At 63.4% G+C, this 113,209-nt stretch carries 104 protein-coding genes and 1 tRNA gene (2 of these 105 running past the window's edge); 46 read left to right on the top strand and 59 right to left on the bottom strand.

Features of this window, described 5'->3' with window-relative positions:
- From ACP2YP_RS05840 to ACP2YP_RS05825, 4 genes are all read right to left on the bottom strand, one after another.
- Window positions 1-1,534 carry the 5' portion of a thiamine pyrophosphate-binding protein gene (locus ACP2YP_RS05840; RefSeq protein WP_426422911.1) on the bottom strand. It extends 128 nt beyond the left edge of the window, so only the first 1,534 of its 1,662 coding nucleotides appear in the window; its start codon is at window positions 1,532-1,534; the stop codon falls past the left edge of the window.
- A gap of 260 nt (window positions 1,535-1,794) precedes the next feature.
- The gene (locus ACP2YP_RS05835) at window positions 1,795-2,298 is read right to left on the bottom strand and encodes a GFA family protein (RefSeq protein ID WP_426422909.1); all 504 of its coding nucleotides are present in this window, start codon (window positions 2,296-2,298) and stop codon (window positions 1,795-1,797) included.
- A gap of 129 nt (window positions 2,299-2,427) precedes the next feature.
- A complete protein-coding gene (locus ACP2YP_RS05830; RefSeq protein WP_426422907.1) occupies window positions 2,428-3,555 on the bottom strand; it encodes an alkene reductase in 1,128 nt (375 codons plus the stop codon).
- Window positions 3,556-3,674: 119 nt separating this feature from the next.
- Complete coding sequence (locus tag ACP2YP_RS05825; RefSeq protein ID WP_426422905.1) at window positions 3,675-5,171, bottom strand: aldehyde dehydrogenase family protein; 1,497 nt, start codon at window positions 5,169-5,171, stop codon at window positions 3,675-3,677.
- 186 nt (window positions 5,172-5,357) lie between these two features.
- Here ACP2YP_RS05825 and ACP2YP_RS05820 point away from each other — a divergent pair, with 186 nt between their 5' ends.
- Complete coding sequence (locus ACP2YP_RS05820) at window positions 5,358-6,203, top strand: SDR family NAD(P)-dependent oxidoreductase (protein WP_426422904.1); 846 nt, start codon at window positions 5,358-5,360, stop codon at window positions 6,201-6,203.
- Window positions 6,204-6,322: 119 nt separating this feature from the next.
- Here ACP2YP_RS05820 and ACP2YP_RS05815 read toward each other — a convergent pair whose 3' ends face one another.
- Window positions 6,323-6,529 carry a hypothetical protein gene (locus ACP2YP_RS05815; protein WP_426422902.1) on the bottom strand — a complete coding sequence of 69 codons (207 nt, stop codon included), beginning with the start codon at window positions 6,527-6,529 and terminating at the stop codon, window positions 6,323-6,325.
- A gap of 72 nt (window positions 6,530-6,601) precedes the next feature.
- Complete coding sequence (locus ACP2YP_RS05810; RefSeq protein WP_426422901.1) at window positions 6,602-6,880, bottom strand: Rieske (2Fe-2S) protein; 279 nt, start codon at window positions 6,878-6,880, stop codon at window positions 6,602-6,604.
- Window positions 6,881-6,993: 113 nt separating this feature from the next.
- Between ACP2YP_RS05810 and hydA the strand changes: the two genes are divergently transcribed.
- Complete coding sequence (hydA, locus tag ACP2YP_RS05805) at window positions 6,994-8,448, top strand: dihydropyrimidinase (RefSeq protein ID WP_426422899.1); 1,455 nt, start codon at window positions 6,994-6,996, stop codon at window positions 8,446-8,448.
- An 11-nt stretch (window positions 8,449-8,459) separates the two neighbouring features.
- On the opposite strand, the gene ACP2YP_RS05800 is transcribed toward hydA, so the two are convergent.
- Entirely contained in the window at window positions 8,460-8,600 is a 141-nt protein-coding gene (locus ACP2YP_RS05800) for a hypothetical protein (protein WP_007597071.1), read from the bottom strand.
- A 589-nt stretch (window positions 8,601-9,189) separates the two neighbouring features.
- Here ACP2YP_RS05800 and ACP2YP_RS05795 point away from each other — a divergent pair.
- The 6 genes from ACP2YP_RS05795 to ACP2YP_RS05770 all read left to right on the top strand — a co-directional run bounded on the left by ACP2YP_RS05795 (window position 9,190) and on the right by ACP2YP_RS05770 (window position 17,592).
- Window positions 9,190-10,764 (top strand): S53 family peptidase, encoded by a 1,575-nt coding sequence (locus tag ACP2YP_RS05795; protein WP_426422897.1) that lies wholly within the window; start codon window positions 9,190-9,192, stop codon window positions 10,762-10,764.
- A gap of 1,076 nt (window positions 10,765-11,840) precedes the next feature.
- Window positions 11,841-12,917: a hypothetical protein gene (locus ACP2YP_RS05790; protein ID WP_426422895.1), complete on the top strand. Its 1,077-nt coding sequence runs from the start codon at window positions 11,841-11,843 to the stop codon at window positions 12,915-12,917.
- Between the two features lie 286 nt (window positions 12,918-13,203).
- Window positions 13,204-13,701 carry a hypothetical protein gene (locus ACP2YP_RS05785; protein WP_426422893.1) on the top strand — a complete coding sequence of 166 codons (498 nt, stop codon included), beginning with the start codon at window positions 13,204-13,206 and terminating at the stop codon, window positions 13,699-13,701.
- 135 nt (window positions 13,702-13,836) lie between these two features.
- Window positions 13,837-14,769: an alpha/beta hydrolase gene (locus ACP2YP_RS05780; RefSeq protein WP_426426055.1), complete on the top strand. Its 933-nt coding sequence runs from the start codon at window positions 13,837-13,839 to the stop codon at window positions 14,767-14,769.
- A gap of 348 nt (window positions 14,770-15,117) precedes the next feature.
- Window positions 15,118-16,341, top strand: a complete 1,224-nt coding sequence (locus ACP2YP_RS05775) for an ABC transporter substrate-binding protein (RefSeq protein WP_426426054.1) — start codon at window positions 15,118-15,120, stop codon at window positions 16,339-16,341.
- A gap of 474 nt (window positions 16,342-16,815) precedes the next feature.
- A complete protein-coding gene (locus ACP2YP_RS05770; protein WP_426426053.1) occupies window positions 16,816-17,592 on the top strand; it encodes a Crp/Fnr family transcriptional regulator in 777 nt (258 codons plus the stop codon).
- 88 nt (window positions 17,593-17,680) lie between these two features.
- Here the strand turns inward: ACP2YP_RS05770 and ACP2YP_RS05765 are convergent, their stop codons facing one another.
- The 3 genes from ACP2YP_RS05765 to ACP2YP_RS05755 all read right to left on the bottom strand — a co-directional run bounded on the left by ACP2YP_RS05765 (window position 17,681) and on the right by ACP2YP_RS05755 (window position 18,790).
- Window positions 17,681-17,878 (bottom strand): hypothetical protein, encoded by a 198-nt coding sequence (locus ACP2YP_RS05765; protein ID WP_426422892.1) that lies wholly within the window; start codon window positions 17,876-17,878, stop codon window positions 17,681-17,683.
- Window positions 17,879-17,918: 40 nt separating this feature from the next.
- Entirely contained in the window at window positions 17,919-18,131 is a 213-nt protein-coding gene (locus ACP2YP_RS05760; protein WP_426422890.1) for a hypothetical protein, read from the bottom strand.
- Between the two features lie 191 nt (window positions 18,132-18,322).
- Complete coding sequence (locus tag ACP2YP_RS05755) at window positions 18,323-18,790, bottom strand: phasin family protein (protein WP_426422888.1); 468 nt, start codon at window positions 18,788-18,790, stop codon at window positions 18,323-18,325.
- Window positions 18,791-19,197: 407 nt separating this feature from the next.
- Here ACP2YP_RS05755 and ACP2YP_RS05750 point away from each other — a divergent pair, with 407 nt between their 5' ends.
- The 3 genes from ACP2YP_RS05750 to ACP2YP_RS05740 all read left to right on the top strand — a co-directional run bounded on the left by ACP2YP_RS05750 (window position 19,198) and on the right by ACP2YP_RS05740 (window position 22,157).
- A complete protein-coding gene (locus tag ACP2YP_RS05750; RefSeq protein WP_426422887.1) occupies window positions 19,198-20,289 on the top strand; it encodes an enolase C-terminal domain-like protein in 1,092 nt (363 codons plus the stop codon).
- 52 nt (window positions 20,290-20,341) lie between these two features.
- Window positions 20,342-20,572 carry a hypothetical protein gene (locus ACP2YP_RS05745; protein WP_426422885.1) on the top strand — a complete coding sequence of 77 codons (231 nt, stop codon included), beginning with the start codon at window positions 20,342-20,344 and terminating at the stop codon, window positions 20,570-20,572.
- Window positions 20,573-20,870: 298 nt separating this feature from the next.
- Complete coding sequence (locus ACP2YP_RS05740) at window positions 20,871-22,157, top strand: heme-binding protein (RefSeq protein ID WP_426422883.1); 1,287 nt, start codon at window positions 20,871-20,873, stop codon at window positions 22,155-22,157.
- A gap of 135 nt (window positions 22,158-22,292) precedes the next feature.
- Here ACP2YP_RS05740 and ACP2YP_RS05735 read toward each other — a convergent pair whose 3' ends face one another.
- Window positions 22,293-22,844, bottom strand: a complete 552-nt coding sequence (locus ACP2YP_RS05735; protein ID WP_426422882.1) for a TetR/AcrR family transcriptional regulator — start codon at window positions 22,842-22,844, stop codon at window positions 22,293-22,295.
- A 92-nt stretch (window positions 22,845-22,936) separates the two neighbouring features.
- Between ACP2YP_RS05735 and ACP2YP_RS05730 the strand changes: the two genes are divergently transcribed.
- Window positions 22,937-23,581 (top strand): DUF4440 domain-containing protein, encoded by a 645-nt coding sequence (locus ACP2YP_RS05730; protein WP_426422881.1) that lies wholly within the window; start codon window positions 22,937-22,939, stop codon window positions 23,579-23,581.
- 196 nt (window positions 23,582-23,777) lie between these two features.
- Here ACP2YP_RS05730 and ACP2YP_RS05725 read toward each other — a convergent pair.
- Window positions 23,778-23,852, bottom strand: a tRNA-Val gene (locus tag ACP2YP_RS05725).
- Between the two features lie 75 nt (window positions 23,853-23,927).
- Complete coding sequence (gene cpdR / locus ACP2YP_RS05720) at window positions 23,928-24,287, bottom strand: cell cycle two-component system response regulator CpdR (protein ID WP_007597092.1); 360 nt, start codon at window positions 24,285-24,287, stop codon at window positions 23,928-23,930.
- 328 nt (window positions 24,288-24,615) lie between these two features.
- Here cpdR and ACP2YP_RS05715 point away from each other — a divergent pair, with 328 nt between their 5' ends.
- The 3 genes from ACP2YP_RS05715 to ACP2YP_RS05705 all read left to right on the top strand — a co-directional run bounded on the left by ACP2YP_RS05715 (window position 24,616) and on the right by ACP2YP_RS05705 (window position 27,815).
- The gene (locus ACP2YP_RS05715) at window positions 24,616-25,506 is read left to right on the top strand and encodes an N-formylglutamate amidohydrolase (protein WP_426422879.1); all 891 of its coding nucleotides are present in this window, start codon (window positions 24,616-24,618) and stop codon (window positions 25,504-25,506) included.
- Window positions 25,507-26,032: 526 nt separating this feature from the next.
- On the top strand, window positions 26,033-26,815 hold the full coding sequence (hisN, locus tag ACP2YP_RS05710; protein ID WP_212297229.1) for a histidinol-phosphatase: 783 nt from the start codon (window positions 26,033-26,035) through the stop codon (window positions 26,813-26,815).
- Between the two features lie 22 nt (window positions 26,816-26,837).
- The gene (locus ACP2YP_RS05705; protein ID WP_426422878.1) at window positions 26,838-27,815 is read left to right on the top strand and encodes a Bug family tripartite tricarboxylate transporter substrate binding protein; all 978 of its coding nucleotides are present in this window, start codon (window positions 26,838-26,840) and stop codon (window positions 27,813-27,815) included.
- Between the two features lie 35 nt (window positions 27,816-27,850).
- Here ACP2YP_RS05705 and ACP2YP_RS05700 read toward each other — a convergent pair whose 3' ends face one another.
- A complete protein-coding gene (locus tag ACP2YP_RS05700; protein WP_426422877.1) occupies window positions 27,851-28,741 on the bottom strand; it encodes a LysR substrate-binding domain-containing protein in 891 nt (296 codons plus the stop codon).
- 94 nt (window positions 28,742-28,835) lie between these two features.
- On the opposite strand from ACP2YP_RS05700, the gene ACP2YP_RS05695 reads away from it, so the two are divergent.
- Window positions 28,836-29,588 carry a sulfite exporter TauE/SafE family protein gene (locus ACP2YP_RS05695; protein ID WP_426422876.1) on the top strand — a complete coding sequence of 251 codons (753 nt, stop codon included), beginning with the start codon at window positions 28,836-28,838 and terminating at the stop codon, window positions 29,586-29,588.
- 29 nt (window positions 29,589-29,617) lie between these two features.
- Here ACP2YP_RS05695 and ACP2YP_RS05690 read toward each other — a convergent pair whose 3' ends face one another.
- Window positions 29,618-30,250, bottom strand: a complete 633-nt coding sequence (locus tag ACP2YP_RS05690) for a LysE family translocator (protein ID WP_426422874.1) — start codon at window positions 30,248-30,250, stop codon at window positions 29,618-29,620.
- Between the two features lie 227 nt (window positions 30,251-30,477).
- Between ACP2YP_RS05690 and ACP2YP_RS05685 the strand changes: the two genes are divergently transcribed.
- On the top strand, window positions 30,478-32,268 hold the full coding sequence (locus tag ACP2YP_RS05685) for an adenylate/guanylate cyclase domain-containing protein (protein WP_426422872.1): 1,791 nt from the start codon (window positions 30,478-30,480) through the stop codon (window positions 32,266-32,268).
- A gap of 165 nt (window positions 32,269-32,433) precedes the next feature.
- A complete protein-coding gene (locus tag ACP2YP_RS05680; protein WP_426422871.1) occupies window positions 32,434-35,241 on the top strand; it encodes a di-heme-cytochrome C peroxidase in 2,808 nt (935 codons plus the stop codon).
- Between the two features lie 192 nt (window positions 35,242-35,433).
- Here ACP2YP_RS05680 and ACP2YP_RS05675 read toward each other — a convergent pair whose 3' ends face one another.
- A complete protein-coding gene (locus ACP2YP_RS05675) occupies window positions 35,434-36,381 on the bottom strand; it encodes an alpha/beta fold hydrolase (protein ID WP_426422870.1) in 948 nt (315 codons plus the stop codon).
- 235 nt (window positions 36,382-36,616) lie between these two features.
- Between ACP2YP_RS05675 and ACP2YP_RS05670 the strand changes: the two genes are divergently transcribed.
- Both ACP2YP_RS05670 and ACP2YP_RS05665 read left to right on the top strand, forming a co-directional pair.
- Window positions 36,617-37,078, top strand: coding sequence for an Hsp20 family protein (locus ACP2YP_RS05670; RefSeq protein WP_426422868.1), 462 nt, complete (start codon window positions 36,617-36,619; stop codon window positions 37,076-37,078).
- Between the two features lie 154 nt (window positions 37,079-37,232).
- Entirely contained in the window at window positions 37,233-38,003 is a 771-nt protein-coding gene (locus tag ACP2YP_RS05665; protein WP_426422867.1) for an alpha/beta fold hydrolase, read from the top strand.
- 62 nt (window positions 38,004-38,065) lie between these two features.
- Here ACP2YP_RS05665 and ACP2YP_RS05660 read toward each other — a convergent pair whose 3' ends face one another.
- Window positions 38,066-38,842: a hypothetical protein gene (locus ACP2YP_RS05660; RefSeq protein ID WP_426422866.1), complete on the bottom strand. Its 777-nt coding sequence runs from the start codon at window positions 38,840-38,842 to the stop codon at window positions 38,066-38,068.
- Between ACP2YP_RS05660 and ACP2YP_RS05655 the strand changes: the two genes are divergently transcribed.
- The 3 genes from ACP2YP_RS05655 to ACP2YP_RS05645 all read left to right on the top strand — a co-directional run bounded on the left by ACP2YP_RS05655 (window position 38,841) and on the right by ACP2YP_RS05645 (window position 45,674).
- Window positions 38,841-39,020 carry a hypothetical protein gene (locus ACP2YP_RS05655; protein WP_426422865.1) on the top strand — a complete coding sequence of 60 codons (180 nt, stop codon included), beginning with the start codon at window positions 38,841-38,843 and terminating at the stop codon, window positions 39,018-39,020. The two genes, ACP2YP_RS05660 and ACP2YP_RS05655, sit on opposite strands and share 2 nt — an antisense overlap.
- Before the next feature lie 313 nt (window positions 39,021-39,333).
- Window positions 39,334-44,067 carry a glutamate synthase large subunit gene (gltB, locus tag ACP2YP_RS05650; RefSeq protein WP_426422864.1) on the top strand — a complete coding sequence of 1,578 codons (4,734 nt, stop codon included), beginning with the start codon at window positions 39,334-39,336 and terminating at the stop codon, window positions 44,065-44,067.
- A gap of 155 nt (window positions 44,068-44,222) precedes the next feature.
- Complete coding sequence (locus ACP2YP_RS05645) at window positions 44,223-45,674, top strand: glutamate synthase subunit beta (protein WP_426422863.1); 1,452 nt, start codon at window positions 44,223-44,225, stop codon at window positions 45,672-45,674.
- Window positions 45,675-45,869: 195 nt separating this feature from the next.
- Here the strand turns inward: ACP2YP_RS05645 and ACP2YP_RS05640 are convergent, their stop codons facing one another.
- The gene (locus tag ACP2YP_RS05640) at window positions 45,870-47,615 is read right to left on the bottom strand and encodes an outer membrane beta-barrel protein (RefSeq protein ID WP_426422861.1); all 1,746 of its coding nucleotides are present in this window, start codon (window positions 47,613-47,615) and stop codon (window positions 45,870-45,872) included.
- Window positions 47,616-47,808: 193 nt separating this feature from the next.
- Here ACP2YP_RS05640 and ACP2YP_RS05635 point away from each other — a divergent pair, with 193 nt between their 5' ends.
- The gene (locus ACP2YP_RS05635; protein ID WP_426422859.1) at window positions 47,809-48,816 is read left to right on the top strand and encodes a KpsF/GutQ family sugar-phosphate isomerase; all 1,008 of its coding nucleotides are present in this window, start codon (window positions 47,809-47,811) and stop codon (window positions 48,814-48,816) included.
- A gap of 174 nt (window positions 48,817-48,990) precedes the next feature.
- Here the strand turns inward: ACP2YP_RS05635 and ACP2YP_RS05630 are convergent, their stop codons facing one another.
- Window positions 48,991-49,542 carry a carboxymuconolactone decarboxylase family protein gene (locus tag ACP2YP_RS05630; protein ID WP_426422858.1) on the bottom strand — a complete coding sequence of 184 codons (552 nt, stop codon included), beginning with the start codon at window positions 49,540-49,542 and terminating at the stop codon, window positions 48,991-48,993.
- Between the two features lie 71 nt (window positions 49,543-49,613).
- On the opposite strand from ACP2YP_RS05630, the gene ACP2YP_RS05625 reads away from it, so the two are divergent.
- Complete coding sequence (locus tag ACP2YP_RS05625; RefSeq protein ID WP_426422856.1) at window positions 49,614-49,952, top strand: winged helix-turn-helix transcriptional regulator; 339 nt, start codon at window positions 49,614-49,616, stop codon at window positions 49,950-49,952.
- A 110-nt stretch (window positions 49,953-50,062) separates the two neighbouring features.
- Here the strand turns inward: ACP2YP_RS05625 and ACP2YP_RS05620 are convergent, their stop codons facing one another.
- From ACP2YP_RS05620 to hemH, 4 genes are all read right to left on the bottom strand, one after another.
- Window positions 50,063-50,506 (bottom strand): NfeD family protein, encoded by a 444-nt coding sequence (locus ACP2YP_RS05620; RefSeq protein ID WP_426422855.1) that lies wholly within the window; start codon window positions 50,504-50,506, stop codon window positions 50,063-50,065.
- A gap of 22 nt (window positions 50,507-50,528) precedes the next feature.
- Window positions 50,529-51,533, bottom strand: a complete 1,005-nt coding sequence (locus ACP2YP_RS05615) for an SPFH domain-containing protein (RefSeq protein WP_426422854.1) — start codon at window positions 51,531-51,533, stop codon at window positions 50,529-50,531.
- 207 nt (window positions 51,534-51,740) lie between these two features.
- The gene (locus ACP2YP_RS05610; RefSeq protein WP_426422852.1) at window positions 51,741-52,709 is read right to left on the bottom strand and encodes an ABC transporter substrate-binding protein; all 969 of its coding nucleotides are present in this window, start codon (window positions 52,707-52,709) and stop codon (window positions 51,741-51,743) included.
- Window positions 52,710-52,719: 10 nt separating this feature from the next.
- Window positions 52,720-53,757 (bottom strand): ferrochelatase, encoded by a 1,038-nt coding sequence (gene hemH, locus ACP2YP_RS05605; protein ID WP_426422850.1) that lies wholly within the window; start codon window positions 53,755-53,757, stop codon window positions 52,720-52,722.
- An 84-nt stretch (window positions 53,758-53,841) separates the two neighbouring features.
- Here hemH and ACP2YP_RS05600 point away from each other — a divergent pair, with 84 nt between their 5' ends.
- Window positions 53,842-54,240 (top strand): MAPEG family protein, encoded by a 399-nt coding sequence (locus tag ACP2YP_RS05600; RefSeq protein ID WP_426422848.1) that lies wholly within the window; start codon window positions 53,842-53,844, stop codon window positions 54,238-54,240.
- Window positions 54,241-54,388: 148 nt separating this feature from the next.
- Here ACP2YP_RS05600 and ACP2YP_RS05595 read toward each other — a convergent pair whose 3' ends face one another.
- Genes ACP2YP_RS05595 through ACP2YP_RS05585 form a run of 3 tightly spaced genes read right to left on the bottom strand, consistent with a single transcriptional unit; the run spans window position 54,389 to window position 58,242 of the window.
- The gene (locus tag ACP2YP_RS05595) at window positions 54,389-55,480 is read right to left on the bottom strand and encodes a nickel/cobalt transporter (RefSeq protein ID WP_426426051.1); all 1,092 of its coding nucleotides are present in this window, start codon (window positions 55,478-55,480) and stop codon (window positions 54,389-54,391) included.
- A gap of 32 nt (window positions 55,481-55,512) precedes the next feature.
- Window positions 55,513-56,148 (bottom strand): DUF1007 family protein, encoded by a 636-nt coding sequence (locus tag ACP2YP_RS05590; RefSeq protein WP_426422847.1) that lies wholly within the window; start codon window positions 56,146-56,148, stop codon window positions 55,513-55,515.
- A 12-nt stretch (window positions 56,149-56,160) separates the two neighbouring features.
- Window positions 56,161-58,242: a M3 family metallopeptidase gene (locus ACP2YP_RS05585; protein WP_426422845.1), complete on the bottom strand. Its 2,082-nt coding sequence runs from the start codon at window positions 58,240-58,242 to the stop codon at window positions 56,161-56,163.
- Between the two features lie 136 nt (window positions 58,243-58,378).
- On the opposite strand from ACP2YP_RS05585, the gene ACP2YP_RS05580 reads away from it, so the two are divergent.
- The 5 genes from ACP2YP_RS05580 to ACP2YP_RS05560 all read left to right on the top strand — a co-directional run bounded on the left by ACP2YP_RS05580 (window position 58,379) and on the right by ACP2YP_RS05560 (window position 63,211).
- A complete protein-coding gene (locus tag ACP2YP_RS05580; RefSeq protein ID WP_027530541.1) occupies window positions 58,379-58,633 on the top strand; it encodes a hypothetical protein in 255 nt (84 codons plus the stop codon).
- Between the two features lie 689 nt (window positions 58,634-59,322).
- Window positions 59,323-60,465, top strand: a complete 1,143-nt coding sequence (locus ACP2YP_RS05575) for a type III PLP-dependent enzyme (protein ID WP_426411351.1) — start codon at window positions 59,323-59,325, stop codon at window positions 60,463-60,465.
- Between the two features lie 132 nt (window positions 60,466-60,597).
- Window positions 60,598-61,185, top strand: coding sequence for a GNAT family N-acetyltransferase (locus ACP2YP_RS05570; RefSeq protein ID WP_426422844.1), 588 nt, complete (start codon window positions 60,598-60,600; stop codon window positions 61,183-61,185).
- 145 nt (window positions 61,186-61,330) lie between these two features.
- Window positions 61,331-61,720: a RidA family protein gene (locus ACP2YP_RS05565; protein ID WP_426422842.1), complete on the top strand. Its 390-nt coding sequence runs from the start codon at window positions 61,331-61,333 to the stop codon at window positions 61,718-61,720.
- Between the two features lie 48 nt (window positions 61,721-61,768).
- Window positions 61,769-63,211, top strand: coding sequence for a homospermidine synthase (locus ACP2YP_RS05560; protein ID WP_426422841.1), 1,443 nt, complete (start codon window positions 61,769-61,771; stop codon window positions 63,209-63,211).
- Between the two features lie 115 nt (window positions 63,212-63,326).
- Here ACP2YP_RS05560 and ACP2YP_RS05555 read toward each other — a convergent pair whose 3' ends face one another.
- The 9 genes from ACP2YP_RS05555 to ACP2YP_RS05515 all read right to left on the bottom strand — a co-directional run bounded on the left by ACP2YP_RS05555 (window position 63,327) and on the right by ACP2YP_RS05515 (window position 70,204).
- Window positions 63,327-63,656: a hypothetical protein gene (locus ACP2YP_RS05555; protein WP_426422840.1), complete on the bottom strand. Its 330-nt coding sequence runs from the start codon at window positions 63,654-63,656 to the stop codon at window positions 63,327-63,329.
- A gap of 101 nt (window positions 63,657-63,757) precedes the next feature.
- Window positions 63,758-64,474 carry an MgtC/SapB family protein gene (locus ACP2YP_RS05550; RefSeq protein ID WP_426422838.1) on the bottom strand — a complete coding sequence of 239 codons (717 nt, stop codon included), beginning with the start codon at window positions 64,472-64,474 and terminating at the stop codon, window positions 63,758-63,760.
- Between the two features lie 30 nt (window positions 64,475-64,504).
- A complete protein-coding gene (locus tag ACP2YP_RS05545) occupies window positions 64,505-65,524 on the bottom strand; it encodes a WD40 repeat domain-containing protein (RefSeq protein ID WP_426422836.1) in 1,020 nt (339 codons plus the stop codon).
- On the bottom strand, window positions 65,524-66,564 hold the full coding sequence (locus ACP2YP_RS05540; protein WP_426422834.1) for a CobW family GTP-binding protein: 1,041 nt from the start codon (window positions 66,562-66,564) through the stop codon (window positions 65,524-65,526). The genes ACP2YP_RS05545 and ACP2YP_RS05540 overlap by 1 nt, the downstream gene beginning before the upstream one ends.
- Window positions 66,565-66,616: 52 nt before the next feature.
- Complete coding sequence (locus ACP2YP_RS05535; RefSeq protein WP_426422833.1) at window positions 66,617-67,480, bottom strand: metal ABC transporter solute-binding protein, Zn/Mn family; 864 nt, start codon at window positions 67,478-67,480, stop codon at window positions 66,617-66,619.
- A gap of 5 nt (window positions 67,481-67,485) precedes the next feature.
- Entirely contained in the window at window positions 67,486-68,355 is an 870-nt protein-coding gene (locus tag ACP2YP_RS05530; protein WP_426422831.1) for a metal ABC transporter permease, read from the bottom strand.
- A gap of 6 nt (window positions 68,356-68,361) precedes the next feature.
- Complete coding sequence (locus ACP2YP_RS05525; protein WP_426422830.1) at window positions 68,362-69,117, bottom strand: metal ABC transporter ATP-binding protein; 756 nt, start codon at window positions 69,115-69,117, stop codon at window positions 68,362-68,364.
- A 2-nt stretch (window positions 69,118-69,119) separates the two neighbouring features.
- The gene (locus ACP2YP_RS05520; RefSeq protein ID WP_426422829.1) at window positions 69,120-69,356 is read right to left on the bottom strand and encodes a hypothetical protein; all 237 of its coding nucleotides are present in this window, start codon (window positions 69,354-69,356) and stop codon (window positions 69,120-69,122) included.
- Between the two features lie 251 nt (window positions 69,357-69,607).
- Window positions 69,608-70,204 (bottom strand): superoxide dismutase, encoded by a 597-nt coding sequence (locus ACP2YP_RS05515; protein WP_014491764.1) that lies wholly within the window; start codon window positions 70,202-70,204, stop codon window positions 69,608-69,610.
- 206 nt (window positions 70,205-70,410) lie between these two features.
- Between ACP2YP_RS05515 and ACP2YP_RS05510 the strand changes: the two genes are divergently transcribed.
- Window positions 70,411-70,938 carry a GNAT family N-acetyltransferase gene (locus ACP2YP_RS05510; protein WP_426422828.1) on the top strand — a complete coding sequence of 176 codons (528 nt, stop codon included), beginning with the start codon at window positions 70,411-70,413 and terminating at the stop codon, window positions 70,936-70,938.
- 100 nt (window positions 70,939-71,038) lie between these two features.
- The gene (locus ACP2YP_RS05505; protein WP_426422826.1) at window positions 71,039-71,479 is read left to right on the top strand and encodes a DUF2147 domain-containing protein; all 441 of its coding nucleotides are present in this window, start codon (window positions 71,039-71,041) and stop codon (window positions 71,477-71,479) included.
- A gap of 130 nt (window positions 71,480-71,609) precedes the next feature.
- Here the strand turns inward: ACP2YP_RS05505 and ACP2YP_RS05500 are convergent, their stop codons facing one another.
- The 6 genes from ACP2YP_RS05500 to ACP2YP_RS05475 form a co-directional block, all read right to left on the bottom strand.
- Window positions 71,610-72,752, bottom strand: a complete 1,143-nt coding sequence (locus ACP2YP_RS05500; protein WP_426422824.1) for a DUF3095 domain-containing protein — start codon at window positions 72,750-72,752, stop codon at window positions 71,610-71,612.
- Window positions 72,753-72,961: 209 nt separating this feature from the next.
- Entirely contained in the window at window positions 72,962-73,177 is a 216-nt protein-coding gene (locus ACP2YP_RS05495; RefSeq protein WP_426426050.1) for a hypothetical protein, read from the bottom strand.
- 143 nt (window positions 73,178-73,320) lie between these two features.
- On the bottom strand, window positions 73,321-74,043 hold the full coding sequence (locus ACP2YP_RS05490; protein ID WP_426422822.1) for an SDR family NAD(P)-dependent oxidoreductase: 723 nt from the start codon (window positions 74,041-74,043) through the stop codon (window positions 73,321-73,323).
- Window positions 74,036-75,418 carry a class I adenylate-forming enzyme family protein gene (locus tag ACP2YP_RS05485; RefSeq protein ID WP_426422820.1) on the bottom strand — a complete coding sequence of 461 codons (1,383 nt, stop codon included), beginning with the start codon at window positions 75,416-75,418 and terminating at the stop codon, window positions 74,036-74,038. Before ACP2YP_RS05485 ends, ACP2YP_RS05490 begins: the two co-directional genes overlap by 8 nt.
- Entirely contained in the window at window positions 75,405-75,650 is a 246-nt protein-coding gene (locus tag ACP2YP_RS05480) for an acyl carrier protein (protein WP_015688794.1), read from the bottom strand. Before ACP2YP_RS05480 ends, ACP2YP_RS05485 begins: the two co-directional genes overlap by 14 nt.
- A gap of 150 nt (window positions 75,651-75,800) precedes the next feature.
- Window positions 75,801-77,615, bottom strand: a complete 1,815-nt coding sequence (locus tag ACP2YP_RS05475; RefSeq protein ID WP_426422819.1) for a long-chain-acyl-CoA synthetase — start codon at window positions 77,613-77,615, stop codon at window positions 75,801-75,803.
- Window positions 77,616-77,840: 225 nt separating this feature from the next.
- Between ACP2YP_RS05475 and ACP2YP_RS05470 the strand changes: the two genes are divergently transcribed.
- A complete protein-coding gene (locus tag ACP2YP_RS05470; protein ID WP_426422818.1) occupies window positions 77,841-78,821 on the top strand; it encodes a Bug family tripartite tricarboxylate transporter substrate binding protein in 981 nt (326 codons plus the stop codon).
- A gap of 61 nt (window positions 78,822-78,882) precedes the next feature.
- Here ACP2YP_RS05470 and ACP2YP_RS05465 read toward each other — a convergent pair whose 3' ends face one another.
- From ACP2YP_RS05465 to ACP2YP_RS05445, 5 genes are all read right to left on the bottom strand, one after another.
- Window positions 78,883-79,170, bottom strand: coding sequence for a DUF3551 domain-containing protein (locus ACP2YP_RS05465; RefSeq protein ID WP_426422816.1), 288 nt, complete (start codon window positions 79,168-79,170; stop codon window positions 78,883-78,885).
- A 122-nt stretch (window positions 79,171-79,292) separates the two neighbouring features.
- Window positions 79,293-81,170, bottom strand: a complete 1,878-nt coding sequence (gene htpG, locus ACP2YP_RS05460; RefSeq protein ID WP_426422814.1) for a molecular chaperone HtpG — start codon at window positions 81,168-81,170, stop codon at window positions 79,293-79,295.
- A 124-nt stretch (window positions 81,171-81,294) separates the two neighbouring features.
- Window positions 81,295-81,726 carry a hypothetical protein gene (locus ACP2YP_RS05455; RefSeq protein WP_426422813.1) on the bottom strand — a complete coding sequence of 144 codons (432 nt, stop codon included), beginning with the start codon at window positions 81,724-81,726 and terminating at the stop codon, window positions 81,295-81,297.
- A 244-nt stretch (window positions 81,727-81,970) separates the two neighbouring features.
- Window positions 81,971-82,570, bottom strand: a complete 600-nt coding sequence (locus ACP2YP_RS05450) for a nuclear transport factor 2 family protein (RefSeq protein WP_426422812.1) — start codon at window positions 82,568-82,570, stop codon at window positions 81,971-81,973.
- A 137-nt stretch (window positions 82,571-82,707) separates the two neighbouring features.
- A complete protein-coding gene (locus ACP2YP_RS05445; protein WP_426422811.1) occupies window positions 82,708-83,514 on the bottom strand; it encodes a response regulator in 807 nt (268 codons plus the stop codon).
- A 224-nt stretch (window positions 83,515-83,738) separates the two neighbouring features.
- Here ACP2YP_RS05445 and ACP2YP_RS05440 point away from each other — a divergent pair, with 224 nt between their 5' ends.
- Both ACP2YP_RS05440 and ACP2YP_RS05435 read left to right on the top strand, forming a co-directional pair.
- Window positions 83,739-83,972, top strand: coding sequence for a NepR family anti-sigma factor (locus ACP2YP_RS05440; RefSeq protein WP_426422809.1), 234 nt, complete (start codon window positions 83,739-83,741; stop codon window positions 83,970-83,972).
- Window positions 83,972-84,520: a sigma-70 family RNA polymerase sigma factor gene (locus ACP2YP_RS05435; RefSeq protein WP_084292346.1), complete on the top strand. Its 549-nt coding sequence runs from the start codon at window positions 83,972-83,974 to the stop codon at window positions 84,518-84,520. The genes ACP2YP_RS05440 and ACP2YP_RS05435 overlap by 1 nt, the downstream gene beginning before the upstream one ends.
- 86 nt (window positions 84,521-84,606) lie before the next feature.
- Here ACP2YP_RS05435 and ACP2YP_RS05430 read toward each other — a convergent pair whose 3' ends face one another.
- From ACP2YP_RS05430 to ACP2YP_RS05400, 7 genes are all read right to left on the bottom strand, one after another.
- Window positions 84,607-85,320: a nitroreductase gene (locus tag ACP2YP_RS05430; RefSeq protein WP_426422807.1), complete on the bottom strand. Its 714-nt coding sequence runs from the start codon at window positions 85,318-85,320 to the stop codon at window positions 84,607-84,609.
- Between the two features lie 136 nt (window positions 85,321-85,456).
- A complete protein-coding gene (locus tag ACP2YP_RS05425) occupies window positions 85,457-86,701 on the bottom strand; it encodes an acyl-CoA dehydrogenase (RefSeq protein WP_426422806.1) in 1,245 nt (414 codons plus the stop codon).
- Between the two features lie 9 nt (window positions 86,702-86,710).
- On the bottom strand, window positions 86,711-87,958 hold the full coding sequence (locus tag ACP2YP_RS05420) for an acyl-CoA dehydrogenase (protein ID WP_426422804.1): 1,248 nt from the start codon (window positions 87,956-87,958) through the stop codon (window positions 86,711-86,713).
- 15 nt (window positions 87,959-87,973) lie between these two features.
- Window positions 87,974-89,101 carry an acyl-CoA dehydrogenase family protein gene (locus ACP2YP_RS05415; RefSeq protein WP_426422802.1) on the bottom strand — a complete coding sequence of 376 codons (1,128 nt, stop codon included), beginning with the start codon at window positions 89,099-89,101 and terminating at the stop codon, window positions 87,974-87,976.
- Between the two features lie 28 nt (window positions 89,102-89,129).
- Window positions 89,130-91,001, bottom strand: coding sequence for an AMP-binding protein (locus ACP2YP_RS05410; protein WP_426422801.1), 1,872 nt, complete (start codon window positions 90,999-91,001; stop codon window positions 89,130-89,132).
- Between the two features lie 341 nt (window positions 91,002-91,342).
- Window positions 91,343-92,101, bottom strand: a complete 759-nt coding sequence (locus tag ACP2YP_RS05405; RefSeq protein ID WP_097657345.1) for an SDR family NAD(P)-dependent oxidoreductase — start codon at window positions 92,099-92,101, stop codon at window positions 91,343-91,345.
- Window positions 92,102-92,156: 55 nt separating this feature from the next.
- Window positions 92,157-92,759, bottom strand: coding sequence for a TetR family transcriptional regulator (locus ACP2YP_RS05400; RefSeq protein WP_426426048.1), 603 nt, complete (start codon window positions 92,757-92,759; stop codon window positions 92,157-92,159).
- A gap of 213 nt (window positions 92,760-92,972) precedes the next feature.
- Here ACP2YP_RS05400 and ACP2YP_RS05395 point away from each other — a divergent pair, with 213 nt between their 5' ends.
- The gene (locus tag ACP2YP_RS05395; RefSeq protein ID WP_426422799.1) at window positions 92,973-94,145 is read left to right on the top strand and encodes an acetyl-CoA C-acetyltransferase; all 1,173 of its coding nucleotides are present in this window, start codon (window positions 92,973-92,975) and stop codon (window positions 94,143-94,145) included.
- A 116-nt stretch (window positions 94,146-94,261) separates the two neighbouring features.
- Window positions 94,262-95,806, top strand: coding sequence for an acyl-CoA synthetase (locus ACP2YP_RS05390; protein WP_426422797.1), 1,545 nt, complete (start codon window positions 94,262-94,264; stop codon window positions 95,804-95,806).
- 4 nt (window positions 95,807-95,810) lie between these two features.
- On the opposite strand, the gene ACP2YP_RS05385 is transcribed toward ACP2YP_RS05390, so the two are convergent.
- Entirely contained in the window at window positions 95,811-96,353 is a 543-nt protein-coding gene (locus tag ACP2YP_RS05385) for a methylated-DNA--[protein]-cysteine S-methyltransferase (protein WP_426422795.1), read from the bottom strand.
- A gap of 138 nt (window positions 96,354-96,491) precedes the next feature.
- Here ACP2YP_RS05385 and ACP2YP_RS05380 point away from each other — a divergent pair, with 138 nt between their 5' ends.
- The 7 genes from ACP2YP_RS05380 (at window position 96,492) to ACP2YP_RS05350 (ending at window position 102,457) form a co-directional block, all read left to right on the top strand.
- Window positions 96,492-97,304 (top strand): alpha/beta fold hydrolase, encoded by an 813-nt coding sequence (locus ACP2YP_RS05380; protein ID WP_426422792.1) that lies wholly within the window; start codon window positions 96,492-96,494, stop codon window positions 97,302-97,304.
- 2 nt (window positions 97,305-97,306) lie between these two features.
- Entirely contained in the window at window positions 97,307-98,134 is an 828-nt protein-coding gene (locus ACP2YP_RS05375; protein ID WP_426422790.1) for an alpha/beta fold hydrolase, read from the top strand.
- Window positions 98,135-98,311: 177 nt separating this feature from the next.
- Window positions 98,312-98,989 (top strand): GntR family transcriptional regulator, encoded by a 678-nt coding sequence (locus tag ACP2YP_RS05370; protein ID WP_426422788.1) that lies wholly within the window; start codon window positions 98,312-98,314, stop codon window positions 98,987-98,989.
- A 53-nt stretch (window positions 98,990-99,042) separates the two neighbouring features.
- Complete coding sequence (locus ACP2YP_RS05365; RefSeq protein ID WP_426422786.1) at window positions 99,043-99,843, top strand: phytanoyl-CoA dioxygenase family protein; 801 nt, start codon at window positions 99,043-99,045, stop codon at window positions 99,841-99,843.
- A gap of 162 nt (window positions 99,844-100,005) precedes the next feature.
- Window positions 100,006-101,319, top strand: coding sequence for an NAD(P)H-dependent oxidoreductase (locus ACP2YP_RS05360; RefSeq protein WP_426422784.1), 1,314 nt, complete (start codon window positions 100,006-100,008; stop codon window positions 101,317-101,319).
- Between the two features lie 635 nt (window positions 101,320-101,954).
- Entirely contained in the window at window positions 101,955-102,194 is a 240-nt protein-coding gene (locus tag ACP2YP_RS05355) for a hypothetical protein (protein WP_426422782.1), read from the top strand.
- An 83-nt stretch (window positions 102,195-102,277) separates the two neighbouring features.
- Window positions 102,278-102,457, top strand: coding sequence for a hypothetical protein (locus tag ACP2YP_RS05350; RefSeq protein ID WP_426422780.1), 180 nt, complete (start codon window positions 102,278-102,280; stop codon window positions 102,455-102,457).
- A 1,360-nt stretch (window positions 102,458-103,817) separates the two neighbouring features.
- Here ACP2YP_RS05350 and ACP2YP_RS05345 read toward each other — a convergent pair.
- From ACP2YP_RS05345 to ACP2YP_RS05335, 3 genes are all read right to left on the bottom strand, one after another.
- Entirely contained in the window at window positions 103,818-104,294 is a 477-nt protein-coding gene (locus ACP2YP_RS05345; protein ID WP_426422778.1) for a hypothetical protein, read from the bottom strand.
- A gap of 933 nt (window positions 104,295-105,227) precedes the next feature.
- Window positions 105,228-108,464: a CHAT domain-containing protein gene (locus ACP2YP_RS05340; RefSeq protein WP_426422776.1), complete on the bottom strand. Its 3,237-nt coding sequence runs from the start codon at window positions 108,462-108,464 to the stop codon at window positions 105,228-105,230.
- Window positions 108,465-108,658: 194 nt separating this feature from the next.
- Window positions 108,659-109,123: a hypothetical protein gene (locus ACP2YP_RS05335; RefSeq protein ID WP_426422774.1), complete on the bottom strand. Its 465-nt coding sequence runs from the start codon at window positions 109,121-109,123 to the stop codon at window positions 108,659-108,661.
- 902 nt (window positions 109,124-110,025) lie between these two features.
- Here ACP2YP_RS05335 and ACP2YP_RS05330 point away from each other — a divergent pair.
- Entirely contained in the window at window positions 110,026-110,421 is a 396-nt protein-coding gene (locus tag ACP2YP_RS05330; protein WP_426422772.1) for a bleomycin resistance protein, read from the top strand.
- Window positions 110,422-110,802: 381 nt separating this feature from the next.
- On the opposite strand, the gene ACP2YP_RS05325 is transcribed toward ACP2YP_RS05330, so the two are convergent.
- Both ACP2YP_RS05325 and ACP2YP_RS05320 read right to left on the bottom strand, forming a co-directional pair.
- Window positions 110,803-112,341, bottom strand: a complete 1,539-nt coding sequence (locus tag ACP2YP_RS05325; RefSeq protein ID WP_426422771.1) for a mechanosensitive ion channel family protein — start codon at window positions 112,339-112,341, stop codon at window positions 110,803-110,805.
- Window positions 112,342-112,465: 124 nt separating this feature from the next.
- Window positions 112,466-113,209 carry the 3' portion of a c-type heme family protein gene (locus ACP2YP_RS05320; RefSeq protein ID WP_426422769.1) on the bottom strand. 129 nt of this gene lie beyond the right edge of the window, so 744 of the gene's 873 nt are visible here — the last part of the coding sequence; its start codon lies beyond the right edge, outside the window — the gene reads right to left on this strand; the stop codon is at window positions 112,466-112,468.

The following is a 113,209-nucleotide window of genomic DNA, read 5'->3' as shown; positions in this document are numbered from 1 at the left end:
CGCCGGAGAAATCCACGGGCGGATCGACAAAGTCCATGCCGACGTAATTGTCGTTGCCATGGAAGGCGAGAAGACGCTGCTTGATGATGCGGTAGCCGCCATTGTTGGCGATGACGACGTTGAGTGGCAGCTTGTGATGGGCGGCCGTCCACAGCGACTGGATCGAATACATCGCGCTGCCGTCGCCTGAAAAGCACACGACGGGGCGATCCGGATTGGCGATGCTGGCGCCGACCGACGCCGGCAAGCCCCAGCCGATGCCGCCGGAGGCAAGACCGTGATAGCCATAGCGGTCGCGGTGCGGACGCAGCGCCATGACCTGGCGGCTGGACGTCAGGCCTTCGTCGACGAGGATGGCATGGTCGGGCATCGCCTCGACCATTTGCAGCACGAGATAGTCGGGATCGATCGGCGCACGTCCCACGCTTTTGCCGATCTGCTCGACCAGCGCGGCGCGGCGTGTGGTCCAGTTCTTCGGCGCCAGCTCGGCGAGGCGCTGCTTGGCGCGGCTCGCGAGTGTCGCACCGCCCATCTCCTTCAGCACCGGTATCAGCGCACGCAGCGTCTCTTTCAAATCCGCCTTCAGCGCGATCTCGGCACCGTAATTCTTGGCGATCTCCCAATCGACGAGACCGACCTGCACGATACCGAGCCCGTCAGGCAGCGCATCGACCTCGCTAAAGACCGACATCCGCAGGGGATCGCCGCCGAGCGCGATCAGCAGGTCGTAAGGCGCGAGCGTATCGCGCGCGACCTTCTGCATGCGGGCCAGCGTTCCGACGAAGCTCGGGCTTTCCGACAGGAAGTGCGAGCCATAGGGCGTCGAGGACTGATAGGCGGCAGCGCCAAGCAGCTCGGCGAGTTCGGCCGCTTCCTTCAGCGCGTCGCTCTTGACCACCTCATCCATGGTGACGATCACAGGGCGCTCGGCCTTCAGCAGCCGCGCGGCAAAAGCCCTGAGCGCTTCGTCCGACGGCCTTACACGCGCGTCGATGCGGGTGGAGCGGCCGAGATCGATGCCGGCCTCGCTGTTGAGGATGTCGCCCGGCAGCGAGATGAACACCGGCCCGGTCGGCGGCGTCATCGCGACCTTGGCGGCGCGGCGCACGATGCGCGGCAGGTCCTCCAGCCGCGTCACCTCGACCGCCCATTTCACCAGCGGCTCGGCCATGCGCACCAGCGGGCCATAGAGCACCGGCTCCATCAGACCGTGGCCCTGCTCCTGCTGGCCCGCGGTGAGGATCATCGGCGTGCCCGTGAACTGGGCATTGTAGAGCGAGCCCATCGCGTTGCCGAGGCCCGGCGCGACATGGACGTTGCAGGCGACGAGTTTTCCGGAGGCACGGCTATATCCATCCGCGATCGCCACCACCAGGCTCTCCTGCATCGCCATCACATAGGTGAGGTCAGGATGGTCCCTCAGCGCATGCATGATCGGCAGCTCGGTGGTGCCGGGATTACCGAACAGATGCGTGATGCCCTCGTCCTTGAGTAGCGCGAGAAAGGCGGAACGGCCGGTGATCTTGTTCTTCATGCTTCCTCCAGGAACGGACGTTGCCGCAAGGACTGAAAGCATGATGGCCGAAGTTTTGGGAGGCGCGCAAGGAAGCGCGGTCATGGCTGCGTTGCGTGGGACGGTCTCGTGTCCCGGACGCGACGCAACGTGCAACGTTGCAGCGCAGAGCCGGGACCCAGATTCGCACCGAGCTAGTAGACGATGGGCCCCCGGCTCAGCAGTGCGGCACTGCGCGCCGCACTGCGTCCGGGGCACGAGACCAGGGTGTGCGGCTCACACTACATCTCCTCCCGCCCCAACCCGAACGGATCCTCGCCGTCTGCGCGCTTCTTCTTTTTTGAGCGCTGCCAGACCACACCGGGAAAACCTTTCAGCGGCACCAGCGGCTCGCCGGTGTAGGCCCATTCCTGCAGCTCCTCGATCGCGATGTGATAGAGCGGCTGGCGCCCGGTGCGCTCCTTGAAGAGCGCGCGCGGGATGTTGACCATGTGTGGGCCGCGCGGGCGCTCATAGGCGATCGGCGTGCCGCAATGCGAGCAGAAGCTGCGCGCGGTCTTGGTCGCCTTGTCCTCGTAGCGGGTCAGCGCGGTCTTACCGGAGGTGATGCGAAACCGCTTCTTCCAGCTTCCGACATAGGTGGCGTAGGCCGCGCCATGGGCACGGCGGCTGGCGGCGGAGTGGTCGTGCCAGGCCCAGCGCGCAGGGACGTCGATCTCGAAGGTCACCTTGCCGCAGAGGCATTGGCCGGCGGCGGTTCCTGCGGCGACTGCGGGTTTGGCCATTGTCTCTCCTCGTCGTCATTGCGAGCGCAGCGAAGCAATCCAGACTGCCTCCGCTGAAAGACTCTGGATTGCTTCGCTGCGCTCGCAATGACGGAGCTTGTGGCATCCATCCGGGCTACGAAGAGGTCCCTACGCAGGCGTCAGCTCATCATAGACCGAATAGTCCGTATACCCCTTTTCCTCGCCGCCATAGAACGTCGCGCGGTTGTACGGCGTGATCGGATAGTCCTGCTCCAGCCGACGCGGCAGATCGGGATTGGAGATGAAGATACGGCCGAAGGCGATGATATCGGCGTGGCCGTCGGCGATCGCCGCGTTCGCGGTCTCGCCGGTGAAACCGCCCGCGGTCATCAGCACGCCGCTGTAGTGCGGACGGAACAGCACCATGGCGGAGGGCACGTTCTCCCAGTGGACGTCGGCGCGGCCCGCGCCGCTGGAGCGCGGCTCGATGAAGTGCAGATAGGCAAGGCCGAGCTTGTCGAGCGCCTTCACCACGTGGGTGTAGAGCGGCATCGGATCGGGCTCGCCGGAATCGTTGGCGATGCCGTGCGGCGACAGGCGCACACCGACGCGATTGGCGCCCCAGACGTCGATCGCGGCCTGCGTGACTTCCATCAGAAGCCGCGCGCGGTTCTCGATGGAGCCACCATATTGATCGGTGCGCTGGTTGCTGCGCGACTGCAAGAACTGCTCGAGCAGATAGCCGTTGGCGCCGTGGATCTCGACGCCGTCGAAGCCGGCGGCGAGCGCGTTCTTCGCAGCCTGCCGGAACGCCTCGACGATGCCCTTGACCTCGCCGGTCTCCAGGGCGCGCGGCGTCTCGTAGTCCGCGAGTTTGCCGTCGGCAGTCATCGCCTTCATGCCTTCGGCCTTGATCGCGATCGCCGAGGCCGAGACCGGCAGTTGACCGCCATGATAGGACGAATGCGAGACGCGGCCGACATGCCAGAGCTGGAGGAAGATGATGCCGCCCTTGGCGTGCACGGCATCGACCACCTTGCGCCAGCCGGCAATCTGCGCCTCCGAATAGATGCCGGGCGTTGCCGGGTTGCCGCGGCCGTGCGAGAGCACGGGCGACGCTTCAGCGATCAGCAGACCGCCCGGCGTCGCGCGCTGGCCGTAATATTCGGCGTTGAGCGGCCGCGGCGAAAAGCTCTCGCGCTCGGCGCGCATGCGGGTCAGCGGCGCCATCGCGACGCGATGCGCAAGCTTGTACGGACCGACCTGCAACGGTTTGAACAACGCCTCGAATTTCATGCTGGCCCCAATCGGCTATGGAAGGATGCTGATCATATAGCGAGGGGCGGCCACCGAAAAAGGCGCCGCCCCTGCAAAAGTAGATCTTCCCCCGCGCGGAACGCGGGAGAGGACAGGTCCTACGCTGTCTTGATCCAGACGGCCTTCACGTTGAGATATTCCTCGACATGCTGCTTGCCGGACTCGCGGCCGTAACCGCTCATCTTGTAGCCGCCGAAGGGCACGGCCGGGTCCATTGCCTGGTAGCAATTCACCCACACCGAACCGGCGCGCAGCGATTTCGCGACCGCATGCGCCTTGGTGACGTCACGCGTCCACAGGCCCGAGCCGAGGCCGAACGTGGTGTTGTTGGCACGCTTGACCAGCTCGTCCATGTCCTTGAACGCGATCGCGGAGATGACGGGACCGAAGATCTCCTCCTGCGCGATACGCATGTTGTCCTGGACGCCGGCGAACACCGTCGGCGAGACGAAGAAGCCCTTCGACAGCGCGCCTTCAGTGACGCGGCCGCCGCCGGCGAGCGCTCGCGCGCCTTCCTTCTGGCCGATGTCGAGATAGCCGGTGACGCGCTCGAGCTGCTGCTCGGAGACCAGCGGGCCGATCTGGGTGTTCGGATCGAGGCCGTTGCCGACCTGCAGCTTCTTGCCGAACTCGGCGACGCGGCCGACGAACTCCTCGTAGATCGCCTGTTCGACGAACAGGCGCGTGCCGGCGCTGCAGATCTGGCCGGAGTTCGCGAACACCGCCATCGCCGCGCCCGGCACGGCGGCATCGAGGTCGGCATCGGCAAACACGATGTCCGGCGACTTTCCGCCGAGCTCGAGCGAGACGCGCTTGAGGTTGCCGGCCGAGGCACGGATGATCGATTGACCCGTGACGTGCGAGCCGGTGAAGGCGACCTTGTCGACGTCATGATGCGAGGCGAGCGCGGCGCCCGCGGTCTCACCATAGCCGGGCACGACGTTGACGACACCGGGCGGAATGCCGGCTTCCATCGCGAGCTCGGCGATGCGTAGTGAGGTCAGCGGCGCCTCTTCGGCCGGCTTCAGCACCACGGTGCAACCGGTCGCGATCGCCGGGCCGATCTTCCAGAGCGTCGCGGTCAGCGGGCCGTTCCAGGGAATGATGGCGCCGACGACGCCGACCGGCTCTTTCAGCGTGTAGGAAAAGATCTCGCCGGGCAGCGAGTTCTCGATCGTCTCGCCATGGATCGCGGTGGTCTGGCCGGCGTAATAGCGCAGCATGCCGACGGCTCGCAGGCGATAGGCGCGGGTGCGGCTGAGCGGCGCGCCCATGTCGAGTGTGTCGAGTTGCGACAATTCGTCGAAATTTTTCTCGACGAGATCGGCGAGCTTGAGCAGCAGGTTCTGCCGCTCGAACGGCTTGACCTTGCTCCAGGGACCTTCGAAGGCACGGCGGGCGGCAGCGACCGCGCGATCGATGTCTTCCTTGTCGCCTTCGGCGACGGTTGCGAGCAGCTCGCCGGTGGCGGGGTTGTGGGTCTCGAAGCGCTTGCCGGACGCGGCATCCACCCACTTCCCGTCGATCAGCACCTGCTTGTAGGACCCGTTGGCGAACGGATGGCGCGTGATCGGAATAGCTTGCGACACAGCCATGGCTGCACTCCCTAGGTAGGTGATTGATTGGGTTCGATCTGGGCGGGATCGTTAGGTCAAACAGAATACAGCGGCGCCTGAAGGGCGTAAAGTCGGCGTGGAACGAAGCCCTGCCATGCCGACTTGTGCAGGGTCGCGCGAGCGCCATGTTATACGTCGATCGAGATTCAGTCACGGAGAACAGCCATGCCGCATCCTGTCATCGCCAAGGGCAATGTCGCCGTGATCACCGGGGGTGCATCGGGCATCGGTCTTGCGGCCGCAACAGCGTTTGCGCGCGCCGGGATGAAGGTGTGCATCGCCGACGTCGACGAGGGCCGGCTGGCAGAAGCCGCAACAAAATTGTCATCGATCGCGGGCGCAGCGAATGTGATGACGTCCGTGGTCGACGTCAGCCGGATCGAGAGCGTGACGGAACTGGAACGCGCCGTGGGCGCGCATTTCGGCGGCACCGACCTGCTCATGAACAACGCCGGTATCCAGCCGGGCAGCACATTGTTCAGCGAGCCGGACAACTGGCAGCGCATCATCGGCGTCAACATGTGGGGCATCATCAATGGCTCGCGCGTCTTCGCGCCGCAGATGATCGCGCGCGGCAAGGCCGGCCTGATCATCAACACCGGCTCCAAGCAGGGCATCACGACCCCGCCCGGCGATCCCGCCTACAACGTCTCCAAGGCCGGCGTGAAGGCATTTACGGAAGCGCTCCAGCACGAGCTGCGCAACACCAGGGATTGCCACGTCACCGCGCATCTGCTGATCCCCGGCTTCGTGTTCACCGGACTCACTGCCAAGGGCCGCACCGAAAAGCCGGCCGGCGCGTGGACGCCAGAACAGACCGTCGATTTCATGCTTGCGCGACTGGAGGCCGGCGATTTCTACATCCTCTGCCCTGATAACGACGTGCCGCGCGCGCTCGACGAGAAGCGCATGCTCTGGGCCGCCGGCGATATCGTCGAGAACCGCCCGCCGCTGTCGCGCTGGCATCCGGATTACGCGGATGCGTTCGCCAGGTTCGTGAAGGGCAGCTAGACACGCTGTAAGCCCCTCATGGTGAGGAGCGCGGAACGCGCGTCTCGAACCATGAAGGCCCGTCTCGGGCCTCGATCCTTCGAGACGCCCGCTTCCAGCGGGCTCCTCAGGATGAGGGGTTAGAGCGTCTCTTGCTGGTGCCCGCAATTCTTGCAGGCGAACTTGGCGCGGCTCTGGCCTTTTTCCGCCTGAACCCGGTTTGGCGCGCCGCACTTGCCGCAGACGGCCTCGATACGGGTCGTGCCCTGCTTGACGACGATGGTCTTCTTTTCCATCGATTCGCGGATCAGGCGCTCGGCCTCCTCACGCAGGGATTGTTTCGACAAAGCTGGTCTCCGCCTCTGAAAGCGCGAGAGCCATATCGCACTTGCGTTCGAATCTCAATCGGCAATGCCAGCTCAGACCTCGACAATCACATAACTGTCTTCGACATGCACCGCAAACGTCTCGGCGACATACGGGCCTTTCTGCAATTCGTCGCCGCGTTCCACCGCAACCGGATATGACCGGATCTTGACCCGTTTGGGATCGAACCAGGACTGGCCGTTGCGCATGTCGAATTCCCAGCCATGCCAGGGACAGCGCAGCATCTCCCCGACACGCGAGCGCTCATAGATGCCGGGCTCAGTTGCATTTCGCAGGCGCGATATCAGGTCAGGCGGGCGCAACCAGCGCAATCGCAGTCTCGGTGGCGGGAGCGGCGGCTGACTAAAATTTCGCCTGTCGCATTGCAGCCGACAAGCTTAGCTTTCGCCGCGTTCGGTCCTCACTGCTCTCCCCTGGAGTTCCCATGTCCCTCCTCATCCGCGGCGGCACCGTCGTCAATCATGATCATTCGCGCCGTGCGGACGTGCTGATCGAGGGCGACAGCATCGTCGCGGTCGGCCCTGCGATCGCGGCGCCGACGGGGGCGGAGATCATCGACGCCGGCGGCGCCTATGTCATTCCAGGCGGCATCGATCCGCACACCCATCTGGAAATGCCGTTCATGGGCACGGTGACCGCGGATGATTTCGAGTCCGGCACCAAGGCGGCGCTGACCGGAGGCACCACCATGGTGGTGGATTTCTGCCTGCCCGATCCCGGCCAGTCGATGCTCGCGGCCTATCAGGAGTGGCGGCACAAATCCGAGAAGGCGGCGGCCGACTACGGCTTCCACATGGCGGTGACGTCGTGGTCGAAACAGATCTATGACGAGATGGAGACCGTGGTCAAAACCTACGGCATCAACACCTTCAAGCACTTCATGGCCTACAAGGGCGCGCTGATGGTGAACGACGACGAGCTCTACAACTCGTTCGCGCGCTGCGCTCATCTCGGCGCGATGCCTGTCGTGCACGCGGAGAATGGTGACGTCGTTGCCTTGATGCAGGAGGCGCTGATCGCGCGCGGCGTCACCGGCCCCGAGGGCCACGCCTATTCACGACCGCCGGAGGTCGAGGGCGAAGCCACCAACCGCGCCATCATGATCGCGGATATGACGGGCACGCCGGTCTATATCGTGCATACGAGCTGCCGCGAGGCGCATGAGGCGATCGCGCGTGCGCGCGCCGCCGGAAAGCGCGTCTATGGCGAGCCGTTGATCCAACATCTGCTGCTCGATGCCGGCGAATATCAAAACAAGGACTGGAATCACTCCGCGCAGCGCGTGATGTCGCCGCCATTCCGCGACAAGTCGCATCAGGACAGCCTGTGGGCCGGCCTGCAGTCAGGCTCGCTTCAGGTGGTCGCGACCGATCACTGCGCCTTCACCACGGAGCAGAAGCGCTTCGGCCTCGGCGACTTCAGAAAAATCCCGAACGGCACCGGCGGCCTGGAAGATCGCCTCGCGTTGCTCTGGACCGCGGGCGTGGCCACCGGGCGGCTGACGAAGGAGGAATTCGTCGCGGTGACTTCGGCGAACATCGCCCGCATCCTCAACATCTATCCGCGCAAGGGCGCGGTCGCCGTCGGCTCGGATGCCGACATTGTGGTGTGGGATCCCAAGGCGACGAAGACCATCAGCGCGAAGCGGCAGATGAGCCGGATCGACTACAACGTGTTCGAAGGCTTTTCCTGCACCGGCGGCCCGGCCGCGACGCTCTCGCGCGGTCGTATCGTGTGGAAGGATGGCGATCTGCGTGCCGAGGCAGGAGACGGCCGCTACGTCGAGCGTCCGGCGTTCTCACCGGTGCACGTGGCGAATTCGACGTGGAAGGAGCTGACTGCCCCGCGCGCCGTCAGCCGCGGAGCGGTGACGCCGTAGCGCAAAGCAACCTAGATCGCGAACACCCAGGCGGCGACGATGGTACCGATGGTGACGAGACCCGCGATGGTCCAGCCGGCGGCATATTCCAGCTCAGGATGACCAGTCGCCCGCATGATCTCTGCCGGATCGGCGGTATGCTTCTCTGCCATGACAGCCTCGCATGTTATTCCCCGCGTCATGGATAAGTCGCTCCAGCCGCTATTAGGTTCCGTCACGGACGCGCGAGACAACAAAAAAGCCGAAAACAACCCCATGCACAGTAGAACGGCCCTTCGGCATGAGGCCGGGGTCGTGCCGCGCAACCATATGACGCGTCGCGGCAAAACGGCCGCCTCGCGCAATCGCCACGCGGCCTGTCCCTTGCGTTCAAAACCGGATTGCGTGCTAGACGCCAACACCGCCAGATCGATTGGCTCACCGGCGAAATTGACGGGATTGTGAGACGCGCGATGCGCGATCGGCTTTGCCGCTTCGGCATCCCGCTGCTAGGATGTATTACTTCGCTTTGCTATTTTAGGTTTGGTCTACTGACGTGTCGGCTGATTTCTCAGCCGACACACCGCGATCAATTTTTCAACACCTGAACACTTTCGAACGAACAGAACCCACCTTCGCAATCGCTACTTTCCGGTTCGTCAACCACCCGTGCAAGGAGGAAATACTATGTCCCCTAGTGCAACACCCCACATGGTCGAACTTCCCAACTCTGTCCATCAACTGCCGACAGGCTCGAGGGCGATGCGCCGAACCAACGGCCAGCGCTGGATCGAGCTGACGCTCGGCGTCAAGCGCTCCGCCGATCTGCCCGATTTGTCCGATCTGGACAACAAGCTCCCCAATGCGCGCAACTACATGACGCGCGACCAGCTCGAGAGCAAATACGGCTCCGATCCCAAGGCCATCAAGTCGATCGAGGATTTTGCCAAGGCGCACAAGCTCGTCGTCACCCGAAACGAGCCCGCCGCCGCGCGGCTCGGAATCGCAGGCACCGTCGACGACGTCAGCGCCGCCTTCGGCGTCACGCTGTTCGACTATTCGCATCCGCATCTCGGCGACTTCCACGCCCGCACCGGCCCGGTGCATGTCCCGACCGAGGTCGGCGATGCCATCACCGGCGTGTTCGGGCTGAACAACCACCGAGTGATGCGGCGCTCGCGCCATTCGGCGCGCGCCGCGACGCCGGATTTCGCCAGCTCCGTGCGGCGCTGGTTCGTTCCGACCGAGCTCGGCAACATCTACGGATTTCCCCAGATCGATGCGAGCAAGCAATGCATCGGCCTGCTGGAATTCGGCGGCGGTGTGGAGACCGCTGATGTCGCGGCCTATTTCAGCAAGATCGGCGTTCCCGCGCCGGAGGTTGCCGTCATCGCGGTCGACGGCGTCTCGACCGATCCGGCCGGCGATCCGGATTCAACCGGCGAAGTGATGCTGGACGTCGATGTCGCCGGCGCGCTCGGCGGCGGCGCCAAGATCGCCACCTACTTCTCGACCTTCGACGAGAAAGGTCTGGTCGACTGCCTCGCCAAGGTCGTCAGCGATTCCGTCAACGATCCCTCCGTCGTCTCGATCAGCTGGGGCTGGGACGAGAACCAGGCTTTCAACAACAGCGGCGTGATCTGGTCACCGGCGGCAATCGACCATTGCAACCACAGCTTCCTCGCGGCCGCCCATCTCGGCATCACGTTCTGTGTGTCCACCGGCGACGACGGCTCGGAAGCGCAGATGCAGGACGGCCGGGCGCATGTGAACTTCCCCGCAACCAGTCCTTACGTCCTTGCGGTGGGCGGAACGACCTTGCACGCGCGCGCAAACGCCAGGAAGCAGGTGCAGATCACCGAGACCGTCTGGAATGACGGACCGGGAAGCGGCACCGGCGGCGGCGTCAGCGACATCACACCGGTCCCGGCCTGGCAGCAGGGCATCGTGCCGAAGTCGATCAATCCCACGCACTTCGCCGGACGTGCGATCCCGGACGTCGCGGCCAATGCCGATCCGGCAACGGGCTATCTGACCATGTCGGGCGGCAAGCTCGGCATTGTCGGCGGCACCAGCGCATCCGCACCGCTCTGGGCGAGCCTGATCGCCCGGATCAACGCCGCGCTCGGCGCACGCTCCGGCAATTTCAACGCCCTGCTCTATTCCAAATTCGGTCCGGCCGGCGTGCTGCGCGATATCACCGTCGGCAACAATGACACCGACGGTCTGCTCGGCGGACAATACCAGGCGGGTGCGGGATGGGACGCCTGCACCGGCTGGGGCGTGCCTGACGGAGGCAAGCTTCTCACCGCGCTCCAGGGTGGCCCGACAAGCTAGCTGATCGGGTCTGGCGCAGGCGGGCGATTTGCCTGCCTGCGCGAGGTGCAGATAGCCGGCCGCGTTGATCTGCCTTCACAAGACGTTGCGTGTCAAGCCGGCTATGGCGGCGAACGTGACTGATTGGTTCTGGTCGCTCGAGGAACTTGTAGAGAGAACGAGTAGGTAAGATGCCAAGGCCGATGAAAGTCAAAGTCTTTATGGACACCAGCGCAAGCACCATTGAGGGGCAGATCAACGCTTGGTTGGACCAGTTAGGTTCCGCAACGATCATCAAAACGGAAACAGTCGCTACTAACGTGGCCGAAAAGCCAAATGACGGGGCCTATCCCTGCATCGTCATAACCGTGTGGTATGAGCCCCCGCCTTCGAATTAGGACACTACCGCGCCCTCTCCGCGCTCGACTCTCCCTAAAGTTGTGATCTATTCTTGATGCCAGGGACGGGCCAATTTGCGGCCGGCGACGACCATTGTAATTTTTCGAAAGGCATTTTGATGCGTTCGCTATTTGCGCGGCTGCACCGGCGTTATGGGCCCAGGATTACCGGTGCTGAACGGTATTACGGTGACAGTGCACTAAATGCCAGGCCCGAAAGTCCATTAATTTAGTGCACTGTCACCTTAATAGCGAAGAGATTTGGCTACGGTTATCTCTTGTGGCTGTTTCCCGGTGAGAGGCGGCAGTTCGCGCAGTTAGGATACAAGGGCCAGTATATTTGCGTTGATCCGACCTCAAAGGTCGTCATGGTGCACACTGCAATTGAGGACCCGGTACATCGAGACGAACCATGGGCTCTATGGTCGGCACTGGTCGATCAGCTAGGCTGATGATAGCTCGGGACAAGCTCGACATCGACCGCTTCGGGTCCACTTCAAGACATCGCCCGATGGGTATAGATAGGACTATTGTCCACCCGGAGAACAGCAAGTGGGCCGAATAGCAGCCTTCGTATGGATCGTAACGACTTTCACAATCATTGTGGTCGCCACTCCACTCCGGGCTCAAGCAATACCGGAAGCGTCAGCGTGCGGATACCTCGCTGGTCTAATCGATAAGGCATCGCCGTCAGGGCCGTTGTTCCTGCCCAGCTATCCGACCGTCGAATCGGGGCCTCTCCATGGCGCCGCCTACCTCTATGACAATGCGGTAGCCGCCATCGCATTAGTCGGTTGCGGCGAGCGAGACAAAGCGTATCGAATTGGCTCGGCGATTCTCTGGGCCATCGATAACGACCGCACCTGGCATGATGGGCGGCTCCGGAACGCATACGCCGCGGGTGCGGTGGCCAGTGGCTCCGCCAAACTTCCGGGTTGGTGGGACAATACGCAGAACAAGTGGTTAGAAGATCGATATCAGGTGGGCAGCGATAATGGTAACATGGCGTGGGCCATATTGGCGTTGCTGTCGATTGATGATGTGAACACCGGCTCTCGGTTCCGCGATGGTGCGGCACGGCTTGGCACCTGGGTCGCGCAATGGGCCGACGCGCGCGGCACTGGCGGTTTCACGGGCGGTACGTTTGGACACGAGCCGACGCCCGACGTACGGACATGGAAATCAACCGAACACAATACTGACCTCGCCGCCGCGTTTGGCCATCTTGCAACCCGCACCGGCGATTCGCGCTGGCGTGATATGGCAACAGCTGCTGAGCGCTTCGTCGATACGATGTGGGATCCGGCATGCGCCTGTTTCGCCGCAGGGACCGCTGAAGACGGCATCACGCGCAATCCGATTTTGGCCCTTGATGCTCAAGTCTGGCCGTTAACGGCGCTCCCCGGAGCGGCCAAGAAATTTGCATCGGCAATTTCGACCGCCGAACAGCGAATGAGTGTCGACAAGGGCTTTTCTTACGGTGAAGACCGAGACGGTGTGTGGACCGAAGGGACGAGCCAAATGGCTCTCTTGCTGAAATTGCTCGGCAGGACTGGGAGGGCAGAGTCGTTGATCGCTGTCATAGAAGCCCAGAGGTCGCCGGATGGCGGGTTCTATGCCACAAGTATCCGCGCGCTACCGACTGGGTTCATGTTGGATACCGATCCGGCCAAGCCACGCCTCTATTTCCGATTGCCACATCTTGGCGCAGCTTCGTGGGTTGCCCTCGCGGAACGTGGGTTCAATCCCTTTACGGCGACAAAAGGACTTCCGTAGTTTAGGCCGCGCTGCATCTCTCGGCCTCTCCGGTCTTTTTGATTTCGATATGTCGGCTACGGGGGTCAAAAGCCGAAGAATTCACTTTGAGCACAATTGGTCTGCTGCGCTCTTGGAAGCGGACTTCCGTCCGGCCCCTTATGAGCACATGTTCCTGTGCATCAAGTGACTTCGCCGCGCTCACTCTTCCCGAGCTATGACACTATCGCTCCCCGAGATGTGAAATCTGTCATAGGCTGCGCCTTTCCCGTAGCGGCGAAGCCGCGACCTTCGAGGAGAGACGCCAATGAAACCCACGATATCGGCCTGCCTCGCCGGTGCGATCCTCGTGGCCGGCATCTCCCATGTCGCGGGCGCATCCGACGCGACGCACTCAAAGATCTCGGGCTCCACGGCGCTGGCGCTGACGGGCGTGATCGCGCCGCTATCGCCAATCCTGTCGGGCGCCGAGAAGAAGGCGGTGGCGATGCTGTTCGCCGCCAATGCCGACATTCCCTACAAGAAGCCGATCGTGGTGACCGCGGACAGGATCGTCTGCCGCACCAGCAATGTCGACATCACCTTGCGCAATTGCGAGGTCATCTTCGGCAACAAGGTCAGGACCGTGAACGGACCCACGGCCAATGAGATCTTCGCGACCGAGGCGCTGGCCGGCATTCCGCCTGACGGCGCGGCGGGATCGAATTTCGAGAGCCTGAGCAAGCTGAGCTGCACGATCGACCCCAACGCGATCAGGCAGAAGGACGGTAGCGGGGCGGATTGCACGTTCCAGCCGGGGAATTGAGCCGGGGTTGAACGCGACCCCGAGGTGCCGCGAAATCGCCGCAAGAGGGACTGACAAGACAACTAATAAGGCGAATTGAAAAGACAGGCCAAGCCGGCGCACCATATCTGGGCCAGCAAGGCCGGCACCAAGATGATGAAGAATTATCTCGCTTTTTTCCTGCTTCTGACCGCGACAACGGCGTTCGCGCATGGTCCGTTGCCCACGCGGCTCACCGCGCCGTCCGATCTTGTCCGGGTCGGCCTCACCGATAACGACACGACGGCCGGCGGCGTCGCGCGCATGTGCGAGCAGGTCACCTTCTCGCGTGGGCTGCGCTATGGCGACAGCGAGGCCAATGTGCTCGACGTCGCGACCAGCGGCGACACCAAGACGGACACGCCGCGGCCAGTGCTGCTGTTCGTGGCCGGCGACACGTTTACCGGCGACCGCGGCGCGCCGGACCTGTCCCGCGACATTCATGACGAGGCGATGTGCTTCGCCGCGCGCAACGGCATGATCGGCGTGCACGTGAACTACCGCCTGGCGCCCGCAGCGGCCTGGCCGATGGGCGCAACCGACGTCGCAGCGGCGCTATCCTGGATCCACGGCAATATCGACCTGTTCAACGGCGACGCCCGCGAAATCGTCGCGGTCGGCTATGGCGCCGGCGCCTTCCATGTCGCGAGCCTGCTGGCGCACCCCGAGCTCCAGGCCGACCGCGCCGATGTCGCGGCGATCGTGCTGGTGTCCGGCATCTACCGCGCCGGCAAGGACGCCAGTGACAGCGAGAAAGCCTATTTCGGACCTGACGCCGCTCAATATGACAAGCGCTCGGTGTTTCCCGGCGTCCTCAATGTCGACGCGCCGATCGTGCTGGCCTGGGCCGCCAACGATCCCGCGAACCTGGTCGCGCAAGGCGAAACCCTGAAGAAGACGCTGTGCGGCGCCGGCCACTGCCCGCGCACCACGCTGCTGCGCAGCCACGACGGCATCGCCGCCGCATTCGGGCTAGACGGTTCCGGCGATAGCCTCGCCGAACCGACGCTGCTGCTGGTGCATCAGCTCGAGGCGCGGGGGTTGCCGTAGCATTCACAGCAGCTCGACGATTATTCACACCGTTTGCTAGGCCACCCCTCTGCCTGGAGGGAGCTGAGCGGAGCACACGCTCCTCATCCTGAGGAGCGCGCACTGGCGCGCGTCTCGAAGGATGCAGGCCCGTCTGTGGCCTCGCCCTTCGAGACGCCGCTTCGCGGCTCCTCAGGGTGAGGGATAGAGACTGTCGCAGCAGCGCGTCAGCACGCCTGCCGTTTCGGCCGGGCAGCCACACACAGCTCAAAAGCGCAGCCACAGGATTGCCAAACGCTTGACGTAGATCAACCCGCTTGGGTGCAGAACGAGCCGACTTCGTTGGGGGCCAACGACAAGGTGTCGAGCATGCGCGTCACCGGCAGACTGCTGTTCGTTTTGATCGCCGCGCTCGCCTCACTGGGGGCGATGTCGGAGCAGCGTTCGGATCAGCCAACTCCCGACAAGGAAATCCGCATCGGCAATATCGTGCCCTATTCGGGACCGCTCTCGGAGTTCGGCGCGATCGGCAAGGCGGAAGCCGCTTATTTCGACATGGTCAACGATCGCGGCGGCATCAACGGCCGCAAGGTCCGCTTCATCACCCGCGACGACAATTCCGATCCCACGGCCGCGCTGGAGCTGACCCGCGATCTCGTCGAGAAGGACGACGTGCAGCTGATGTTCGGGTCGTTTGGCACACCGGGCAATCTCGCCACGCGCTGGTACCTGAACGAGAAGAAAATCCCGCAGCTGTTCGTGGCCTCCGGCGACGAGGAGCTGAGCCAGGCCAAGGCGTTTCCCTGGACCATGGGCTGGCAACCGCCGTTGCGCTCGGAGGGGCGCATCTACGCCAACTACCTCCAGGCCTATTATCCCCGAAAGAAGATCGTGGTGCTCTGGCAGAACGACCAGTTCGGCCGCATGCTCTACAAGGGCATCCAGGAAGGCCTCGGCGATCTGAACCGTCTTGTCCTCGTCGACGTCGCTTTCGACCTTGCCGACGAGCATCTCGAAGGGCATGTCTCGATCCTCAAGCGCGCGGGCGCGGACATCTTCGTCTTTCTCGGCGTGCCGTCGACGGCGTCCAAGGTGATCCAGCTGGCGGCGTCGCTGAATTGGCACCCGGTCTTCATCGTCAACGATGCCTCCGCCTCGATCGCCAATGCGATGGCGCCCGCGGGCCTCGAGAACTCATCCGGCGTGATCTCGGCGGCGTTTCTGATGGATCCGAGCGACCCCGCCTGGAAGGACGATCCCGCCATGAAGGATTGGTTCGCCTTCATGGACAAGTATCATCAGGTCGAAAGCACCAACAACAGCGCGGCGCTCTATGGCTACGCCGCAGCGGAAGCGCTGACCAACGTGCTGAGGCGGTGCGGCGACGATCTCTCGCGCGAGAACATCATGCGCCATGCGGCGTCGCTGCGGGATTATCACCCTTCCGTCGCGCTGCCCAATATCAGGATGAATACGTCGCCGGACAGCTATCTGCCGATCAAGCAGATGCGGCTGGTGCAATTCGACGGCCGCTCCTGGCAACCCTTCGGCGCGGTGATCGAGACCGCGTTCACGGAAGGCGCGGCGCGGTGAGGTGCACGCCGCCTTCAGCGAGGCCAGCGCGCTTTCGAACAGCGAGCGCACCCGTGCGGCATCACCGGATTTCACCACGGCCGGATCGAGATAGAGCTCGAGGCCGGGCGCGCGCTCGGTGATGATGCCGCCCTTCTCGGCTGTTGCGTCGTTCAAGGCGTCGACCGAATAGGGAATGACCTCGCGGCTGATGCCCTTCATCGTGATCGCGGGCAGCGCGTGGCGCGTCGAACTCGGAACTCCGCGCGCGTGGCGCCTACGATGTTACCCATACCGATTTTGCAGTTGTCTCTGGCCGCGCATTTGCATCTAAGTCCTAGATGGTGCGAGTGGAAACGACGCGCGGCGGAGCAGAAGTGATATGGAACACGATGCGAAATAACGGAGCAGATTCTATCAAATGTTAGGATCGATTTTTCGCTCCGCGCGGAACGGAGAAGGTGGCGCATGCGCCACCGCGGGTCGGCGACAGTAATGAGTTCCAGCGGAACTGGTAACCGACTTCTGGCAACGCTGCCACCCGCGGATTTCCATCTACTGGCGCCTGAGCTGGAGACGGTCGTGCTCGGCCAGGACGCAGTCCTCTCGCAAGCGGGTGACCGGATCGAGCATGTGTTCTTCCCCCATAGCGGTGCCATCTCACTGATGGCCGACATGGCGGACGGACGGACCGTTGCCACCGCCATGGTCGGGCGCGAAGGCGCAGTAGGTAGTCTTTCGGTGCTGGGGCCATCTCCTTCGGCCATTACCGCCATCGTCCGTGCGGCCGGCACCGCCGCGCGAGTCCCTGCATCGCGATTTTACGCCGCTTTCAGCCGGAGCCCCGCAATCCGGCACGCGATCCAGATTCACATCAGGGCGATACTGGTGCAGCTTCAACTCGGCTCGGCCTGCAATGCGCTGCATCCGGTCGAAGCCCGTATGGCTCGCTGGCTGCTCCAGGTTCGCGACCGCATCGACGATGACGTCCTGCCGCTCACTCAGCAGGCGCTGTCGCAAATACTTGGTGTGCGACGAACGACAGTGACGCTCTTGATGCGCAATCTGCGCGCGTCTGGAGCGATCAAGTCCGATCGACGAGGCCACATCGAGATCGATCCAACCCGGCTCGCCGCGGCGGCGTGCGAATGCCACGACAACATCCGTCTCGAAGTCGAGGATATCTTCTCGGCGAAACCGGCCCGATCTTACATCATGGCTGCGCAAGACGATCGGCGCATGTCAGGAGACGAATCGGGCGATGCCGCGTGAACCTTGCCGCGTGAGCCTTGCCGCGCCAGCCCCAAAAAGATTCGCCGGCGTGCGCCGGCACTGCAATCAACGCCGCTTCCAGACCCAATCAGGTTCTCTTCGTCCGGTCGAGGTTCTGTCCGGATCGGGATTGTGCCTCGAGCCTCGCAAGCTCGCGCAGCACCTTCGCCACCTCTCTTAATTCGTTACGCGCAGGGCCCGGCTTGAGCCGTCGTGCTTCGTCAAGAAAATCCTTGGCCTGCATCAGCCAGGTGGACGTCTCAATATAGTTTTGAGTGTGCGCCATGGTGTCCCTCCATCGCAATCACTGATGATCTGCTTGGACATCAACCTTTCCACGAGGTCGCGCTGTGATGCCGCGACCCGCTCGGCTCATGGACCCAGGCCTCCGGCGCGAACCAGGCGTGATCGGATTGGCAGATCGGGCAGCGGGTGCGCCCGAAGAACACAACGCTGCGCCGAAAGCTCTCGCGATCGGTCGTGATACCGGTGGGGATCGCCCGGCCGGTCTGCGGGCATCTGACCATAACCATACCCATATGAGCCTCCCATAACTTGGCTTTCGCTGGTTTTCGAAGCAAACGACCGGCCGGTTGGAATGCGCCTCTTGAGGTGCGGTTACTTGGGGGCATCGTGCACCTGCCCGTTGTTGACCGAGCATGGGGCGCATGCTCGTGGCGGGGCTTATTCCAACCGGCGGTTCCCTCTTGGACGAACCTGGAGTGCCGCTTTAGCCGGCCTTCTGAAGGGCCTTGGCAAAGTGCTTCTTGATCGGCTCGCTCGTTTCCATCGCCAGCTTCTCAGCAAGCTTCCACAATTCCCTGTTCTGGGCGGATGCAGCGTCGAAGACCTTGCGCGATTGCGCCGCCGTCAAGGTGACGACATCGGTCGCCGATTTGCTGCCCAAAAGATCGGCGAAGAAATCCATCGTTGCGGACGTATTTGCGTTCGAGATCTCCAGCAGCTTGAGCCCGTAGTCTGTCGCGCTCCTTGCATTGCTTGAGTATGTCTCACGGAACGTGTCCGCCATCTCTTCCGATGCGATCTTGATCCGCTCGCAGCCTTGCTTTGCGCGGGCGACGCTCTGCTCTGCGAGTTCGCCGATCACAGCAGGCAACTCGATCTTCGGGAATCCGAACAGCGGCGTCGCAAAACCATTCGCTCCATTTGGCGCGACCTTCACTTCACTTTCATTCACGGCACCAACTCCTTCTCAAACGAAACCATTCCCGCTTAAACGAAACCATTTCTCGCGACGCCGCATTGCGTCATGAGAGCGCGTGGAGGCGAGGATTTATCCCGCCTCGGTGTTCGATCAGTTGTCTGTTGAGCATCCAGCCCGGACACGAGTATGCGCGACGAAATTGCGAAGCGTCCGTTCGATTTGCGACTCTCGCCAAAAATTTTCTCGAGCATGTCAATACACACAATCGTCATATCTACAGGAATGAAGCGTGTGTGGACGGGCAGACCGCGAACGGCTTTTGATCGACAAGATCAACGAGCAGATGGGCATCGGTGGCGCTGCCGGTCTAAACTCTTGCACCCAAGCTCTTGCACCTAAACTCTTGCACCCAAGCTCTTGCAGCCAAGACGGAGCGAGCCATGACCGAGACCCTTCGCATCACGCGCATTGTCGTGCGGCCCGTGATCGTGCCGATGAACCTGGCACTGCAGACCTCGACCGGTGCGATCGACAAGGCGCCGCTGGTGCTGATCGACTGCGAGACTGACCAGGGTGCGGTGGGGCACGCCTATCTGTTCTCGATCACGCCGTCGGCCTTGAAGCCGCTGACCGCGATGGTCACTGAAATGTCAGAGCTGCTCGCAGGCGACGAGCTGCTGCCGTTCGAGATCGAGCGCAAGCTGACCCGGCGCTTCACGCTGCTTGGCCTCGCCGGCCTGCAGCGGCTGGCGCAATCCGGCATCGACATGGCGGCCTGGGACGCGCTGGCCCGCGCGCGAGGCCTGCCGCTGGCCCGCCTGCTCGGCGGAGCACCAAAACCGGTGAAGGCTTACAACTCGAAAGGGCTTGGCATCATGCCGGCGGGCGCTGCGGTGGAGGAAGCCCACAAGCTGCTGGCCGAGGGTTTTCACGCCGCGAAAATCCGCGTCGGCCGGCCCGATGCCCGCGAAGATCTCGCCGTGGTGCGCGCGGTGAGGAGGGCGGTCGGCGATGATGTGACGCTGATGTGCGACTACAACCAGGCGCTGACGGTGACCGAAGCGATCCGCCGTGGCGAAATGCTCGACGACGAAGGGCTGACCTGGATCGAGGAGCCGATCCGCCATGATGACTATGTGAGTTGCGCTCGCATCGCGGACGCGCTGCGCACGCCGGTGCAGATCGGTGAGAATTTTGACAGCGCGTTTTCGATGCAGACCGCTCTGTCAGCAGAGGCGTGCGACTATGTGATGCCCGACGTGCAGCGAATCGGCGGCGTGACCGGCTGGGTCCGTGCCGCAGCACTCGCGCACGCCGCCGGCATCGAGATGTCGACGCATCTGTTCTCGGAGGTCAGCGCGCACCTGCTCTGCGTGACGCCGACCGCGCATTGGCTGGAATATGTCGACTGGGCCGACGCGGTGCTTTCGACCCGCCTCGCCATCAAGGATGGCTTTGCGCTGCCGAGCGAGGAGCCGGGCAATGGGATTGCGTGGGATGAGGCGGCGGTGAGGAAGTATCTGGTGGGATGATTGGCCGTTCGGGATCAGCGCCGATCGAAATCGACAGACCGGGCACGAGGTGGTGTTCATCGCCGAGGTCGCGTTTCCGCAACGCGCGTTCAGCGGGCAGGACCGCATCGACTTCCGCGAGGACAACGGAGAGCAGATCATCGCCCGCTGGTTCGACCTCGCCGATCTCGACGTGCCGGGCGGCCCGAGCCTCTATCCAACCGGGCTGAAGGATTTGCTGCTTGGGACCGAGGACAGGACAGTGACGAAGACCTCAGCTCCGTCATTCCCGCGCAACCGCTAAGCGGTTGCGCGGGGGTGACGGTGATAGAGATGCCGTTACCACACCTCCGCGCCGGGGATTTTTTTGCGCACCGCGATGCGCTGGATCCGGATGCAACGACGGACGGATCGATTGGAGCGCCCCACGCGGAGATGCCCTCGCCGGCCTGAAGCAGCGGCCCTTTTGCCTGTGAAATGGAACACATTTGAGACGCCGTTTAGGTTGTATCGTGCTTAAGATGTAACCAAGGCAAATGGGACGCACGACCCCGTATCTATTTTTCGATCATTCATTCTCGAACACAGAGTTGGAGTAGGCAATGGACGAACCCAAGCCGCTCACCAGCGTCTTCAACAGGACCGCAAACTTCTCCATCCACCAGGTCGATAATGTGTTCAGGGCCGCTGCGCATGCCGCCACCGTCGCCGCTGCCGTGCCGGTCACCCTGCCGCCGACGCTCGGGCCGCTGTCGGCCTTCACCGGCACGTTCACGGGACAGGGGTTCAACACGATCTTCCGGCCCGACAGTGCGACGACACCGACCCAAATGCCGGGTCCGATCAACACCACCGATCCGCCCGACAATTTGCTGGAGCTGAACCTCACCGACGAGACGATGTCGTTCTCGAACAATCTCGGCTCGATTCCCAATCGCGGTTCGGGACCGCAGGCCGATGCCTTCCTGAACGGCGTGCCTTATCTGCAGACCATCAACGACGTAACCACGGGGACGCCTGTCGGCATTCACTTCGAGCCGGGCATCTGGCTCGCGGTGCCGAGCAGCACCAATCCGCACGAACCGTTCACGGTCGCGCGCATGGCTTCGATCCCGCACGGTACGACGGTCACCGCGCAAGGTGCCGCGCTGCCGGCCGTCGCCGGCAAGCCGACCATTGCGGCGATCGACATCACGCCGTTCTTCGGCGGCAATCCGGCCAACAAGTTCACGTTCCAGAATCAGACCGCGGCCAACAAGACGACACGCAGGCTGCCGCAGGACCTCACTGCGCTGATCGCCTCCGGCAAGCTCACCCAGGCCATGATCACCGATCCGAACACGGTGCTGCGCCATCAGATCGCGCATCAGACCATCAGCCAGACCATCATCATCGAGACCTCGACCAAACCCGGCACGCCGCTATCAGGCGGTCCGTTGCCGGCCGTCGCTTCGCCGGGACCGCATCCGCAGGCGCCGAACTTCGCCGGCGGCACCGCGAACATCGCGTTCCTGCAGGGTGTGCCGGTGCCGCCGCCGGGCGGCAATGGCGCCAACGCCAATGCGTTCCAGATGGATGCCGTGTTCTGGATCGAGACTGTCATCTACGACATCGACGTGCCGCGCATCGCGTCGGGCGAGCCGCCAATCACCCTCCAGCCGTTGCAGAAGGGCACGGTGCCGCTGGTGCCGAGCTTTGTCGCCACGCTTCTGTTCGTGCCGAACAAGGCGTTTGCCGGCGGCCGCGTCCGGGTGGCGACGACGCAGATCCAGTATTCACAGAAGGTCATGCTGGATTTCAACGGCCTGACCTGGCCGCACGTCTCCGTCGCCTCGCTCGTGCCGGCAGCCCCGGTGCCGATCCCGGAGCATTTGTTGCCGCTGACGTGAGCGCGGTCCGATGACGCGAAGTCGGCCGCCCCTTGGATGTTCGAAGCCGAGGCCGGGCCAGTCTTGGCCCGGCCGACAGGCGGCACTGTTTCCGAGATGCATCTCGCGTCGTTGCCCCGGATAGACCGGGAGCCGCTACCGCAGCGGCAGCGATGCGCGCGTTTCCGACAGGATCTCTCTCGAAAACTCGTCGTCGTCGACGATGCGGGCGAGCACCATCGCGCCGACCATCGACGCCCAGGCCGCGATCGCGGCGCGGCGTTTTGCGTGAGGCGTGCCGTCATTGGTGTCAGCGGTCAGAAAGTCGATCCGGTAGCGCGTGGCCTGCGTCATTCTGTGGCGAAGATCGGCTGAGCCTCGCGCCGCCTCAGTTCCGAGACTCGAGAACAGGCAACTCGTCGCGCGGTTGTTGCGGTGCCGGACGCTGAGGTAACCGTCGGCGTAGTCCGCCGCCGACCGGCGTGGGTCCGGACTGTTGGCGGCCGACGGCAGCACGTGTCCGACAGCCTCCGCAATCAGGGCCTCCTTGGACGGGAAGTGCCCATAAAAGGCTCCGTGCGTCAGACCAGCTTCCTTCATCACCTCGGCGACAGTGACGTCGTCGAAGCCGCGTTGACGGAACAGGCGCGCGGCCGCGGCCATGATCCGCGTGCGATGCTCCGCCACTTGTTCTTTGCTCACTTTCATTTGCACACCTCGTGATGAGTCGTCATTTTACATGATATCTATCATGAATATAATTATGACGGATATCAGGATTAAGGTCTCGAACCCGGATCATGGTCGCCCTTGCGGATTTCCCCGATCGCCCCAGCCGGGACGAAGGGCGGGATAGCCGCGTGTCATCCAAATCCCAGCGCGGGACCGGGCCGACCCGGCGCCGAAACAACGAGGTGAACATGATCCACTCGATGAAGCCGGCGAGCCCGCCCAATCCACGGCCGTCGGCGCGACGCCGCAGCCTTTCGGCGGCCGTGATGCTGCTCGCGCTGGTCACGACAATCGGCGCAGGCGGACGGGCGCAGGCCGCTGCAAATGACGCCGAGGCCCGGATCATCTTCGAAAGATTCATTGCCGCGCAAAATGCGCACAACGCCGATGAGGTGAAGGCGATGTTGCTGGATTCGCCCAGCACGCTGCTGTTTGCGAGAGGCGTCGATACACGCGGCCGCGATGCGGTCGCCGCCCGGTTCAAGGAGTATTATGAAGGCACCTGGCACCTCGAACCCGACATGTCGAGATTCCGGGTCGCCGTGATCTCGAATGATGTCATGCAGGTCCTTGTGCCGATCGTTTTCACGCGCGGCCTTCCGGGCAAGCCACCGCAGCAGAATGTTTTTCTAATCAGCCAGACCTACGTTCAAGACGCGAACGGCTGGCACGTCGCTTCCATCATGCCGGTGGCGAACACGGAACTCAAATAGGCGGCGGTCACGCATCGTCAGGGCGAGGCACCATACCTGCGCCCTCGGCGGGCCAGCTTATTCGGGTGAGAGGAGCAAGACGCACCAGTCCGCCTACGCTCTTCGAGCTACACCGGACACGCTTCGCACTGAGATTGGTGGATCGTGGCTTGCCGAGCCGGGCGGCATCCTTCACTCGGCTATCGCGAGCGAAGGATGGTGGGCACGACAGGGATCGAACCTGTGACCCCTACCATGTCAAGGTAGTGCTCTCCCGCTGAGCTACGTGCCCTAATAGTCCATTTAGGTCGGGTGGGGTCCCTATAACGGCTCGGGGGAGCCGGTGCAAGGACGGAAGGGGGCCAATTTAGGCCGCCAGCATCTTGTTCACTTCGCTCACCAATTCGCGCAGGTGAACGGGCTTCGACAGCACCTTGGCGTTCTTGGGGGCGTCCGAATCCGAGTTCAGGGCGACCGCGGCGAAGCCGGTGATGAACATGATCTTGATGTCGGGGTCGAGTTCCGAGGCCCGGCGGGCGAGCTCGATACCGTCCATCTCCGGCATCACGATGTCGGTCAGGAGCATCTCGAACGGCTCTTCCCGCAACCGCTGATAGGCGGCCATGCCGTTGTCATGGGACGAGACCTGAAAACCGGCGTTTTCCAGCGCCTTGACCAGGAAACGGCGCATGTCGTTGTCGTCTTCAGCGAGCAGGATTTTTGGCATGGCAGGAACGTCGATTCCCCAGAGGATAAGCAGAGGTCACTAAGCCCGACAGAGGGTAAATTTCGGGTGAAAATCTTTACCTTGGGCCCGACCGGCGCGACCCCTTGTGAACCCGAATGCAGCACGAATCAATCGAGTTGCGCCCGCGCATCCCCGCCTCCCTGCCCGCACGGTTAAGACATGTTCCAGCGTCGATCACATCTTTTCGCTTGGCAGAATGGTTGTGATTCCGGACAATGACGACACATAAGAGCCGCTCGACCGGCCGAATCATTCGATCCGGGACCTGTGCCGGATCGTGCGGCGTGAAGGGACGAAGCCTGAGAAGATGACCCGGTTTGACGGCGACGCGTCGCCAGCCTTCGAGATCGCGGAGCCCGCCGAGTGGCGCGCGCCTGTTATCTTCAACTCGCCCCATTCCGGCTCGACTTACCCGGACGAATTCCTCGCGGCATCGCGCATCGACCTGCCGCAACTTCGGCGGTCCGAAGATTCCTTCATGGACGAGTTGATCAGGCACTTGAGCGATCGCGGCTTTCCGACCGTGCGGGTGAACTTTCCCCGCTCCTATGTCGACGTCAATCGCGAGCCCTATGAGCTCGACCCCCGCATGTTCACCGGACGCCTGCCGAGCTTTGCCAACACGCGCTCGATGCGGGTCGCGGGCGGGTTAGGCACCATTCCGCGCGTGGTCGGCGACGGCCAGGAGATCTATCGCGACCGCATCCTGGTCGACGACGCGCTGGCGCGGATCGAGACACTGTACAAGCCCTATCATCGCGCGCTGCGCCGGCTGATCAACAAGGTGCACCAGATGTTCGGCACCGTGGTGCTGGTCGACTGCCATTCGATGCCGTCGGTCGGCGTCAGCAGGGACGAGCCGCGCCGGCCCGACGTCGTGATCGGCGACCGCTACGGCACGAGCTGCACGCCGCTGCTGCCCGACCGCGTCGAGGAAACCATGACGGGGCTCGGCTATTCGATCGGCCGCAACAAGCCCTATGCCGGCGGCTTCATCACCGAGCATTACGGCAACCCGGCGAGCGGCCTGCACGCGGTGCAGCTCGAGCTCAACCGTGCAATCTACATGGACGAGCGCCGGCGCGAGCGCGGCCCGCGCTTTGCGCAGGTGGCGAGCGATTTCGGCGTCCTCGCCGATGTGCTGGCGACCACGATCCCGTTCGGCGATCTCGGCCCGTTCCAGGCCGCTGCGGAATAGACGCGAGCCTTTCTCGAACGATCGTGCTCTCTGCGAGAGATGCGAATGCGTTTTCGCTTCGCAAGCGTACGCACGCTAAACTGAAAACAGGCGACATAAGAAAAAAGGGCCGCTTCTGATGAAGAAGCGGCCCAAGTCTAGGGAGGAAACGCCCAAGGAGGGCAGCGGTAACGCGAGAAGCGCTACCGCACCGCAACAATATGCGGCCGCGCCGCACAAAGTGCAAGGGCTTTTGAGCCGTTTCCCATGCAAAAATACATGGCTCATTTGCTTCCAGCGAAATCCAGATTCAGTTTCTTTGATAAGTAATTTCAATGGGTTGATAATCATTTGCATACGAACGAGGCATACGCGGAACTAAGTTCTCAACACTGTGATCGATATTTGGCCAGCATATGGCTCGCCCGAGGCAGACGGTATCCGCATCCAAAATACCAGGGTGCAAATCAAGACAGCGCTGCCCGCGAGAGGCGAATTGAGCTAGGCAGATGAAAGCTTCACCCGACTTTCGTTTTGAGGATGCGCCGTGACGGTGATCGACTTCTCAGCCTTCATCGGACGACTTGCCACCGCCTCCGGCGAAACCATCCTGCCGTTCTTCCGCACCTCGCTGTCGATCGACGACAAGAGCAAGACCAAGGATTTCGATCCGGTGACGGAAGCCGACCGCGCGGCGGAAGCCGTGATGCGGCGGCTGATCAAGGCCAGCTTCCCCCAGCACGGCATCGTCGGCGAGGAATTCGGCAATGAGCGCGAGGACGCCGACTATGTCTGGGTGCTCGATCCCATCGACGGCACAAAGTCCTTCATCGGCGGCTTTCCGATCTGGGGCACGCTGATCGCGCTGCTGCACAAGGGTGCGCCGGTGTACGGCATGATGCACCAGCCCTTCATCGGCGAACGTTTCTCCGGCGACAACGGCTCGGCCAACTATAAAGGCCCGTCCGGCGAGCGCAGGCTCCAGGTCCGCCGCTGCGCCTCGCTGTCGGAGGCGACAACTTACACCACCAGCCCGCTGCTGATGAACGAGCGCGACCGCGCCATTTTCGGCCGCATCGAGCAGGGTGCGCGTCTCTCGCGCTATGGCGGCGATTGCTATTCCTATTGCATGCTGGCGGCCGGCCACGTCGATCTCGTGGTCGAGACTGAGCTCAAGCCTTACGATATCGCTGCCCTGATCCCGATCGTGACCGGCGCCGGCGGCGTCGTCACCACCTGGGAAGGCAAGCCGGCCCAGGGCGGCGGCCGCATCGTCGCGGCCGGCGACGCAAGGGTTCACGAAGAAGCATTGAAACTGCTCAACCAATAACAAACGCGAGCGGGAGGCTTGCATGATCATCTCACGCAGGCTTCTCGTTGAATTGTTCTTGGGATTGTTTCTGCTGCTGCCGTCAGTGGCGGCGGCGCAGAATTTCCCGGCAAAACTGATCAAGCTGATCGTGCCGTTCCCGGCCGGCGGCCCCAACGACATCATCGCCCGCGTCATCGGCCAGCGCATGTCGGAACTGGCAGGCCAGCCGGTGCTGATCGACAATCGCGGCGGCCAGGGCGGCGTGCTCGGCACCGACGCGGTCGCCAAGAGCGCGCCCGACGGCTACACCATCGCCATCTCCTCTGCCGGCGCGCTCGCGATCAGCCCAAGCATGGAGAAGGTCGCCTATGACACGCTCAATGATCTGACGCCAGTGACGCTGGTGGCGACCGTGCCGGAAATGCTGGTGGTGGCGACCAACGTGCCGGCAAAGGACATCGGCGAGCTGGTTGCGCTCGCCAAGGCGCAGCCCGGAAAGCTCAACTTCGCCTCCTCCGGCCCCGGCAGCCTGCCGCATCTCGCCGGCGAATTGTTCAAGCTGACGGCCAGGATCGACATCGTGCATGTACCCTATCGTGGCGCCGCGCCTGCGGTGAACGATCTCTTGGGCCAGCAGGTGCATATGACGTTCCTCGACCTCCCGGTGCTGCTGCCGCAGGTCAAGGCCAGCGCCCTGAAGCCGATCGCGGTCGGCTCGGCGGAACGCGCCCCGACCGCACCCGACGTGCCGACCACGAAGGAAGCGGGCTTTCCCGATCTGCGCATCGAGAACTGGTACGACATGGTCGCGCCCAAGGGCACGCCGAAGGAGATCGTCACCGCGCTGCATGATCTCGCGACCAAGGCCATGGCGGATCCCGCGGTGAAGGAAAGGCTCGCCCAACAGGGCGCGACGCTGATCGGCGACGAGCCGGAGCATTTTCGCGCATTCATCGCGGACGAGACCGCGAAATGGGCGAAGGTGATCAAGGACGCCGGCGTCGAGACGGCGAAGTAGCTCTCTTACCCTCCCCTGGAGGGTAAGCGTAGAGCTCACATCGCCTCTGCCCTTAAATGCTCCACCAGCATCTTCGCCGGCCGCGGCAGCGCCTTAAAACTTCGCGCACAGATCACGAGGCGACGGTTGGCCCAGGCGTCACGCAGGCGGACCATCGCGAGCGGCATCAGCTTGGCGCAGCGGCGGGCGGCGGATTCCGGTACCAGGGCGACGCCGACATCGGCCGAGACCAGCTGGCAGATCGCGTCGAAGTCACGCAGCCGCGCACGGAAATGCGGGCGCATGCCGAGCCGGGCGGCGTGCTTCGAAATATGCATCTGAAGCGCGGTGGCGCTGGTCAGGCCGACGAACTCGCAAGCGTTCGCCTCCTGGAAATCGATCTGGCGGCGGCCGGCGAACGGACCGCGCTTCGACGTCACCAGCGTCAGCCGGTCTTCGCTGAACACGAAGCGCTCGATATGGTCGGGCAGCGCATGCTCGGCGGCGAAGCCGAGATCTGCGGCGCCGGCGGTGATCGCGGCCGCAATGTCGGTGCTCTCGCGCTCCTCGATATCGATGGCGACGTCGCGATGCTCGCGCAGGAAACCGGCGAGCGCCTTCGGCAGATGCTCCGACAGGCCCGAGGTGTTGGCGAGGAAGTGCACGCTGGCGCGCACGCCGCTGGCGAAGCCCGCGAGATCACCGCGCATAGCGTCGATCTGGTGGATCACGAGGCGGGCATGGTCGAGCAGGCTCTCGCCGGCCGCGGTCAATTCGACGCCGCGCCGCCCGCGCTTGAGCAAGGCGACGCCGAGCGCGTCCTCGAGCCCCTTGATCCGCGCGCTGGCCGAGGCCAGCGCCAGATGCGAGCGCTCCGCGCCGCGGGTGATGCTGCGCTGGTCGGCGACCGCAATGAAAAGCTGGAGATCGACGAGGTCGAAACGCACAGGTCTTTCTCCAAACTTAGCCTTCGCTGTGTACGAAGGCTGTCTCCGGAACCTCCAGATTGTGCCTCGGCGCGGCTTCGGTCAATGTGGCTGTATGATTGACCCATTCCTCATTCTCATCGCCGCCGTCTTCCTGGTCGCCGGATTCGTCAAGGGCGTCGTCGGGCTCGGCCTGCCGACCGTGTCCATGGGCCTGCTCGCGGTGAACATGGCGCCCAGCCGCGCGATCGCGATCGTGATCGTGCCCGCCATCGTCACCAACATCTGGCAGACATTTGTCGGCCCGCATTTGCGCGACATCCTGAGGCGGTTGTGGCCGCTGATGATCGGCACTGTGATCGGATGCTGGCTCAATGCCGGCGCGCTGACCGGCCCCTATGCCCGCTACGGCACCGTGGTGCTCGGCATCCTGCTGGTGATCTACGCCATCATCGGCCTCAGCAAATTCGAGTTTTACGTCGCACCTGAGAACGAGAAATGGGTCGGCGGCATGGTCGGCGTGATCACCGGCGTGATCTCGGCCTCGACTGGCGTGCAGGTGATCCCCTCGATGCCGTTCATGCAGGCGATCGGGATGGAGAAGGACGAGCTGGTGCAGGCGCTCGGCGTGTTCTTCACCACCGCAACGCTGGCGCTCGCCTTCAACCTGACTGCGGGCGGCCTGCTGACACCGGCCAATGCCGTGCCGGGCGCCGTCGCCATGGCGATGGCCTTCGCCGGGATGTTCGTGGGACAGTCGGTACGGGCGAAAATGCCGGCGGAAGCGTTCCGCCGCTGGTTCCTGGTCGCGATGATTTTGCTCGGTGTCTATTTGGCCGGCAGCGCGCTGCTGAAGGAACTCGTCTGATGGCAGATCCACTCATCCGTTCGGATGAGCTACCGCGTCTCCAGCATGGCGACGCGGATGCCGAGATAGATGAAGAGGCCGCCGAGGGCCCGGTTGACCCAGGCGATCACGCCCTCGGACTGCCGCAGCCGGTGGGCGGCCTTGGCCGCGAACGCCGCCAGCACCAGGCACCACAGCGTCCCCGTGCAGATGAAGATCAGGCCGAGCGTCAGGAAGGCGAGCGGCTTGTGCGGCGCGTCGGCTGCGACGAATTGAGGCAGGAAGGCCAGGAAGAACAGCGCGACCTTGGGATTGAGCGCGTTGGTGAAGACGCCCTGGAGGAAAACCCGCCGCAGCGAGCTCCGCTCGGCCTCTTCCTTGACCGCGACCAGCGCCGGCCGCGACCACAGCATCTGGAGCCCGGTCAGGACGAGATAGGCCGCGCCGACCAGCTTCAGGATCGAGAACGCGGTGGATGAGGCCATCAAAAGCGCCGAAAGGCCGATCGCGGCGCCCGCGACATGGAAAAAGCAGCCGCAACTGATGCCGAGGGCCGCCGCCGCCCCGCCGCGCCAGCCCATCTGCATGCTGCGGCCGATCACATAGACCGTATCAGGCCCCGGCGTGATGTTGAGCAGCAGGCCCGACAGGACGAACAGCCAGACTTCGTGAATGCCCAGCATGAGAAAGGCCTCCCGCCGCCCGGCCGGGCGGTCTCAAAGGACTGGCCTTAGTCGGTTCGCACCCCGCCGTCCACCACCGGGAATGCTTAGGATTTGCGTCGAATTTGCAATGCGGATCAGACTTTCGCTCGGCCGCATCTGCTCTATAAAGGCAGGGTTCTTGAAATGCAGGATTCAAGGCGACTGCCACGCCGTGGCCGGTCCCATATCCCTTGGAGCTCCGGAATATGGAAAGACGTCTCGCCGCTATTGTCTGCGCAGATGTCGCCGGCTATTCGCGGATGATGGGCAGTGACGAGGCCGGCACCCACGCCGTCTTCAAGGCCCATCGCAGCGCGATCCATCCCATCATCCTCAATCACGGCGGCCGTGTCGTCAAAAACACCGGCGACGGCTTCCTGCTGGAATTCCCCTCCATCGTCGGCGCCGCCGAGGCCGCGATCGCGATGCAGGTGCTGATGGCGGAGCGCAATCATCATCTGCCCGCCGACCGCGCCATGCAGTTCCGGCTCGGCATTCATATGGGCGATGTCATCGCCGACGAGGACGAGGTGTTCGGCGACGATGTCAATATCGCCGTCCGCCTGGAATCGGTGGCGAGCCCCGGCGGGTTTGCGATCTCGGCCAAGGCCTACCGCGAGGCCAGCAAGCATCTCACCGTGCCGCTGGTCGATGGCGGCAACCACCGCTTCAAGAACATCAAGGATCCGGTCGGGGTCTTCACCTGGTCGCCGGAGGGGGCGCAGGCCGCGCAGGTCATGGATGCCCCGGCCCTGGTGCAGCAATACCGCACCGCGATCGTCGGCGTGCTGCCCTTCGCCAATCTCAGCGACGCCCAGGATGAATATTTCTCCGACGGCCTGACCGAGGACCTGATCCACGCGCTGTCGCTGCAATCGTTCTACCGCGTGCTGAGCCGCAACTCGACCTTCGCCTTCAAGGGCAAGAATGCGAGCACCCGCGTGATCGCGCGCGAGATCGACGCCACCTATCTGATCCAGGGCTCGGTGCGGCGCGCCGGCGCCAAGATCCGCGTCACTGCCGAGCTGATCGCGCCGGAGACCGGCGAGCAGCTCTGGACCGGCCGTTACGACCGCGACATCGGCGACCTCTTCGCGATGCAGGACGAGATCACGACCAATCTGTCCGCGGCCATCGCCACCGAGATCGTCCGGGCCGAGGCCTCCGCGCCGGCGCGCCCCACCAACGACATCACCGCCTGGGACCGCTTCCTGAAGGGCCTGTCACATTATTACCGGCAGACCAAGGAAGATCTGACCACATCCGTCGACCTGTTCCGGGAGGCGATCACGCTCGATCCCAAACTGTCGATCGCGCATGCCTATCTCGCCACGATCCAGATCCAGAGCATCCAGTTCGGCTGGGTCAAGGGCACGCGCGAGATGTGGGCCGAGGCGATGCGGCTTGCCGAAACCAGCGTGCGGCTCGACCCGCGCTCGTCGTTCGCATTCTCGATCCTGTCCTGGGCGCACGCGATGGAAGGCCATGACGAGGCGGCGATGGACGCCGCCAAGCGCGCGGTCGCGCTCAACCCCTACGACATGGGCGCACGCGGCGTGCTCGGCATCTGCCATTTCGTCATCGGCGAGCATCGCCAGGCGATCGAACTGTTCTCGATGGCCGCCCAGCGCGACAACAGCGACCCGCGCTATCAATGGGCGGCGCTGAACGCCTTCAGCCACTATCTCGTCGGCCGGTATGACGCGACCCTGTCGTGGGCGCGCGAGCAGCTCTACGTCAACCCGAACCACATGCAAGCGCTCGCGATCCGCGCCGCGGCGCTGGCGCAATTGGGCCGGACCGGCGAGGCGAGCGAGGCGACAGGCGTGCTGATGGGCAACTACCCGACCCTGAATGTCGACCGCCATTTGCGGAATTTTCACTGGAAGCGGGCCGAGGACATCGCGCATTACCGCGAGGGGCTGCTGAAGGCGGGCGTGCCTGCCACCAAGCTCACTTTGGTCCAGAGCGACATCAAACGCGCCGCCGAATCCTGAGGGCGGATCACGGCCCCTCGCGTCTGCTTTATTGACACAAGAGTGAATTCAGCCACACTTCGCTACACGCTGAAGTAGTATAGCATGCTGTCGGTTTGTTGGGACTTTCTGCGCTTGATCGGCGCGTCTGCATTTCACGATTCGCTGTTTTCAGGATTTTGGGCCATGAACGACCGCGCCTCGAAGCCCCCCTTTGATCCCTCGATCCAGGTTTCGCCCAACAATCCCTGCCCGTTCCTGCGCGGCCTTGTCGGCGAGGGTTTTGTCGACGGCGGGACGGTGCCACTCCGGACGCTGTCACAGACCATCGCAAATGCAAGCGGCGAGACTGGAGCGAAAAAGACGCTGGCCCGCATCCAGGTCCGCGGCGTCGCGCTGATCGCCAATGGCGCCTGTCACATCCTGCAAAGCATCTTCTGGGGCGCGCAGCTCAATATGCTGCGCGGTGGCCCGCTCGACAAGCTCGGTGCCGGCTCGCGCATCCTCGGCCTCGACGGGCGCGTCAACGAGGACGAGATCGCGCGGCTCGCCGGTTTCGGCAGCACCTATGCCGATCCCGATGGCGGCACCGAGACCGGGCTCAATGCCTCGCAAATCCAGACCTTCATGGACGACAATCTCAAGCGCGCCGGCAATCAGTCGCGCTGGTATTACCCAATCCTGATGAAGTTCGAATGGCCGGTCCTGCTCAAGATCATGGGCAAGGGTCAGGGTGATGACCGCTATCTCAGCGTGGCTGAGGTGAGGACATTGTTCAACGAGCGCAAATTCCCTGCCAGGATCACCCAGCGGGTCGTCAGCCAGCCGGTCACCCCGCCCTCGCTCATCTTGCGCGTTGCCGGCGGTCTCGTCGCAGCGCTTCTTGTCTTCGGCATCGTGGCGCTGCGCTTTCCCGATCAATTCCAGCCGATGCTGCCCGGCATCCTCGGGGACCTGGTGGCGCCGCCATTGCCTGAGCACGTCGAACCCCGTGCCGCGTACTGGCTCGAGCAAAACTGGGCGCTGGAGGACCGGCACTGGTTTCATCACGCCAGCCAGGGCACCGCGACCTTCCCGGTACCCTATAGCTGGTTCATGGCGCTCGAGCAGCCGCGGCTTCATTTCTTCGCAAAGCCCGGGATGCTCCATGACAGCGACCATCTGCAGCGCTTCGGCTTCATCCCCAGCCCGCAGACGATCAACACCGACGACGCCACGCTGCGCCGGTTCGGCTATGCCAACGTCTACGACAAGACGAAGCCGGTGCCGGCGCGGCTTTGGGATCCGCCGGTTAATTGGGGGACCCAGGCTGAAAACGTCGACGGTCTGCCCGTCGGCTTTGCGCGCATGACCGGCGTGCCCGATCCTGCGACCGGCCAGATCGGCGAGGACCGGATCGGCCTGACCTGCGCCGCGTGCCACACCGGCCAGATCCACTACAAAGGCATCGACATCCGCTTCGATGGCGGCCCGGCGATGACCGACCTGAGGAAACTCGAGATCACGACCGGTCTGTCGATCGCCTACACGCTCATCGTGCCGGGTCGCTTCACGCGCTTCGCCGACCGCGTGCTAGGCCCGGCCGCCAGCGATGCCGATCGCGATGCGCTGAAGCAGAAGCTGAGTGCGATCGGCACGTTCCTGGTCGACTGGGAGAAGACCTACAAGAAAACCATCGACGGCAAGACGAGGTTCAACGAGAAGACGAAGCGGGACGAGCAGCAGCAGGATACGGAGGAAGGATATGGCCGTCTCGACGCGCTCAACCGCATCGGCAATCAGGTCTTCGCCCAGGACATGACGCTCAGCGGCCTCAGCGGCTTCGAGAAGAATCTGCATGCCAAGGACGCGCCGGTCAGCTTCCCGCCGATCTGGACCGTGCCCTGGCTCAAATTCGCGCAATATGACGCTTCCATCGAGCAACCTCTGATCCGCAACGCCGGCGAAGCGCTGGGCGTGACCGCGCTGCTCAATTTGTCCGACAATACGCCGAGGGACGCGCTGTTCCGCTCGTCGATGGACATCAAGAATCTGAACTGGATCGAGGATCTGCTGAAGGGCTCGGCGCCCTATCCGAAAAAGCAGCTCTCCGGACTGACATCACCGAAATGGCCGTCGGACATCTTCGGCGATGATGCCTGGAAGGTCGATGGTGACCGCGTCAAGAGCGGCCGTAAGCTCTACGCGCAGATCTGCGCCGAATGCCATCTCGGGCCGGTCAACGATCCCGCCTTCGACACCGAATTTCCGGACCAGAGCATATGGTCGTCGTCGCGCTGGGAGACCATCGGCAACGACAAATTGCTGAACGAGGTCCAGAAAAGCGTCAAAGGCATGGGAACCGATCCCGCTCAGGCCAGCATTCTGGCGACGCGGACGGTTCAGGTCCCGGGCTTTCTCAAGCTCGATCCCACGCAGAAACTCAATGCCTGGTGGAGCTGCAATCTGCCGGATATCTCTTCGACTGACATGCCATACTCCGTCGGCCTGATGGTGCTCGTCGACATCGTCAGCCGCAAAGCGATGGACGATGCGAAGATCGACCCGAAGGTTCAAAAGGCCTGGTGGGGTGAGCGCCAGAACTGCCCGAATCCCGGTCCGCAGCCGGCCGATAAGAGGGAGCCGCCACCCTGGTATCGCGCGCGCCCGCTCAACGGCGTCTGGGCCACCGCGCCTTACCTGCACAACGGATCGGTGCCCTCGCTCTATTGGATGCTGAGCCCCGCGGCTGAGCGCCCCAAATCGTTCTGCATGGGCGGTGGTCGGGACTACGATCCGAAGCAGGTCGGATTCGCGGTCGTCGACGGCGAGAGCTGCAAGACCGGACAGTCGCGCTTCTCGACGCGAGCGTCTGATGGCACCGAGATGGTCGGCAACAGCAATGCCGGCCACTCGTTCGATGGCACGCCAGGCCCCGGCAAGGACGGCACCGTCGGCCGCGTGCTCAAAGAGCAAGAGCGCTACGATCTGATCGAGTATCTGAAGACGCTGTGAACTGGTTCCCTACCTCTCCGCCGATTGCGGGGAAAGGCCGGAATCCATCCCCACCGTCATTGCGAGCGAAGCGAAGCAATCCAGGCTGTCTCCGCGGAAAGATTCTGGATTGCTTCGCTTCGCTCGCAATGACGGAGAATGAGGACGCTCCACGAGCCCAACTCTCACCGTGTTCGCACCGTCACAGCCCCCTCACTTGAACAGCGGCGTCCCCGGCACGAAAGCGTCAAACGCGGCCCAGAACTGGGAGCGGTAGCGGTCCTGCTCCTGGAGGATCTCGTGCTTCGAGCCGGCGATCACGAGGTGGGAGCCGGCGCGCAAATGGTAGGCGAACTCCTCGATCGCCGCGGTCGACACCACGGTGTCGTTGGAGGCCGCCAGCATCAGGATCGGCTGGCGGATCTCGGACGGGTAGTTCATGCCCTTGAAGGTGTGCATCGCGCGGAAGGCGGCATCGGCCCAGGCGACCGTGGGCGACGCCAGGCCGAGCGTGGGGTCCTCCTCCAGGATCGCCGCGTTGCGCGCATAGCGCACGGGATCGCTGGTCAGGGGATTGTTGATGAAGGGAGACAGCCCGGTGAGATGATTGCTGCCGCCGGGAACGTAAGCCCCGCCCCGCCCCAGCACCCGCATCGTCTTCAACAACGTCCGCACCGGAAACGAGGTGGCGCGGCCAGGCAAGTCGATCATCGGCGCCGACAGCACCATGCGGTCGAACCAGCGCTTTTGCGCATGTGCCAGCCGCAGCAGCACCGCGCCGCCCATGGAATGCGCCAGCGCGAAGAACGGCGGCGGACAATCCGGCAGCACCACCTGCTGCACGAAGGTCTCGACGTCGATCTCGTAGTCGGCGAAGTTGCGCACATAGCCTTTGCGCGGATCGCGCAGCCGGCGCGAGGAGTGTCCCTGCCCGCGCCAGTCGAACATCGCCACCGCAAAGCCGCGGTCGCGCAAATCGCGCACGGTCTCGAAATATTTCTCGATCTGCTCGCTGCGCCCGGTGAAGACGCAGACCGTGCCCTTGCGGTTTGCCGGCGGCGCCCAGCGCGCGAAGCGCAGCTCGACGCCGTCGGGCGTCTTGATGGTGCCGCTGACGACGTCTTCGGGAGCGGGGTTGGACGGAATCGAGACCAGCGTCATGAGTGGAAGTGCTTGGGCGCCAAGTGCTGTGAATCAAGTGCTGCAAATCAAGGGGCGGGAGCGCCGAAAAGGGGCCGATGCCGCCCTCTTGAACGCCGTCTGGACTCACCCATATCACCTTCGTGCAGGCCGCTACCAGTGTTTCGGAACCGGAACATCAGGCTGCACACAGACTAAAGCCCGGCCCGATTGGCGGGCGGGTTACCTAAACAGTCGCTCAATGGAGGACTTGACCATGCGTACCTACGATCTCACCCCGTTCTATCGCTCCACCGTCGGCTTTGACCGCCTCTTCAATCTGCTCGACCAGGCAGGCTCCGACGGCAGCCCCGGTTATCCCCCCTACAACATCGAGCGCACCGGCGAGAACGCCTACCGCATCACCGTTGCGGTCTCGGGCTTCGCCAAGGATGAGCTCTCCATCGTCGCGAAGGAAAACACGCTGACGATCAAAGGCGAGAAAGTCGCCAACGAGAACTCGAAGTCCGAAGTGCTCTACCGCGGCATCGCCGCCCGTGCCTTCGAGCGCGCCTTCCAGCTTGCCGACTTCGTGCAGGTGAAGGACGCCTCGCTCGAGAACGGCCTGCTCCACGTCGACCTCGTGCGCGAGATTCCCGAAGCCAAGAAGCCGCGCCAGATCGTGATCAACACCGGCGCGTCGAGCGCACAGGTGATCGAGGGCTCGGTCGCCGCCTAAGTGCGCATCAACTTTCAGGTTGCGAAAACGCCCCGGTGCCCCCGGGGCGTTTTTTCGTTTTGCAGCGCATCACAGAACGGTGAGGGTATGTAACGCCACTGCCTCACGCTCCGTCCTTTTGGGTATCGCACTCAAAAATAAACGGAGAACGATCATGACTTTCTGGCGCAGCCTTTTCGTCGCCGCGAGCCTGCTGGCGGCTCCCATCAGCCTCGCTCACGCCCAGACCCCGCAGACCGTGAAGGCCAAGAACGTCGTGCTGGTGCATGGCGCCTGGGCCGATGGCTCGAGCTGGTCGGAGGTGATCCCGATCCTTCAGGCCGCAGGCCTCAACGTCACCGCCGTGCAGAATCCGCTGGGATCGCTCGCCGAGTCGGTCGAGGCAACCAAGCGCGTGCTGGCCGAGCAGGATGGCCCGACCGTGCTGGTCGCGCATTCCTGGGGCGGCACCGTGATCAGTCAGGTCGGCACCGATCCGAAGATCACCGGCCTCGTCTACATCGCCGCGCGCGCCCCCGACGCCAACGAGGATTTTGTGGCGCTGTCGAAACAGTTTCCGACGGGCCCTGCGCGCGCCGGCATCGTTGAGCACGACGGCTATACAAAGCTTTCGGAAGACGCCTTCCTGAAATATTTCGCCAACGGAGTCGCACCGGAACGCGCAAAGGAGCTCTACGCCGTGCAATGGCCGACCGCGGCCTCGATCTTCGCCGGACGCACGACGGAGGCCGCCTGGCATTCGAAGCCGAGCTGGTACGCGGTGTCGAAGAACGACGGCACCATCAACCCCGATTTCGAACGCTTCCTCGCCAAGCGGATGAACGCGACCACGATCGAGCTCGACGCCGGCCACCTCTCGCTGGTGTCGCGTCCGAAGGATGTGGCGAATTTGATCTTGGAAGCGGCGGGGTCTCCGCGGAGCTGAAGCACAGCCGCTGTGACCTGAAAGCGCCCGAGGTCCTCGGGCGCTTTTTGTTTGCTTCAACCCTAATCCAAGCCCTGCGCAGCCGGCATCTCCTGCGTCGGCAAGATGGTAGTGGCCGGCTTGGCCTGGCCGACGGTCGGAGCGGCGCCCTCGGCGGGCTTGGCCTGAACGGCGGCGGTCTGCTGCGCGGGCTGGGGCTGCGGTGCTTGTACCTGCGGCACCTGGGCCTGGTGTGTCGCAGGCTCGGCCGGCTTAGCGGCTGCCACCGGTGTCTCGACCCGCAGCGGAGCCGCTTTGGGCAACGGGACGGTGCGGCTGGCGACATGCGGGATCGGCGCCGGCGGGCGCGGCGGACCACCGCGGACCATGGTCGGTGGCGGCAGCGCGCTTTGCGGCCGGTAAGGTGCAACCGAAGGCTCCTCATAGGCCGGCGCCATGCCATAGGCATCAGCGGCCGGCATGAAGCGGATGATCCGGCCGTCGCGGGCATCGATCACGAGCCGGCCGTCATCGCCGCGGCGGTCGATCACCGCGATGGTGTAGACGGCGCCGCGCAGGCGCGGGATGCCGAGCGGCGAGAAGCCGTTTTCGCGCAGCACCGCATAGACCTCGGTGGCCGGCAGCAGCGCCGGCGCCGGACCGCGGTCCTCATAGCCATAGCCGTAGCCGTAACGCGGCGGCGGTGGCGGCGCGGCTTCGCCCGGCCCGTAGGGTCCGTCGAAATCCGACACCGCGATCATGGCCCCGCCGGACATACCGCCCGCCGGACCTTGTGCCTGAGCAGCGGTTGCAGCCAACGCTAGCGCGGCGGCGGCCACACATCCTGTGAAAAACTTCATGGTCGACACGCTCCTGTCAGGCCCCCGAATGCTCGCGCTCTTTCGCTTCTTGCGGCGTGGCGCGCCTTTCGAAGGGCTGATCCGAAGCTTCATTGGTGATTTCGGCGCCGCTTGGGCCGGATCGCGGCGCGTTTGCTTCAAAACCGGGGCCGCGCGCCATGCGGAAAGCGCTGATTGACACTTTGGGAATCGGGACTTTCGCGCGCTTGTGTGATAGACAAAAATTTGGCAAGGTGATGGTTAGGACAGGAAGACTGTCTCAATTTTGCCCGCGATTCCGGCACAGGGATTGCAGCGAAAACCGGCACTTTCGAGCGCCGGCAAGGTACCAGGCAAAGCCGTTCTCGGGGACGAAGAACGCCTAGGCCTGAATTTAAGAAAATGCGGCTCGCTAGTGGACGAGCGGTGACCCAGAGGCGGGTGCCGCGGAACGCCCAAGGTGCGCCGAAGATGGCGGTGAGGCAGCTTGCCGCATGGAGAGGATTGGAACAATGAACGGGTCGCAATTCGAGCGCGCAAACATCGTGGCAGAAGAGCTGTCGGCGACGGTCGCCTCGAAAACGACCGATCCGATTCAGGAGCACAATTCGCGCCCGCCGGCCGAAGGTCTCTACGATCCGAGCCTGGAGAAGGATTCCTGCGGGGTCGGCTTCATCGCCAACATCAAGGGCAAGAAGTCCCACGAGATCGTCTCGGACGCGCTCAGCATCCTCTGCAATCTCGAGCACCGCGGCGCCGTCGGTGCCGACCCGCGCGCCGGTGACGGCGCCGGCATCCTGGTGCAGATCCCGCACGCCTTCTTCAGCCGCAAGGCCAAGGAGATCGGCTTCGCGCTGCCGGCGCCCGGCGAATACGCCATCGGCGCGCTGTTCATGCCGCGCGACACCGCCTGGCGCAACGTCATCAAGAGCATCATCGCCGACCAGATCAAGGCGGAAGGCCTGACCCTGCTCGGCTGGCGCGATGTGCCGACCGACAATTCCTCGCTCGGCGTCACCGTGAAGCCGACCGAGCCCGCCTGCATGCAGGTGTTCATCGGCCGCAACGGCACCGCCAAGTCCGAGGACGAGTTCGAGCGCCGGCTCTACATGCTGCGCAAGTCGATCTCGCAGGCGATCTACCAGCGCCGCGACCGCGGCCTCGCCGGCTATTACCCGTGCTCGATGTCTTGCCGCACCGTGATCTACAAGGGCATGTTCCTCGCCGACCAGCTCGGCAAGTACTATCCCGATTTGCACGAGAAGGATTTCGAGAGCGCGCTCGCGCTGGTTCACCAGCGCTTCTCGACCAACACCTTCCCGGCCTGGTCGCTGGCGCATCCCTACCGCATGATCGCGCATAACGGCGAGATCAACACTTTGCGTGGTAACACCAACTGGATGGCGGCGCGCCAGGCCTCGGTGAGCTCCGAGCTGTACGGCAAGGACATCAACCGGCTCTGGCCGATCTCCTACGAAGGCCAGTCGGATACCGCCTGCTTCGACAACGCGCTCGAATTCCTGGTGCAGGGCGGCTACTCGCTGCCGCACGCCGTCATGATGATGATTCCGGAGGCGTGGGCCGGCAATCCCTTGATGGATGAGAAGCGCCGCGCCTTCTACGAATATCACGCCGCCCTGATGGAGCCGTGGGACGGCCCAGCCGCGATCGCCTTCACCGACGGCCGTCAGATCGGCGCCACGCTCGACCGCAACGGGTTGCGGCCGGCGCGCTATCTCGTGACCAAGGACGACCGCATTGTCATGGCGTCCGAGATGGGGGTGCTGACGATTCCCGAAGACCAGATCATCACCAAGTGGCGCTTGCAGCCCGGCAAGATGCTGCTGGTCGACCTCGAACAGGGCCGCCTGATCCCGGATGACGAGATCAAGGCCGAGCTCGCCAGCAGCCATCCCTACACGGAGTGGCTGGAGCGAACCCAGATCGTGCTGGAAGAGCTGCCGAAGGTGGCGACCACCGGCGTGCGCTCCAACCTGTCGCTGCTCGATCGCCAGCAGGCGTTCGGCTACAGCCAGGAAGACATCGCAATCCTGATGACGCCGATGGCGGCCACCGGTGAAGAAGCCGCCGGCTCAATGGGCAACGACACGCCGATCTCGGCGCTGTCGGACCGGCCAAAGCCGCTGTTCACCTATTTCAAGCAGAACTTTGCGCAGGTCACCAACCCGCCGATCGACCCGATCCGCGAGGAGCTGGTGATGAGCCTGGTCTCGATCATCGGACCGCGGCCGAACCTGTTCGACCTGCAGGGCCTCGCCACCACCAAGCGTCTGGAAGCGCGTCAGCCGATCCTGACCGATGCCGATCTCGAAAAGATCCGCTCGATCTCGGATGTGGCCGATTCGCACTTCAAGTCGCGCACGCTGGACACCACCTTCCACGCCGGTCTCGGCGCGGCCGGCATGGACCAGGTGCTCGACGAGCTCTGCGCGCGCGCCGAGAGCGCGGTGCGCGAGGGCGTCAACATCATCATCCTGTCCGACCGCATGGTCGGCACCGACCGGGTTCCGATCCCGTCGCTGCTGGCCTGCGCCTCCGTGCATCATCACCTGATCCGCACCGGCCTGCGCACCTCGGTCGGTCTCGTCGTCGAATCCGGCGAGCCGCGCGAAGTGCATCACTTCGCCTGCCTTGCCGGTTACGGCGCGGAAGCGATCAATCCTTACCTCGCGTTCGAAACCATCGTCGCGATGAAGGACCGCCTGCCCGGCTCGCTGGACGACTACGAGATCGTCAAGCGCTACATCAAGTCGATCGGCAAGGGCCTCTTGAAGGTGATGTCCAAGATGGGCATCTCGACCTACCAATCCTATTGCGGCGCGCAGATCTTCGACGCGGTCGGCCTCAAGGCGGATTTCGTCGGAAAGTTCTTCGCCGGCACGCACACCCGCGTCGAAGGCGTGGGCCTTGCCGAGATCGCGGAAGAAGCCGTGCGCCGTCATGCCGACGCGTTCGGCGAGGCGCAGGTCTACAAGACTGCGCTCGACGTCGGCGGCGAGTACGCCTATCGCAGCCGCGGCGAGGACCATGCCTGGACCGCGGAATCGGTCGGCCTGCTTCAGCACGCCGCGCGCGGCAATTCACTGGAGCGCTATCGCGCCTTCGCGAAGATTCTCAACGAGCAGTCGGAGCGCCTGCTGACGCTGCGCGGCCTGTTCCGGATCAAGAACGCGGACGAAGAGAAGCGCAAGCCTGTCCCGCTCGACCAGGTCGAGCCGGCCAAGGACATCGTCAAGCGTTTTGCCACGGGCGCGATGAGCTTCGGCTCAATCTCGCGCGAGGCGCACACGACGCTTGCGATCGCCATGAACCGGATCGGCGGCAAGTCGAACACCGGCGAAGGCGGCGAGGAAGCCGACCGCTTCAAGCCGATGCCGAATGGCGACAGCATGCGTTCGGCGATCAAGCAGGTCGCCTCGGGCCGCTTCGGCGTCACCACGGAGTATCTCGTCAACTCCGACATGATGCAGATCAAGATGGCGCAGGGCGCCAAGCCTGGCGAAGGCGGCCAGCTGCCCGGCCACAAGGTCGACGCGACCATCGCAAAAGTTCGTCACTCGACGCCGGGCGTCGGCCTGATCTCGCCGCCGCCGCACCACGACATCTACTCGATCGAGGACTTGGCGCAGCTGATCTACGACCTCAAGAACGTCAACCCGACGGGCGACGTTTCGGTCAAGCTCGTCTCCGAGATCGGCGTCGGCACCGTGGCCGCGGGCGTTGCCAAGGCGCGCGCCGACCATGTCACCATCGCGGGCTTCGAGGGCGGCACCGGCGCTTCGCCGCTGACCTCGATCAAGCATGCCGGCTCGCCCTGGGAAATCGGCCTTGCCGAAACCCACCAGACGCTGGTGCGCGAGCGGCTGCGCAGCCGCATCGTGGTCCAGGTCGACGGTGGCTTCCGCACCGGACGTGACGTCGTGATCGGCGCGCTTCTCGGCGCCGACGAGTTTGGCTTCGCCACCGCGCCGCTGATTGCGGCCGGCTGCATCATGATGCGCAAGTGCCATCTCAACACCTGCCCGGTCGGCGTCGCCACCCAGGACCCCGTCCTGCGCAAGCGCTTCACCGGCCAGCCCGAGCACGTGATCAACTACTTCTTCTTCGTCGCGGAGGAAGTCCGCGAGATCATGGCCTCGCTCGGCTTCCGCACCTTCAACGAGATGATCGGCCAGGTTCAGCTGCTCGACCAGACCAAGCTGGTCGCGCACTGGAAGGCCAAGGGCCTCGACTTCTCCAAGCTGTTCGTCAAGCAGAAGGAAGAGAAGGGCCAGAAGATCTATCACTCCGAGCGCCAGAACCATCATCTGGAGGCGGTGCTCGACCGCACGCTGATCGAGAAGGCGCAGCCCTCGCTCGACCGCGGCGCGCCGGTGAAGATCGAGGCCAAGATCAACAGCACCAACCGCTCCGCGGGTGCGATGCTGTCCGGCGCAGTCGCCAAGATCTACGGCCATGCCGGCGTGCCGCAGGACACCATCCATGTCAGCCTGAAGGGCACGGCCGGCCAGGCCTTCGGTGCTTGGCTCGCCAACGGCGTCACCTTCGAGCTCGAGGGTGAGGCCAACGACTATGTCGGCAAGGGCCTCTCGGGCGGCAAGATCATCGTCAAGCCGCCGGCGAACAGCAGCATCGTGCCGGAAGAGAGCATCATCGTCGGCAACACCGTGATGTACGGCGCCATCCAGGGCGAGTGCTACTTCCGCGGCGTCGCCGGCGAACGCTTTGCCGTGCGCAACTCGGGCGCGGTCGCTGTCGTCGAAGGCGCGGGCGATCATTGCTGCGAATACATGACCGGCGGCATCGTGGTCGTGCTCGGCAAGACCGGGCGCAACTTCGCGGCCGGCATGTCCGGCGGCATCGCCTATGTGCTCGACGAGAGCGGCGGCTTCGACAAGCTGTGCAACATGGCGATGGTCGAGCTCGAGCCGGTGCTGTCGGAAGAGCTGATCAACGCCGGCACCTATCATCACACCGGTGACCTCGAGGCGCATGGCCGGGTCGACGTGTTCAAGGACCTGCTCGACTCCGACGTCGAGCGTCTGCACGTCCTGATCACGCGCCACGCGAAGGCGACCGGCTCCAAGCGCGCCGCCGACATCCTCGCCAATTGGAAGGAATGGCTGCCCAAATTCCGCAAGGTGATGCCGGTCGAGTATCGGCGCGCACTGCGCGAAATGGCGGCCAACGCGGACGCCGAGCCGAAAATCGCGATCGGGGCGTAATAAAAAGAGCCTCATGGTGAGGAGGCGCGAAAGCGCCGTCTCGAACCATGAGACCACCAGCCGGGCCTTCATCCTTCGAGACGCGCGTTCCGCGCTCCTCAGGATGAGGGTCTAGCTAGAGAACAAACGACTAAGCGGCAGGGACTGCGGGTTTAATGGGCAAGATCACGGGTTTTCTCGAAATCGAACGGCATGACCGCAAGTACACGCCGGTCGCCGAGCGCGTGAAGCATTTTCACGAATTTGTCGTTCCCTTGACCGAGAAGGAAACGCGCGACCAGGCTGCGCGCTGCATGAATTGCGGCATTCCCTATTGCCACGGCACCGGTTCGGTCGCACCGGGCACGCCCGGCTGCCCGGTCAACAACCAAATCCCTGATTTCAATGACCTCGTCTATCAGGGCAACTGGGAAGAAGCCTCGCGCAATCTGCACTCGACCAACAACTTTCCGGAGTTCACTGGCCGCATCTGCCCGGCGCCGTGTGAAGCCTCCTGCACCCTCAACATCGACGACAACCCGGTCACCATCAAGACCATCGAATGCGCGATCGTCGACCGTGCCTGGGACAATGGCTGGCTGAAGCCTGAAGTCGCCGCCGTGAAAACCGGCAAGAAGGTCGCGGTGATCGGCTCCGGCCCGGCCGGTATGGCCTGCGCACAGCAGCTCGCGCGCGCCGGCCACGACGTGCACCTGTTCGAAAAGTACGCCAAGGCCGGCGGCCTGCTGCGCTACGGCATTCCCGACTTCAAGATGGAGAAGGGCATCATCGATCGCCGTGTCAAGCAGATGGAAGGCGAGGGCGTCACCTTCCACTACAACAGCCATGTCGGCGTCGACGGCAATGTCGATCCGCGCGAGATGCTCAACGAATACGACGCGATCGCGCTGACCGGCGGCGCGGAGGCGCCGCGCGACCTGCCGATCCCCGGCCGCGAATTCGACGGCATCCACTATGCGATGGACTTCCTGCCGCAACAGAACCGCCGCGTCTCCAGCGAGTCCTTGAACGGCGTCACCGAGATTTTGGCCGGCGGCAAGCACGTCGTCGTCATCGGTGGTGGCGACACGGGTTCGGACTGCATCGGCACCTCGCTGCGCCAGGGCGCGCTCTCAGTGACCCAGCTCGAGATCATGCCCGCCCCGCCCGAGCGCGAGAACAAGGGCCTGACCTGGCCGAACTGGCCGCTGAAGATGCGGACGTCGTCGAGCCAGGCCGAAGGCGCGGTCCGTGAATTCGCGGTGCTGACGCAGAAGTTTTCCGGCGAGAACGGCAAGGTCAAGAAGCTGCACTGCGTGCGCGTCGACGACAAGTTCAAGCCGATTGAAGGCACCGAGTTCGAGCTCGACGCCGAGCTGATCCTGCTCGCGATGGGCTTTGTGCACCCCGTGCACGAGGGCCTGTTGAAGCAGCTCGCGGTCGACCTCGACCCGCGCGGCAACGTCAAGGCCAACACGCTGGACTACCAGACCTCGCGCCCGAACGTGTTCACCGCAGGCGACATGCGCCGCGGGCAATCGCTGGTGGTCTGGGCCATCCGCGAGGGCCGGCTGTGTGCAAGGTCGATCGATACATTCCTGATGGGGAAGACGGATCTGCCACGCTGAGTGAGGCGCGAGCCGCCCGATTGGCAAACAGTGTCATCGCCCGCCTTGTGCGCAATTGCGCACTGGAGCGGGCGATCCAGTATTCCAGAGACAGTTGTCGTCACCGAGAAGCCGCGGCGTACTGGATGCCCCGGTCAAGCCGGGGCATGACAGGGGAGTGCGCGTTGAGAGCGACGCCTCAACACGTCAGCGCCTTTAATTCTGCAACCTCACGCCCAGCATCACCACCGTGCCCTGCGAGCTCGAACCCGGCTGGTTCGAGTCCAGGATGTCGTGGCGTAGCGTGCCCTTGATCCACATGTTGCGGTTGAGCTTGTAGATCAGATTGCCTTCGAGCGAGTAGGTCTTGTCGTTGCGATTCTGGCCCTGGTAGTCGTAGGTGCCGTAGGTGAACTTTCCGATCGCGGTGAGCCAGCGGCGGAAGTCGTGATCGACCTCGGCCGCATAGGTGTGCACCAGCACGCCGGAGGAGCCCGGGATCGTGGTCTCCGCGATCTGCGTGTCGGTGTTGAATTTCACCGTCGTCAGCCCGCTCGCGTTCCAGATCAGCGAGCCCGTGGTCAGGAAGCCCGAGAGCTGGCTCAGGCGCGGGTCGACATAGTTGCGCGCGGAATAGCCGACCGAGATTTCGCCGGTGAGGATGCGCGAGAATTCGAAGGACGAGCCGACCTTGGCGTAGCCGCCGGTTGAATCGCGCAAATAGCCGTTGCGGTCGGCGGCCTGGTCGTGGACGCGGTTATCGCCCTCGATCTCGACGAACGGCTTCAGGCCCGGCTTGAGCTCGTAGGAGAAACGCCCGACGCCGCCATACTGGTTGAAGTCGCGATCGTCATTGCTGAAGGTCGAGCCGTCGGTGAGCTTGGAGTCGGTGTAGGCCGTGCGATCGATCGTGGCGCCGGCCGCGACCTGGAAGCGGTTAAAAGTCTGGTCGAAACCGAAGGTGCCGCCATAGGTGGCGTAAACTGGATATTTTTGCAGGCCGGCCTGCACGTTCGGGCTGCCGGGATTGTCGGTGGCAAGGCGCAGACGCAGCTGCGAGGTCAGCTTGAGGTCGCGATCGACATCGAAACGGCCGTCGACATGGCCGGTGAAATCGGGCCGGTCGATCTCGACCGGCGACGGCGAGGCAAGTCCGTCGATCGTCGCCGGCATGTTGTTGGTATAGCCGGAGAACGAGCCGCGCAGATCCGCGACCAGCGCGTGGCGCTCCCAGTCGGACATGACGAGAAGATCAGGCGCGACGACATAGACCGGCGAACCGACCGGCTTGCTGAGGCGCGCGGGATTGGTGTCGTAGCCGGTGGACAGTTCGAGCCCGCCCTTGATCAGAAAACTGCCGGCGTAATCGCCGACCGCGCCGAACGCGTCGTCGTCGGCCTTGAGGCGACGGCGCTGCGGCTGGCCGGGCACGGTGCCCGCCATCGCCGGCGGCACCGGCGTCTTGTTCGCGGTCTCCGACGGCGGCGGCGCAATGCGCGGCGCACCGAGAGGGGACAGTGTCGGTGTCGCCGACGGCACCGGCGAGCCCGGACCTGCGGGCTTCTTCGGCTTCGGCTGCCCCGGATAGAGCTTTGGCTGCTGGCGCTTACGATTGAGCGAGTCGTAGCCGGAGCCGCTCGCCCCGTTCGCTGCGGGCAGGCCGTAGGTCGGGACCTGGCCGACACGCGACGGCGCGGGCGCATCGCTTTTCTTGCGCGGATCGTCGTTGGGATCCGGCGGTGCCGGGACCGCATCCGACGGCGCCTGCGGGACGCCGGCCGTGCGCCGCGTCGGCAGCGTGTCGGGCGCGGCAAAGCCGCCGCGGTTGGGATTGAACAGGTCGGGCGTGAGGCTCTGGGCGGCTGCCGGGGCGCTTTCCACTGCGGTCAGCAGCAGGCATGGCAAAGCGGCGCGAAGGAGTTGCGCGCGCTTGCTCCGGCCCCTGCCTGGAGGCGACCCCACGATGGAATAACTCCAACGAAATCATACACTTCACCGACAGCCTCCCGCAAACACGCGGGAACCATCGTTAATGGAGTTAAAACAATTATGGTTAATGACCCGTTGAGGGCTTTGGGGCTCGCGTCGCCTCACGGGCCGGGGCGTGCTAAGCAGGCCGGCAACGGGCCAACGCCACTCCTCCCTGGATCAAAACATGCCGAGCTCGAAACCGCTGATGACCCCATCGTCCGGCCCCATCCCGACAAGCGTCGAATCCGCGCTCCGCACGCTGGAGACCGAGAGCGGCGGCATCAACGCGCTCGCCGCCGCCCTGCGCGGCCCGCTGGGCCAAGCGTTTGCCAAGGCGGTCGACCTGATCCGCAACGCCAAAGGCCGCGTCATCGTCACCGGCCTTGGCAAGTCCGGCCACATGGCGCGCAAGATCGCAGCGACCCTGGCGTCGACCGGCACGCCGGCCTTCTTCGTTCACACCGCTGAAGCCGCCCATGGCGATCTCGGCATGATCACCACCGACGACGTCATCATGGCGCTGTCCTGGTCCGGCGAGCAGCCGGAGATGAAGACCCTCGTCAATTATTCGGCGCGGTTCGCGATCCCGATGATCGCGGTGACGTCGAACGCGGCGTCCTCGCTGGGCCAGGCCGCCGATATCGTGATCGAGCTGCCGAAGGCGCGCGAGGCCTGCCCGCACAACCTGGCACCAACCACCTCGACGATGATGCAGGTCGCGATCGGCGATGCCATTGCGATCGCGCTGCTTGAAGGCCGCGGCTTCACCGCGCTGGAATTCGCCCATTTCCATCCGGGCGGCAAGCTGGGCGCGATGCTGAAATTCGTCCGCGACTACATGCGCACCGGTGCGGAGATTCCGGTCAAGCCTCTGGGCACCAAGATGTCGGACGCGGTGATGGAAATGTCCGCCAAGGGGCTTGGCTGCGTCTGCATCGTCAACGACGCGAACGAGGCCGTCGGCATCATCACCGACGGCGATTTGCGCCGTCACATGCGGCCGGATCTTTTGACGGCGTCGGTCGACGACGTCATGACTAGGCAGCCGAAGACGGTGCCACCCTCGATGCTTGCGACCGAGATGATCGAAGTGCTGAACACCCGCAAGATCACGACCTTGGTGGTGACCGAAGCGGACAAGGTGGTCGGCATCGTGCATCTGCACGATTTGTTGCGCGCGGGCGTAGCGTGACGATTCTCCGCACCTGAGACATCGCGAAGCGATCCGGAAGACCCTCACCCTGAGGAGCGCGCCCCTGGCGCGCGTCTCGAAGGGCTAGGCCACCGGCCGGGCCTTCATCCTTCGAGACGCGCGTTCCGCGCTCCTCAGGATGAGGAGCGTAGAGCGCAATGACGGCGGTTTGAGTTACGTTGGAAACCGCGCCGCGTTCTCCTCCAGCGGCAGCTTCAGCCCGTTCGCCAGATACGACACCGTGCGATAGAAGCCGCACAGCAGCATGATCTCCAGAACCTGTGCTTCGTCGTAATACGCCGACAGCGCGGCAAACTCGGCGTCGGTGAAGGTTGCGCTGGTGTGCAACGCGTCCACCGCCGCGATCAGGGCCTGCTCGGCCGGCGACCAGCAGGATGAATTCGCATCGCCCGCGACAGTCGCGCGGACCTCATCCTCGGTGAGCTTCGCCGGCCCGGCAAAAACCGCGACATGCACGCCCCATTCATACTCGCACTGGTTCAGCGCGCAGGTGCGATCGATGACGATCTCGCGCTGGCGCAACGACAGCGGCCCGGGATCGAGCAGTCCCCCGGCGCGAAACTTCTCCCAGGCGCGGGTGTGGCCGGCCATGACCCGGAACAGCACCAGCGGCGGCGCGCCGCGCATGATGCGGTCGAACTGCGCCTGGATCTCCGGGGGATAAGGCGGCGCGAGCGGGGCAATACGCGGAGCTGGGGATGACATGAGCATCTTCCTTGCTACAATTACTGTAGCAATACGCTACATTATCTGTAGCAAGACGCAAGAGGGGCGCGATGGCGAAACAGGCAGCATCAGGGGAGCGCCGCGTGCGTGGCTCCCGCACCGGGCGGCCGATCATGGCGCTGCTCGATCTGCTCGGCCGGCGCTGGAGCCTGCGGATCCTGTGGGAGCTGCGCGAGGATCCCCTCACCTCGCGCGCGCTTCGCACGGCCTGCGACGAGGCCTCGCCCACGGTGCTGCAGGCCCGGCTGACGGAGTTGCGCGAGGCGGGGTTCGTGGAGCTGGGCAAAGGTGGCGGCTACGGCCTGACGCCGCTGGGGCGGGATTTATGCGAGACGTTCATGCCGCTGCACCGGTTTGCGGAGAGGTGGCACAGCAAGAGCCGCGCCTAAGTTCGGCGATGTCGTCCCGACAAACTCGTCATTGCGAGCGAAGCGAAGCAATTCAGACTGTCCCCGTGGAGAGATTCTGGATTGCTTCACTTCGTTCGCAATGACGGCAACTACGCCGCGGCCACCGTCAGATTGGCACCATCCACCTGCACCACCTTCACGCGCGTGCCCGCCGGCGTGTCCGGGCCTGCCACGCGCCATACCGTATCGCCGATACGCATGGTGCCGTTGCCGTCGATGATCGGCTTCTCCAGCGTAAACTCGCGGCCCAAGAGCGCCTCGCTGCGCTTGTTCAGGAAGGGGCTGGCGCTCGCATCCGGCTTCGGCCGGGAGAGCCGGCGCCACACCGGCACGGCAGCGGCTGCGAACACCGCGAACATCACGAGCTGAATTTGCCAGGATATGACAAGTGCGAACGAGATCAGGCCGACCAGAAGCGCGGCGAGCCCGAGCCAGAACAGGAACACGCCCGGCGCGATCACCTCCAGCGCCATCAGGATGAAGCCGAAGATCAGCCAATTCCAGGTGCCGAGCGATACGAACATGTCGGTCATGACACGACCTCTAAAATTGGCACTACCCCTGCTGCGGAGGCACTGCCGGTGGCGTGCCGCCGGTCGGCGGCACCGAGCCGGAGCGGCGAGCGGCGGCTGCCGCAGATACCGCGCTTTCGCCGAACGTCGCCTTGGCGATTTCCCCGATGCCGGCGAGCGAGCCCAGCATGCCCATCGCCTCGACCGGCAGCATGATGACCTTCTGGTTCGGCGACTCCGCGAGTTGCCCGAACGCCTTGATATATTTGTCGGCGATAAAGTAGTTCAACGCCGCGACATCGCCCTTGGCAATGGCCTCGCTGACCATTTGCGTGGCCTTGGCCTCGGCTTCCGCCGAGCGCTCGCGCGCCTCGGCGTCGCGGAAGGCAGCTTCGCGGCGGCCTTCGGCCTGAAGGATCTGGCCCTGCTTGGCGCCCTCGGCACGCAGGATCTCGGACTGGCGCGCACCTTCGGCCTGAAGGATGTCGGCCCGCTTGACGCGCTCGGCCTTCATCTGCCGGCCCATGGCTTCGACGAGGTCGGCGGGCGGCACGATGTCCTTGATCTCGATGCGGTTGACCTTGAGACCCCAGGGCGACACCGCGGCATCGACCACACGCAGCAGGCGCTCGTTGATCTCGTCGCGGTGCGACAGCACCTGGTCGAGATCCATCGACCCCATCACCGAGCGGATGTTGGTCATGGTCAGCACGATGATCGCCTGCTCGAGATTGGCAACCTCGTAGCTCGCCTTGGCGGCGTCGAACACCTGGAAGAACGCGACGCCGTCCACCGTCACGGTGGCGTTGTCCTTGGTGATCACCTCCTGCTCGGGAATGTTGATCACCTGCTCCATCATGTTGATCTTGCGCCCGACGCGATCGAAATACGGGACGATGAGATTGAGCCCGGGGCTCAGCGTCTGGGTGTATTTGCCGAACCGCTCGATGGTCCAGTCATAGCCCTGCGGCACCGTCTTCACGCCGGCAATCAGCGTGACGATGACGAGCAACACCAGAACAATCGCGAAAATATCGAAACCGCTCATATTTCCTCCAAGGCGGGAAAGCCCCTTCCCGCGCTGCCATTGGTCGAGACCGGGACCCTACCGGTTCAGCGGTTGCGAGTAACGTCGGCATCCACGCCATTCTGCACAAGACGCGACGAGAGGGAATGGTCACGATTATGTATTTACGAAGGGCTCTTGAATGCGTCCAGGCGCAGACCTAACGGCAAAAGTTAACGGATTGCGACGCTACTCGATGACGTCGTGTGCAGTTGCGATCAGACCGGCCGGGACCGTGACGCCCAGCGCCTTGGCCGCCTTCAGATTGATGACGAGCTCGAGCTTGGTGGGGTTCTGGACCGGCAGGTCGGCCGGCTGTGCACCCCTGAGGATGCGGTCGATGTAGGCGGCGGCGCGGCGCAGCTGCTCGGCGCTGTCGGTGCTGTAGGACATCAACCCGCCCTCGTCGACGAAGGTGCGGCTCCAGAACATCGCCGGCGCGCGCGCTTGCGCAATGGCCGCCAGCAGATGCGTGCGATTGGCCATGGTGAAGAAGTCGGGCAGCACCAGAAAGCCGCCATCTCTGTCCGAAGCCAACGCGGCAACCGAGGCTGCGTCGTGGACCGGCGCGGGCTCGACCGTCACACCAAGCGTCCGTGCGGCGTCTTCGATAGTGGGCAGCATCAAGGGCGCGAATGGCGCGGTGGCGGGATTATAGACGACGAATACGCGGGACGCTTTTGGCGTGATCTGCGCCAGCATCTCCAGCCATTTGCCCGCCAAGGGACCGTCGTAATCGGTGAAGCCGGTAATGTTACCGCCGGGATGGGCAAGGTTTTGGACAAAACCTTGGCTGACGGGATCGGTGACCACGGCGAACACGATCGGGATTGTCGTGGTGCGCTGGCGCAATTCCTCCACCGAGGGCGTGCCGAGCGCGAGCAGGATATCGGGCTTGAGCGCGATCAGATCGTCGGCAAGCTGCGCGATACGGGCGCGATCGCCGGCGCCGCTGCGCCAGTCGACCCTGAGATTGTCTTGCTCCTTCCAGCCATGCACGGCGAGCGCCTCGGCCAGGCGAGCCTGTCCGATCACGTCGTCAGAGGCGATGACCGAGAGCACGCCGAGCCGGCGCGTCGCATTCGGCTGCTGCGCAAGCGCCGACGGCGGCATCGTGGCGATCACCCCAAGAAGCGCCAGGCATTCGCGGCGGTTCATGGGGCGCCCATCAGATCCAGCCCTGAAGCTCGCGCAGCACCAGCGTGCGGATCACATCCATGCCGGGTTCGCTGTCGTTGAGGCAGGAGATCGCGGAAAACTGCTCGCCACCATTGTGTTTGAAGATCTCGGCATTCTCCTGCGCGATCTCCTCCAGCGTCTCCAGGCAGTCAGCCGAAAAGCCCGGCGTCACCACCGCGATGCGACGCACACCTTCCTTGGCAAGACGTTCCATCGTCTTGTCGGTGTAGGGCTGCAGCCATTCGTCATTGCCGAAGCGCGACTGGAAGGTCAGCAGCAGTTTTGTCTCATCCATGCCGAGCCGTCGGCGCAACGCCTCGGTCGTGGCGATGCAATGGCTCTGATAGGGATCGCCCTTCTCGACATAGGATTTCGGCATGCCGTGGAATGAGGCGACAATCAGCTCGGGCTTGAAAGGCAGTGTCGCCAGATGCCTCTCGATCGAGACGGCGAGCGCCTCGATATAGGCCTCGTCCTCGTAATAGGGCGGCGTCACCCGCAGCGTCGGCTGATTGCGCAGACCGGCGAGCACGCGGAACACCTCGTCACAGACGGTCGCCGAGGTCGAGGCGGAATATTGCGGATAGAGCGGCACGGCAAGGATACGCTCGCAGCCCTTCGCGATCAGCGCATCGATGCCCGCCTTGATCGAGGGATTGCCGTAACGCATCGCCCAGTCCACCACGACATGCGCGCGATCCGACAGCGCGGCGGCGAGCTTGTCGGCTTGCGACCGCGTGATGGTCTTCAGCGGCGACTCGTTCCGCTCGTTGTTCCATATCTTCCGGTAGTCGAGCGCCTTGGTGCGGGGACGGCTGCGCAGGATGATGCCGTTCAGCACCAGCTGCCAGATCAGGCCCTGGTCCTCAATCACGCGGGCGTCCGAGAGAAACTCCTTCAAATAGACCCGCACGCCTGATGCGTCGGCCGTATCGGGCGTGCCGAGATTGACTAGGAGCACGCCGACACGCGGCCGGGCCGGCTGCGCGGCCGGCTTTGCGGTCTGGATGGAGGCAATGGTGGTCATGGTCCCGTGGGTCGCGCGTTGCACCGAGCTTGTCAAGATTGGGCCGGTTTCGCTAGGCTTCGTCGTGCGGGGGGAGACGAAACCATGATGATCGCCGAATGGTGCGTGTTCGGAGCGGTGCTGCTCTATCTGTTGACGCTTGCGGGCGGCAAATTGACGGCAATCCGCCGGTTCGACAACGCCAATCCGCGCGATCCCGCCTTCTTCCAGGATCCGATCCGGGCCCGCGCGCTAGGGGCCCATCAGAACGGCATCGAGACCCTTCCGTTCTTCGCCTTTGCCGTGCTGCTCGCGGAATTCCGGGACGCGCCGCAGCGCCTGATCGACGAGCTCGCGGTGCTGTTCCTGATCGTGCGGATCGCCTATGTGCTGACCTATCTCGGCAACCGCCCGACCCTACGCTCCATCCTCTGGAACATCGGCTTCGCGATCAATCTCGGGATCTTCTTCATGCCGCTGATGAAGCGGTTGCTGCCGGTGTGAGCTACCGTGTCCCGGACGCGGTGCTGCGCTTTTGCGCTGCTCCGCAGAGCCAGAAGGCCACACCCAGCCGTACGGAGGAGATGGGCCCCGGCTCTGCAGCGCATCGTCGAAGGGACGCTGCGCAGCGTCCGGGGCACGAGAGCTCGGCTCAAAAACAGGTCGTCCGCTCGGCGGCGATGTAGCCGAACAAGAGGCCCGACCCGAACAGCAGCACGACGGCGGCGGCCGCGAATTCGATGCCGCGCATGAAGAGCGCGCCACCGCCGTCGCGGGCTCCGCTCAGGCGGCCGGCGATGTCCTTGGCGGAGACGGCAATGACAGCGATGGCCGCGACCGTGATAGCGGTGCCTAATCCCATCAAGAAAGTCGCGGCAATGCCGGCCCAGAACAGGCCTTGCGCCAGCGCGAACACCAGCACCAGGATCGCGCCCGAGCAGGGGCGGATGCCGACGGTCAGGATCGCAGCGAACCCGCGCCGCCAGCCGCCGGGCCCGGCAAGCTCGCTCGGGGTGGGGCCGTGGGAATGGCCGCAATGCTCGTCGTGGACGTGGTCATGGGCGTGGTGATCATGGGCGTGCGCGTGATCGTGGTGATGATGGTCATGGCTGTGAGCATGGTCGTCATGATCATGCGCATCATGATGATGGTGATGGCCGTGATCATGATGGTCATGCGGCAGCCCCGCGATCGCCGGCACCGGCTGCGCCGCCTGAAGCGCGCGAATGAACGTGCCGCCCTTGACCCAGACCAGCCGCAGGCCGAACAGCGCAATCAGGCCATAGCTTGCGATCTCGATCGCGCCTTCCGCCTTGCACATGGTCTTGGCGGTGGCGTTCAGGATCCAGGCCGAAATTCCGACGATCAGGATAGCGACCAGCGACTGCATCAGCGCCGAGGCAAAGGACAGCGCGATGCCGCGCCGCGCGGTCTCGCGATTGGCGACGAGATAGGAGGCGATCACCGCCTTGCCGTGGCCAGGGCCGGCGGCATGGAATATCCCGTACGCAAACGAGATGAAGAGCAGCGTCCACACCGCCGAGCCGTCGGATTTGGCGGCGCGGATGGTCGCCGAGATCTCGCGATAGAATTCCGACTGCTTTGCCAAGAGCCAGCCGATGATGCCGCCGACCGCGGGATCGGCCGACGGCGCCGGGCGCGGCCCGCCAAAGGGGTTCTGCGCGAGGAGATCATGCAGCGCGGCATCAACCGACAGCACGGCGACGAGGATCGCTGCAGCCATGGCAAGCGTGCGCGCGGAACGAAGGATGGAATTCACGGGCAATCCACGGTGATCTTGTTGGCGAACATCAGGCCGTAATTGGAATTGTCGCCGTTCAGGAAGGTCTGCTCGTTGAGCTTCTGCGCGCTCGCCGTGCCGTCATTCGGCCGCTCCAGCTTCATCTGGCAGCCGGAGGGCGCGCCGACCAGCTTGATCGGATCCTTGTCCGCCATCTGGAAGTCGATGAAGAAGGAGCGATCGAACACTTCCAGCACCAATTGCCGGGGCTTGACCGGGGTCTTCAGTGGAAGCGTGAAATGCAGGGTCAGCACCTCGTCCTTGTAGTCGAGGAAGTAGTCGATCGGCTCCAGGAATTTCTCCTTCTTGCCGTCCGCTCGCGCGAACGTGAAATAGGCATATTCCTTCAGCGACTCGATGTTGGTCTGCGCCAGATCCTTCAGCTCTTCGTGGGTATAGGAGCCTTTGGTCTCGCCCTCGACTCCCTGCAAGGCATAGACCGAGAACATGTCGTCAAACGCCCAGGCATGGCGCACGCCGGTAATCGAGCCGTCCGAGGCGTAGAGGAGCTCGCTAGAAGCGGTGATCCAGACATGTGGATGGGCCTGCGCCGCAGCGGTGCCGAACAGCAGCGTCGCGACAAGCAGCAGAAGTCTCGACAATTGGCGCATGGCATCCCTCCCTTAGGCGGCCTTTGCGGCGTCCAGAAGGCCACGGCGGCGGAGCAGCGCGTCGGGCTCCGGCGGCCGTCCACGGAAGGCCTCATAGGCTGTTTCCGGATCGACCGATCCGCCGGTGGAGTAGATGTCGTCGTGCAGGCGCTTTGCGACAACAGGATCGAAGATGTCGCCAGCCTCTTCAAACGCCCCGAAGGCGTCGGCATCCATCACCTCCGACCACATGTAGCTGTAATAGCCGGCAGCGTAATGATCGCCGGAGAAGATATGGCCGAACTGTGTGGGGCGATGACGCATCGAGATTTCCTCGGGCATGCCGATCTTCTCCAGCTCGCGTCTCTCGAAGGCACGGACATCCTGCATGACGGTAGCAGGCTGGGAGTGGAATTCGAGATCGACCAGCGCCGAGGAGACGAACTCGACCGTGGCAAAACCCTGGTTGAATTTTCGCGCGGCAAGGAAGCGCTTGAGCAAATCATCCGGCAGCGGCTCACCGGTCTGGTAATGGCGGGCAAACTTTTGCAGCACCTCGGGCCGCTCCTGCCAGTGCTCGTAGAGCTGGGAGGGCAGCTCGACGAAATCGGTGAACACCGAGGTGCCCGACAGCGACGGGTAGGTCACGTTGGACAGCATGCCGTGCAGGCCGTGGCCGAACTCGTGGAACAGGGTGCGGGCATCGTCGGGCGACAGCAGCGAGGGCTCAGCTCCGGTGCCCTTGGCAAAATTGCAGACATTGATGACGAGCGGCGCGATCTCGCCGTCGAGCTTCTGCTGGTCGCGCAGCGAGGTCATCCAGGCGCCCGAGCGTTTTGACGGCCGGGCGTAGTAGTCGCCATAGAACAGCGCCTTGTGCTTGCCGTCGGGGCCCTTCACCTCCCAGACCCGGACGTCGGGGTGCCAGACCGGCACGTCCTTGCGCTCCTCGAAGGTGACGCCGAACAGGCGCGTGGCGCAGTCGAAGGCGGCGGCGATCATGTGGTCGAGCGTCAGGTAGGGCTTGATCGCGGCGTCGTCGAAATTGGCGCGCTGGAGGCGGAGCTTCTCGGCGTAAAAGCGCCAGTCCCAGGGTGCGAGCTTGAAATTGCCGCCCTCCTCCGTGATCAGCGCCTGCATCTCGTCGCGATCGGCAAGCGCCCGGGCTCGAGCCGGCTTCCAGACCCGCTCGAGCAGGCCGCGCACCGCATCCGGCGTCTTGGCCATGGAATCCTCGAGCCGGTAGGCGGCGAAGGTCGGGTAACCCAAGAGCTTGGCGCTCTCCTCGCGCAGCTTCAAGATCTCGACGATGGTGGTGTTATTATCGTTAGCATTGCCGTTGTCGCCGCGCGCCGTGAAGGCCTTGTAGACCTTCTCGCGCAGGTCGCGCCGAGCCGAGCTCTTCAGGAACGGCTCGGTCGAGGAGCGCGACAGCGTCACGATGGCCTTGCCTTCCATGCCGCGATCTTCTGCCGCGGCCTTGGCAGCGGCCACAAAACTCTCCGGCAGGCCTTGGCGGTCGGCCTCCCCTAGTTCCATGAACCAGTCCTGCTCATCGCCGAGCAGATGATGGCTGAAGCCGGTCGCGAGTTGGGCCAGCCTTTCGTTGATCTCGGCCATGCGCGTCTTGGCCTCGTCGGAGAGGCCGGCGCCGGCGCGGTGGAAGCGGGTGTAGGTGCGCTCCAGCAGGCGGAGCTGCTCCGGGTCGAGGCCGAGATTGGCGCGGTTCTCGTGCAGCTGGGCGATGCGGCCAAACAGCACGGCGTTCATCATGATCGGATTCCAGTGCCGCGCCATCCGCAACGAGACCTCCTTGTCGATCTCCAGGATGGCCGGGTTGGAATGCGCCGAGACCAGATCGTAGAAAACCGCCGCGACCTTGTTCAAAAGTTTGCCGGAGCGCTCCAGCGCCGTGACAGTGTTGGCGAAGTCGGCCGCGGCCGGATCATTGGTGATCGCCGCGATCTCCGCGGAGTGATCGGCAAAGGCCTGCTCGAACGCGGGCAGAAAGTGCTCCGGCTTGATCTCGTCGAAAGGCGGGGTCGCGAACGGCGACACCCAGGCCTTCAGCAGCGGGTTGGTCTCGGAGTCCGTAGTTTGGCGGGGGTCTGACATCGCAAGTCCCGAATTTCGAGCTGGTTTGTTGGGTCCAGCTATAGCACGCGATGGGGCTTTTTTGGGCCATTTGGCCTTGCTCCCGCCCGCCTTTTCGGGGAGATTGCGGCCCTCGAAGCCACGGACCCAAATGCCCATGAACGCGCCCTCCTCGTCCTCCCGTCAGATCGTCTGGCCGAGCGTCATCACCGTCGTCAGCGCCGCCATCCTGATCGGCGCCGAGGTGTTTGGCGCGGCTTTCGCCGGCGGCTGGGCGCTCGCGATCCTGTTCGGGCTCGGCGACCAGGGCGCGCACATCCTTCAGGCCGTGCTGTTCGCACTCGGCGTGCTGGTGATGACCGCCTTCCTCCGCGCAGCCCAGCGCGTCGAGCCGTTCTTCAAGCGCCGCTGACGCATCTCGCGCACGAGAGTCACGCGCTCGACACAGAAAACTTAACGCGCGTTCATCTTCCGCGTCGCTCGCGCAACACTGCGCAAGCGGATGTTAGGCAATTCTCTTCTCAGCCTAAAAAAATTCTTGCGAAGCCGAGTCAAAACTATTATGTGCGGACTTGCCCAATTTCGCACGTGCCTGTGGTCGTGTGTCAGTCGGTAGGTATCCGGACAAGAGGCCGGACAGCCGCCAAGGGGTGAAGAAGCCGAGGGGCTCTTCGGAAGTGCGGAAGTCGAAAGACCAAGGTCTAAAGAAGACTTGGGTCTGAGACTTGGGCAAACCCGGAGCGTCCAGCATCTCTCTCAAGAGATGCCTTGTCGAAGGTGACTTCACTTTTTGCAACCGTGACTGGCAGCCGGAGGCGAACCGGCGCACCCCGCTCTCAACGGGGGACGCGACTTAAAGCAACGACGGATCGGGCTTTTTTGGTCTCTACCGGCAGTCCAACGCCGGCGCGGGCTACTGAAAAGGCTTGTCCTTCATTGCCAGGTGTGCGGGCGGGAAATTCCCAACCAATCCACGGCAGCACAGTCTGGTTTGAGTCTCGTGGCTTCGTCGCGCCTCCATCGCGCGGTCTGGCCTGAGCGCTCATATCCGACGCAATTTTTTGAACGGATCCCCGTCGCTGGGCCGTTTGGGAGAGTGCTATGACCGAACGTATTCAGGAATTCCTGCGCAACCGCCGCAGCGAGGGCCGGGACACCGAGCCTTGCCTCGTGGTCGACCTCGAGGTCGTGCGCGACAATTATCAGACCTTCGCCAAGGCGCTGCCCGACAGCCGCGTGTTCTATGCCGTCAAGGCGAACCCGGCGCCGGAAGTGCTGGCGCTGCTCGCGTCCATGGGCTCCTGCTTCGACACCGCGACGGTCGCCGAGATCGAGATGGCGCTGGCTGCGGGTGCGACGCCCGACCGCATCTCCTTCGGCAACACGATCAAGAAGGAGCGCGACATCGCGCGCGCCTTCGCGCTCGGCATCCGGCTTTTTGCCGTGGACTGCGTCCCCGAGGTCGAGAAGGTCGCCCGTGCCGCTCCCGGCGCGAAGGTGTTCTGCCGCATCCTCTATGACTGCGCCGGCGCCGAGTGGCCGCTGTCGCGCAAGTTCGGCTGCGACCCGGAAATGGCCGTCGAGGTGCTCGACGTCGCCAAGCGCCTGGGCCTGGAGCCGTGCGGCATCTCCTTCCATGTCGGCTCGCAGCAGCGCAAGGTGAAGGCGTGGGACCGTGCGCTGGCGATGGCCTCGCAGGTGTTCCGTGACTGCGCCGAGCGCGGCATCAACCTGACCATGGTCAACATGGGTGGTGGCTTCCCGACCAAGTACCTGAAGGACGTGCCGCCGGTCGTCACCTACGGCCGCTCGATCTTCCGCGCGCTGCGCAAGCACTTCGGCAACCAGATTCCGGAGACCATCATCGAGCCGGGCCGCGGCATGGTGGGCAACGCCGGCATCATCGAATCCGAGGTCGTGCTCATCTCGAAGAAGAGCGACGAGGACGAGGTGCGCTGGGTCTATCTCGACATCGGCAAGTTCGGCGGTCTCGCCGAGACCATGGACGAGTCGATCCGCTACGCCATCCGCACCCCGCATGACGGTGCGGACATGACGCCGTGCGTGCTTGCGGGTCCGACCTGCGACAGCGCCGACGTGCTGTACGAGAAGAGCCCGTATCCGCTTCCCGTCACGCTGGAGATCGGCGACAAGCTGCTGATCGAAGGCACCGGGGCCTATACGTCGACCTACTCGGCGGTGGCGTTCAACGGCATCCCGCCGCTGAAGACCTACCACATCTAAGCAGCCTCTCTTTCGAGGCGCCTGACGAACCCGGGAGCCGGCTTGCCGGCTCCTCCCTCACATTTCGATTTCTGACGACGTCTTGAACCGGCGTGCCGTGCGCACGTCAGCTCAAGCGGGGACTGACGCGCCATGACTGCTTTTCGGAAGCCACAAGTCGCCCTCACTTCGAAAGCCGCTCCGTTCGCGATCCGTGCGGAACGTGCTGTCGACGTCGCCGCCCGTGAAGCGCTGCTAGATGCCTGCTTTGGCGAGAACCGCCATGGCCGCACCTGCCAGCGCCTGCGCGACGGACGTGCACCAGCCACAGGCCTTGCCCTGTCGGCCGTGCGCGAGAGGACACTCGTGGGAACCGTGCGGCTGTGGCACGTCAGCGCCGGAGGCAGGCCCGCTCTGGTCCTCGGACCGTTGGCGGTGGACCCTGCCTGCCGCGAGCTCGGGATCGGCGCCGCGCTGATGCAACAAGCGCTGGCCGCCGCCCGGGCGCGCGGGCATGCCGCCGTGATCCTGCTCGGCGATGCCCCCTATTACGCCCGGTTCGGCTTCTCGCCTGAGAAGACCGGCGCACTGGTGCTGCCCGGCCCGTTCGAGCGCGACCGCCTACTGGCGATCGAATTCCACGCCGGCGCGCTGGATGGCGCCGAGGGGATGATCGTCCCGACCGGCGCCGCTCTGGCCAAACGGAGGGTCCTTCGCACCCTCCAAGCGCACGCGGCCTAAGGGATTGCCATGATGGCGACGACCGAGGCCGCGTTGAGCGGCAATGCCCGGCCGCGCCCGCGCAAAGCTCACTTCCTTTGGGGTTGCACGGGCCCCAGAAACGCCCTTTAACCCACGAAAATCCCCTTCAGCCGAGGCCGAATCCATGACCCGTCGCCTGATTTCCACCGGCTCCCCTTTCGAGAAGACCGCCGGCTACAGCCGCGCCGTGATCGACGGCGAGTTCGCCTTCGTCGCGGGAACCACCGGCTACGATTACACCACGATGACCATGCCGGCCGATGTCACGAGCCAGTCACGCAACTGCTTCAAGACCATCGAAGCCGCCCTGAAGGAAGGTGGTTTCGAGATGGCCGACATCGTCCGCGTGACCTACTACCTCACCGATATCGGGGATGCCGATGCCCATTTCGCCGTCTGCGGCGAAGTCCTCGGCGATATCCGGCCGGCAGCAACGCTCGTCGCCGTCTCGGCCCTCTACAAGCCCGAGATGAAGGTCGAGATCGAAGCGACCGCCAAGCGCCGCAGCGCCTGAGCCACCCCTCACCTTTTGTCCGCCAGCACGTTCCGGAGAAACCATCCCATGAGCCCTCCCTCGCAGATCTACGCGAAGATCACCGGTCCCATCGTCATGGTCGGCTTCGGCTCCATCGGCAAAGGCACGTTGCCGATGATCGAGCGGCATCTCGACTACGACAAGTCGCGCGTCACCGTGATCGATCCCAAGGACGAGGGCCGCAAGGCGCATTGCGAGAAGCAGAATGTGCGCTTCATCCAGAAGGCCGTGACCAGGGATAATTACCGCGAATTGCTGACCCCGCTGCTCACGGAAGGCGGCGGCCAGGGCTTTTGCGTCAACCTGTCGGTCGACACCGGCTCGACCGACATCATGGAGCTCTGCAATGAGCTCGGCGCGCTCTATATCGATACCGTCAACGAGCCCTGGCTCGGCTTCTATTTTGATTCCTCGAAGGGCCCGGAAGCGCGCTCCAACTACGCCCTGCGCGAAGTGACGCTGGCCGCCAAGAAGGCGCGCCCGGCGGGCTCGACCACGGCCGTCTCCTGCTGTGGCGCCAATCCCGGCATGGTCTCATTTTTCGTCAAGCAGGCGCTGCTCAATGTCGCCACCGATCTGAAGCTCAATGCTCCCAAGCCGAAGACCAAGGCCGAATGGGCGGATCTGATGCGGCAGGCCGGCATCAAGGGCATCCACATTGCCGAACGCGACACCCAGCGCTCCAAGACTCCGAAGGAGCCGGATGTCTTCGTCAACACCTGGTCGGTGGAAGGTTTCCTGTCGGAAGGCGTGCAGCCGTCCGAGCTGGGTTGGGGCACCCACGAAAAGTGGATGCCCGAGAATGCGCGGACCCACGAAGCCGGCTGCGGCGCCGCCATCTATCTGATGCAGCCCGGCGCCAACACGCGCGTGCGCACCTGGTGCCCGACCCGCGGCGCGCAATATGGCTTCCTCGTCACCCACAACGAGTCGATCTCGATCTCGGATTACTTCACGGTGCGTGATGCATCGGGCAAGGCGGTCTACCGGCCGACCTGCCACTATGCCTATCACCCGGCCGACGATGCCGTGCTGTCGCTGCATGAAATGTTCGGCCGCGCCGCGAAGATGCAGGAAAAGCACCACATCCTCGATGAGAACGAGATCGTCGACGGCATCGACGAGCTGGGCGTGCTGCTGTTCGGCCACGACAACAACGCCTATTGGTACGGCTCGCAGCTCTCGATCGAAGAGACCCGCAAGCTCGCGCCCTATCAGAACGCGACCGGCCTGCAGGTGACCTCCGCCGTGCTCGGCGGTATGGTGTGGGCTCTGGAGAACCCGAACGAAGGCATCGTCGAAGCCGACGAGATGGATTTCGATCGCCTGCTGGAAATCCAGCTGCCGTATCTCGGCCCGGTGAAGGGTTTCTACACCGACTGGACGCCGCTGACGGATCGTCCGGGACTATTTCCGGAAGACATCGATACGAGCGACCCCTGGCAGTTCCGGAATATCCTGGTGCGGTAACCCGTCATTCCGGGGCGATCCGTAGTGTCGAGCCCGGAATCCATCGGGCGGCAATCCATGCGGGTCAATGGATTCCGGGCTCGCGCTTTGCGCGCCCCGGAATGACAGAGACCTCCTACTTCTCCTTGATCGGCGGCGCGACCTTCTCGGCCGGAGCCGGGGGCAATGCGGGCTTCGCCGCGCCCTGCGTCTGCGAGTCGGGGCGCGCGGGTTCGGGCGCCGGTGTGGTCGGGCGCTCACCCCCGGGCTTGGCTTCCGCGGGCGTCTTGCCCTGATCGTCGGACGGCGCGCCCTGCAGTGGCTGCGTTGCCTGCGCCAGCTCCATCCGGCTATCGGCGCGGATTTGCACGAGCGACATCACTGACACCGCGACACCCGCTGCGAACAGCGAACAGGCGATCATCAGGTCGAGCTTCAGTCTGCGCTTGTCATCTTGGCCGGGCATGTCGATCACCGCCTTTGTCCGGGGGATCAACGAGTTTGCCTCATTGCGGTTCCGCCGCAGGAAAAGCGGGAACCGCAGGCTCGCGCGCCAAAACGCCGCGCTCAGTCCGTGGTGCTGACTTCCCAAGTGGCATGGCGGACGCCCGGCAGGTGCTGGAGGTCGGTCGCCACCGCGTTCAGCTCATTCGGATCGACCGCGGTCGCCACCAGCCTTGCGACGATCTCGATCAGGTCGTCGCCGGTCTCGACCACACCGATATCGGCCACTGTATATTTCGCGCCTTCGAGCTTGTCGACCAGCCGGTCGCGCATGTCGGGCAAGGCGTCCGGCGCGACCGCCAGCTTAAAGTAGTAGGTCGCCTCCGACGCCCTCTCGTTCAACGGGATGCGGTTGATGGCATTGACCAGCGGTCGCAGCAGCGTGTTGCCGGCAATGACGAACACGGTCAGCGCGGCGGCTTGGGCAACCATATCGGCACCGGCACAGGAGCCGACCGCGGCAGAGGCCCACAGCGTCGCCGCGGTGTTGAGGCCGCGCACGTCCATGCCCTGCTTCATGATGACGCCGGCACCGAGGAAGCCGATGCCGGAGACGACATAGGCGATCACCCGGACCGCTCCGTCGGCGCCGTCCAGATGCATGGCGAGATCGACGAAGGCGGAAGCCCCGACCGCGACCAGCACATTGGTGCGGAGGCCCGCGGTGCGCTGCCGATATTGCCGCTCGGCGCCGATCAACGTGCCGAGCACGAAGGCCGTGAACAGGCTGACCAGCGTATCGGCGAAATCAGCGAACTGGAAGGTGGTCAGGAACCGCATGATTCCCTATACGGCCGGAACGATGACAGATCAAAGCTCGAGCAGGCCGCCGTCCCCATTTTCGTCGGCGAAGGCCAGCAGCGTGCCCTTGGCGTTCCAGGCGAGCCCGGCCACCGGCGGTGTGCCGTTGCGACGGACCAGGATCTCCGCACCATCCTCCATCCGCACCATCAGCACGGTGCCGTCGCTGTAGCCGGCGGCGAGGATGTCGTTCTTCGGGTGGCAGGCCACCACCGCCACGCGCGCCTGGAGCGGCGCGAGCATCGCAGGCTCCTTGCCCATCGGGCCGTCCTTGCTGGCGAACGGCCATATGATGACGGTGTCGGCACCCGACGTAGCCAACCCCTTGCCACCCGCGCTCCAGGACACCGAGCGGACGCGGCCGGGATAGCCGGTCATGCGCATGTGGCGGTTGTCGGCAAGTCGCCAGCCATGCAGCGCCGCTTCATGCATCGTGGTGACCAGGAATTTGTTGTCCGGACTGAAGGTGACGCCGAGATGCGAACCCGCCCAGGGCAGGAATTCGGCCGATCCTTCCATGTTCGGAAACCACAGTGTCGCGCCGTTGTAATGCGCGATCGCGAGCCGGAGGCCCTTCGGCGCAAACGCAAGACCGCCGACAGTCGAGGGCACCTCAAGCGACTTCTCCTCGGCCTTGCCGCTCTTGACGGTCGCCGTCTTGCCGGCCGACCAGGCGTAGGCACCATCCGGATGCAGCGCCACCGCATCGATCCAGCGCCGCTTCGGATCGGTGGCGAGCAGCGTCACGTCGCCCTTGGCGTCGAGCGAGACGACCTTGCCGTCGTCGCCGCCCATCAAGAGGCGCTTGCCGTCGGTGGCGGTCGAGAGAATGCCGCCGCTGTGAACGGCGACGGTGCTGACCTCGCCCTGGCTGTCTACGAACGCAACGTTCTCCTCACCACCAACGAAGACGGCGCGGGGGCCGAGGAAATGCACCGAGGTCACGCCCATGCCGAGCGTAACAGGTTTGACGCGATCGGTGACGGAGACGATCGAGGCGGAATCGGGCGCCGGCGTAAACTCTTTCATCACGAAACGATGCAGCTCTCAAAACCCTCGCGAATGGCCTTTTCCGGCAATTCGCGGCCGATGAAGACGAGGCGACTCTCACGCGGCTCGCTGTCCTTCCATTTCCGCTGGTGGTTGCCCTCCAGCATCATGTGGACGCCCTGGAACACGTAGCGGTCGTCGTCGTCGTGGAAGGCGAGGATGCCCTTGGAGCGGAGGATCTTGCCGCCCTCGACCTGCACCAGGTTCTGGAGCCAGGGCATGAACACGTTGGGATCGAGCGGCTTGTCGGTCTTGAGCGACAGCGACTGCATGTCCTCGTCGTGATAGTGCTTCAGGCCGTGGCCGTGATCATGATGGTGATGATGGTCGTGGCCGTGATGGTGGTCGTGATCATGGTCGTCGGCCTCCAGGAAAGCGGGCTCGATGTCGAGGATGCGGTCGAGGTCGAAGGCGCCGCGGTCGAGCACGTCGGCCAACGCCACCGAGCAGCGCTCGGTGCGGTGCAGCTTGGCATAGGGGTTGATGGCGCGGATGCGGGCCTCGACCTCGGCGAGCTCTCCCTTGGTGACGAGATCGGTCTTGTTCAGCACGATGACGTCGGCGAAGGCGATCTGGTTCTTGGCCTCGGGCGCGTCCTTGAGCCGGTCGGACAGCCATTTGGCGTCGGCAACTGTGACGACCGCGTCGAGGCGCGCGTTCTTCTGCACGTCCTCGTCGACGAAGAAGGTCTGGGCGACCGGCGCCGGATCGGCAAGGCCGGTGGTCTCGACGATGATGGCGTCGAACTTGCCCTTGCGCTTCATCAACCCGTCCATGATGCGAACTAGGTCGCCACGCACGGTGCAGCAGATGCAGCCATTGTTCATCTCGAACACTTCCTCATCGGCGCCGATGATGAGGTCGTTGTCGATGCCGATCTCGCCGAATTCGTTGACGATGACGGCGTATTTCTTGCCGTGATTTTCCGACAGGATGCGGTTCAACAGCGTGGTCTTGCCGGCACCGAGATAGCCGGTCAGGACGGTCACGGGAATTTTTGGGGAGGTCACTTCAGACATCACAACTCCGACTTCGGGCTTTCCGCGCGACGCACGGCGGGTGGTCCCTGTCCTAGTGGTCAAGCGCGCTGGTCAGCGCCTTTATATTGTGCCTGACCATGTCAATGTAAGTGGGTGCAGGCCCCTTTTCGCCGGTCAAACCGTCCGAAATCAGGGTCCCGCCGACCTTGGCCCCGGTCTCCGCGGCAATCCGCCGGATCAGGCGGTCATCGCTGATATTTTCCAGAAATACCGCCGGGATCCTCTGGGCCTTGATCTGGTCGATGATGGCCGCGATGTCCCTCGCGCTGGGCTCGGTTTCGGTGGAGACGCCCTGAGGGGCCACGAACTGGACGCCATATTCGGCGGCGAAATAGCCGAAAGCATCGTGGGTCGAAATCACCTTGCGCCGCTCCGCCGGGATTTTGGCGACAGCCTCGCGGACCTCGCGATCCAGAGCTTCGAGCTTTTCCAGATAGGCTTTTGCCTGGGTGCGGAAGAGCTCCGCGTCGTCGGGGTCGGCCGCGGCCAGCGCGTTGGCGATATCAGTCACATAGACCTTGGCATTGGGCACGGACTGCCAGGCATGGGGGTCTGCGGCCGAGCCGAGCTTCAGGGGCGCGATGCCGGCGCTTGCGGTCACGATTGTCGCCTTGCTGCCGGAGGATTGAACCAGCCGCGGCAGCCAGCCCTCGAGCCCGAGACCGTTGACGATCACGAGTTGCGCATCCGCGACCCGCTTCGCATCGGCGGGTGCCGGCGTATAGACATGGACGTCGCTATCGGGGCCGACCAGCGTCGTGACGTTGACGCGGTCGCCCCCAACGTTGCGGACGAAATCGCCGAGGATCGAGAAGCTGGCCACGACGCTGAGCCGCTCCGCCGCATGCATGGGCGAGGCAATCGACAAGAATACACAAAGCAGGATACGCCGCATCGCCGTCACGCTTCCAGATGTCGGCCGGGAAACAGCTGCCTGACGACGCCGCCGACACGGCCGAAAAGCACTGAGGCGATGTAGAACACCGCCGCGATGAGAATGATTGCAGGGCCCGACGGCACGCGGGTCTGGAACGACAGCACGAGGCCAGCATAGCCCGAGATGGCGGCAGCGACGACCGCGATGCAGATCATGGCGGTGAGATCGCGCGACCAGAACCGCGCTATGCCGGCCGGCAGGATCATCAGGCCCACCGCAAGCAACGTGCCGAGCGCCTGAAAGCCATTGACGAGGTTGATGACGACAAGGGCGAGGAAAGCGAGATGCGCGGGGCCGCCGGCGCGGCTGACCGTGCGCAGGAATAGTGGATCGACGCTCTCGATCACCAGCGGGCGAAAGATCACGGCGAGCACCAGCAGCGTGACCGTGGCGTTGAAGGCGACCACCAGCAGCGTCTGATCGTCCATCGCGAGGATGTTGCCGAACAGCACGTGCAGCAGGTCTATATTGGTGCCCTTGATCGAGACAATGGTGACGCCCAACGCCAGCGAGGCCAGATAGAAAGTCGCAAGCGACGCGTCCTCCTTCAACCCGGTCGAGCGGGCGACTACGCCGGCAAGGATTGCGACGGCAAAGCCGGCGATCAGCCCGCCGGCGGTCATCGCGAACAAATTGAGGCCGGAGAGCAGGAAGCCGACTGCGGCGCCCGGCAGGATCGCGTGCGCCATGGCATCGCCAACGAGGCTCATCCGCCGCAGCATCAGGAACACGCCGATCGGCGCGCCCGCCAGCGACAGCGCGATCACCGCGGCAAGCGCTCGCCGCATGAACTCGAATTCGGTGAACGGACCGATCAGCGCGTCATAGACCATCTGGTATCACGCGGCCCGCGAGCGGGCATCGTCGGCCGCGCAGGCCGCCGCATTGTCGTCAAAAGCCTCGCACATCCGCATCGCGACCAGCAGATTTTCCGGCGTCAGCACCTCCGCGGTCGGTCCCCAGGCCACGGGGCCGCGCGCCAGCACCAGGGTTTCGGCGAAGTGGGTTCGCACCATCTCCATGTCGTGCAGCGCGGCGAGCACGGTGCGGCCCTCGCTATGCCAGTGCTTCACCAGCGCGAGCAGGTCGGCCGTGGTCTTGCTGTCGATAGCGTTGAAGGGCTCGTCGAGCACGATCAGGCGCGCATCCTGGAGCAGCACGCGCGCGAACAGAACGCGCTGCATCTGCCCGCCCGAGAGCGTGCCGATGGGACGATTCTCGAAACCGTTGAGACCGACGGAGGCGATCGCGCGAAGGATCTTTTCGCGCGCAGTCTTGCCGATGCCGCCGAACAGGCCTGTTCCTCGCCACAACCCGGTGCCGACGAAATCGAATACCGAGATCGGGAAGCTGCGATCGATCTCCGCGCTCTGCGGCAGATAGGCGATGTCGCGGCTATCGAGCCCGCCGAGATCGATGTTGCCGTCGAACGGCCGAAGGATGCCGACGATGCCGCGCAGCAGCGTCGACTTGCCGGCGCCATTGGGACCGATCACGGCGACCAGCGCGCCGGGCGCGATCTCGCCGTTGAGATGGTGCACGGCCGGATGGCGGTCATAGCCGAGCGTGACGTTGTGAAAGCGTAGCGCTGCCATGGTCACCTCATCGCGAGCCAGACGATGCCCCAGAGCACGGCGCAGACGGCGACTGCCGCCGCGAGGCGGCCGGCCATGGTCATGCGCAGGATCGACCAGGGCGCGTCCTGGGCCGGGTGCGGAGAGGCCGCGTCGTGGACATGGGCGTGGGTGTGGTCGTGCCCGTGCGAATGCCCGTGGTCATGGGAATGGTCACGAGCATGGTCGTGATGATGGGCGGAGGACGCGACGGGAACCATGCCAAAGACGTTATATTATAACATTATGCTTGTCCACGGCCGGCCCACGAGATGGCAGACATGTGCGCACCGCGCAGGGCTGGCCCGGTGAATTCCGTAAAACAAAAAGGCGGCCGCGTGAGCGGCCGCCAACTTTTTCTGTCATTCCGGGGCGGCACGCCAGCGCCGAGCCCGGAATCCATCGGGCGTCAACCCGAGCGGATAAATGGATTCCGGGCTCGCACTTCACGCGCCCGGAATGACTCCAATGCTTACGCCTTGTCGAACAGGGACTCGACGTATTCCCAGTTCACGAGGTTCTCGACGAACGCCTTGAGATAGTCGGGACGGCGGTTGCGATAGTCGATGTAGTAGGAGTGCTCCCAGACGTCGCAGCCGAGGATCGGGGTGGCGCCATGCACCAGCGGATTCTCGCCGTTCGGGGTCTTGGAGATCTCGAGCTTGCCGTTCTTGACCTGGAGCCAGCACCAGCCGGAGCCGAACTGGCCGACGCCGGCCGCCTGGAAGTCGGTCTTGAATTTCTCGAAGCCGCCGAGGTCCTCGTTGATCTTCTTCTCAAGCTTGCCCGGCAGCTTGGTGCCGCCGCCATTGGGTTTCATCCAGCTCCAGAAGTGGATGTGGTTGTAGTGCTGGCCGGCGTTGTTGAACACCGCGGGGTTCTTGCCGAACGAGCCCTTGACGATCTCTTCAAGGGATTTGCCTTCCCATTCGGTGCCCTTGAGCGCGTTGTTGCCGTTGGTGACGTAGGCCTGATGATGCTTGTCGTGGTGGAATTCCAGCGTCTCCTTCGACATGAACTGGCCGAGGGCGTCATAGGCGTAAGGGAGTGGGGGCAGCGTGAATGTCATGGGTTCTTGTCCGCAACTGGTGGGGAACGGTTCTAACGGTCACCCCTTATAGAAGGTTCCTGCGCCGTTAAATACCGCCAATTTGCGAAAAGGCGTGATTGCGACGGCATGGCTTGATTGCACAACTTCAAGTCCTCGAAAAATATCATTGCCTTTGAAGCGCTTATGGCAGAACGAATGCGCCACGGAGCGGAGCTGCTGAAGCCATGAGCATCGAAATCGACATTCTGAACGGCGACGCCTCGTGGCCGATCGCACAACCGCTGCTCAGCGCTGTCTGGGGACGCGACGCCGCCGAGAAGCCGTCCTGGAGCCACGTCAAATGGGCCCATGCCGATCTGCGCGTGCTGATCGAGACGCCTGCGGACGGCCTCGTCTGCCATGTCGGCGTCTATTTCCGCACCATCACCTGGAATGGACAGAAGGCGCATGTCGGCGGCATCGGCGGCGTCTGTACGCGTGAGGATCGCAGGGGCCACGGCTATGCCACCATGGCGATCGACGCCGCGGTGCATACCATGCGCGCCAACGAGGCGGTTCGCTTCGCGATCCTGTTCTGCGAGCCGCACAATGTCTCGTTCTACGAGGCCCGCAAATGGCGCGCCTTCACCGGCGACATCTATTGCGAACAGCCGGAGGGCCGCGTCCGCTTCACGCATATGGCGCCCTATGTATTCGACATCGTCCGGGCGCCGACGCTCGGCACCATCGACCTCTGCGGCCTGCCATGGTGAAACATTCACTGGGGCAAATGAGCGCAGGAATGTGATTCCATCAGGCGTTGCACGATTCTGATTTGCTGCTATGGAGACGCCTCCACTCCGAGGCCCTTCCATGTCCCGCAGATTCGCCGTCCTCTCCGTCCTCCTGGCTGCGCTGTCCGGCGCGACCGCCGCGCATGCGCAGAGTGCTGACGCGAGCGGGACCTGGCTGACCCAGGCTGGCGATGCCCGCGTGAAGATCAGCAAATGCGGCGGCGGCATTTGCGGCGTCGTCGTTTGGCTGCGGGAGCCCTACGATACCGCGACCGGCCAGCCCGCGACCGACAGCAAGAATCCCAATCCCGCGCTCGCCAAGCGCCCGGTGATCGGACTGCCGCTGTTCTCCGGCATGCAGCCGTCGGGCCCGAACAAATGGTCTGGCCAGATCTACAATGCCGACGACGGCAGCACCTATGCGAGCAGTGTCACCGTGACAGGCGCGGAAGCGTTGCGGGTCGAAGGCTGCGTCGGCGCGCTCTGCGGCGGCGAGACATGGACGAGGGCGGGACGCTAGCCAGTTCTCGTGTCCCGGACGCGCTGCGGCACGCAGTGACGCTCCGCAGAGCCGGGACCCGGACTGCGATGGGCGCCGGCTCAGCAGCGCATCATTTCATGCTGCGCTGCATCCGGGGCAAGAGAGTCCGTCACACCGCCATCGCCTTTAGCGCCGTCGCCGCCGAGGCGTAGCCGCCCCGCGCACCGTCGATGAAGTGCACGTGGTCACTGCGCAGCGCCGAGGGCGTGAAGCAGGTCATCATCGCGGCATCCTGCTGATAAAGCCCGTAGCGCACGACGCCATCGCGCGCAGCGGTCGCGAGACGATCGCTCAAGGCGCGCTCGAGCTCTACCGTGCAGTCGAGGATCATGCGCAGGCCGTCGTCATATTTGCGGAAGTCGGAATTCTCGACCACCTGGCGCTTGTAGACCTTCGGCAGGAAGCCGCCGACCTTGATGTCGAAGCGCATCAGGACATAGGCGAAAAACGTATAGGCGAGCAGGCCGGCGCGGCGCTTGAGCAACGACCCGCCACGGATCGCCCGCGCCTCGTAGTCCAGGCCCTGCGGCGGCCATTTCAGCGGCGGCCCCTGCGGTGGCACGGGACGGCCGGACTCCGGACTGCGCTCGACGAGATGGATGATGTCCTCGATCACCTTGCGAAAGGGCTGCGGGTCGGCGCCGCCTGCCGGCATCACCAGCACCGACAGGATCAGCCCGCGCGACGCCGGCATCACCTCGAAGCGGCAGGACAGGCCGGAGAGATCGGGCTGCGTGCCCGGCGGTGCCTCAGCGACGGCGAACTCGCCGCGCTTCATCGCGGCGTCGGCCCAGGCGAGCCCGCCGCCGGAGAACATCGCATAGGACAGATTGGCCGACGGACCGAAGCGCGCGACGCGCACGTCCCGACCCTGCGCCCTTATGGCGCTCACCGGCACCAGCGCGACGCGCATCTCGAGATCGAGGTCTTCCCGCACCCAGGTCGCTGTCGCAGCCAAAGCTTCGCGCGCCGCATCGAGATCGGCCGGCGCGACGGCAAAACTGGCGCCGTCGCCGCCGAACACGAAGGGAAATTCACGTCCCTCCAGCGCATTCGTCACCGCCGCGATCACGGCGGCCCCGGCCATGTTCACCGCCTTGTAGCGCTGCGCCGCAATCGCCTTGGTGGAATCGACGATGTCGGCGACGCCGACGCTCCAGTCCTCCGGCAGCGGCGAATAGAGTTTTGGCTCCATCAGGCTGGTGAAGCCGCGGAAGACAGGGATGCTGCCGTAAAAGGAAGCGGCACTCATTGCAGAAGCCGGTCGGGTTTCAGGTGAGACGAGATACGTGGCGGGACCGATTTGGGTTCGCCGGGCCGGCTCCCCCAAAAAGGTGGCGCATCATTGGCCGAAACAGGTTGGACAACAAGATGCCTGCTCGCGCCGGCAAGCACAATCAACTGCAATGGCCGACGCGACGCCGGGCCGGCTTCGCGTTCGTTGGGAATAGGCGATATAGGCTAGTGCAGCTTTTCACTCTCGCGCTTACGCAAGGCTTCGAGAGAGGCGTCATGACAGCCGATCAGCCGCACGAATTGCTGCGGATACATTTCGTGGCCGTGGCTGCCGGAATTTTGATGCGACATCGGCAGGCAGCGGGCATCGTCCAGTTTCGCGGGCGATGGCTCCACGGCCGTCCGGCCGTGACTCGCAACGGTGATGTTTGGCGTGGCCATATTTTGAGAGGCCATGGACTGCTCCTTGTTGTTTAGGGCAGTTCGATTGACGTAACCCAATCGACGACAAAGCATCTTACGACCAAACCCGGCTCAATGTCATTGCACCTGATCAATCCCGATTGCGGCGGCTGAGTTCCGTCTTAGGCCGTATTCCCGGCGTCGATCGTGAACACCGTGCCGGTGACGTTGCGGCCGCCCTCGCCGAGCAGATATTCCACCATGCACGCGACGTCGTCGGTCTCCGGCAGGCGCCGCAGCGCGCTGCGGCCGGCGATGCGCTTGCGAGCGTCGTCGGAGAGATGATGCGTCAGCTCGGTGTCGACGAAGCCGGGCGCGATCGCATTCACGGTGATGCCGAGCATGCCGACCTCGCGCGCGAGCGAGCGGGTGAAGCCGGTGGCGGCGGCCTTGGTCGCACCGTAGACCGAGAGGCCGTTATAGCCGGTGGTCGCGATGATCGAGGAGATGTTGATGATGCGGCCGGCGCCATCCGCCATCATCTGGCGCGCGACATATTTGGTGAGGATGATCGGCGACAGCACGTTGAGCTGCACCAGCGCCTCGATCTCGGAATTGTGCATGGTGGCGAGCAGGCCCTCGGTGCCGAGGCCGGCATTGTTGACGAGGCCATAGATCGGGCCGAACTCGTCGCGTACGAGCTTTGCAAAAGCGGGAATCGCGTCGATCACGGCAAGGTCGCAGGCGCGGAAATGCAGACGGCCCTCGGACCCGGCGACCGCGGCCTTGAGCTCATCGCTCTCGCGCCGCGCCGCCGCGATCACGTTGTAGCCGGCGCTGACCAGACGCCTGCCGATCACAAGGCCAATGCCGCGGCTGCCGCCGGTGACGAGAACATTATGCATCGTTGCGCGCCAGTTTTCCGGCCGGGGTGACGTCGAGCGCCTCGACGAAGCGGATCACCGCCGGCACCTTGTGGGACGCCAGCTGCGCGCGGCACTGATCCAGGATCTGGTCGTGAATTTCCTTCGCGCGCGCCTGGTCGGTGCCGTCGGCAAGGATCACGTCGGCGACGACGATGCCGCCCGTGATCGGGCTGCGCCGCGATTTCGCCCGCGACATCCGCACGTCGGGATGACGGTTGATCGCCGCCTCGATCTCTTCCGGGTGAACTTTCAGCCCGCCGATATTGATGATGCCGCCGCGGCGGCCGACGAAATAGTAACGGTCGCCGCGCAGTTCGACGATATCGCCACTGTCGACAAAACCGTCGCCGTCGGTGAGCGCAGCCGCGTTGCGGCCGATATAAGCGTGCGCCGTCCGCGTCGAGCGGATGCGCAGGGAGCCATCGACGACCTTCATCTCGACGCCGTTACGGTTGCCGAGATAGTTCGCCGGAAAACCTTCGAGCCCGTCATTGACGGCGAAGCCGACGCCGGCCTCGGTCGAGGCATAGGCATGGCCGACAGAAGAGTTGGGGAATGCCGCCTTGAGGCCGTCGAGCACGGCTTGGTCGGCAATCTCGCCGGAGAGGCGGACATAGCCGGGCGCGAACCGCGCGGCCGAGCCGCTCATCAGGAGCTTGCGCCAGTGCGAGGGCGTGCCGGAGATGTGGGAGACCCCGCGCGCGTTCAGCCGCGCCACGTGATCGGCGAGCGCCTCGTGCGGGTCCGACAGCACCATCGAGCCACCGGAGAGGACGGCGCGGAGGAAGATCTGCAGGCCGCCATAGCGGCGAATGTCGTAGAACGTGGCCCAGACCGGCGCCGGGCCCTTGGCGGGACCTTCGGCGACGATGGCGCCGGTGAGCGCTTCCAGCGTATGGCCCACGATTTTCGGCACGCCTGATGTGCCCGAGGTCAGCATCAACCATTCGGTCGCGCGCTCGGTCTGCGCAGGCGCCGTGGCTTGAAGCGGCAATTGTGCCGGAACGACCAGCGACACGCCGGTCGCGGCCCAGCGATCCGGCTCGTCGGTGACGACGGCGTCGATCCCGGCATCGGCGATCAGCGCGTCGAGATGCGCAGGATTGAGATCCGGCGGGCACAGCAACATGCGACGGGCGATACCGTCGAGCTCGATCATGGCGAGGCCCGACCGGAGCTGGTCCGACAGTTTTAGCAAGGCAGCACGGCCGGACAGCTCGCGCAGGCGGCCGCCGAGGACGGTCTGCGACAGGATATTAGTCAGCGACACGACATCGTGCGCATCCGACAGCGTGCGGCCGGTCAGCTCCGCGCCGAGATAGTCGCGGAGCGCAAAAATCTCACGCGGGGACATTTTCGTAGGCCCGCACGAAATCACCCACGGTGGCAGGAAACGCGGCGTCCTCGGAAATGGTGAAGGGGTCGACGCCGGTCTCGTCCTCGAGACGCGCGACCAGGATTGCGAAAGCGAGCGAGTCAAAGCCCGTCTCGTGCAACGACAGATCGTCCGAGAGGGCGGGAAGCGTGACGTGCTGCTCTTTGGCGATCTGCTGGATCGCTTCAATGACCTTGGACCGTACCGACATGGCTGGCTCGCCTCTTACCTAGTTTATCGATCGTATGTCTTGCGGCGGCTCTTGATGACCGCCTCCTATGGCCGCTTGTTTACCCGACAGAAGTAAATGGCCTCTTGGACAATTCAGATAAAATTGGACCTATCTCCGGATTTTGCTGCGCTACAGCCTGATCATGCCGTCGATAATCTGCGCAAACGCCCCGGAATCGAGCGCGACATAGGCGCCGGATTTCGGCTCGAGCATGAAGATCGGGTCTTTTATTGCGCCCGGGTCAAAGCCCTCACGCGCGAGCTCGGCCTTCTTCTGCTTGAATGTCTCGGTCGCATCGAGCTCGCGCGAGATGCGGATGAAGACGGAACGGGCGTAGACCGGCAGGCGCTGCGCGAGATGCGCGGGCAACGCTTCGATATCAAATCCCTCGTTCACGACGATCGCGCTCATGCCGGCGCGGCCGTCGGCGCCGGGAATGCCAACGCCATAGGTGGTGGCATCGACCACGCCGATGAAATCGCGCACGGCGTCATTGACCTCGGAGGTCGCGACGTTCTCGCCCTTCCAGCGGAAAGTATCGCCGATGCGATCGACGAAATGGAAGAAGCCCTTGCCGTCGAGCCGCATCAGATCGCCGGTGCGGAACCAGGCATCGCCCTTGGCAAAGACGTCGCGAAGGATTTTCTTCTCGGTCTCACCCGCGTCGGTATAGCCCTCGAAGCGGCCACCGCCCTCGTCTGCCTTGCCGATGCGGCCGATGGCCTCGCCCGCCTCACCGCGCGCGCAGGCAATGCAAAAGCCCTCGTCATTGCGCAGCGGCGCGCCGGTGTCGGGGTCGAGCTTGACGAGGCCCGCGGGAAAGCGATGCGCCAGCAGCGGCGGGATGCGGCCGATGGCGCCTGGCTGGCCCTCCACGTTGAACAGCGAGAAATTACCTTCGGTCGCGGCATAGAATTCAAGAATGCGGGGAATGGCGAAGCGGCTCTGGAAATCCTCCCAGATATCGCCGCGCAGGCCATTGCCGCAGACGAGCCGCAGACGGTGCCGGTTTTCGTATTCCGACGGCGGCGCCTTGAGCAGATAGCGGCAGAGCTCGCCGATATATTGAAACAGCGTGCAGTCGTGCCGCACGATGTCGGGCCAAAAATTCGAGGCTGAAAACTTCTCCGCGATCACCACCGAGCCGCCGGCGGCGAGCATGCTGCACGGCGCGACGATGCCGCCGACCGAGTGGAACAGCGGCAGGCAATCATAGAGCCGATCCTGCGGCGTCGCCCCCGTGAGGCCGGCGAACCAAAAGCCCCAATTGAGGATGCGGCGATGGCTGATGCTGGCGGCCTTCGGCAGGCCGGTGGTACCGGAGGTGTAAATCAGCAGCGCGCGGTCATCGATGGTGACGCCGCCGTGCTCTTCCGGCGACAGCGCCCCGTCATCGAGCCCGGCAAGTGAAACATCGATCGCACGCTCGCTGCGGGCATCGCCATGGGTCCATATCTTGGCGTCGGTCTTCAGATGCGGCGTTGCGCTCTCCAGCGTCTCCGAGAGCTCATGCGCGACGATGATATGCGAGGGTTTTGCGACATCGACGCAATGCGCGAGAGATTGCCCGACCAGCCTGGTATTGATCAGTGCCACCACGCCGCCAACGCGGCTGATGCCGAGCCAGGCCGCGACATAATCGACGCCATTCGGCATGACCAGGCCGACAGTATCCCCCTTGGCGACGCCGACCGAGAGTGCCCAGCGCGCATAGCGGTTAATGCGCTTCGACAGGCCGTCATAGTCGAGGCTTACGTCGTCCGTGACCAGCGCGACGCGGTCGGGCTGGCGACGTGCCCAATCGTCGACGACGTCGGCGAAGAGGCGGCCCGGCAGCGTCTCGATTCGCGCAGTCAGCTCGATCGCCTTCAGCCAGATCTTTGAAGCCGAGGGCGCGCGCGCGGCTTTCGTTTGCTCGATGACACCGGTGGTCATGCCGTTCATTCTTTCGGGCGGTATCTGCTTGTTCCCGGTAGCTTAGCTCGCGCGCCCTGCCCAGGTGTTAAGCGACAAGGTAAAACTCGGTTAGCTCTCGATTAACTGCGATCATCCTTTACCAAGCCGACGGGAACGTCGTGCGGCCTGGCGCGATTCTTGCGATAGCAAATCCAGTCATTCGAGCGCGCCGCGCGCGCCCTCTCGCCCGCGAGAGATGAACTGGAGGCCACGATGATCACCAAGCGACATTTCCTTCAGACCGCCGCCTGTGCCGCGGCCACGCTCATCGCTCCGCGCGCGTTCGCGATCGGCAACCCGTCTTATCCGTCGCGCAGCGTGAAATGGGTGGTGCCCTATGCACCGGGCGGAGCCACCGACGTGCTGTCACGTCTGATCTGCCAACGGCTGTCCGACCGGCTCGGCCAGACCTTCGTGGTCGAGAACAAGCCCGGCGCCGGCAGCAACATCGGCACGCAGGCGGTGATCACCTCCGCGCCGGACGGATACACGTTGCTGCTGACCTCGACTGCGAATGCGATCAACGCCTCGTTCGATCCGTCGCTGCCCTATGACTTTGCCAAGGGCATCGCGCCGGTCGCCGGGGTCGCGCGGATTCCGCTGGTGCTGGTCGTCAACTACGATTTGCCGGTGAAGAGCGTCGCCGACTTCATCGCCTACGCCAAGGCCAATCCCGGCAAGATGTCGATCGCCTCCTCCGGCATCGGCACCTCGCTGCATCTCTCCGGCGAGCTGTTCAAGTCGATGACCGGCGTGCAGTTCACCCACGTGCCCTATCGCGGGTCGGCACCGGGCCTGACCGACGTGATGAGCGGCCAGATCCAGGGCATGTTCGACAACGTCACCTCGTCCTTCGAGCTGGCACGCGCCGGCAAGCTTCGCGCGCTCGGCGTCACCACGCGCGAGCGCTCGGAGATCCTGCCTGATGTGCCGCCGATCGCGGATACGTTGCCCGGCTACGAGACATCTTCATTCTACGGCGTCGGCGCGCCCTACGACACGCCGCGCGAGATCGTCGACCTGCTCAATCGCGAGGTCGATTCGGCTTTGTCCGACGCCGAGATCAAGGCCCGCATCGCCGAACTCGGCGCGATCCCGCTACACGGCAATGCAAGTGAGTTCGGCGGCATGCTCACCGCCGAGAGCGACCGCTGGCGCAAGGTCGTGGAGCTGTCGGGGATCAAGAAAGAATAGCTTTCGGCTTCTGCGCGCCAAGCAACCGGATCGTCATCCCGGACGACCGCATCACAGTCCGTCAATGCACCTTCTTGTGATGCTTGCGTGGCGGCGGCGACGGCTCATCGAAAGCGTAGTAGGGATTGATGTCACAGCTGGCCGCGAGGCCCGATGCCGTGGCGCGGCACTGCGGCAGCGAAGTGAAGCTGCAGTCGAAATAGCTGCCGCCGCCACCGCCGAAGCCACCGCCGCCGCCCGTGTAGACGTGCATGCACACCGGGTAGTGCGGATCATAGGTCTGAGCGCCGGCATCTGCCGCCACGAACAGCGTGGCAATGGCGGTAAGGGTCAGGAGAGGCAGGCGCATCGGACATTTCCTCAAGTTAATGGTGTCGGCGGATCTGATGCCGACGGCCTCCTATGGCATAACACCACGCCGTAGGCGACTGTCCCTGGGCACAATGACGGCAAGGTGAGCGCGCCGTGGCGCTACCCACCCAACCCTTGCAGCACCAGCCGGTTCAGCCTCGCGGCAAACGCCGCCGGATCTTCCGGCAGCTCGCCATCCAAAATCTGCGCCTGTTCGAGCAGGAGCAGGCTGAGATCGTCGACCGTCTTCGAGCCGGCCTCGGCCCTGGTGATCGCCGTGACCATCGGGTGGCGCAAATTAATTTCAAGGATCGGCTTGGTGCGCATACCGCGGTTTTGCTGCGCCAGGATGCGCTCGAGCTCGCGGCTCGGACCCTGGCTGTCGGCGACGAGGCAGGAGGCGGAGCTGGTGAGGCGGGTCGAGGCCTTGACGTCGCTGACGCGCTCGCCCAGCGCCGCCTTGATCACCGCGATGGTGGCGGCCTCGTCTGCCTCGGGCTCGTCCTTCTTCGCCTCGTCCTTCTCGTCGACGCGTGGGATCAGGTCGAGATTGAGATCGCCCTGGCTCAGCGACTTCAGCGGCTTGCCTTCGAACTCCGTCTGCATCGAGGTCCAGAAGGCATCGACCGGATCGGACAGCAGCAGCACCTCGATGCCGCGCGCGGTCGCAGCTTCCAGCCGCGGACTGGACTTCAACCGTTCGATGCTGTCGCCGACGAGATAATAGATCTCGGTCTGGTTCGGCTTGAAATCGGCGACGACATCCTTGAGCGCGCGCTTCTCACCGGTCGTGGTGGTGAAACGCGACAGCGCAAGCAGCTTCTCGCGGCGCTCGAAATCCTCGTAGATGCCCTCTTTCAGCACCGCACCGAAGGCGTCCCAGATCTTTGTAAAATTCTCCGCATCCTTCTCGGCGAGGCTTTCGAGCTCGTTGACGACGCGGGTCGCCACCGCTTTGCGGATCTGCACCAGCTGCGGGTTGTTCTGGAGCATCTCGCGCGAGATGTTGAGCGGGAGATCCTCGCTGTCGACGACGCCGCGGATGAAGCGGAGGTAGCCCGGCAAGAGATCCGCATCGTCGGTGATGAAGACGCGGCGGACATAGAGCTTGACGCGGCCCTTGCGGTTCGGCTCGAACAGGTCGAACGGCTTTGTCGACGGCGCGAACAGCAGCACGGCGTAGGAATAGCGGCCCTCGGCGCGATAATGCAGCGTCATCGCGGGATCGTCGAAGGCGGACGCGATCTGCTGATAGGCCTTCTTGTAGTCCTCCGTCGAAAGCTCGGATTTCGAGCGCTGCCACAGCGCGCTCGCCGAGTTGATCTGGCGCGGCTCGCCTTCTTCCGGCACCAGCTCGATGGGGAAGAGAATGTTGTCGGAATAGGCACCGACGATCCGCTCGATCTCGAACGCTTCGAGATATTTCCTGGCATCATCCTTCAGGTGCAGGACGATCTCGGTACCGCGCGCCACACGGGCCGCCTCCTCGTCGCTGGCACGCGCGATCTCGAAGCCGGAGCCGCCTGATGACGTCCAGGTCCAGACGTCGCTCTCGCCGGCGCGGCGGCTGACGACGACGATCTTATCGGCAACCATGAAGGCGGAATAGAAGCCGACGCCGAACTGGCCGATCAGGCCGAGGCCGTCCTTGGCCTCCTTCAGCTTCGATACGAAGGCCTTGGTGCCCGAACGGGCGATGGTGCCGAGATGGTCGATCAGCTCCTGACGCTCCATGCCGATGCCGTTGTCGGCGATCGTCAGCGTTCCCCCGGTCTTGTTCGGGATGATCCGGATCTTGAGCGCGTCACCCTCGCCCAGCAGGGCCGGATTGGCGATGGCCTCATAGCGCAACTTGTCGCAGGCATCGGAGGCGTTGGAGACCAGCTCGCGCAGGAAGATGTCGGTCTCCGAATAGACGGAGTGCACCATCAGATGGAGCAGCTCGGAAACCTCGGCCTGGAAGGGCTGCGTATGCGTAGCCGTATCGGACGTCGTCATGCATTTACCCGGTCAATCGGAAGGGGAGAAAGCCGGGATATAACGCGATGGGATAGGGGATCAAGTGGACACGTAAAATCGCCCTCCCGGCGGGAGGGCGATTTTGCAGAAGGGGCGAGGGAGATCAGGTCACGCAGCGGCCCGGCTGCAGCAGCTTCGCGACCTCGGTCAGGGAGCTCACCATCGGCTCGCAGGCGATTGTCGGCTTGCGGCCCGGCTTCAGCAGCGTGGGGGCCGGCTTGGCGTTGCCGGTCTCGATGACCGCGGGGAGCCGGAGCAGCACGGATGTATCGGCCAGATCGTTCAGCCGCATCGAGACGGTGCGGGTGGGAACCGCCGCCGGCTTCAGCTCAGTCAGTCGATCAGACTTACTGGTGCGATTGACGTTGTGACTTGCGACATTGCTACCTGGGGCTTGGCCCGGTAGGTCCGCGAGCGCCTGCCAGCGATCGGCCAGATCGTGGCCGGAGGCCAGTTGCACGGCGCCGACCTGAACGACGCCAAGCGTCGCGGCGATGGCAACGGCACCAAAAAATACCTTTTGAATCTGTGACATGGCTGGTCCCTCGCCCCATGGCGATCGCGGGAACAACGCGAGGAGAGGACCGGAGTTTCCCAAACGTTAAGATCACTTAACCGTGTGCGAAAAAGGCACCCCTTCAGAAAATTTTGCAACCGCCTGGAACGACTCGCGCGCCTGGGAGTCGTCTCAACAGCCGGCTATTCCCCCCTGCCCCATAAGCCGGCGACGTAGGGCGCGACTGTGGTGATGCCAGTCGCGCCTTACTTTTGTCTGGCGCTCATTTCGGCTTCCCCGCTAGCCAGTCCCGCCCCTCGCCGTGGAGCTTCTCGACCTCGGGGCCGATCAGGCCGGGCATGTCGCGCTTGACCGTGTAGCCGATCAGCTCCTGCATGTAGGCGAGATGGCGGTAGCCCTCGGGTAGCGCGGCCAGCGCCTGCTGATCGAGGTGAAGCGTCGCGGCGGGATCGACGGGATCGATCCGGTCCTTCTCGTAGATCGGCTGGCGGCGGACGATGCCCCATTTGCCTTGCCGCTTCTCCAGGAAATCGTAGAAGCGTCCGGTGCAGACGACGTCGCAGAGCACGTCGTGCACCAGCGCCCGCTGCGAGATCGTCATCTTGGTTTGCGCGATGGCCCGATCGCCCGCGAGATCGATGCTGGTGCCGCCGAGGAAATGCAGGATGCGCACGCCCTTGGCAAAGCCCTCTTGGCTGACGCGCATGAAATCCCGCGCCGGCCCCTGAAACCAGGTCGCGGACATCCAGCCTTCGTCGTGCCAGACGGTCGCAAAGCGCTCCCAATCACCGGCGTCGCGCCACACCGCCCAATTCTCGACGAGGTCGCGGATAGCGAGGCGGTCGAGGAGTTGCTGGTCCATGGGCACGTCTCCAGTTCGGGGCGATGCCCGAGGTATGAGCAACGAACGCGACGCCCGTCAAGCGCACATGAAAAATCCGGCGTGCCTCGCAGCACGCCGGATTAAATCATTTCGCTTGGCGTCAGGTCGTCAGAGCCTTACGCCGCGGGCGCCTTTGGCGTGCGGTTGCGCGAGTTGCGCTGGAAGAACAGCGCCTGGCTCGCCACCGCCGACACCATGGCGGGCTGGAACGGCTTTGAGATCAGGAAGGCCGGCTCCGGACGCTCGCCGGTGAGAAAGCGCTCCGGATAGGCGGTGATGAACACCACCGGCACCTCGAAGGTGCGGAGCAGCTCGTTGACGGCGTCCAGGCCCGACGAGCCGTCGGCGAGCTGGATGTCGGCGAGGATGAGGCCCGGCCGCCTGTTCTTGGCCAGCGCCACCGCATCGGCATGGGTCCGCGCGACACCAACGACATTGTGGCCGAGATTCTTCACCAGGCTCTCGAGGTCCATGGCGATGAAGGTCTCGTCCTCGATGATGAGGACGTCGGTCGCGATCTCGGCGGCCATCTCGCGGCCGGCGGCATCGGCGAGCCGGCGCGTCTCGGCGACATCGGTCGCGAGTATATAGGCGACCTCCTCTTCCGAAAATCCTTCGAGCGAGAGCAGCAGGAAGGCCTGCCGCGGCAGCGGGGTGATATTGGACAGCCGCCGCTCCGGCGGCATCGGCAGCGTCGCCACCTCAGAATCGTCATTGACCGAGACCGAATTCCAGATCTGGGTGAACAGCCGGAACAGGCCGGCACGCGGCCCGTGGCTCTCGTCGAGCACCGACGGATCCCCCAGCATGGCTTCCAACATGGCTGCGACATAGGCGTCACCGGAGGCCTGGCTGCCCGTCAGGGCGCGTGCGTACCGGCGCAACAACGGCAAGTGCTCAGCAACAAGCTGCGAACGGGACATCCCCACTCCATTCATTTCGGACCAACTGCAAAAAATAAGGAACCGCGAGGGGAGGCCCGGGGTTCCCCTTCTGGGGCTGACTACGCGTCAGGATAAGAAAAGTTCCCTTGGGCTTGGGAACTTTTTGTCGAACCTGGAATTGAACTCATCCAGGGAACGGCTCCCGGGTTGAGAAAACTTCTCGATTTTGCAGTCACTTAACTCGGGGAAACGTGGAACAGGTCATGAAAGATCTCAAGTCTCAAGCCAGCAAAAGCACGACCCCCGGCAAGGGAGGCCTAACTCCGGAGATCCAATCCCGGATCGGCCATCAACTGCGCGCCATGTACGACGACGTCGTGCGGCAAGGGGTTCCGGATCGGTTCGCGGAGCTCATTAAAAAGCTTGATGCGCCGGGAGGTGTACCTCAGAACGAGAACGGGGCTGGGGGCTCCAACGACAACAATGGGAGGGATTAATGCCTCTCACGAACTCCCTGCGTGACGACATCCTCGCGGCCGTGCCGAGCCTTCGCGCGTTCGCGATCTCGCTCAGCGGCAACGCGGACCGCGCCGACGATCTGGTTCAGGAGACGCTGTTGCGCGCACTCGCCAACATCGACTCGTTCCAGCCCGGCTCGAACCTGCCGGCGTGGCTGTTCACGATCCTGCGCAACCTGTTTCGCTCTGACTACCGCAAGCGGCGGCGCGAGGTCGAGGACGCCGAGGGCAACTATGCCAAGACGCTGAAGACGCAGCCCTCGCAGAACGCCCACCTCGAGTTCGAGGAGTTTCGTGGTGCGCTCGAGAAGCTGCCGCAGGACCAGCGTGAAGCGCTCATCCTGGTCGGCGCCTCCGGCTTCTCCTATGAGGACGCGGCCTCGATCTGCGGCTGTGCGGTCGGCACGATCAAAAGCCGCGTCAACCGCGCGCGCTCGAAGCTCGCAGCGCTGCTCTATGTCGACGGCGCCGAGGACTTCGGGCCCGACGAGACCGTGCGTGCCGTGATCGGCGGCAGCGGGGGATAACGTGTCAATCGACTAGGGCGAGAGCTGCGAAGGCGGCCAACTGCGCGCCGTCCTTGCATGCGTGTGGTCAGCTTATTTCCGCTCGGTCACTTCTCGACGAACGTCACGGTGTCGGCGACGGTTGCGCGCGAGGTGCGGTAGCTGTTGACCTTGTGCGCATGGTCGGCATAGCCGAACGAGATGCCGCAGACGACGAGGCGGTCGCTGGCCAAGTTGAAGTGACGGCGGATCAGGCCGGAATGGCGCGCAAGTGCGGCCTGCGGAATCGTGCCGAGCCCCAGCGCCTGGGCCGCGAGCATGAAATTCGAGACGTAAGCACCGCAATCGATTGCGCCGTAGATGCCGAGCGGCTCGTTGGTGTGAATAATCGCGACATGCGGCGCACCGAAGAAGTTGTAATTCTCCAGTGCCTGCCTAGCGTAGCCGCTTCTGTCGCCACGTGGGATTCCGAGCGTGTTGTAGAGCTGAAAGCCGCTCTCACGGCGGCGTTCGAGATAGACGCCGACATATTCGCGCGGCGGCGTGAAATCATAATCGTCGCCGAGGCCGCCTGACGCTTCCTTGTAAATCAGCTGGCGAAAACGTTCCTTGGCCTCGCCGCTGGCGATGATGATCTGCCAGGGCTGGCTGTTGCACCAGGATGCGGTGCGCTGCGCCGTGGTCAGCACATGCTCGATGGTCGCGCGATCGACTTCCTTGGGCAAGAAGGCGCGAACGGAGTAGCGCTCGTTGAGGAGCTCTTCGAGCACGCCGATGCGGTCTTCATTGGAGTGGCGGGCGTTGGGCACTTTGGCGTCCATGGCTTGACTCGCTTTCGTGCCCCGGACGCGACGCAGCACGAAGTGATGCGGCGCAGAGCCGGGGCCCATTGTGGCATTCTGGTCCCGGCTCTGCGAAGCAGCGCTACGCGCCGCATCGCGTCCGGGACAAGGGAAATCACCGCCCCTTGGTCGGGATCTTGTTATACGGCACGTCCTTGTCGACCCGGATGTCGCCGGGCAATCCCAGCACCCGCTCGGCGATGATGTTGCGCAAGATCTCGTCGGTGCCGCCGGCGATGCGCATCGAGGGCGAGGACAGCAGCATCTGCTGGAACTGGCCGTGCACCGTCTCCTCGTCGCTGCCTGTGAGAACGCCGGCTGCGCCCTGGAGGTCCATCGCATAGGTTGCGATGTCCTGGAGCATCATGCCCGACACAAGCTTGCCGATCGAATTCTCCGGTCCCGGCCGCTCGCCTTTCGACAGCGCCGAGATCGCGCGGTAACTGGTGTACTTCAACCCGCTCGACTTCACGGCCCAGCTCGCAAGCTTGGAGCGCACGGCGGGATCGTCGATGGCGAGCCCGTCCTCCAGCATCAGGTTCGAGCAGAACTCGAACAATTCAGGGACGCCGGTCGCAAGCCGCGCGCCGATCGACATACGCTCGTTCATCAGCGTGGTCAGCGACACGCTCCAGCCCTCGCCGACCGCGCCGAGCCGCTGGCTATCGGGAATCACGACATCGGTGAAATAGACCTCGTTGAACTCCTGCATGCCATTGGCCTGCTTGATCGGCCGCACCTCGACGCCCGGGCTCTTCATGTCCAGGAAGAACATGGTGAGGCCCTTGTGCTTGGGCACATTCGGATCGGTGCGCGCGATCAGAAGACCGAAGTCGGAATAGTGCGCGCCCGAGGTCCAGATCTTCTGGCCGTTGACGATCCAATTGTCGCCCTTCTTCTCCGCGCGCGTGCGCAGGCCCGCAACGTCGGAGCCGGCCGACGGCTCAGAGAACAGCTGGCACCAGATCTCCTCGCCCGAGGCGAGCTTCGGCAGATAACGGCGCTTGGCATCTTCGCTGCCCCAGGCCATCACGGTCGGGCCGCACATGCCCTCGCCGATCTGGAATGGCTGCGTCAGCTTGCCGTAGACGCCCTCCTCCTGCTGCCAGATCACGCGCTCGATCGGCGTGGCGCCGCGGCCGCCATATTCCTTCGGCCAGTGCAGGCAGGCCCAGCCACCCTCCGCCTTTTTCTTCTGCCAGGCCTTGCCGACCTCGACCATGTCGCGCTTCGCAAGCCTGATGCGGCCGAGCGAGGACTTTGACAGCTCCTGCTCGAACTCTTTCGGTGCATTGGCGGCGACCCATTTGCGCGCGGTCTCGCGAAATGCGGCTTCCTGCGGCGTGTCGTCGAAATTCATGGCGGACCTCTAACCTCTTCCCTTCGTCGGGATCTTGTTGAACGGCACGTCCTTGTCGACACGGATATCGCCGGGCAGGCCCAAGACCCGCTCGGCAATGATGTTGCGCATGATCTCGTCGGTGCCGCCTTCCACGCGTGTACCCGGCGCACGCAGCAGCATCGCCTGGAAACGGCCGGCGACCTCGGCATCCTCGGCCCCGCTGACGACGCCAGCTGCGCCCTGCAAGTCCAGCGCGTAGGTCGCGACGTCCTGGATCATCGAGCCCGCTACCAGCTTGCCGATCGAGTTTTCCGGACCCGGTCGCTCGCCCTTCGACAACGCCGAGATCGCGCGCATGCTGGTGTAGCGCAGGCCACTCGCCTTCACCGCCCAGTTCGCGAGCCTCGAGCGCACCGCGCGATCCTCGATCGCAGGACCGTCGTCGAGCATCAAGCCCGCGCAATACTCGAACAGCTCGGGGAAGCCGGTCGACACGCCCGCGCCGATCGACATGCGCTCGTTCATCAGCGTCGTCAGCGAGACGTTCCAGCCGTCGCCGACCTCGCCGAGGCGCTGATGGTCGGGAATGCGAACATTGGTGAAATAGACCTCGTTGAAGTCTGAGGCGCCGCTCGCCTGCTTGATCGGCCGCACCTCGACACCTGGACTCTTCATGTCCAAAAAGAACATGGTGAGGCCCTTGTGCTTGGGCACATCAGGATCGGTGCGGGTGAGCAAGATGCCGTAATCGGAATAATGCGCACCCGACGTCCAGATCTTCTGGCCATTGATCACCCAATCGTCGCCATCCTTTTCCGCGCGGGTGCGGAGCCCCGCGACGTCCGAGCCGCCGGCGGGCTCGGAGAACAGCTGGCACCAGACCTTCTCGCCGGAGGCGAGCGGCGGCAGGTAGGTGCGCTTATGCTCCTCGCGCGCGAACGCCATCATGGTCGGTCCGCACATGCCGTGGCCGATGATGAACATGTGGGAGAGCTTGCCGAACGCGCCCTCCTCCTGCTGCCAGATCACGCGCTCGATCGGCGACGAGCCGCGGCCACCATACTCCTTCGGCCAGTGCAGGCAGGCCCAGCCGGCATCGGCCTTCTTCTTCTGCCAGGCCTTCGCCACTTCAAGAATGTTGGCATTCTTGAGCTGGGTGCGGCCGAGCGAGGATTTGCGCAGCTCCTCCTCGTACTGCTTGGGCGCGTTTGCACCGATCCAGGCGCGCGCGGTGGCGCGAAATTCGGCCTCTTGCGGGGTGTCATCGAAGTTCATGACGATGCCCTTCGCTTACGCCGCGTTCTTCTTGCGCATGCGGTCGATCAGCTGGTCTTCCCAATAGGACAGGCTGCCGAGCCCGAGCGCCATGGCGTTGGCGCGGCGGTAGTACATGTGGCAGTCGAACTCCCAGGTGAAACCCATGCCGCCGTGAACCTGGATGTTGTTCTTGGCGCAGTGCTGGAACGCCTGCGTCGCGCTGATGCGCGCGGCCGCGGCGGCTTCCGGCAGCTCCGCCGCGTTGGTCGAAAGCGCCCAGGCGCCGTAAAAGCTATTGGAGCGTGCCAGCGTCGCCGAGACATACATGTCGGCCAGCATGTGCTTGACCGCCTGGAATGAGCCGATCTGGCGGCCGAAAGCGATACGGTCGAGCGCGTAGTCGCGGCCCATCTCCAGCGCGCGGTCGGAACCCCCGACCTGCTCGAAGGCGCAAAGCACCGCGGCGCGGTCGAGCACCTGGGTCAAAATGCTCCAGCCGTCGCCAGCGGCCCCGAGCGGCTCAGCCTTGCAGTCCTTGAAAGTGATCTCGGCCTGCCCACGGGTCGGATCGAGATTGGTGAGGCTTTTGACCTCCACGCCGCCGGCCTTGAGATCGACCAGGAACAGCGAGATGTCGCCCTCGCGACCGCTAGAGCCCGTGCGTGCGGCGACCACCGCGAAGTCAGCGATCGCACCGTCAGCCACCGGCTTCTTGACGCCATTGAGCACGCCATTCGCAGCCGCCAGCTTGACGTTCTTCGGCGACGGATTGCCCTTGCCCTCGAACAACGCGAGCGTGCCGATCGCCTCGCCCGAGGCGATCGCCGGCAACCACTTCTTCTTCTGCGCGTCGCTGCCGGCTGTCAGCAGCGCTTCGGCGGCAAGATACACCGTTGAAGAGAACGGCACCGGCGCATTCGCCCGGCCCATCTCCTCCGCAATCACGCAGAGCTCGAGATGGCCGGCTCCGGCGCCACCGAACTCCTCGGGGATGGCAACGCCGAGAAAGCCCATCTCGGCGAGGCCCTTCCACAGCTCCTTGTCGTAGGGCGCCTTGCCGTCAAGCACGACGCGCACTGCCTTGGGCGAGCATTTTTCGGCGAGGAATTTGCGCGCCTGGTCGCGCAGCTGTTTCTGGTCGTCAGAGAAATCAAAGTTCATGGCGCGTACCCGTGTTGAATGATGTCGACTATTTGAGAATGATGACGTCCTGGTCAGGCTTATCCGCATAGAGCCGGTCGACCAGCGCAGCGCGGCGTTCCAGGCCAGCGCGCTGGTTGATGTAGCCCTTGTCGGTGAGCTCGTTGCCGTCGATCGAGGGCGGCTCGGCCATCAGCATCGCGCGCGCGATCACGCGGCTGCTGGCGCCTCGACATTCCGTGTTGTGTGCTTCGAGCCCGCGCCTGAAGCAGGCGATCACCTCAGGATGCCTTACGGCATCCTCGAAGCTTAGCTCGGCATTGCCCACGAGCTGGCGGCAGGCGTGCAGATTAGGCCAGGCAAGCAGGCCGATCGAGCATTGATCTTGCCCAGCAACCAGCGCGTCATGCACCACAGGTGTTGCGGCGGCGATCGCATCGGTGCGGAGCGAGCCGACATGCACAAAGGTGCCGGTGGTCAGCTTGAAGTCCTCGACCACGCGCCCGGCAAAGATGATGCCCTTCACCGGATCGGCATCGTCGACCAAAATTCCGGCATCGCCGATGCAATAAAAGCCTTCCTCGTCGAACATCTTCCTGGTGAGATCGGGCTGACCGAAATAGCCGGGCGTGACGTTGACGCCGCGCAGGCGCAATTCATATTTCGAGCCGCACGGCACCATCTTCAATTCGACGCCGGGGAACGGCAGGCCGATCAGGCCGACGCGCTCGGTGTCCCAATAGGTGCCGGTCGAGGTCGGCGCGGTCTCGGTCGAGCCCCAACCGGTGTAGAACACAATGCGCTCGCCGGTGGTCTTCACGGCCAGAGCCTGCATGCGGTCGTAGAGATCATCAGGCAGCCGCGCCCCGCCATAGGCCATGATCGACAGGTTCTTGAAGAACGAGCGGCAGAGCGCGTCGTCCTTCTCCATCGCCGCCGCAAGCGCGGCGTAGCCGGCCGGCACGTTGGCGTAATAGGTCGGCGAGATCTCGCGCAGGTTCTTGATGGTCTCTTCAAGCTGCCCCGGCATCGGCCGGCCGTCGTCGATATAGAGCGTGCCGCCATCCACCAGCACCGGGTGGAATGCGGCATTGCCGCCCATGGTGTGATTCCACGGCATCCAGTCCAGCACGGTGGCGAGCGGACCGCCCGGCGTGCGCGGCCGCACCTGCATCATCATCGCTGCATTGGCGCACATCATCTCTTGCGTGTTGATGACGGCCTTGGGCATGCCGGTCGAGCCTGACGTGAACAGCAGCTTGCCGACGGTCTCGGGCGTGATCTTCGTGATCGATGCGTCGACATCAGGCGTCACCGGCGTGGCTGCGAGCTCGGCAAAGCTGACGCTCTTGATGCCGTCGCATGGCCGCACGACGTGAACGACAGTGACGCCGGTGAGATCGAGCGCTTTCAGCGCCTTCTCGAAGGTCGGGCCATCCTGCACCATCACCATGGCCGGCTTGATCAGGTCGAACAGGTATTTCAGTTTGACGTGATCATGGCTCATCAGCGAGTAGGCCGGCGACACGGGAGCAGCCGGCGAACGCGCCTGCATCGCGGCTTGCGTCATCAGTGCGTGCTCGATCGAATTGCCGGAGAGGATCGCCACCGGGCGTCCGTCAAGCCTGAGATTGAGCAGCGCCTGCGTCAGCGCATCGACGGTGCGCTTCGCTTCACCATACGACACCTTGCGCCATTCGCGGTTCGGGCCACCACGCTGCGCGAGCCAGGTGCGCTCCGGCGCTTCCTTTGCCCATTTCGCCAGCGAGGCCGGAAGATGTTTTTCGTAAGCCTGTAGCGGAATGCGCGACTTCAGCACCACCGTGCCGTCAGCGCGCCGTTCGACATCGATGTCGCGCGCGAGCCACTCGACCTTGCGAAAGGCGGGCTTCGCCATCACCGCCGCCGCGCTTCCACTCATTTTGCGTCTCCCGGAATTATTGTCCTTGGCGGATCTTTGTCGTTCAGCGCTTGATATAGACAGGCTTTCGCTTCTCAAGGAAGGCCCTGATGCCCTCCGAAAATTCCTCGGAGCGGCTGCACAGTTGTCATGCTCGATCAGCAGCGGTTGGGACATTAGGCACCCCTGCTCGCCGCAGATCGCGGTGCCGATTGCTGCGCCCTCTCCCCTTGTGGGAGAGGGCATGATCGCTGTTCGCCCTGTACTCGCTTGGGTGAGGGGTCTGTCTCCGCAGAGAGAACCCCTCATCCGGCGCGCTACGCGCGCCACCTTCTCCCACAAGGGGAAAAGGGAAGAGGCGCCTACCGCGGGGCCATACGGATGGCGCCGTCGAGGCGGATGGTCTCGCCGTTGAGCATGGCGTTCTCGACGATGTGCACGGCGAGCGCGCCGTATTCCTTGGCATCGCCGAGACGCGAGGGATGCGGTACCTGGGCCCCTAAGCTCTTGCGCGCTTCCTCGTTCAGACCCATCAGCAGCGGCGTGAAGAACAGGCCGGGCGCGATGGTGTTGACGCGGATTTTCTGGCTGGCGAGATCGCGCGCGGCCGGCAGGGTCAGGCCGACAACGCCGCCCTTCGATGCCGAATAGGCGATCTGGCCGATCTGGCCTTCGTAGGCGGCAACCGAGGCCGTGTTGATGATGACGCCGCGCTCTTCGCCCACCGGCTCGATCGTGACGAGGCGCTCGGCGAACAGACGCAGGCAATTGAACGTGCCGATCAAATTGACGTTGATGATGCGCGCGAACTTCTCCAGCGGATAGACGCCGTCGCGGCCGACGATACGCTGCGAGCCGCCGATGCCGGCGCAGTTCATCAACACGCGGGCGACGCCATGCGCGGCTTCCGCCTTGGCGATCGCGGCCTTGATCTGCTCCTCGCTGGTGACGTCGGCATGGAGCGCGACGCCCTTCACCTCGGCGGCGACCTTCTCGGCGTTGTCCTTGTTCTGATCGATCACGCCGATCTTGGCTCCCTTGGCGGCCATGGCGCGTGCGGTTGCTTCGCCGAGACCCGAACCACCACCGGTGATGAGAACGGCTACGTCTTTCAACTCCATGATAGGTTACCTTTCCTTGGACGTTTCTTCTCTAGACTTGAAAGTATTGGCCGGATTATCCGGCCGCGGCAGCTTCCTCGGCTTGCGTAAGGATGCCGCCGCAGATCAGCGTTTCCATGTGCTTGATATATTGCCGGCAGACGTCATCGGTGACCGGGCCGACGCCGGTCGCGCGAGACATCGCGTGCCGGCCGAAGAACAAATGATCGCAGGCGCCGATCAGGCTGGTGTAGAACAGCACCGGATCGGTTTGGCGGAATTCGCCGCGGCTGACGCCCTCAGTGAGCAGGCGGCGATGAAAGTCGAGCAGCGGCGCGACGAAGAACTTTGAGACTTCATCGGCAGAGCCCGCGACGCTCTCGTGCAGGAGATAATGGATCAGCCGGTTCATGTAGGGGAACCGGTGATAGGCGCGGATGATGCCGGCGATATGCAGCTTCAGCTTCGCCGTCGACGTGATCTGCTGCGCCAGCAGATATTCGAGATTGGACATTTCGGTCGCAGCATCCCGCGCGAGCAGCGCCAGCAGCAGGCCGTCCTTGTTGCCGAAATGATATTTGACCAGCGCGGCGTTGGCGCCCGACTTCTGGGCGATGTCGGAGAGCGATATCTCGATCGAGGAGCGTTCGATCATCAGCTCGCTCGCGGCCACCAGCAATCTCTCTGCCGTGGAATTCTTTCCGCTGGGGAGCCTGTTCGGTACGCTGGTAGTCACGGAGATCCCTGTTTTGGCCGTTGAGGCGGGGCGCAGATAAGCCGAAGCAGCGCCTCATCACAAGAGTTAATTGAACGATTGACTAAACGATATCCCGCCCCTTAAATCCACCCCGACAACCCAACCCTATCAAGAACAATCATGGGAGAGACCGAAATGGCCGAGGCTTATATCGTCGCCGCTGCGCGTACCGCGGGCGGGCGCAAGGGGGGCCGCCTCGCCGGCTGGCATCCGGCCGATCTCGCCGCAAAAGTCCTGGACGAGCTGGTCGATCGCACCAAGGTCGATCCTGCGCTGGTCGAGGACGTGATCATGGGCTGCGTGATGCAGGTCGGCGAGCAATCCAACAACGTCGCGCGCAACGCGATCATGGCCTCGAAGCTGCCGGAGAGCGTGCCCGGCACCTCGATCGACCGTCAGTGCGGCTCATCGCAGCAGGCACTGCACTTTGCAGCGCAGGCCGTGATGTCCGGCACGATGGACGTGGTGATCGCGGCCGGCGTGGAATCCATGACGCGCGTGCCGATGGGCCTGTCCTCGCAGCTCGCCGCCAAGAATGGCTTTGGCCACTATAAGAGCCCGGGCATCGAGGCGAAGTATCCGAACATCGTGTTCAGCCAGTTCACCGGCGCGGAGATGATGGCCGAGAAGTACGGCCTGTCGAAGGACGACCTCGACGAATATTCCTACAACAGCCATCAGCGTGCGATTGCGGCCACCCAGGCCGGTCACTTCAAGAAGGAGATCGTGCCGCTCGAGATCACCCGCGCCGACAGCTCCAAGGACACCCATCACATCGACGAAGGTATCCGCTTCGACGCCACGCTCGAAGGCATCAAAGGCGTCAAGCTGATCGCCGAGAACGGCAAGCTCACCGCGGCGAGCGCCAGCCAGATCTGCGACGGCGCCTCCGGCGTGATGGTCGTCAACGAGCGCGGCCTCAAGCAGCTTGGCGTGAAGCCGCTCGCGCGCATCCACCACATGACCATGACCGGCGGCGATCCCGTCATCATGCTCGACGCTCCCCTGCACGCCACCAAGCGCGCGCTGGAGAAGGCCGGCATGAAGATCGACGACATCGACCTGTTCGAGGTCAACGAGGCCTTCGCCTCAGTGCCGACCGGCTGGCTGAAGACCACCGGCGCCGATCCTGGCAGGCTCAACGTCAATGGCGGCGCGATCGCGCTCGGCCATCCCCTCGGCGGCTCCGGCACCAAGCTGATGACGACGCTGGTCCACGCCCTGCACCAGCGCGGCAAGCGCTATGGCCTGCAAACCATGTGCGAAGGCGGCGGCATGGCCAACGTGACGATCGTGGAGCGACTGTAAGAAAGCAAAAGCGAGTCGTGAGTGGCGAGTAGCGAATGGCGAGTAGGTGAAGAGCGGGTTGCCCTTCTTCCCTATTCGCCACTCGCTGCTCGCCATTCGCGTTTTAAGGAAACGGCATGACCCATCCGTCCGTCTACGCCCGCGCCACGCCCGACAAGATTGCCTACCAGATGGCCGGGACCGGCAAGGCGATCACCTATCGCGAGCTCGACGCGCTCTCGAACCAGGGCGCGCAGCTCTTCCGCTCGCTCGGGCTCAAGGCCGGCGACCACATCGCGCTGCTGATGGAAAACCGGCTCGCGTTCATGGAGATCTGCTGGGCGGCGCAACGCAGCGGGCTCTATTACACCGCGATCAGCCGCTATCTGAAGCAGGACGAGATCGACTACATCATCGGCGATTGCGGCGCCAAGGTGGTGATCACGACGCCGAAATGCGCCGACCAGATCAAGGACCTGGTCAAGGGTGCGCCGGGCGGGCCGGTCTTCTACATGGTCGACGAGCCGCTGCCCGGCTTCCGCTCCTTTGACAAGGAAGCGGCGGCGCAGCCGACCACGCCGATTTCCGACGAGATCGCCGGCTACGACATGCTGTATTCGTCAGGCACCACCGGCCGGCCGAAGGGCATCAAGAAGGCTTTCGAGGGCAACGCCATCGACATGCCGAGCGCGTTTTTGCGCGTGCTCTGCGCCGACATGTGCGGCATGAACGCCGAAAGCACCTATCTCTCGCCGGCGCCGCTCTATCACGCGGCACCGCTACGCTTCAACATGATGGCGATCGTGCTCGGCGGCACCTCCATCATCATGGAGCATTTTGACGCCGAGGACTTTTTGAAGCTCGTCGAGAAGTATGAGGTCACGCAATCCCAGCTCGTGCCGACCATGTTCGTGCGCATGCTCAAGCTGCCGGACGAGGTCCGCGCAAAGTACAACGTCTCGACGCTGAAGGGCGCGATCCACGCCGCCGCGCCCTGTCCGGTCGACGTCAAAGCAAAGATGATCGAGTGGTGGGGACCGATCCTGATCGAGTACTACGCGGGCTCGGAAGGCAACGGCGTCACCGTCTGCAATTCGCAACAATGGCTGGAGCATCGCGGCAGCGTCGGCCGCGCCGTGGTCGGCAAGATCAAGATTCTGGACGAGAACGACGATGAGCAGCCGGTGGGTGAGATCGGCACGGTCTATTTCGCCGATGCGCCCGCCTTCACCTATCACAACGACCCTGAAAAAACGAAGAAGGCCTATAACGCCAAGGGATGGTCGACACTCGGCGATGTCGGCTATCTCGACAGGGACGGCTTCCTGTTTCTCACCGATCGCAAGTCCTACATGATCATCTCGGGCGGGGTGAACATCTACCCGCAGGAGACCGAGGACGTGCTCATCACTCACCCTGATATCGCCGACGTCGCGGTGTTCGGCGTGCCGAACGAGGAGATGGGCGAAGAGGTGAAGGCGGTTGTGCAGCCGCACGACATGACGCGCGCCAGCAAGGAGCTGGAGGCTGATTTGATCGCTTACTGCAAGACGCGTCTTTCCGCGATCAAGTGCCCGCGCTCGATCGATTTCGAGGCCGAGCTGCCGCGCACGCCGACCGGCAAGCTGGTGAAGCGGCATCTGCGCGACCGGTATTGGCCGAAGACGGCGGCAAAAATTTAAAGCATCAATCGAACAGGCTCGGCGTGTGGTTCACCAGCGCGCCTTCGATCTCGAGCATCTTCAGCTTGGTCACCACGCCGCCATTCGCCGAGAAGCCGCCGGGCTTGTTGCCGGCAGCTAACACGCGGTGGCAGGGCACGACGATCGGGCACGGGTTGTGCCCGAGCGCCTGGCCGACGTCACGCGACAGTTGGACGCCGCCAAGGCGCTTGGCAATATCGCCATAAGTCATGGTCTTGCCGGGCGGGATGGCGCGGGCGATCTCGTAGACGCCACGGTTGAAGTCGGGCACGCCGTCGAGATCGAGCGGGATGTCAGTGAGGTCGTCCGGCTCACCCGCGAGCAGCTTGACGATGCGGTCGATCGCCTGCTGCACCTCCGCGGTCGGCTCGGCCTCGGTGGCGTCGGCATGGCGCTGGCTGATGCGGGTGCGGATCTTTTCCTCGCCGCCCATGGGCAGTTGCGTGCCGTTGATGCCGCGCGGGCCCCAGGCGATGGCGCAGAGGCCGATCCTGGTGTCGAACAGGGCGAAATGCTGGTCGGTCATGGCTAGGTTCCTGGCTTGCGTCCTCGTCGCATGCCCCCATCGTGATCTCGGCCTAAATCTAGGCTTGGAAATAGTTGCGATCCACCCGGTTTCCGGGAATCTTGCACAGGAGTTCCGTCCCCTGCTCGCGAGCCCAGAATGCAAAGCCTCCACGTCAACGGATACGACATGCCCTATCTCGACGTAGGCGAAGACAGAGGCGGCCCTCCACTGGTCTGCGTGCATGGATCGCTCTCGGACTTCCGCGTCTGGGGCTGCGTGCTCGGGCCGCTGTCGCAGCGGCACCGGATGATCGTTGTCAGCCTGCGGCACTTCTTCCCGGCACAATGGGACGGCGTCGGCGACACCTATTCGATTGCCCAGCATGTCAGTGATGTCATCGCCTTCATTGAGAAGCTCGAGCTCGGCCCGGTCGATTTGATGGGACATTCCCGCGGCGGCCACATCTGCTTCCGCGTGGCGCAGCAGCGTTCCGATCTGCTCCGGCGGCTGATCCTCGCCGAGCCCGGCGGCGAGCTCGATGCGAGCCTCGATCCGGAGTATGCCGGCGGCCCCTCGCCGCTGCTCGCGCGGTTCTCGGCCGAGAAGATCGCAGCCGGCGATGTCGATGGCGGCCTCGCCGCCTTCGTCGACACGCTGGAAGGACCCGGCACCTGGCCGCGGCTGCCGGCGACGGTGAAGCAGAATTTGCGCGACAATGCCTATACCTTGATTGGCCAGGTCCGCGACAATCGCCCGCCGTTCTCGAAGACGGATGCGGAGCAGATCAAGATGCCGACGCTGTTCATCCTGGGCGCGCGGACCAAGGGCCTGCTGCCAAATGTGCTGCATGCGCTCGCCGCGCACGTGCCCTACTCCAGGACGGCGACCATCCCGAACGCGACGCATCCGATGTTCGAACAGGCGCCGCAAAAATTCTCCGAAGTGGTTCTCGATTTTCTGGCGAGCTGATCATGCAAAGCCTACACGTCAACGGTTACGACATGGCCTATCTCGAAGTGGGACGAGGCCATCCGCTGGTCTGCGTGCACGGCACGCTCGGGGATTTCCGCACCTGGTATTCGGTGCTCGGCCCGCTTTCGAGGAACCATCGGGTGATCTCGGTCAGCCTGCGGCACTTCTTTCCCGAGCATTGGAACGCCGTCGGCGACGATTACAAGATGGCGCAGCACGTCGCTGACACGATCGCGTTCATCGAGCAGGTCAAGCCCGGCCCGGTCGACCTGATGGGCCATTCGCGCGGCGGGCACATCGCGTTTCGTGTCGCGCAGGCGCGGCCTGATCTGTTGCGAAAGCTGGTACTGGCCGAACCGGGCGGCGATCTCGATGCCAGCCTGCCGGTGCCCGAAGGCACGCCCCCGCATCCGCCGCTCGCGGCGAAGACGATGCGCTGCGTCGAGATGATCCGCGCTGGCGACATCGAGGGCGCACTGCAGAACTTCTACGAGGGCATCGAGGGCGACGGCTCGTGGCGGCGCGTGCCGGCGGCTGCAAAACAGCAACTGCGCGACAACACGCTGACCTTCCTCGGCCAGATCAACGAGCAGCGCAGGCCCTACACGCTCGCGGATGCGCAGGCGATCAGGACGCCGACGCTGCTGATCGGCGGCGGCGCCACCACCGGCAACTTGTCGGTGATGTGGCGCGTGCTGGCCGCGCACATCGCGGGCGCGCAGATGGCGGTGATTGCGAATGCCGGTCACTGGATGTTCGAGCAGGCGCCGCTTGAGTTCGGCGAGCTCGTGAGCAGGTTCTTGACGGAGGAGTCGCAGCGCCCGTGACGACGCACCTTTCGTGAAAACAACCCCATGCACGGTAGCCAGCCCTAGCAATATCAATAGCTTAGCCGGCTCGAACCACAATGGTCAAAATGGTATCTAGGTAGTGCTTGACGCTCCCCAGCTCGTAGCTGTAGTTTCGAATACGGAATTCCGTATTCCCTTTTCGGAGCTGCCGGCGTGATCCCTCTCGACCCGCTCCCGAACCTGATCGACCAGGTCTATGACCGGATCCTGGAGGCGATCTCCGATCGCACGCTGCAACCCGGCCAGCGCATCCGGCAGAACGAGCTCGCCGACAAGCTCGGCGTGTCGCGCCAGCCGGTGTCGCATGCACTGCATCTGTTGCACCGGCAGGGGCTCGTCGCCGAGAGCGGCCGGCGCGGCTTTGAAGTCACCCAGCTCGATCCAGCGCGCATCCGCCAGCTCTACGAGGTGCGCGGCGCGATCGATGCGCTCGCGGCCCGGCTTGCCGCGACGCGTGCCGCAACCGACGCGGCGGGACGCACGCGGCTCGAAGCGGCGCTCGCCGCCGGACGCCGCATCGATCGCAAGACGACGCTCGCCGAGCTGATCGCGCTCGACGTCGAATTTCATCGCGCCATCTACCAGCTCGCCGGCAATCCCGTGATCGAGGAGACGATCACGCCGCAATGGCCGCATATGCGCCGCTCGATGGCGACCGTGCTGTCGGAGCTCGACTATCGCGGCAGCGCCTGGGCCGAGCATGCTGACATTGCCAAGCACATTCTCGCAGGCGACGCGAATGCGGCCGAACGCGCGGCGCTGGCGCATGCGCAGACGGCCGGACGGATGACTGAGGAGAGATTGAGGGCGACGGATGAGGTGGCGGCGTAGCGACACGCGCCGGCCACGACGAGAAAAAGAAAACAAACCAAGGAGGACGACCCATGAAACTGTCCGAGGCACAATTGGAGTTCTTCCACCGCGAGGGCTGGCTGTTCCTGCCTGAACTGTTCAGCCAGGAGGAGGTCGATTTCCTCGCGCGCGAGGCCGTCGGCATTTACGACGCCACCCGGCCGGAGGTCTGGCGCGAGAAGAGCGGCGCGCCACGCACGGCCTTTGCCGCACATCTCTATAACGAGGCCTTCGGTGTGCTCGGCGCACATCCGCGCATGATCGACCCCGTGGTGCAGCTGTTCGGCGAGCCCGTCTACATGCACCAGTTCAAGATCAACGCGAAATCGGCCTTCACCGGCGACGTCTGGCAATGGCACCAGGATTACGGCACCTGGAAGCGCGACGACGGCATGCCGGAGCCGCGTGCGATGAACATCGCGATCTTCCTCGACGAGGTGATGCCGATCAACGGTCCCTTGATGCTGGTGCCGCGCAGCCAGAACGCCGGCGATCTCCAAGCCTCGCATGACCTCTCCACCACGTCATATCCGTTGTGGACGCTCGACGAGGACACGGTGACGCGCCTCGTCAAACAGGGCGGCATCGTCGCGCCGACCGGCAAGCCCGGCGGCATGCTGATGTTCCACGGCAACCTCGTGCACGGCTCGAGCGGCAACATCACGCCCTACCCGCGCAAGATCGTGTACCTGACGCTGAACGCGGTCTCGAACTACATCCGCACCCCGACGCGGCCCGAGTACATCGCCCACCGCGATTTCGCACCGATCAAGACGGTGGACGACGATGCGCTGGTGCGGCTCGCCCGTGCGCCACGGCAGGCGGCGGAGTAAACAGGTCTCGTGCCCCGGACGCAGCGCAGCGTCTCTTCGACGATGCGCTGCAGAGCCGGGGCCCATGCTGTTCGGATAGTCTTTTTCTCTGGGTCCCGGCTCTGCGGAGCAGCGCTACGCGCTGCACCGCGTCCGGGACACGATACTTGATCGGGTAGCAACATGAACCTCTTCCGCCTCCTCCAGGCCCGCGCGTCCGCCGGCAAGCCTGTCCGTGTCGCGCTGATCGGCGCCGGCAAATTCGGCTCGATGTTTCTGGCACAGGTGCCGCACACGCCGGGCCTTGAGGTGCCCATCATCGTCGACATCGATCGCGAGCGCGCGCGCGAGGCCTGCCGCACCGTCGGCTGGAGCGCCGAGCGGGTCGCCGCGACCGTGTTCACCGATGACGGCGCGCGCGCCATCGCGGGCGGCGCCATGGATGTCGTGGTAGAGGCGACCGGCAATCCGGCCGTCGGCATCCGCCACGCGCGCGCCGCGATCGCGGCGGGCAAGCATATCGTGATGGTGAATGTCGAGGCCGACGTGCTGGCCGGTCCCCTGCTCGCCGAAGAGGCGCGGAAAGCAGGCGTGGTCTACTCACTCGCCTATGGCGACCAGCCGGCGCTGACCGCCGAAATGGTGGACTGGGCTCGCGCGACGGGTTTCCACGTCGTCGCCGCCGGCAAAGGGACAAAATATCTGCCGGCCTATCACGACGTGACGCCGGATGGTGTCTGGCAGCATTATGGTCTCACCGCGGGCGAAGCGCAGTCGGCCGGCATGAACCCGCAAATGTTCAACTCCTTCCTCGACGGCACCAAGTCCGCGATCGAGATGGCCGCGATTGCGAATGCGTGCGGGCTCGACGTGCCCGCGGGCGGCCTGCTGTTTCCGCCCTGCGGCGTCGATGATCTCCCGCACATCATGCGTCCCGGCGACAAGGGCGGCGTGCTGGAGCGATCCGGCGTGGTGGAAGTCGTGTCCTCGCTCGAACGCGACGGCCGGCCGGTGTTTCGTGACTTGCGATGGGGCGTCTATGTCGTGCTGGAGGCGCCGAACGATTACGCTGCGGATTGCTTCAAGCAATACGGCCTGAAGACCGATTCCAGCGGACGATTTGCTGCGATGTACAAGCCCTATCACCTGATCGGGCTCGAGCTGAACATCTCGGTGCTGTCGGCCGCACTGCGCGGCGAACCGACCGGCCAGCCTTACGGCTTCCGCGGCGACGTCGCGTCGATGGCCAAGCGCAACTTGCACGCCGGCGAGATGCTGGACGGCGAAGGCGGCTACACCGTGTGGGGCAAGCTGGTGCCGGCGGCCACGAGCTTGAAGGCGGGCGCCTTGCCGATTGGCCTCGCCCATCGGCTCAAGCTGAAGCACGACGTCGCCCATGGCAAGATCGTGCGCTGGAGCGATGTGGAGTTCGACGCCAACAACGAGACGGTCCAGACAAGGAAGGCGATGGAGGCGGCGTTCGCGAGGGAAGATTAAGCCGTGTACTCATGATCAAGATTCATCAGCACGTCTTGAGCGACGTCCGCTCGCCCGCGCTTTGCGGACTCAAACTGGGCATTGCCTCAGGTCAGCTCAGGGCCAACTCCGGACTCATGCGCCGCGCCGCTATTCGATCGCCTGGTGGACATTGGAGCGCTACTCGGGCAACCCCGCTTTGCGAAACCCCTCGATCATCAGCTTCGCATTTATTGATAGCCGGCTCCGAGCGATCCACGCCGATATTGTGAAAGCGGCGTCCAACTTGAGCACACCATCTGACGCTTCACGGGCTTCAGCGTTCCGTCCGAGATGGGCGAAAGCGGACGCGAGGCAGCGGTATGGTCCTAACGCCCCGCGACTTCGCTGAACTGCAAGCCTCGCGCGAGAAATGCAGCCATGTTGACGTTTATTTGGTGCGCGATCCGATGAACCTTTGCGAGATTTGCAGGACCCACAGTGAACAGTTTCACATTTTGCTTTCGGCGCCCGGGCTAAGGTGTGGGTATGGAATTCGCCCGAAGCAAAACCCTGCGGCGAAACACTTTTCTGATTATCAGGAAGCAAGACTGATACTTATAGTTGGAAATTCCGGAATTGAAGACTGACCGAAGTGATTCCAAGGGAGGTTTCCTATGGATTATTTTGCAGAGGATTCCGCACACGTTACCAATGCCTTTTCCCTGAACGAATCTGCTGCGAGCGATCCCGAAGACCGGATCACTCGCAAGCGTTGGGCGAATGGAGTGCTGGCCTTCTACGCCTGCTTGCTCCTGGCTGGTGCGACCGCGATTGGTGTCTACCAGAGCACGACCACGTCAGGCGGCTTGGAACAACATGCCACCTTGGGCACCGACGTTCGATCGAACCACTAACATCTGACGCATTGCACAAGCGAGGGGGCCATTCGCCCCCATCTCAACGCGCCCATCGAGCGCCAAACTCGAAGGATCCGGTCATGGCAACCATCGGCTATTCTCACACCGCGTCATCGGTGCAGGCGACAAGAGACTACGACGGATGGATCATTGCTAGTTATGCCCTCTTGGGAGCAATCGCGCTTGCCGCGCTCTATTTTGCGTCAGGCGGTCCGGGGAACGGCGAGGCTGCCCTTGCCGTGATGACGGCCATGCCTTGATTTGACGGCGCACGATGCGAGGGCTTCTCATTCTCCTTGTAGCGTTTTCGCTTATGTTGGCCGCACGAGGTCAGCATCAAACAGCTTTCGTGCCGGGCCCGACCGCATCTATGCCGCCGGTCAACGTGCCCTAGCTGGGTCGGCGTTCCACCTTTCGCCTGCCTGAAATAGCCACGGGCGGCGTTGCTCCGGCAAAATCACCGGTAACGACTAGTCCGGACAACCTACCGAAGTTTCACGGCTCTGTCCCTTGAGCGCCGGACATAAAGGCCCGTTTGGGGTCAAAACGCGACCGAAAGTCCTGTCCGCGATAGGTCCGATCTCCCGTCGAACTCGGACATCGGCCCATTCGGTCGGGACTTCTCAAAAGGGCCCAGGCGATTGCTCAACTCGCTGGCAACCATATGTCAAGGAAGGGCGAGCGGGTCCGCAGGAACAAGCATAGATTGCTGCTGCGTCTTTGGGTCAGGGAGGCTCAAGAATGTTACCCGCAGACTACGCATTTGGCCTGGCTCTTGCGGTCGTCGTCGCATTCAATCTTTACTTTGGTCCGCGTGTCGAGCGCGAACGCGTTGCGATGCAGTGGGGGGCGAAAAGGCGAGCCAACATGGTACGCTCCAAAATGGCTGGCGATGTGGGGAATGCTCGCTTTCATGTTGGCTGTACGGCTCTTTATTTGGCTCGCTTCGACTTATGCGCCGCAACGTGTGCACGGCGTTGAACTAGGCATAGTCATTTTCTCGGCCGTCGCCGCAGGTTCCCACCTCTTCGTGTTGATGAAGGCAAGAGCGGTACGCTGAACGAGGTTTTGCGAGTCGGCTAAGGGTCACAAGCAACGGTCAGGGCAAGCGCGGCACGGCTTCCGATCTGCCACCGGTAGCCTACCCCGCAACGGGGTCGGCCAAGGGAGCGAAATGAGTACAGCAACTAAAATCCGCTTGATCGGCTTAGCCGTGATTGAGTTAGTAATCGGGTGTATGTGGCTGTTCGGTACTGTTAACCCGGCGGTTTTCGCTGTGGTGACGATTGGTCTGCCCATCCTAGCTCTGACAGTTGCTCTGCCCATAGTGTTGCTGATCAGGTCCAATCGTTCTTCAACTCACAGCAGGCCACCTTCAAATCTAAACTAGGCCACTAGGGCCATTAGGGTCGGAAACAGGCCAGTACCGCCCGCCACATGGGAAAACCGCGATCCCGGGCGCATCAAGAACGTAGAGCAGGTCCGCTGTGGGTCAATCGCGTCGGCTTAGTGCTCGGATGCAAACTTCCGGTCCGCTCCTATGAACCGACGCTTGGCTACACCGCGTCAACGGAAGCGATCGGCCACAAGCCGTCATTCGACGCTAACGCGTCAGTCGATTTACGGCGGCGGAAATGCTGCGACCGAGCCGACAAGTTCGGTGCTGGCCGCTGGTTGATGGGATCGGGCGAAAATGAAACGAGATGTTATGGGTATATCCGCTTCGCCTCGACCATCCTGGCCGATTAGGATCAATCCGGCCCCGCCATTTGCCACATTCAGAATAATCGGCTCGCCGCTCCATGTCGTGATCGGATCCATTCCGATGATGAGAAATTCGCCGATAGGCTGGTCGAAATATTGGATACGCAATTGCGGGCCGACTTCGGCCGCGGCAAGTTCAAAGCCGAGCTGCTGGGCGCGTGCGTAAACGTTAGCCAAGGTCACGGTATCGGACCTGAACCCAAGCTGCGCTGGCGATAGATCGATAAGCTCCACATTCATCTTGTGAGAGCTAACGGTGAACGTAGGCCGAGCAAGGATTTCAGCGGCCTGACCACCGACATTGCAGCCATTCCTGTCGAGCTCGTTGCGCAACGTAAGCGAGTCGGCGAAGGTACCTACTGTAATCGTCTTCCATGTCGCAACGTCGCGGGCGGACCCGATAGGCTGTTGGGACGCTGGGGCCGAGCGCGTCTTGAGGTTCGGCCGGTTTTGCAAGACATCGCGGGCTGCGCATTGGGCTGACGCGGTGCTCGCGAAGGGAATGACGGTGGCGGACCAGAGTATCGAAGCCAAAAAGTATCGGCAAACTCGTCTTGCGCTTGAATGGTCATTGCCTGCCGCGCACGGGGCCCGGCTTCTGAAAGCAGACATGGCAAATAGCTTTTTCTAAAGCGTTGGACAAAAAAGCCCGCCTCCGAGTCAATGGGAAGAACGGAGGGAAATGACGTCCAATGAACATTCCCCGGCCGACTTTGAAATGCGTCCGGAGGCGGGGCTTATGGCTCAAGTATTCCAATTTCCAAGCAGGCGGCAGTCCGTAAGCCTGATAACCCACCCGCCCCATCAGCCCTAACGGGAATGATGTCATCGAATGGTAGCACCCAGAGCAAATCGGCTCAACAGCGAAGTCGACTCGGGGTCAAACTGCGAAGAACTCAGGATGAGCAAATCTGGTCCGCTCTGCCTCAATAAGCCGGACTTGCATGACACGAGCCGTGACTTCGCTGATTGGCCAGAAGCTGACTCGGCCGAGCTTAGACGAGCCGCCGAGGGGCTGGAACTTGACCTGTGAAATGATCGCGTTCTCCGCCAGTGGCATGATCCTTGGACTACGCGTTATGCCGCTGCTTGAAATATCGCAACGGCGCCTTTCATGGTTGGAGGGGCAGCCTCTTCTGGCGTAATCAGCACCTCAGCAGCGGATGCCGATGTCTGCGATGCCAAAATGATCGCGAGGACGGCGGCTCGGAGGACAATTTCGGACTTGCTCAACACCGGGTTCCCAAATCGCTTACTGTCAATTCATCAACGACGTCCGCCATCACCTATGATGGAGTAGGGCGCCCAAAACAGCGGGTGCGCGTAGGCGAACTCGGTTCTTCCGGCTGAATCAGTGTAACCTGGCCCATCGATCATTGACATCATCGCCTGCCGTAACGCTTCGCCACGCGCGAGTCTCTTGTCGTCCGACTGACGCTTGAACAAATCGGCGACGAGTTCGCGCGCCGACTGCGAATGGACTGACCAATTTGTCACGAGAAGCGCACGGGTCCCTGCGTAGAAGAAGGCGCGACCGAGGCCGGAAGTTGCTTCGGCACCAGCGCCGTCGCCCAAGCCGGTATTGCAAGCCGAGAGTACAACCCAATCGGCATCGAGTTTCAGCGCGAGAATTTCCTCCATCGTGAGGAGACCATCGCCGTCGCCGCCCCAAACGGTTGGTGCCGACAGCGCCAAGGCCGGCTGGTTCAAGCCATTGAGCTCGCCTGGCAGCAAGCCGTGAGTTGCAAACGCTAATACCTTGAACTTTGAAAGATTGGCCGTCTTCACCCTTGCCTCATTGGCGTCCGGCCCGAGAAAGAGCACTTTGGCGGGATCGGTCCGAAGCGCAAGCGCAATCGACTTGAGTTCGTCAGCCGTGTCTGGGAGGCGCGGCAATATTGCCAACTCAGCGCTGTCGACGCCGAGCTTGGGTGAGCTACGTCGTTTGAGCGGAAGTCCGCGCGTGGCAAGCGGCTCCGCGGCGCTATCGGACCTCTCAGCGAGTTTCGTCGCCTCCAGCTGCTCGGTCGAGAAGTAGGGATCACCAAAGGCAATCAGCTCACTGCGCTCCGGTTTGCCAGGCGGCAGGTTACGGAGGGTGCGAAAAGCGGACAGAGAGGGCACCATCGTCACGGCATGTGTTCGCGCGAGCCACGGCACATGCCTGTAGCTGGAAAATAGCACATCCTCGCTGGCGTCGATTTGAGCGGGTGCGGTAGGCAGCAGTGAAAGCGGTAAAAGGCCAAGGTCTCCGTTCGTCACCACAATTAAAGTCCTCGACCTTTTCCAGCCACTCTCAACCGGTCTTAGAAGCAGAGAGTAAAGTTGATAGCCGAGATCGACATCAAAGGGAGGAATATCGGAAATCAATGCCGCTTCAGTGTCCAACGCCCTTCGCAGCTGCCTTATCTTGCTCTTGATCTCCGCAGGTCCAACTGCGATGGGAGCAAAAGCGACGGGACCGGTCTTTGGTACGGCCCAGACAAAGCTTGCGTCGTCTCCGAAGTAGAACGACAACACCGCCTCGTCGTCGTGTAGCGCCTCCTGAATCTGATCGATGCTCGGCGGCTTCGGATTTACTAGATCGGCGTATGACGGAAAGCGCTCCTTGATCTCGGTACGAGCTGCGTCGCGATCGGAACGCAATTGTGCAATCGATTTTTCAACGTTGTGAAGCACATGCTCATCCCGCTGGCTGGATGGCACACTCAAGAGGTTGTTGAGCAAGCCGAGCTGAGCTCGTGCCTGTTTGCTGAGGTCTTGCTCACTGCGCACAAGCTTGGCGAGCGCTGGATCCGTCGCAGCCGCCCGCGCACTTGATTCTGCAAATGCTCTCTGTACGGCGCGGCCACGGATCGCGTCAGCCCAGGCAAACGTCCGAGCTGCAAGGTCGTCCTGCGCGACGGGCGTTCTTGCCATCAGCATAAGATAGTTTTCAACGATCAACTTAAGACGCGACTGGGCCTCGGCCCTGACCTCGTCATCCCCATCGGCAGCATTCTCTTGCACGGTAGCCAGCAAGACTGGCAATGCAATTCTGAATTCGCGGATAGCTTCGGGGTCTTTGCCCGCGCGCATCAACGCAATCCCGTAGAATCCACGAGCGGAAGCGCTGTCGTAATGACCTTCACCGACCCGTGCGACCTTATGGTCAACCAGCGCCTGAGCAGCGGTCAAAGCTTCCTCAACTCGGCCAACCGCCAACAGTGCATGGAGCCGCGAGACCTTCGACAGCAGGACTTCACGCTGCCTCGGCTCCCATTTCGCGGTTGCTTCTTGGAGCCTGTCGAACGCCTCGTTTGCTTCGGCGTACCTTTTCTCACCGGTCAAGATTACACCCAGTGAGGACAGGGCGACCGCGCTATTGAACTGATCGTCTCCGATACCGAGCGTCCGCTGGATATCAAGGCTTGTTCGCACCAGCTTTTCGGCTTCTGGAAAGCGACTTTGCAGTCTCAGAATGCCCGCTAGGCCCGTCACATATTTGGTTATCAGAGGATTGTATTTACCGTCGGCCTTGAGGCGAGAAAGCAACACAGTACGAGCGTCCAACTCGGCTTCTGCGAGCCGTCCCTGCCGCGATTTCATTTCGGCGATACTCAATAAAAAAGCGTCCGCTTGCCGTTGCTGCTCGGAAACCAGCGGCACATCTGGATTTGTCTCTTTGAGTTTCCTGAAAGCTTCTATTGATTTCAATCTCAGTTCGCGCGCTTCGACAAACGCACTCTCGGCATCGCTGAACCGGCCGCGTGCGGCAAATATGCGCGCTTGCATCAATGCGATGGAGCATTCCCACGACGCACCTCTGACAGCGTAGCCCCGCCAGCTACGCCGAGCCTCCTGGATGAGCGCGAGGCCTTTTTGAAGGTGCTCCTCAGCTTTTTCCATGTCTCCCATTCGGATCGCGACCCCGACCGCCGCATGGTGCAGAGGGAATAGATTGCCTGTCGTTTGAGGGTGACTAGCCTCGGCGATCAAACCTTCTATTGCAGCCAAGCCGTTTTTTAAGTCCCCGACTGAATCATAATAGCCTTGGTTGAGCATCCCAATTCGCATCGTGAGCATCTTGTTTCCCGCTTGTCCTGCGGCAAAAAGTGCTCGCTGACCATCGGCAAATGCTTCCGTCATCCGTCCCAAAATTTGTCTGGCCTCGGATCGCTCGTAATAGAATTGAGCCAAGGCATTCTCAGAAATATCACTCGCAGGTGTTGCATCGGCGGCAGATTTGATCTTTGCCAACAATATGGGATCAGGTTTCTCGCTGTCGAGAATAGCTGTGATGTCGGCGATCGATGGCGGCGGAGGAAGAAAGCCCGGGGAGGACGGAACCTCTGCTGAACTTTCTTTAATGATCTCGGTCGCGCCAATCGACGACGAGTTGCAGTCGTGCCTTTCGGCTGCGAGGTTAAAGTGGCATTTGTCAGCTTCTTGGCTGAACGCACCCGATGCAGCAAATGCCGATGAAAGGCTTAGCACGAACGCCAACATCGACCAGCTCTTCATTCGAAGTCCTCACCTTGCAGCCAGCTGCGCCATCCGCACAGAACAAGTAGCTCCGCAACATCAAGGCTGACGGTCGTAAATCAGATCGGACACGCCGATGACAGAAGCGTCTTTCAAGCTACTATTGACGGACAGGCACCAACGAAGATCATTCTTACAAAGAGGCCGAGTTCGCAGCCAGAGAAGCCTTGAACTTATGTCTTCGGTGAGCACGCGCGATAGCCAAATCGATGAATTATGTCACGACCGGAGATTGTCGTGAATGAGGTGGTGTCCATGATGTGATTGGCTACAAGATAACTTCGCAGTGCTCCATTATAGGAATTCAGCATGCTCTGGGTTGCCTTTTGGTCGCTGCCCGCGTGAAACAAAAGCTCAGCATTCGGATCGACGCACGCATTTCTGAGCCGCAGGAACATTGTACAAGCCGACTGGCAATGACCTTCAATTCGGAAGGGCTGACCCGTCTGCGAGGCTTGCTGACGATACTCCTTGAAATCCCTAATACGACCACCCATCCCGTAGCGGGAGGATGATTCCTGAGCAGGCGCGACATCCCAGCAATATGCTGTCGATGACATGATTAGTAGTACTAAGATCGTCAGATATCGATTGGTGCTGATTTTCTTCGCGACGTAATAGTTGAGCTTGCTCAGCATTAAAACTCCTTGCACTCGTGGAGCGAGTTGAAATTGTTGTGGTCGGAATGACAGGCATAATGGCCTGCGTCATGTTTGGGAGAGCGATCTGGTGAGAAAACGTTGGAACCCAATATTTTCCAGAACATAGTTTGATTAGATTATTGCGGTCAATATGGCCTAAACACGCTTTTCTGTCAGGTTCCAATTTGGAACCACCCTCGGTTCCCTTCTGTAGAGACTTGGCGGCGATCGCAATTACCGATCGACTGGTTTGCGCTATTCAGTGGTAAGCTGCCTGAACTCAAAGAGTTTTGGAATTCGTTCTTTCGTATGATCGTTGCTTCTGACCTTATGCCCAGCGCCGTCGAAGCAAGCTACGACAGCTTCCAACCAACTAATGTGGCAAGTTGCCTGCAATGTATCCCCTGCGCGTTCGTTGCGCCAGGTGATCGATGAGGTATAGGTTTGTAGTCCTGGGCCAGATTGTTACGGGCGTCGGACCGCAGGCTGCAGGGAGCCAAATCGGCCATCACCGACTTTACCGAAGATCGGCGCGTGTATCCGATCATTCGCCCAGTGCGAGTGTTTTCGCAATCTAAATTGTTCCTTGGTTATCGAGACCTTGGACGCGGGCCCACCGGCTGCAATGGCATACCGACGCGCGTCTGCTTCGGGTCACAAGTTGCCCTTGGCGGACTGCTTCCCCTTGGTCGGCTCACCTACCGGAAGCAGACGTTGCGGCTCTCCGAGCGTGGGTCAGCAAGGGGCCATGATCGGACCTAACGGTGCCGGGCGGCGAGAGGTGGAAGCTCGGCACGCGAAGACAGACAAACAAATCTTGTTCTTGTCGAGTTCCTTTGCTCTGCTGACATGCAGCAACTCGCATTCGTCATTTTGCAAGTAAGAAAGGAACAGCACACATGGCAGCCACACCAACGAGCGAGCCAATCTTTCATGCAATCGTTCCTCGCATCGCCGTGGGAAATGCTGAACAAACCCAAGCCTTTTATGGGCGAATTGGCTTTGCCTGCACACATCAGGAGGAGGGGTTTATGATCGTTGAACGAGATGGGGTGCAACTCCATCTCCACCCCTCTGATGAGCCTACCACTCGCCACGGGGCGTTCTGGATCAGAGTGAGCAATATCGAAGCCCTGTACGAGGAGTACCTGGCAGCCAATGTGATCACTTCGTCCAAGGTCAAGGCGCAGCCCTGGGGCTTCAAACAATTTCACATCTGTGATCCCTTTCGAAACATCTTTATTTTCGCCGAGAGTCTCACTGAAGAAGAGGGGAGTGCTGAACAAGCCAGGTAAGCAGAAAAGACTTTTCTCAGGAACTCGTGAAGCATCCTCATCGCCCTTTTGACCCCCATCATTGCCAAAAAGGCGTTCTGACGCGCAGGGAGCAGGTGCCGATGGCATTTGACATGCCATCGGCCGGGTACTGCTCACTATCCGCACTTGGTTCACCTGCTCGCACGCTAGCCGATCTTGCCGCGTCAAAAGCGTCCCTATCCGCGAGGATCAGGGGAGTCCGGGTTGGGTCACAAGCGGCGATCACGCTCGGGCCGAACCATGTCCGGTTCACTCCAGCGAGCAGACCTACGGGCGGACCATGCGGTCTTCGACAAGGGGGCCAACAGGCGATACGCCCAGCCGATAAGTCAGCTTTGAGCCAGCGACCGACCTTCAGGATCAAGAAGGCATCGAGGCGACGAGCCGTTCCAATCGGCCCCGCAGCTCCGCCTTGTCGAGTGCGTCCATCGCACCTCTGGCGGCGAGGAGATCGATCAGGCGATCGGCTTCGGGTTCTGCGAGAAGCGTCTTCAGGCGCTCATGCGTGAAGGCAACGAGCGCAGCGTCCGCCGGGACGAAACGCCGGCGCCCACCAGGCGCCTCGAGGCCGAGGAGGCCACGCCAGCCGATCGCATCGCCTGGGACAAGCCGTCGGACCGGCCGCGCGGGTGCCAAGGCCAGGAAACGGGCGCGCTCCTCGTCCACGTGGATGTGCGTGGAGACCGCGCGGTAAACGAGGAATGGATCTTCCGTCAGCACCGCATAACGGCTGGTCAAGGTCGCGGCCACAGGGCCCAGGAACGTGGCGGCCTGCCGCACGATCTCGGCTTCCGCCGATGCAGCGAGCCGCGTCTTGTGGAGCGAGTTTGCGGTGGGGCCGCTCAGGGATGCCAGCGCCTGCTCGATGTCGAACTCGCCGTCCAGCATGTCTTCCAAAACCATCCCTTCCGTGAGGATACCGGCAAGCTCGTCGGGAAGCACCTCGCCAGGACCGAAGCGCAGCACGCGGCCAAGCGCGACCAGCGCGGCAGGCACCGCCGGTGGTTTAAAGCGGAACGGACCAGGCGGATAAGGGCATGGCAGGTCGCCTTGCTCGGAGACGGAGGTCATGGGGATGCCGTGGCGGTCGAGCGCATACCATAGTCGGGTGAGCACGGCGGAGAAGATGCTGGTGAGCTCCGAGGGCCGCGACGTATAGATGCGCGCGCCGTAGCGAAACGCGCCTTGCTCGGGCTCGCTCCCCAAAATCAACGCCCTGGGTGCGGGATCCCTCAGGATGGCGGCATGAATCGTCCCCGTCTGGAGCGCGGCGCGCATGACGTCTTGCACCATGGTGGGCGGGTAGATCGCGGGAACGTGGAACGCCGTCGTATGATAGGTCGGAGTGCCGGCCTGGAACACCTCCACCTGGTTGGCCGAAAGGCCGCTGTTCGGCACCACAATGACACTCCCGTTGCTAGCGCGCAGGAAGATCGAGCGCCATGTGAGGCTTTCGATCGTCCCTTCAACGGGGCTGCGGCGCAGATAGTCACCGACACGGACCGGCCGGTCCAACTCGAGGGCGAGCCCCGAGAACAGGTTGCCCAGGGTCGATTGCAGCGCGAGGCCGATCACGATGGTGAGGACGGCGGAGGTGGCGATCAGGTGCGTGATGTTGAAGCCGAGCCCGTAGTAGAGCCAGACAAGGAGCGCCGCGATATAGACCACCACCTTGGTGATCACACGCACCAGATCGGTGGTCTTGTGTTGCTGCGATCGCTCTTCGCCGATCAGGAGACTCACAAGGAATTCGGCGAGACCGGCGGCGCTGATGGCGGTCAGAAACGTCGCAAGGTACCGCAGTGGTGCGACCCATTCCGCGTTGGGAGGCACTGTCACGAACACAAGCCAGGTCAGCGCTGTCAGAGCGACGACGAAGACGGTGAGTAGATAGCTCATTTGCTCCTCGCGCCCCGCTGCCGCCAAAGCGCGATGAGATTGGGATGAATCGTCATTGCGCTTTGGGTAGTTGTTTGAGCATGATGTTTCCGGAAAACCGCTTCACACTTTTCCGGATCATGCTTTAGCGCAGAAGCTGCTTGATCGCTTCGTCGAGGCTTCTTTTCAGGCGTGCGATGGATTGCGCCAGTTCGTGGAACTGGCCGTTCAAGGGTTTCTTGTCGACATCGCCGTGTGCGGCATCCCCAAAGCTGGTGGACCGGGTCGCTCTCGTTATGAACTCGAGGGGACCGGTCACATACAGCCGCAGCAGAAGCAGGAAAATCGCAAAGGTCAGCACGAAGACACTGGTCAGTGCGCCGAGAGTGACCCAAAGGGCCTTGTGGGCCTGGGCATTGGGACCTGCCACGGGAACTTCCACGAGCTGCATGCCGACGACATCATCCATCTTCCAGCCAAAGCCATTCTGGCCATAGTGGGCCACCAGCGACGCGGGGGCGACATCGGGCGTGCTGTGGCACTGCAGGCAATCAACGCTTGCCATCCTGATCGGACGGGCGATGTAGAAGTGGAGTTCGGATCCTGCGCCTGCTTCGCCGGACAATTCCTTGAGCTCCGCATTCTCCCGGAAGGCATGCAGCAGGCCCACCTCCCAATCGGTCGCACGGTCTTGGATCTTGGTGGGATTGAGGGACGCCTCGCGGTAGCGGTAATCAGGAAACTTCCGGCGCAATTCGGCGAGCGCCGTTTGGGCGCCGTAAGACGGCACAATTTGGGGGTGGAATTGGTCGAAACCAAGCTGCCGGATGAGCGGCGCGACTTGCTCGCTGGTGTAGGAGCGCATCACAACGCCCATCTCCAACAGCAC

Origin of the sequence: Bradyrhizobium genosp. A, from assembly GCF_049949275.1 — a bacterium.
Lineage (GTDB): Bacteria > Pseudomonadota > Alphaproteobacteria > Rhizobiales > Xanthobacteraceae > Bradyrhizobium.
Note: the sequence above shows the minus strand (reverse complement) of the source record. Positions and strands in the feature narration are given on the sequence as shown.

Excerpts from the sequence above, each read along its gene's own strand:
- ACP2YP_RS05350 (WP_426422780.1), top strand. The coding sequence starts at position 102,278 with ATGGCAACCATCGGCTATTCTCACACCGCGTCATCGGTGCAGGCGACA.
- ACP2YP_RS05595 (WP_426426051.1), bottom strand. The coding sequence starts at position 55,480 with ATGGCTGCAGCGATCCTCGTCGCCGTGCTGTCGGTTGATGCCGCGCTG.
- ACP2YP_RS05565 (WP_426422842.1), top strand. The coding sequence starts at position 61,331 with ATGACCCGTCGCCTGATTTCCACCGGCTCCCCTTTCGAGAAGACCGCC.
- ACP2YP_RS05470 (WP_426422818.1), top strand. The coding sequence starts at position 77,841 with ATGATCACCAAGCGACATTTCCTTCAGACCGCCGCCTGTGCCGCGGCC.
- ACP2YP_RS05735 (WP_426422882.1), bottom strand. The coding sequence starts at position 22,844 with ATGAAAGTGAGCAAAGAACAAGTGGCGGAGCATCGCACGCGGATCATG.
- ACP2YP_RS05355 (WP_426422782.1), top strand. The coding sequence starts at position 101,955 with ATGGATTATTTTGCAGAGGATTCCGCACACGTTACCAATGCCTTTTCC.
- ACP2YP_RS05590 (WP_426422847.1), bottom strand. The coding sequence starts at position 56,148 with ATGCGCCAATTGTCGAGACTTCTGCTGCTTGTCGCGACGCTGCTGTTC.
- ACP2YP_RS05610 (WP_426422852.1), bottom strand. The coding sequence starts at position 52,709 with ATGAACCGCCGCGAATGCCTGGCGCTTCTTGGGGTGATCGCCACGATG.
- ACP2YP_RS05620 (WP_426422855.1), bottom strand. The coding sequence starts at position 50,506 with ATGACCGACATGTTCGTATCGCTCGGCACCTGGAATTGGCTGATCTTC.
- ACP2YP_RS05685 (WP_426422872.1), top strand. The coding sequence starts at position 30,478 with ATGGAAAGACGTCTCGCCGCTATTGTCTGCGCAGATGTCGCCGGCTAT.
- ACP2YP_RS05770 (WP_426426053.1), top strand. The coding sequence starts at position 16,816 with ATGAGTTCCAGCGGAACTGGTAACCGACTTCTGGCAACGCTGCCACCC.
- ACP2YP_RS05455 (WP_426422813.1), bottom strand. The coding sequence starts at position 81,726 with ATGTCACAGATTCAAAAGGTATTTTTTGGTGCCGTTGCCATCGCCGCG.
- ACP2YP_RS05705 (WP_426422878.1), top strand. The coding sequence starts at position 26,838 with ATGATCATCTCACGCAGGCTTCTCGTTGAATTGTTCTTGGGATTGTTT.
- ACP2YP_RS05535 (WP_426422833.1), bottom strand. The coding sequence starts at position 67,480 with ATGCGGCGTATCCTGCTTTGTGTATTCTTGTCGATTGCCTCGCCCATG.
- ACP2YP_RS05510 (WP_426422828.1), top strand. The coding sequence starts at position 70,411 with ATGAGCATCGAAATCGACATTCTGAACGGCGACGCCTCGTGGCCGATC.
- htpG (WP_426422814.1), bottom strand. The coding sequence starts at position 81,170 with ATGACGACGTCCGATACGGCTACGCATACGCAGCCCTTCCAGGCCGAG.
- ACP2YP_RS05585 (WP_426422845.1), bottom strand. The coding sequence starts at position 58,242 with ATGTCAGACCCCCGCCAAACTACGGACTCCGAGACCAACCCGCTGCTG.
- ACP2YP_RS05415 (WP_426422802.1), bottom strand. The coding sequence starts at position 89,101 with ATGAACTTTGATTTCTCTGACGACCAGAAACAGCTGCGCGACCAGGCG.
- ACP2YP_RS05825 (WP_426422905.1), bottom strand. The coding sequence starts at position 5,171 with ATGGCTGTGTCGCAAGCTATTCCGATCACGCGCCATCCGTTCGCCAAC.
- ACP2YP_RS05485 (WP_426422820.1), bottom strand. The coding sequence starts at position 75,418 with ATGTCCCCGCGTGAGATTTTTGCGCTCCGCGACTATCTCGGCGCGGAG.
- ACP2YP_RS05660 (WP_426422866.1), bottom strand. The coding sequence starts at position 38,842 with ATGAAGTTTTTCACAGGATGTGTGGCCGCCGCCGCGCTAGCGTTGGCT.
- ACP2YP_RS05450 (WP_426422812.1), bottom strand. The coding sequence starts at position 82,570 with ATGGACCAGCAACTCCTCGACCGCCTCGCTATCCGCGACCTCGTCGAG.
- ACP2YP_RS05395 (WP_426422799.1), top strand. The coding sequence starts at position 92,973 with ATGGCCGAGGCTTATATCGTCGCCGCTGCGCGTACCGCGGGCGGGCGC.
- ACP2YP_RS05575 (WP_426411351.1), top strand. The coding sequence starts at position 59,323 with ATGACCGAACGTATTCAGGAATTCCTGCGCAACCGCCGCAGCGAGGGC.
- ACP2YP_RS05830 (WP_426422907.1), bottom strand. The coding sequence starts at position 3,555 with ATGAAATTCGAGGCGTTGTTCAAACCGTTGCAGGTCGGTCCGTACAAG.
- ACP2YP_RS05555 (WP_426422840.1), bottom strand. The coding sequence starts at position 63,656 with ATGCCCGGCCAAGATGACAAGCGCAGACTGAAGCTCGACCTGATGATC.
- ACP2YP_RS05505 (WP_426422826.1), top strand. The coding sequence starts at position 71,039 with ATGTCCCGCAGATTCGCCGTCCTCTCCGTCCTCCTGGCTGCGCTGTCC.
- ACP2YP_RS05540 (WP_426422834.1), bottom strand. The coding sequence starts at position 66,564 with ATGTCTGAAGTGACCTCCCCAAAAATTCCCGTGACCGTCCTGACCGGC.
- cpdR (WP_007597092.1), bottom strand. The coding sequence starts at position 24,287 with ATGCCAAAAATCCTGCTCGCTGAAGACGACAACGACATGCGCCGTTTC.
- ACP2YP_RS05800 (WP_007597071.1), bottom strand. The coding sequence starts at position 8,600 with ATGGCAGAGAAGCATACCGCCGATCCGGCAGAGATCATGCGGGCGACT.
- ACP2YP_RS05625 (WP_426422856.1), top strand. The coding sequence starts at position 49,614 with ATGGCGAAACAGGCAGCATCAGGGGAGCGCCGCGTGCGTGGCTCCCGC.
- hydA (WP_426422899.1), top strand. The coding sequence starts at position 6,994 with ATGTCCCTCCTCATCCGCGGCGGCACCGTCGTCAATCATGATCATTCG.
- ACP2YP_RS05405 (WP_097657345.1), bottom strand. The coding sequence starts at position 92,101 with ATGGAGTTGAAAGACGTAGCCGTTCTCATCACCGGTGGTGGTTCGGGT.
- ACP2YP_RS05425 (WP_426422806.1), bottom strand. The coding sequence starts at position 86,701 with ATGAATTTCGACGACACGCCGCAGGAAGCCGCATTTCGCGAGACCGCG.
- ACP2YP_RS05445 (WP_426422811.1), bottom strand. The coding sequence starts at position 83,514 with ATGTCCCGTTCGCAGCTTGTTGCTGAGCACTTGCCGTTGTTGCGCCGG.
- ACP2YP_RS05635 (WP_426422859.1), top strand. The coding sequence starts at position 47,809 with ATGCCGAGCTCGAAACCGCTGATGACCCCATCGTCCGGCCCCATCCCG.
- ACP2YP_RS05570 (WP_426422844.1), top strand. The coding sequence starts at position 60,598 with ATGACTGCTTTTCGGAAGCCACAAGTCGCCCTCACTTCGAAAGCCGCT.
- ACP2YP_RS05750 (WP_426422887.1), top strand. The coding sequence starts at position 19,198 with ATGACCGAGACCCTTCGCATCACGCGCATTGTCGTGCGGCCCGTGATC.
- ACP2YP_RS05780 (WP_426426055.1), top strand. The coding sequence starts at position 13,837 with ATGAAGAATTATCTCGCTTTTTTCCTGCTTCTGACCGCGACAACGGCG.
- ACP2YP_RS05675 (WP_426422870.1), bottom strand. The coding sequence starts at position 36,381 with ATGACGCTGGTCTCGATTCCGTCCAACCCCGCTCCCGAAGACGTCGTC.
- ACP2YP_RS05530 (WP_426422831.1), bottom strand. The coding sequence starts at position 68,355 with ATGGTCTATGACGCGCTGATCGGTCCGTTCACCGAATTCGAGTTCATG.
- ACP2YP_RS05430 (WP_426422807.1), bottom strand. The coding sequence starts at position 85,320 with ATGGACGCCAAAGTGCCCAACGCCCGCCACTCCAATGAAGACCGCATC.
- ACP2YP_RS05520 (WP_426422829.1), bottom strand. The coding sequence starts at position 69,356 with ATGGTTCCCGTCGCGTCCTCCGCCCATCATCACGACCATGCTCGTGAC.
- ACP2YP_RS05420 (WP_426422804.1), bottom strand. The coding sequence starts at position 87,958 with ATGAACTTCGATGACACCCCGCAAGAGGCCGAATTTCGCGCCACCGCG.
- ACP2YP_RS05335 (WP_426422774.1), bottom strand. The coding sequence starts at position 109,123 with ATGCTGAGCAAGCTCAACTATTACGTCGCGAAGAAAATCAGCACCAAT.
- ACP2YP_RS05695 (WP_426422876.1), top strand. The coding sequence starts at position 28,836 with ATGATTGACCCATTCCTCATTCTCATCGCCGCCGTCTTCCTGGTCGCC.
- ACP2YP_RS05630 (WP_426422858.1), bottom strand. The coding sequence starts at position 49,542 with ATGTCATCCCCAGCTCCGCGTATTGCCCCGCTCGCGCCGCCTTATCCC.
- ACP2YP_RS05560 (WP_426422841.1), top strand. The coding sequence starts at position 61,769 with ATGAGCCCTCCCTCGCAGATCTACGCGAAGATCACCGGTCCCATCGTC.
- gltB (WP_426422864.1), top strand. The coding sequence starts at position 39,334 with ATGAACGGGTCGCAATTCGAGCGCGCAAACATCGTGGCAGAAGAGCTG.
- ACP2YP_RS05365 (WP_426422786.1), top strand. The coding sequence starts at position 99,043 with ATGAAACTGTCCGAGGCACAATTGGAGTTCTTCCACCGCGAGGGCTGG.
- ACP2YP_RS05760 (WP_426422890.1), bottom strand. The coding sequence starts at position 18,131 with ATGGGTATGGTTATGGTCAGATGCCCGCAGACCGGCCGGGCGATCCCC.
- ACP2YP_RS05775 (WP_426426054.1), top strand. The coding sequence starts at position 15,118 with ATGCGCGTCACCGGCAGACTGCTGTTCGTTTTGATCGCCGCGCTCGCC.
- ACP2YP_RS05655 (WP_426422865.1), top strand. The coding sequence starts at position 38,841 with ATGGTCGACACGCTCCTGTCAGGCCCCCGAATGCTCGCGCTCTTTCGC.
- ACP2YP_RS05615 (WP_426422854.1), bottom strand. The coding sequence starts at position 51,533 with ATGAGCGGTTTCGATATTTTCGCGATTGTTCTGGTGTTGCTCGTCATC.
- ACP2YP_RS05715 (WP_426422879.1), top strand. The coding sequence starts at position 24,616 with ATGACCCGGTTTGACGGCGACGCGTCGCCAGCCTTCGAGATCGCGGAG.
- ACP2YP_RS05690 (WP_426422874.1), bottom strand. The coding sequence starts at position 30,250 with ATGCTGGGCATTCACGAAGTCTGGCTGTTCGTCCTGTCGGGCCTGCTG.
- ACP2YP_RS05730 (WP_426422881.1), top strand. The coding sequence starts at position 22,937 with ATGGTCGCCCTTGCGGATTTCCCCGATCGCCCCAGCCGGGACGAAGGG.
- ACP2YP_RS05670 (WP_426422868.1), top strand. The coding sequence starts at position 36,617 with ATGCGTACCTACGATCTCACCCCGTTCTATCGCTCCACCGTCGGCTTT.
- ACP2YP_RS05550 (WP_426422838.1), bottom strand. The coding sequence starts at position 64,474 with ATGCGGTTCCTGACCACCTTCCAGTTCGCTGATTTCGCCGATACGCTG.
- ACP2YP_RS05785 (WP_426422893.1), top strand. The coding sequence starts at position 13,204 with ATGAAACCCACGATATCGGCCTGCCTCGCCGGTGCGATCCTCGTGGCC.
- ACP2YP_RS05515 (WP_014491764.1), bottom strand. The coding sequence starts at position 70,204 with ATGACATTCACGCTGCCCCCACTCCCTTACGCCTATGACGCCCTCGGC.
- ACP2YP_RS05330 (WP_426422772.1), top strand. The coding sequence starts at position 110,026 with ATGGCAGCCACACCAACGAGCGAGCCAATCTTTCATGCAATCGTTCCT.
- ACP2YP_RS05495 (WP_426426050.1), bottom strand. The coding sequence starts at position 73,177 with ATGGCCACGCCAAACATCACCGTTGCGAGTCACGGCCGGACGGCCGTG.
- ACP2YP_RS05340 (WP_426422776.1), bottom strand. The coding sequence starts at position 108,464 with ATGAAGAGCTGGTCGATGTTGGCGTTCGTGCTAAGCCTTTCATCGGCA.
- ACP2YP_RS05380 (WP_426422792.1), top strand. The coding sequence starts at position 96,492 with ATGCAAAGCCTCCACGTCAACGGATACGACATGCCCTATCTCGACGTA.
- ACP2YP_RS05375 (WP_426422790.1), top strand. The coding sequence starts at position 97,307 with ATGCAAAGCCTACACGTCAACGGTTACGACATGGCCTATCTCGAAGTG.
- ACP2YP_RS05835 (WP_426422909.1), bottom strand. The coding sequence starts at position 2,298 with ATGGCCAAACCCGCAGTCGCCGCAGGAACCGCCGCCGGCCAATGCCTC.
- ACP2YP_RS05820 (WP_426422904.1), top strand. The coding sequence starts at position 5,358 with ATGCCGCATCCTGTCATCGCCAAGGGCAATGTCGCCGTGATCACCGGG.
- ACP2YP_RS05435 (WP_084292346.1), top strand. The coding sequence starts at position 83,972 with ATGCCTCTCACGAACTCCCTGCGTGACGACATCCTCGCGGCCGTGCCG.
- ACP2YP_RS05390 (WP_426422797.1), top strand. The coding sequence starts at position 94,262 with ATGACCCATCCGTCCGTCTACGCCCGCGCCACGCCCGACAAGATTGCC.
- ACP2YP_RS05410 (WP_426422801.1), bottom strand. The coding sequence starts at position 91,001 with ATGAGTGGAAGCGCGGCGGCGGTGATGGCGAAGCCCGCCTTTCGCAAG.
- ACP2YP_RS05600 (WP_426422848.1), top strand. The coding sequence starts at position 53,842 with ATGATGATCGCCGAATGGTGCGTGTTCGGAGCGGTGCTGCTCTATCTG.
- ACP2YP_RS05490 (WP_426422822.1), bottom strand. The coding sequence starts at position 74,043 with ATGCATAATGTTCTCGTCACCGGCGGCAGCCGCGGCATTGGCCTTGTG.
- ACP2YP_RS05580 (WP_027530541.1), top strand. The coding sequence starts at position 58,379 with ATGAACGCGCCCTCCTCGTCCTCCCGTCAGATCGTCTGGCCGAGCGTC.
- ACP2YP_RS05740 (WP_426422883.1), top strand. The coding sequence starts at position 20,871 with ATGGACGAACCCAAGCCGCTCACCAGCGTCTTCAACAGGACCGCAAAC.
- ACP2YP_RS05465 (WP_426422816.1), bottom strand. The coding sequence starts at position 79,170 with ATGCGCCTGCCTCTCCTGACCCTTACCGCCATTGCCACGCTGTTCGTG.
- ACP2YP_RS05440 (WP_426422809.1), top strand. The coding sequence starts at position 83,739 with ATGAAAGATCTCAAGTCTCAAGCCAGCAAAAGCACGACCCCCGGCAAG.
- ACP2YP_RS05665 (WP_426422867.1), top strand. The coding sequence starts at position 37,233 with ATGACTTTCTGGCGCAGCCTTTTCGTCGCCGCGAGCCTGCTGGCGGCT.
- ACP2YP_RS05500 (WP_426422824.1), bottom strand. The coding sequence starts at position 72,752 with ATGAGTGCCGCTTCCTTTTACGGCAGCATCCCTGTCTTCCGCGGCTTC.
- ACP2YP_RS05385 (WP_426422795.1), bottom strand. The coding sequence starts at position 96,353 with ATGACCGACCAGCATTTCGCCCTGTTCGACACCAGGATCGGCCTCTGC.
- ACP2YP_RS05545 (WP_426422836.1), bottom strand. The coding sequence starts at position 65,524 with ATGAAAGAGTTTACGCCGGCGCCCGATTCCGCCTCGATCGTCTCCGTC.
- ACP2YP_RS05360 (WP_426422784.1), top strand. The coding sequence starts at position 100,006 with ATGAACCTCTTCCGCCTCCTCCAGGCCCGCGCGTCCGCCGGCAAGCCT.
- ACP2YP_RS05325 (WP_426422771.1), bottom strand. The coding sequence starts at position 112,341 with ATGAGCTATCTACTCACCGTCTTCGTCGTCGCTCTGACAGCGCTGACC.
- ACP2YP_RS05680 (WP_426422871.1), top strand. The coding sequence starts at position 32,434 with ATGAACGACCGCGCCTCGAAGCCCCCCTTTGATCCCTCGATCCAGGTT.
- ACP2YP_RS05475 (WP_426422819.1), bottom strand. The coding sequence starts at position 77,615 with ATGAACGGCATGACCACCGGTGTCATCGAGCAAACGAAAGCCGCGCGC.
- ACP2YP_RS05645 (WP_426422863.1), top strand. The coding sequence starts at position 44,223 with ATGGGCAAGATCACGGGTTTTCTCGAAATCGAACGGCATGACCGCAAG.
- ACP2YP_RS05480 (WP_015688794.1), bottom strand. The coding sequence starts at position 75,650 with ATGTCGGTACGGTCCAAGGTCATTGAAGCGATCCAGCAGATCGCCAAA.
- ACP2YP_RS05765 (WP_426422892.1), bottom strand. The coding sequence starts at position 17,878 with ATGGCGCACACTCAAAACTATATTGAGACGTCCACCTGGCTGATGCAG.
- ACP2YP_RS05525 (WP_426422830.1), bottom strand. The coding sequence starts at position 69,117 with ATGGCAGCGCTACGCTTTCACAACGTCACGCTCGGCTATGACCGCCAT.
- ACP2YP_RS05795 (WP_426422897.1), top strand. The coding sequence starts at position 9,190 with ATGCGCCGAACCAACGGCCAGCGCTGGATCGAGCTGACGCTCGGCGTC.
- hemH (WP_426422850.1), bottom strand. The coding sequence starts at position 53,757 with ATGACCACCATTGCCTCCATCCAGACCGCAAAGCCGGCCGCGCAGCCG.